The 115343-nt window shown below is 41.5% G+C and carries 90 protein-coding genes, 2 tRNA genes and 3 pseudogenes (1 of these 95 running past the window's edge); 59 read left to right on the top strand and 36 right to left on the bottom strand.

From position 1 onward, the window contains the following. The 6 genes and pseudogenes from AACW45_RS33795 to AACW45_RS33765 all read left to right on the top strand — a co-directional run. On the top strand, positions 1-287 hold the 3' portion of the coding sequence (locus tag AACW45_RS33795; RefSeq protein WP_190630170.1) for a Uma2 family endonuclease. The gene continues 313 nt to the left of window position 1, outside the view; only the last 287 of its 600 coding nucleotides appear in the window; its start codon lies off the left edge, out of view; its stop codon occupies positions 285-287. Positions 288-549: 262 nt separating this feature from the next. Further along, on the top strand, positions 550-1479 hold the full coding sequence (locus AACW45_RS33790; protein ID WP_190630168.1) for a branched-chain amino acid ABC transporter permease: 930 nt from the start codon (positions 550-552) through the stop codon (positions 1477-1479). 168 nt (positions 1480-1647) lie between these two features. Beyond that, entirely contained in the window at positions 1648-2421 is a 774-nt protein-coding gene (locus AACW45_RS33785; RefSeq protein ID WP_190630166.1) for an ABC transporter ATP-binding protein, read from the top strand. 15 nt (positions 2422-2436) lie between these two features. Next, positions 2437-3186: an ABC transporter ATP-binding protein gene (locus tag AACW45_RS33780; RefSeq protein ID WP_190541017.1), complete on the top strand. Its 750-nt coding sequence runs from the start codon at positions 2437-2439 to the stop codon at positions 3184-3186. 31 nt (positions 3187-3217) lie between these two features. Continuing rightward, positions 3218-3908, top strand: a pseudogene (locus AACW45_RS38525) (Uma2 family endonuclease). A 101-nt stretch (positions 3909-4009) separates the two neighbouring features. After that, a pseudogene (locus AACW45_RS33765) lies at positions 4010-4117 on the top strand (Uma2 family endonuclease); the annotation flags it as partial. Positions 4118-4320: 203 nt separating this feature from the next. Here the strand turns inward: AACW45_RS33765 and aqpZ are convergent. Next, the gene (gene aqpZ, locus AACW45_RS33760; protein WP_190630164.1) at positions 4321-5079 is read right to left on the bottom strand and encodes an aquaporin Z; all 759 of its coding nucleotides are present in this window, start codon (positions 5077-5079) and stop codon (positions 4321-4323) included. A 596-nt stretch (positions 5080-5675) separates the two neighbouring features. Between aqpZ and AACW45_RS33755 the strand changes: the two genes are divergently transcribed. From AACW45_RS33755 to AACW45_RS33745, 3 genes are all read left to right on the top strand, one after another. Next, the gene (locus AACW45_RS33755) at positions 5676-6323 is read left to right on the top strand and encodes a histidine phosphatase family protein (protein ID WP_190630162.1); all 648 of its coding nucleotides are present in this window, start codon (positions 5676-5678) and stop codon (positions 6321-6323) included. 86 nt (positions 6324-6409) lie between these two features. Continuing rightward, the gene (locus tag AACW45_RS33750) at positions 6410-7462 is read left to right on the top strand and encodes a glucokinase (RefSeq protein WP_190630160.1); all 1053 of its coding nucleotides are present in this window, start codon (positions 6410-6412) and stop codon (positions 7460-7462) included. Positions 7463-7504: 42 nt separating this feature from the next. Further along, on the top strand, positions 7505-8113 hold the full coding sequence (locus tag AACW45_RS33745; RefSeq protein ID WP_190630158.1) for a hypothetical protein: 609 nt from the start codon (positions 7505-7507) through the stop codon (positions 8111-8113). 440 nt (positions 8114-8553) lie between these two features. Here AACW45_RS33745 and AACW45_RS33740 read toward each other — a convergent pair whose 3' ends face one another. Further along, positions 8554-12864 (bottom strand): PAS domain S-box protein, encoded by a 4311-nt coding sequence (locus AACW45_RS33740; RefSeq protein WP_190630156.1) that lies wholly within the window; start codon positions 12862-12864, stop codon positions 8554-8556. 94 nt (positions 12865-12958) lie between these two features. Next, on the bottom strand, positions 12959-13117 hold the full coding sequence (locus tag AACW45_RS33735) for a hypothetical protein (protein ID WP_190630154.1): 159 nt from the start codon (positions 13115-13117) through the stop codon (positions 12959-12961). A gap of 557 nt (positions 13118-13674) precedes the next feature. Between AACW45_RS33735 and AACW45_RS33730 the strand changes: the two are divergent. Beyond that, positions 13675-15027 (top strand): annotated as a pseudogene (locus tag AACW45_RS33730) (RNA-guided endonuclease InsQ/TnpB family protein). Positions 15028-15179: 152 nt separating this feature from the next. After that, positions 15180-16853 carry an alpha/beta hydrolase gene (locus tag AACW45_RS33725; protein WP_190630152.1) on the top strand — a complete coding sequence of 558 codons (1674 nt, stop codon included), beginning with the start codon at positions 15180-15182 and terminating at the stop codon, positions 16851-16853. Between the two features lie 850 nt (positions 16854-17703). On the opposite strand, the gene AACW45_RS33720 is transcribed toward AACW45_RS33725, so the two are convergent. Then, positions 17704-18279 (bottom strand): hypothetical protein, encoded by a 576-nt coding sequence (locus tag AACW45_RS33720; protein WP_190630150.1) that lies wholly within the window; start codon positions 18277-18279, stop codon positions 17704-17706. 557 nt (positions 18280-18836) lie between these two features. Here AACW45_RS33720 and AACW45_RS33715 point away from each other — a divergent pair. From AACW45_RS33715 to AACW45_RS33705, 3 genes are all read left to right on the top strand, one after another. Beyond that, complete coding sequence (locus AACW45_RS33715) at positions 18837-19721, top strand: SDR family NAD(P)-dependent oxidoreductase (RefSeq protein ID WP_190630148.1); 885 nt, start codon at positions 18837-18839, stop codon at positions 19719-19721. Positions 19722-19909: 188 nt separating this feature from the next. Next, complete coding sequence (locus AACW45_RS33710) at positions 19910-21409, top strand: glycosyl hydrolase family 57 (RefSeq protein ID WP_190630146.1); 1500 nt, start codon at positions 19910-19912, stop codon at positions 21407-21409. Positions 21410-21602: 193 nt separating this feature from the next. Continuing rightward, the gene (locus AACW45_RS33705) at positions 21603-23105 is read left to right on the top strand and encodes a DUF2808 domain-containing protein (RefSeq protein WP_306414977.1); all 1503 of its coding nucleotides are present in this window, start codon (positions 21603-21605) and stop codon (positions 23103-23105) included. Positions 23106-23171: 66 nt separating this feature from the next. Here AACW45_RS33705 and AACW45_RS33700 read toward each other — a convergent pair whose 3' ends face one another. Next, positions 23172-24533 (bottom strand): sensor histidine kinase, encoded by a 1362-nt coding sequence (locus AACW45_RS33700; protein ID WP_190630144.1) that lies wholly within the window; start codon positions 24531-24533, stop codon positions 23172-23174. Positions 24534-25039: 506 nt separating this feature from the next. Between AACW45_RS33700 and AACW45_RS33695 the strand changes: the two genes are divergently transcribed. The 4 genes from AACW45_RS33695 to AACW45_RS33680 all read left to right on the top strand — a co-directional run bounded on the left by AACW45_RS33695 (position 25040) and on the right by AACW45_RS33680 (position 30646). After that, positions 25040-26095 (top strand): permease, encoded by a 1056-nt coding sequence (locus AACW45_RS33695; RefSeq protein ID WP_190630142.1) that lies wholly within the window; start codon positions 25040-25042, stop codon positions 26093-26095. A 139-nt stretch (positions 26096-26234) separates the two neighbouring features. Then, the gene (locus AACW45_RS33690; protein ID WP_190630138.1) at positions 26235-27005 is read left to right on the top strand and encodes a TIGR03943 family putative permease subunit; all 771 of its coding nucleotides are present in this window, start codon (positions 26235-26237) and stop codon (positions 27003-27005) included. An 81-nt stretch (positions 27006-27086) separates the two neighbouring features. Then, positions 27087-28580 (top strand): TolB family protein, encoded by a 1494-nt coding sequence (locus AACW45_RS33685; RefSeq protein ID WP_190630136.1) that lies wholly within the window; start codon positions 27087-27089, stop codon positions 28578-28580. Positions 28581-29107: 527 nt separating this feature from the next. Continuing rightward, positions 29108-30646, top strand: coding sequence for a hypothetical protein (locus tag AACW45_RS33680; RefSeq protein ID WP_190630133.1), 1539 nt, complete (start codon positions 29108-29110; stop codon positions 30644-30646). A gap of 119 nt (positions 30647-30765) precedes the next feature. On the opposite strand, the gene AACW45_RS33675 is transcribed toward AACW45_RS33680, so the two are convergent. Beyond that, entirely contained in the window at positions 30766-32865 is a 2100-nt protein-coding gene (locus tag AACW45_RS33675) for an NAD(P)/FAD-dependent oxidoreductase (RefSeq protein ID WP_190630131.1), read from the bottom strand. A gap of 160 nt (positions 32866-33025) precedes the next feature. On the opposite strand from AACW45_RS33675, the gene AACW45_RS33670 reads away from it, so the two are divergent. Further along, positions 33026-33259 carry a hypothetical protein gene (locus AACW45_RS33670; protein WP_096645671.1) on the top strand — a complete coding sequence of 78 codons (234 nt, stop codon included), beginning with the start codon at positions 33026-33028 and terminating at the stop codon, positions 33257-33259. A gap of 166 nt (positions 33260-33425) precedes the next feature. Here AACW45_RS33670 and cimA read toward each other — a convergent pair whose 3' ends face one another. Beyond that, entirely contained in the window at positions 33426-35102 is a 1677-nt protein-coding gene (cimA, locus tag AACW45_RS33665) for a citramalate synthase (RefSeq protein ID WP_190630129.1), read from the bottom strand. Between the two features lie 441 nt (positions 35103-35543). Between cimA and AACW45_RS33660 the strand changes: the two genes are divergently transcribed. The 5 genes from AACW45_RS33660 (at position 35544) to AACW45_RS33640 (ending at position 42942) form a co-directional block, all read left to right on the top strand. Next, positions 35544-35888, top strand: coding sequence for a hypothetical protein (locus AACW45_RS33660; RefSeq protein WP_190630126.1), 345 nt, complete (start codon positions 35544-35546; stop codon positions 35886-35888). A 118-nt stretch (positions 35889-36006) separates the two neighbouring features. Next, positions 36007-37983 (top strand): glycine oxidase ThiO, encoded by a 1977-nt coding sequence (thiO, locus tag AACW45_RS33655; RefSeq protein ID WP_190630124.1) that lies wholly within the window; start codon positions 36007-36009, stop codon positions 37981-37983. A gap of 227 nt (positions 37984-38210) precedes the next feature. After that, positions 38211-38381, top strand: a complete 171-nt coding sequence (gene psb34 / locus AACW45_RS33650; protein WP_190630122.1) for a photosystem II assembly protein Psb34 — start codon at positions 38211-38213, stop codon at positions 38379-38381. A 599-nt stretch (positions 38382-38980) separates the two neighbouring features. Next, positions 38981-41191, top strand: a complete 2211-nt coding sequence (locus tag AACW45_RS33645) for a tetratricopeptide repeat protein (protein WP_190630119.1) — start codon at positions 38981-38983, stop codon at positions 41189-41191. Between the two features lie 167 nt (positions 41192-41358). Then, entirely contained in the window at positions 41359-42942 is a 1584-nt protein-coding gene (locus AACW45_RS33640; RefSeq protein WP_190630117.1) for a TrbI/VirB10 family protein, read from the top strand. A gap of 266 nt (positions 42943-43208) precedes the next feature. Here AACW45_RS33640 and AACW45_RS33635 read toward each other — a convergent pair whose 3' ends face one another. Then, positions 43209-43607: a DUF3011 domain-containing protein gene (locus AACW45_RS33635; RefSeq protein WP_190630115.1), complete on the bottom strand. Its 399-nt coding sequence runs from the start codon at positions 43605-43607 to the stop codon at positions 43209-43211. Between the two features lie 422 nt (positions 43608-44029). On the opposite strand from AACW45_RS33635, the gene dps reads away from it, so the two are divergent. The 9 genes from dps (at position 44030) to AACW45_RS33590 (ending at position 55500) form a co-directional block, all read left to right on the top strand. Continuing rightward, positions 44030-44599 (top strand): DNA starvation/stationary phase protection protein Dps, encoded by a 570-nt coding sequence (gene dps / locus AACW45_RS33630; RefSeq protein ID WP_190630113.1) that lies wholly within the window; start codon positions 44030-44032, stop codon positions 44597-44599. 397 nt (positions 44600-44996) lie between these two features. Further along, positions 44997-45713 (top strand): pirin family protein, encoded by a 717-nt coding sequence (locus tag AACW45_RS33625; RefSeq protein ID WP_190630112.1) that lies wholly within the window; start codon positions 44997-44999, stop codon positions 45711-45713. Positions 45714-46009: 296 nt separating this feature from the next. After that, on the top strand, positions 46010-46246 hold the full coding sequence (locus AACW45_RS33620; RefSeq protein ID WP_190630110.1) for a hypothetical protein: 237 nt from the start codon (positions 46010-46012) through the stop codon (positions 46244-46246). 699 nt (positions 46247-46945) lie between these two features. Continuing rightward, complete coding sequence (locus tag AACW45_RS33615; protein WP_190630108.1) at positions 46946-48259, top strand: efflux RND transporter periplasmic adaptor subunit; 1314 nt, start codon at positions 46946-46948, stop codon at positions 48257-48259. Positions 48260-48277: 18 nt separating this feature from the next. After that, the gene (locus AACW45_RS33610; RefSeq protein WP_190630106.1) at positions 48278-48511 is read left to right on the top strand and encodes a hypothetical protein; all 234 of its coding nucleotides are present in this window, start codon (positions 48278-48280) and stop codon (positions 48509-48511) included. Beyond that, positions 48501-51677, top strand: coding sequence for an efflux RND transporter permease subunit (locus AACW45_RS33605; RefSeq protein ID WP_190630105.1), 3177 nt, complete (start codon positions 48501-48503; stop codon positions 51675-51677). Before AACW45_RS33610 ends, AACW45_RS33605 begins: the two co-directional genes overlap by 11 nt. A 451-nt stretch (positions 51678-52128) precedes the next feature. Next, entirely contained in the window at positions 52129-52842 is a 714-nt protein-coding gene (gene rd / locus AACW45_RS33600; protein ID WP_096645496.1) for a rubredoxin, read from the top strand. Between the two features lie 378 nt (positions 52843-53220). Further along, the gene (locus tag AACW45_RS33595; RefSeq protein ID WP_190630103.1) at positions 53221-54420 is read left to right on the top strand and encodes an MFS transporter; all 1200 of its coding nucleotides are present in this window, start codon (positions 53221-53223) and stop codon (positions 54418-54420) included. A gap of 189 nt (positions 54421-54609) precedes the next feature. Then, on the top strand, positions 54610-55500 hold the full coding sequence (locus AACW45_RS33590) for a polysaccharide deacetylase family protein (protein ID WP_190630364.1): 891 nt from the start codon (positions 54610-54612) through the stop codon (positions 55498-55500). A gap of 60 nt (positions 55501-55560) precedes the next feature. Here the strand turns inward: AACW45_RS33590 and AACW45_RS33585 are convergent, their stop codons facing one another. The 3 genes from AACW45_RS33585 to AACW45_RS33575 all read right to left on the bottom strand — a co-directional run bounded on the left by AACW45_RS33585 (position 55561) and on the right by AACW45_RS33575 (position 56727). Beyond that, positions 55561-55950 (bottom strand): alr0857 family protein, encoded by a 390-nt coding sequence (locus AACW45_RS33585; RefSeq protein WP_190630102.1) that lies wholly within the window; start codon positions 55948-55950, stop codon positions 55561-55563. A gap of 16 nt (positions 55951-55966) precedes the next feature. Further along, positions 55967-56407: an HNH endonuclease gene (locus AACW45_RS33580; RefSeq protein WP_190630098.1), complete on the bottom strand. Its 441-nt coding sequence runs from the start codon at positions 56405-56407 to the stop codon at positions 55967-55969. An 80-nt stretch (positions 56408-56487) separates the two neighbouring features. Further along, a complete protein-coding gene (locus AACW45_RS33575; RefSeq protein WP_199331016.1) occupies positions 56488-56727 on the bottom strand; it encodes a hypothetical protein in 240 nt (79 codons plus the stop codon). 83 nt (positions 56728-56810) lie between these two features. On the opposite strand from AACW45_RS33575, the gene AACW45_RS33570 reads away from it, so the two are divergent. The 3 genes from AACW45_RS33570 (at position 56811) to AACW45_RS33560 (ending at position 60558) form a co-directional block, all read left to right on the top strand. Beyond that, positions 56811-57146 (top strand): hypothetical protein, encoded by a 336-nt coding sequence (locus AACW45_RS33570; RefSeq protein ID WP_096606695.1) that lies wholly within the window; start codon positions 56811-56813, stop codon positions 57144-57146. 795 nt (positions 57147-57941) lie between these two features. Continuing rightward, positions 57942-59975: a sensor histidine kinase gene (locus AACW45_RS33565; RefSeq protein ID WP_190630095.1), complete on the top strand. Its 2034-nt coding sequence runs from the start codon at positions 57942-57944 to the stop codon at positions 59973-59975. A 22-nt stretch (positions 59976-59997) separates the two neighbouring features. Then, positions 59998-60558: an SRPBCC family protein gene (locus AACW45_RS33560; protein WP_190630362.1), complete on the top strand. Its 561-nt coding sequence runs from the start codon at positions 59998-60000 to the stop codon at positions 60556-60558. A 277-nt stretch (positions 60559-60835) separates the two neighbouring features. Here AACW45_RS33560 and AACW45_RS33555 read toward each other — a convergent pair. After that, positions 60836-60908: transfer RNA gene (locus AACW45_RS33555), tRNA-Glu, on the bottom strand. Between the two features lie 385 nt (positions 60909-61293). Here AACW45_RS33555 and AACW45_RS33550 point away from each other — a divergent pair. Further along, the gene (locus AACW45_RS33550; RefSeq protein ID WP_190630093.1) at positions 61294-63213 is read left to right on the top strand and encodes a cation:proton antiporter; all 1920 of its coding nucleotides are present in this window, start codon (positions 61294-61296) and stop codon (positions 63211-63213) included. On the opposite strand, the gene AACW45_RS33545 is transcribed toward AACW45_RS33550, so the two are convergent. Then, positions 63180-63809 carry a cytochrome b N-terminal domain-containing protein gene (locus AACW45_RS33545; protein ID WP_190630091.1) on the bottom strand — a complete coding sequence of 210 codons (630 nt, stop codon included), beginning with the start codon at positions 63807-63809 and terminating at the stop codon, positions 63180-63182. The genes AACW45_RS33550 and AACW45_RS33545 overlap by 34 nt on opposite strands. A 480-nt stretch (positions 63810-64289) precedes the next feature. Then, the gene (locus AACW45_RS33540) at positions 64290-64982 is read right to left on the bottom strand and encodes an esterase/lipase family protein (RefSeq protein WP_190630089.1); all 693 of its coding nucleotides are present in this window, start codon (positions 64980-64982) and stop codon (positions 64290-64292) included. A 291-nt stretch (positions 64983-65273) separates the two neighbouring features. Here AACW45_RS33540 and AACW45_RS33535 point away from each other — a divergent pair, with 291 nt between their 5' ends. Continuing rightward, positions 65274-66923, top strand: a complete 1650-nt coding sequence (locus AACW45_RS33535; protein WP_190630087.1) for a hypothetical protein — start codon at positions 65274-65276, stop codon at positions 66921-66923. A 276-nt stretch (positions 66924-67199) separates the two neighbouring features. Further along, positions 67200-69872, top strand: a complete 2673-nt coding sequence (locus AACW45_RS33530) for a DEAD/DEAH box helicase (RefSeq protein WP_190630085.1) — start codon at positions 67200-67202, stop codon at positions 69870-69872. A 151-nt stretch (positions 69873-70023) separates the two neighbouring features. Here AACW45_RS33530 and AACW45_RS33525 read toward each other — a convergent pair whose 3' ends face one another. The 5 genes from AACW45_RS33525 to AACW45_RS33505 all read right to left on the bottom strand — a co-directional run bounded on the left by AACW45_RS33525 (position 70024) and on the right by AACW45_RS33505 (position 75924). Next, on the bottom strand, positions 70024-71823 hold the full coding sequence (locus AACW45_RS33525; protein ID WP_190630360.1) for a PAS domain-containing sensor histidine kinase: 1800 nt from the start codon (positions 71821-71823) through the stop codon (positions 70024-70026). A gap of 530 nt (positions 71824-72353) precedes the next feature. Next, positions 72354-73046, bottom strand: a complete 693-nt coding sequence (gene plsY, locus AACW45_RS33520) for a glycerol-3-phosphate 1-O-acyltransferase PlsY (RefSeq protein ID WP_190630358.1) — start codon at positions 73044-73046, stop codon at positions 72354-72356. Between the two features lie 136 nt (positions 73047-73182). Next, positions 73183-74481, bottom strand: a complete 1299-nt coding sequence (locus tag AACW45_RS33515) for a DUF3086 domain-containing protein (RefSeq protein WP_190630356.1) — start codon at positions 74479-74481, stop codon at positions 73183-73185. 117 nt (positions 74482-74598) lie between these two features. Next, complete coding sequence (locus tag AACW45_RS33510) at positions 74599-74985, bottom strand: DUF3119 family protein (protein ID WP_096645463.1); 387 nt, start codon at positions 74983-74985, stop codon at positions 74599-74601. Positions 74986-75126: 141 nt separating this feature from the next. After that, complete coding sequence (locus AACW45_RS33505; RefSeq protein ID WP_190630083.1) at positions 75127-75924, bottom strand: MlaE family lipid ABC transporter permease subunit; 798 nt, start codon at positions 75922-75924, stop codon at positions 75127-75129. Between the two features lie 290 nt (positions 75925-76214). Between AACW45_RS33505 and AACW45_RS33500 the strand changes: the two genes are divergently transcribed. The 4 genes from AACW45_RS33500 (at position 76215) to aroH (ending at position 78517) form a co-directional block, all read left to right on the top strand. Further along, positions 76215-76340 (top strand): hypothetical protein, encoded by a 126-nt coding sequence (locus AACW45_RS33500; RefSeq protein WP_277880241.1) that lies wholly within the window; start codon positions 76215-76217, stop codon positions 76338-76340. A gap of 50 nt (positions 76341-76390) precedes the next feature. Continuing rightward, positions 76391-76687, top strand: coding sequence for a hypothetical protein (locus AACW45_RS33495; protein WP_096645465.1), 297 nt, complete (start codon positions 76391-76393; stop codon positions 76685-76687). A gap of 496 nt (positions 76688-77183) precedes the next feature. Further along, entirely contained in the window at positions 77184-78005 is an 822-nt protein-coding gene (sppA, locus tag AACW45_RS33490) for a signal peptide peptidase SppA (protein ID WP_096645466.1), read from the top strand. Between the two features lie 86 nt (positions 78006-78091). Continuing rightward, positions 78092-78517 (top strand): chorismate mutase, encoded by a 426-nt coding sequence (gene aroH / locus AACW45_RS33485; protein WP_313933743.1) that lies wholly within the window; start codon positions 78092-78094, stop codon positions 78515-78517. Positions 78518-78697: 180 nt separating this feature from the next. Here the strand turns inward: aroH and AACW45_RS33480 are convergent, their stop codons facing one another. Both AACW45_RS33480 and AACW45_RS33475 read right to left on the bottom strand, forming a co-directional pair. Further along, on the bottom strand, positions 78698-80233 hold the full coding sequence (locus tag AACW45_RS33480; RefSeq protein ID WP_242045457.1) for a CHAT domain-containing protein: 1536 nt from the start codon (positions 80231-80233) through the stop codon (positions 78698-78700). A gap of 30 nt (positions 80234-80263) precedes the next feature. Then, positions 80264-81271 carry a hypothetical protein gene (locus AACW45_RS33475; RefSeq protein ID WP_190630081.1) on the bottom strand — a complete coding sequence of 336 codons (1008 nt, stop codon included), beginning with the start codon at positions 81269-81271 and terminating at the stop codon, positions 80264-80266. Positions 81272-81491: 220 nt separating this feature from the next. Here AACW45_RS33475 and AACW45_RS33470 point away from each other — a divergent pair, with 220 nt between their 5' ends. Continuing rightward, positions 81492-82043 carry a Uma2 family endonuclease gene (locus tag AACW45_RS33470; protein WP_190630079.1) on the top strand — a complete coding sequence of 184 codons (552 nt, stop codon included), beginning with the start codon at positions 81492-81494 and terminating at the stop codon, positions 82041-82043. A 211-nt stretch (positions 82044-82254) separates the two neighbouring features. After that, entirely contained in the window at positions 82255-83925 is a 1671-nt protein-coding gene (locus AACW45_RS33465) for an RluA family pseudouridine synthase (protein ID WP_190630077.1), read from the top strand. Between the two features lie 348 nt (positions 83926-84273). On the opposite strand, the gene AACW45_RS33460 is transcribed toward AACW45_RS33465, so the two are convergent. After that, the gene (locus tag AACW45_RS33460) at positions 84274-84780 is read right to left on the bottom strand and encodes a hypothetical protein (protein ID WP_242045456.1); all 507 of its coding nucleotides are present in this window, start codon (positions 84778-84780) and stop codon (positions 84274-84276) included. A 113-nt stretch (positions 84781-84893) separates the two neighbouring features. After that, entirely contained in the window at positions 84894-85364 is a 471-nt protein-coding gene (locus AACW45_RS33455; protein WP_190545751.1) for a thiol-disulfide oxidoreductase DCC family protein, read from the bottom strand. Between the two features lie 397 nt (positions 85365-85761). Between AACW45_RS33455 and AACW45_RS33450 the strand changes: the two genes are divergently transcribed. The 6 genes from AACW45_RS33450 to AACW45_RS33425 all read left to right on the top strand — a co-directional run bounded on the left by AACW45_RS33450 (position 85762) and on the right by AACW45_RS33425 (position 93619). Then, positions 85762-87450 carry an NAD(P)H-quinone oxidoreductase subunit 4 gene (locus tag AACW45_RS33450; RefSeq protein WP_190630075.1) on the top strand — a complete coding sequence of 563 codons (1689 nt, stop codon included), beginning with the start codon at positions 85762-85764 and terminating at the stop codon, positions 87448-87450. Between the two features lie 746 nt (positions 87451-88196). Continuing rightward, a complete protein-coding gene (locus AACW45_RS33445; protein ID WP_190545755.1) occupies positions 88197-88358 on the top strand; it encodes a hypothetical protein in 162 nt (53 codons plus the stop codon). Positions 88359-88790: 432 nt separating this feature from the next. After that, positions 88791-90020 carry a sedoheptulose 7-phosphate cyclase gene (locus tag AACW45_RS33440; RefSeq protein ID WP_190630073.1) on the top strand — a complete coding sequence of 410 codons (1230 nt, stop codon included), beginning with the start codon at positions 88791-88793 and terminating at the stop codon, positions 90018-90020. Between the two features lie 4 nt (positions 90021-90024). Then, positions 90025-90858 carry an O-methyltransferase gene (locus AACW45_RS33435; protein ID WP_190630071.1) on the top strand — a complete coding sequence of 278 codons (834 nt, stop codon included), beginning with the start codon at positions 90025-90027 and terminating at the stop codon, positions 90856-90858. 155 nt (positions 90859-91013) lie between these two features. After that, positions 91014-92411, top strand: a complete 1398-nt coding sequence (locus tag AACW45_RS33430; RefSeq protein ID WP_190630069.1) for an ATP-grasp domain-containing protein — start codon at positions 91014-91016, stop codon at positions 92409-92411. 158 nt (positions 92412-92569) lie between these two features. After that, positions 92570-93619: a D-alanine--D-alanine ligase family protein gene (locus AACW45_RS33425; RefSeq protein ID WP_190630067.1), complete on the top strand. Its 1050-nt coding sequence runs from the start codon at positions 92570-92572 to the stop codon at positions 93617-93619. 179 nt (positions 93620-93798) lie between these two features. Here the strand turns inward: AACW45_RS33425 and AACW45_RS33420 are convergent, their stop codons facing one another. The 3 genes from AACW45_RS33420 to tatC all read right to left on the bottom strand — a co-directional run bounded on the left by AACW45_RS33420 (position 93799) and on the right by tatC (position 96421). Next, complete coding sequence (locus AACW45_RS33420; RefSeq protein WP_190630065.1) at positions 93799-94422, bottom strand: calcium-binding protein; 624 nt, start codon at positions 94420-94422, stop codon at positions 93799-93801. An 826-nt stretch (positions 94423-95248) separates the two neighbouring features. Then, positions 95249-95584 carry a tRNA-binding protein gene (locus AACW45_RS33415; RefSeq protein ID WP_190630063.1) on the bottom strand — a complete coding sequence of 112 codons (336 nt, stop codon included), beginning with the start codon at positions 95582-95584 and terminating at the stop codon, positions 95249-95251. Next, on the bottom strand, positions 95585-96421 hold the full coding sequence (tatC, locus tag AACW45_RS33410) for a twin-arginine translocase subunit TatC (RefSeq protein ID WP_190630061.1): 837 nt from the start codon (positions 96419-96421) through the stop codon (positions 95585-95587). It abuts the gene before it with no gap. A gap of 56 nt (positions 96422-96477) precedes the next feature. On the opposite strand from tatC, the gene AACW45_RS33405 reads away from it, so the two are divergent. Further along, positions 96478-96912, top strand: a complete 435-nt coding sequence (locus tag AACW45_RS33405; protein ID WP_190692739.1) for a hypothetical protein — start codon at positions 96478-96480, stop codon at positions 96910-96912. A 59-nt stretch (positions 96913-96971) separates the two neighbouring features. On the opposite strand, the gene AACW45_RS33400 is transcribed toward AACW45_RS33405, so the two are convergent. The 4 genes from AACW45_RS33400 to AACW45_RS33385 form a co-directional block, all read right to left on the bottom strand. Next, the gene (locus tag AACW45_RS33400) at positions 96972-99167 is read right to left on the bottom strand and encodes a lytic transglycosylase domain-containing protein (RefSeq protein ID WP_190630055.1); all 2196 of its coding nucleotides are present in this window, start codon (positions 99165-99167) and stop codon (positions 96972-96974) included. 1234 nt (positions 99168-100401) lie between these two features. Next, the gene (locus tag AACW45_RS33395; protein WP_190630053.1) at positions 100402-101217 is read right to left on the bottom strand and encodes a Tic22 family protein; all 816 of its coding nucleotides are present in this window, start codon (positions 101215-101217) and stop codon (positions 100402-100404) included. 653 nt (positions 101218-101870) lie between these two features. Further along, a tRNA-Pro gene (locus tag AACW45_RS33390) sits at positions 101871-101944 on the bottom strand. 721 nt (positions 101945-102665) lie between these two features. Continuing rightward, entirely contained in the window at positions 102666-103190 is a 525-nt protein-coding gene (locus tag AACW45_RS33385; RefSeq protein WP_190630052.1) for a GNAT family N-acetyltransferase, read from the bottom strand. A 360-nt stretch (positions 103191-103550) separates the two neighbouring features. Here AACW45_RS33385 and AACW45_RS33380 point away from each other — a divergent pair, with 360 nt between their 5' ends. Both AACW45_RS33380 and AACW45_RS33375 read left to right on the top strand, forming a co-directional pair. Next, a complete protein-coding gene (locus tag AACW45_RS33380) occupies positions 103551-104270 on the top strand; it encodes a hypothetical protein (protein WP_096645572.1) in 720 nt (239 codons plus the stop codon). A gap of 171 nt (positions 104271-104441) precedes the next feature. Beyond that, positions 104442-105359 carry an alpha/beta fold hydrolase gene (locus AACW45_RS33375; protein WP_190630050.1) on the top strand — a complete coding sequence of 306 codons (918 nt, stop codon included), beginning with the start codon at positions 104442-104444 and terminating at the stop codon, positions 105357-105359. 73 nt (positions 105360-105432) lie between these two features. Here the strand turns inward: AACW45_RS33375 and tsaD are convergent, their stop codons facing one another. Continuing rightward, on the bottom strand, positions 105433-106494 hold the full coding sequence (gene tsaD / locus AACW45_RS33370; RefSeq protein WP_190630048.1) for a tRNA (adenosine(37)-N6)-threonylcarbamoyltransferase complex transferase subunit TsaD: 1062 nt from the start codon (positions 106492-106494) through the stop codon (positions 105433-105435). Between the two features lie 271 nt (positions 106495-106765). On the opposite strand from tsaD, the gene AACW45_RS33365 reads away from it, so the two are divergent. From AACW45_RS33365 to AACW45_RS33355, 3 genes are all read left to right on the top strand, one after another. Continuing rightward, positions 106766-107260 carry a Photosystem I reaction center subunit III gene (locus AACW45_RS33365; protein WP_096645569.1) on the top strand — a complete coding sequence of 165 codons (495 nt, stop codon included), beginning with the start codon at positions 106766-106768 and terminating at the stop codon, positions 107258-107260. A 39-nt stretch (positions 107261-107299) separates the two neighbouring features. Next, the gene (gene psaJ / locus AACW45_RS33360) at positions 107300-107449 is read left to right on the top strand and encodes a photosystem I reaction center subunit IX (RefSeq protein ID WP_096645568.1); all 150 of its coding nucleotides are present in this window, start codon (positions 107300-107302) and stop codon (positions 107447-107449) included. Between the two features lie 270 nt (positions 107450-107719). Further along, complete coding sequence (locus tag AACW45_RS33355; protein ID WP_096645567.1) at positions 107720-108235, top strand: photosystem I reaction center protein subunit XI; 516 nt, start codon at positions 107720-107722, stop codon at positions 108233-108235. Between the two features lie 466 nt (positions 108236-108701). On the opposite strand, the gene gmk is transcribed toward AACW45_RS33355, so the two are convergent. The 4 genes from gmk to aroC all read right to left on the bottom strand — a co-directional run bounded on the left by gmk (position 108702) and on the right by aroC (position 112961). Further along, positions 108702-109304 (bottom strand): guanylate kinase, encoded by a 603-nt coding sequence (gene gmk, locus AACW45_RS33350; protein ID WP_190630349.1) that lies wholly within the window; start codon positions 109302-109304, stop codon positions 108702-108704. A gap of 169 nt (positions 109305-109473) precedes the next feature. Beyond that, positions 109474-109740, bottom strand: coding sequence for an extracellular matrix/biofilm regulator RemA (remA, locus tag AACW45_RS33345; RefSeq protein WP_190630046.1), 267 nt, complete (start codon positions 109738-109740; stop codon positions 109474-109476). Between the two features lie 999 nt (positions 109741-110739). Continuing rightward, the gene (locus tag AACW45_RS33340) at positions 110740-111591 is read right to left on the bottom strand and encodes a hypothetical protein (RefSeq protein WP_190630044.1); all 852 of its coding nucleotides are present in this window, start codon (positions 111589-111591) and stop codon (positions 110740-110742) included. 281 nt (positions 111592-111872) lie between these two features. Next, entirely contained in the window at positions 111873-112961 is a 1089-nt protein-coding gene (gene aroC / locus AACW45_RS33335; protein ID WP_190630042.1) for a chorismate synthase, read from the bottom strand. Positions 112962-113475: 514 nt separating this feature from the next. On the opposite strand from aroC, the gene AACW45_RS33330 reads away from it, so the two are divergent. Beyond that, positions 113476-114015, top strand: a complete 540-nt coding sequence (locus tag AACW45_RS33330; protein ID WP_190630039.1) for a GAF domain-containing protein — start codon at positions 113476-113478, stop codon at positions 114013-114015. Between the two features lie 224 nt (positions 114016-114239). On the opposite strand, the gene AACW45_RS33325 is transcribed toward AACW45_RS33330, so the two are convergent. Then, entirely contained in the window at positions 114240-114704 is a 465-nt protein-coding gene (locus AACW45_RS33325) for a hypothetical protein (RefSeq protein WP_190630037.1), read from the bottom strand. A 41-nt stretch (positions 114705-114745) separates the two neighbouring features. Here AACW45_RS33325 and AACW45_RS33320 point away from each other — a divergent pair, with 41 nt between their 5' ends. Next, the gene (locus AACW45_RS33320) at positions 114746-115135 is read left to right on the top strand and encodes a VOC family protein (protein ID WP_190630035.1); all 390 of its coding nucleotides are present in this window, start codon (positions 114746-114748) and stop codon (positions 115133-115135) included. The last annotated feature ends 208 nt before the right edge of the window (positions 115136-115343 follow it).

Raw genomic sequence — 115343 nt, 5'->3', positions numbered from 1 at the left:
AATCGATTCAATTAGCTGTAGAAGTGACATCAACTAATTGGGAAGATGACTATATTGATAAATTAGACGAATATCAACGTTTAGGCATCAAAGAATATTGGATTGTCGATTATTTGGCAATAGGGTTAAGAGAATATTTAGGTAATCCCAAAGTTCCGACTGTATTTGTTTTTGTATTAGATAGTAATGGAAAATATCAACGCCATCAATTTCGAGGTTCTGAACGAATCATATCCCCAACCTTTCCAGAATTAACATTAACAGCAGAGCAAATATTGACAGCTTAAGCCTAAGATTTATTAGGAATTATGATAATAATGCATTCGCAATGCGGCAGGACTTACGCAAAATCATCAAAAACCTTAATTTATTGAACCGCCAAGACGCCAAGAACGCCAAGAATTAGTAGAGTGTGTGTAAATCCTATGATAATTAGATAAGGGAATTAAGGGGAGACAAGGAGGATAAGGAGGACAAGGAAGATAAGGGAAGGGAAGGGGGACAAGGAGGAAAAATAACAAATGACTATTGACTATTGACTATTGACTAATGACTGAATTTATTTCTACTTACGGTTCGCTAATAGTCTCTATGGTATTAGGGGCTTTATTGGGGCTATCCCTTTACTTACCATTAATGACAGGACAACTATCTTTAGCCAGCCCCGGATTTTATGCTTTAGGTGGTTATATTGCTGCAATTTTATCAACAACAGTCTTTAAATCTGATAGTGGTTCATTTTCGATTTGGCTGTTGTTAATCGAGATGATAATTGCTGGTGTAGTTTCTGGATTATTGGGTATCGCTGTCGGAATTCCCGCTTTAAGATTGCGGGGAATTTATTTAGCGATCGCAACTATTGCTTTTGTCGAAGTTTTGCGGGTTATTTCCCTTAATTTAGAAATTACTGGCGGTGCAGTCGGTATTTTTGGTATTCCCCAACCCTTCCAAAACCAAATCGAATATTTATGGATTGCTTTACCATTACTCATAATTTCAATGGTGTTATTTTACCGTCTCGAAAGGATTCGCGTAGGTAGAGCATTTACTGCAATTCGAGAAGATGAACTAGCCGCCGGTGCAATGGGAATTAACCCCACATACTACAAAGTTTTAGCTTTTACATTAGGGGCTATTCTTGCAGGGGTAGTTGGTGCAATTAGCGCCCATTTTCTCAATACCTGGAACGCCCGCCAAGGTACATTTGATGCAAGTATTATCTACTTAACTTTTGTCTTAATTGGCGGTTCGAGAACGTTTTTAGGTTCGGTTGTGGGCGGAATGGTATTTACAGCTTTACCCGAAATCTTGCGCAGTCTAGCCGATACAGGCGGATTACCTTTGTGGTTAGCGCAATTTTTACGGGATGGGAGATTAATTATTTTTGGCGTGCTAATTGTTATCGGAACTATCTTTTTCCCTCAAGGATTAGTCACACCAGATATTTTTAAGCAGCGCAAAATTAAGAATAGATCCTAATTTAATATTTAAATCACTAGTAGTCTGTCGCAAAAATTTCGAGGGGTACAAAACGAACCGCAAAGACACGAAGTACACAAAGGAAGAAAAAATAAGAAGAAACTTACCCCACAGAATTAATGTGATGAACCACTAGTCCCTAGTCTCTAGCCCCTACCCCCTATAAAAATGGATAACAATTCTATTGTCTTAGAAGCAAAATCATTGACACGCCGCTTTGGTGGTTTAGTGGCTGTAAATAATGTATCTTTCGCAGTCCAAAAACATGAAATCTTCGGATTAATCGGCCCTAATGGTGCAGGAAAAACCACATTATTTAATTTAATCACTGCTTTAATTCCCCCTTCTGAGGGACAATTAATTTATCAAGGTCAAGATATATCCCAATTACGTCCCCATAAAATTGCAGCTTTAGGAATTGCCCGCACGTTTCAAAATATTCGCTTATTCGGTGAATTATCAGCTTTAGAAAATGTGATTATTGGCGGACATTTGCATACTAATAGTGGTATGATTACAGGAGTTCTAGGATTGCCACCAGCGCCTAGTGAAGAATCTAAAAGTCGCAAAAAAGCCTTAGATTTATTAGAGATGGTGGGATTGAGCGATCGCACTCAAGAAAAAGCCAAGAACTTTGCTTACGGCGATCAGCGTCGCTTAGAAATCGCCCGCGCTTTAGCCTTAGAACCGCAAATTTTGCTCCTCGATGAACCCGCAGCAGGGATGAACCCCAGCGAAAAACAGCAACTTAGCGACTTTATTCGCAGTCTTAGGGAACGCTTTAACTTAACAATTATCTTGATTGAGCATCATGTACCCTTAGTTATGGGATTATGCGATCGCATTGCTGTTTTGGATTTTGGACAATTAATTGCTTTGGGTAAACCTGCTATTGTCAGAGAAGATCCAGCCGTAATCGCAGCTTATTTGGGAAGTGGATGAGGAATTAAACCGCCAATGAACGCCGATGAACGCCAAGATTTAATTAGTAAAGAAGATTTTACGATTTTAGATGTTCAAGACCTAGATGTAAATTATGGCGGTATTCAAGCCTTAAAAAAAATTAATTTAATTATTAAAAAAGGTGAAGTAGTCACTTTAATTGGTGCTAACGGTGCTGGTAAAACTACCACACTCCGCGCTATCTCGAAAATAGTTTATCCCAAAAGCGGGGCGATTTTTTATAGTGGTAAGAATATCACGCGCCGTCCAGCTTACGAAGTAGTAAAACTAGGTATCGCCCATTCTCCTGAAGGAAGGAGAGTATTAGCCAGACAAACAGTTTTAGATAATTTATTATTAGGCGCTTATATTCGTAACGATCGAGAACAAATTAAAGCAGATTTAGAACAGCAATATCAGCTATTTCCCCGTTTAGCCCAAAGACGCCATCAGCTAGCAGGAACCCTGAGCGGTGGTGAACAACAAATGTTAGCGATCGCTCGTGCTTTAATGAGTAAGCCTCAACTCCTGCTTTTAGATGAACCTAGCTTAGGTTTAGCACCTGCGATCGTCCGGGAAATCTTTACTATTATTGAAAATCTCCGCGCTACAGGCGTGACAATTTTATTAGTTGAACAAAACGCGAACTTAGCTCTACAAATTGCCGATAGAGGATATGTTTTAGAAGCTGGTGCTATTACTTTAACAGGTGCAGCATCGGAATTAATTACCGATGAGCGCGTGAAAAAAGCATATTTGGGATAAATAAATTAAATGAATAATTAAGGCGTAATATATGGTACAGTTACCTACCAAACCTCTAACTTTAGAAGAATTTTTAAAACTACCGGAAACCAAGCCAGCTAGTGAATATATCAATGGGCAAATTATTCAAAAACCTATGCCACAAGGAAAACATAGTAAATTACAAGGTAAGCTAGTTACTGGCATCAATCAAGTAGCTGAGACTCAAAAAATTGCCCTAGCCTTTCCAGAATTACGCTGCACCTTTGGCGGACATTCAATTGTCCCTGATGTCGCTGTAAGTAAGTCGGCACGATAAAAACCATGTATGTTTAGTTTTGTAAAAACTGTAGAATGACCAATTTCTAAGCTATTCGATGATTTTACATTTCGTCACATAGCTTGATTTTTTAACGCCGACTTACTTATTTGCTTGGGAAAGGATTCCTGTAGATGCAAATGGGGATGTGGCGAATGTTTTTGAAACATATCCAGATTGGACAATTGAAATACTCTCACCTGAACAAAGTCAGACCAAAGTTACTGGCAATATTTTACATTGTCTAAAGTATGGTACTAGCTTAGGTTGGCTGATCGATCCAGATGAAAAATCTGTGTTAGTTTATCCCCCAAAACAGCAACCAGAACTTTTACAAGCAGAACAGGAAATATTACCAGTTCCCGATTTAGTGAGTAACTTGCAATTAACTGTAGGACAATTATTTGCATGGTTAAAATTATAAGCTAATGCAAAACTAGACAATTGATTGTAGGTTGGGCTTACCGTGTGTAAACCCAACAAACCCCTGTAAATGTTGGGTTTCGTTCCTCAACCCAACCTACGCAGCTAGCATTTCCAGAATTACGTTGTACCTTTGGCGGACGTTCAATTGTCCCTGATGTCGCGGTGTTTGCTTGGGAAAGAATTCCTGTAGATGCAAATGGCGATTTATTTGGCGGACATGTAATTATTGTCTCGATTGATTGTAATGGAATTTTTGAAGATGCAGATATTGCAGGTTAATACTGCTAGACAATAATCAAAATTGAATATCTAATTTTGTAAAAGAAAAAAATTTTTAATCTATAAATAAGCAATGCCCACCATTTTATATCTTTGGTGGGCATTGTGAATCATATTGTATTTGTAAATTGCTATTTCAACTGTAATTCTGCTTCGCCTACAACAGGTTCTCCTGATTCACCTAATACTCGTGAATAGAAAGATCCAGCTAAAATTGCACCTAAAATAGGCGCAATCCAAAACATCCAAACTTGGCGAAACATTTCTACCCCAGCAAAAAGTGCAGGGCCAGTAGTACGCGCAGGATTTACTGATGTATTAGTGATGGGAATACTGACTAAATGAATCAAAGTTAGCGCTAAACCAATAGCAATTGGTGCAAAACCTTTAGGCGCACGGCCATCGGTTGAACCTAAAATTACTATTAAAAAAATAAAGGTGAGTACAACTTCTGTGATGAAACAAGCGAATAGTGAATAACCACCGGGAGAATGTTCTGCAAAACCATTTGTTGCTAATGGATTCGAGCCAGAAAGTGTAAAGCCTGGTTTACCACTGGCGATTAAATAAATTAAACCTGCGGCGACAATTGCACCTAATACTTGAGAAACAATATATGGCAGTAATTCGGAGCCGGGAAACCGTTTTCCTGCCCACAAACCAAATGATACAGCCGGGTTAAGATGACAACCAGAAATATGACCAATGGCATAGGCCATAATTAAAACTGTCAGTCCAAATGCTAGAGACACACCTAAAAAACCAATTCCTAATTCATTGGCTTTAGCATCAGGAAATGCTGCTGCAAAAACAGCACTTCCGCATCCACCAAGAACTAGCACCAATGTTCCGAGAAATTCCGCAAGACAACGGGTAAACAGGGGTATCATTTTTTTTATCCATACTCTCCTCAAGTTAAATTTACGCTGTCATGTTTCCAAATTTTTAATCTTTTATTATCTCTTAAGTTTATACAACTTTTTAAGTAAGTCGGTGTAATTAAAATACTGGTAAGGGCTGTCATTTGTCATTTGTCATTTGTCATTTGTCATTTGTCATTTGTCATTTGTCATTTGTCATTTGTCATTTGTCAGGGATTCAAGTCTATTTACGTTTCGTAATATAAACCACATCTATTTTGAGAACCATAGTATTAAAAGTAGTGGGAGCATCTTGCTCCCTAGTGGTAGTAGCGGGCAAGACTTCGGCGTGAGCGCTCAGTCGAACGCTGCCCGCACTACTCCTGGTTTCAAAATGGACGAGGTTTAGTTGACTTGATTTATATTTCGCAATAACTTTTTTAACATTGTTTTTACCTCGCGATTTTTTACTCAGCTTCTGAAGATGAGAAACAATCTCAGATGTCCTAGCTGCACAAGCCGACTTTTACAAAACATCACAATATTTATAATATATTTAGATTTGTAGCCCAGTTTTTGGGTGTCTATTACTGTAGCGAATTGTATTCGCCTGAACAATTAAAACCATGAGTCAAATTATCTGGATCGCCAGACACGCCAACCGCCTTGACTTTGTCAACCCCGATTGGTTTCTCACTGCTGAACGCCGCTACGATCCACCTTTATCAGAGGATGGTTTCATTCAAGCCAAGCAGCTAGCTAATCGCCTAAAAACAGAGAAAATCAGTCATATTTTTGCCTCTCCCTTTCTCCGCACCGTGCAAACGGCTAATGCAGTAGCCCAAGCCCTAGATTTACCGATTAAGCTAGAAACTGGGTTAAGTGAATGGCTAAATCCTGCTTGGATGACAGAAGAACCAGAAAGGCTTTCTACATCAGCGTTAGCAGAATTATTTCCCAGAATTGATATCAGTTATACCGCACGCATTGCTGCCAAATATCCGGAAACACACGAACAAGTCAGAGGACGTTCGGGACAAACAGCTAGATGTCTGGCTACAGAATTCTACCCGGAGAATATCCTGTTAGTAGCACATGGCGCTTCTGTACTGGGTGCGGCTATGGGATTAGTCGGAGAAGTTGCAAAAACGGAAGTGAAGGCTTCTTTATGTTCTTTAGTCAAAGTGGTGCTGCAAGACTCAGAATGGTTACTAGAACTTAAGGGAGATACTTCTCATCTAGTGGAGGTAGAGGAAGTAGTTCGATTTGTTTAAATCTCTGATAGAGATTTTGAATCTTGGCTTCCGCTAATCTAGATATTGCTATGGACTGAGAATTCACTCTATTACTGATAAGTTTTATGACATTACTACTAGCGGGAGATATCGGCGGTACAAAAACTATTCTGCGGTTAACGGAAACCACAGACTCACCGGGAATCAATGAAACCTCAGACTCGCATCTGTTACGCAACATTTACGAGGAAAGTTTTCACAGTCAAGACTTTCCTGATTTAGTACCAATAGTCCAGCAGTTTTTAGCTAAAGCCAAAGCCGCAACACCAGAAAAAGCTTGCTTTGCGATCGCGGGGCCAGTAGTAAAAAATACTGCTAAGTTGACGAATTTGGCTTGGTATTTAGATAGCGAACGTCTACAGCAAGAATTAGGGATTGGTTCTGTTTCCTTAATCAATGACTTTACAGCGATTGGTCACGGCATTTTTGGTTTAAACAGCAAACATCTGCTGACTTTACAAGCAGGGAAACCCAAATCGGAAGCACCGATTGCAATTATTGGTGCGGGAACTGGCTTAGGACAAGGATTTTTAATTAAGCAAGGACAACATTATCAAGTCTTTCCTTCTGAGGGTGGACATGCAGATTTTGCGCCGCGTACCGAGTTAGAGTTTCGGTTGATGAAATACCTGCTAGATAAACATGATATCCAGCGAGTTTCTGTAGAAAGAGTTGTCTCAGGTCAAGGTATTATCTCTATTTACCAGTTTTTACGCGATCAAAAAATTGCGACGGAATCACCAGATATCGCCAATATTGTCAGAGTGTGGGAACAAGAAGCAGGAAAATTAGAGAAAAGCGTCGATCCCAATGCAATTATTGGCACAGCTGCACTTCAAGGACGCGATCGCCTTTGTGAACAAACCATGCAGCTATTTGTCGAACTTTATGGTGCAGAAGCGGGAAATTTAGCGATTAAACTGCTACCTTATGGCGGATTATATGTTGCTGGTGGTATTGCTCCCAAAATCTTGCCGTTAATCCAAGAGGGTAGTTTTCTGTTAAACTTCACCCAAAAAGGTAGAATGCGTTCCCTCCTCGAAGAAATACCGGTGTATATTATTCTCAACCAACAAGTAGGGCTAATTGGTGCTGCTTTGTATGCTGCTAGGTTATAACAGCTAGCATCGGTGATATTAGCATCATCAAAAGCAAAATCTATGACAATTAAACTTTTATTGCCCTTACTTGCTGCCACACTTGTATGTGGCGGATCTTTATTGGTAGAAGCAGTTCAACCTAAACCAAAAGTTACTTCAACTTCCGCTAACACCAAAGTTAATCAACCAGTCCAGACGAAATGGAAGTTATTTACTGGCCCCGATGGACGTTTTAGTGTTTTAATGCCAGGAAACCCTAAAAGGAATACCCAAACCCAAAAAACCTTTATGGGGGAAATTAATGTGGAATTATTTATTGCCCAACCACAAAAACAGGAAGTAGCTTATGTAGTGGCTTACAATGATTTTCCTTACAGTTATGGTCAAATGGCGAACCCCCAAACGGTACTGAATAACGCTAGAGATATCGCCTTAAAGACTACAAAAAGTAATTTAATTAGTCAGCGAGATATTCAGAGTACTAATGGTCATCCTGGCAAAGAAATTGAGTATGTAGACGCTGGGGGGAAATTCACCAAAAATAGAATGTATTTTGCTCAAGGGCGGTTGTATCAAGTAATGGCTGTAACTACCAAAAAACAACGCCCATCGTTAGCTAAAACTATCAATGGCTATTTAAATTCCTTCAATTTGGTTTTAAAAGCTTGAATTTAGTTCTCAGCTTTGGATTTCTATTCAAAGCTGAGGCTGGGCATGGGGCATGGGGCATGGGGCATGGGAAGATAAAGAATACAAATGACTAATGACTAATGACAGGCTCCGCCACTAATCTCTAATACCAATTCTCCAAAAGGAAGCAACAGATAATGACGGGGGACGCGGAGACAACGAGACGCGGAGATTAATGTGTAGCCAGATTTTAGAGAAAAGGTCAGGACTTACGCAAAATACCTTTGAAACTCTTATTTCTTCGTGTCCTTCGTGTCTTTGCGGTTCGATTCTTCCGTAGTTTGTGCGTAAGTTTTAAAGGTATAATTACACCAACTTATACCAATTTGAAAAAAGAATGCGATAGATACACAACCTCAACGCTTTGTTCTGTCTGGATTCTTAATTTTGAATTTTGAATTTTGAATTTTGAATTGGTATTACTTATTTTTTGTTAGTGCGATAACCGCTTGAACTAATTTTTCTGGATCTAATGGCTTGGTGAGGTGTCTGTGATAACCACTGTTTAAGGCGCGTTGGTAATCATCAACTCTGGCATAGGCAGTAAGTGCGATCGCGGGAATTTGTCCGCCTTTTTTGGGTGGTAAGGCGCGGATTTGTTGAATTAAGGTATAACCATCAACTTCCGGCATCCCAATATCACTAATTAAGATATCTGCTGGGAAAAACTCTAGGGTTGCTAGCACTTCCGCCGCAGTGGTAACTGTGACAACTTCTGCACCATGTTGGGTAAGTAATACTGTTAAAAACTCACGGGCATCGGTGTCATCATCGACTGCCAAGATGCGAATTCCAGTTAAATCGAGTTTTTGGGCGAAAAAATCCTCTGTTGGCTGAATTTCTGAGACTAAATTGAGTAGGGGCAACTGGACGGTAAAAGTCGCGCCTAAGCCGATACCTGGACTATCAGCCGCGATCGCGCCACCATGTGCTTCTACTAACTGCCGGACTATGGCTAATCCTAGTCCTAATCCGCCATATTTGCGAGTAATGGAAGCATCTTCCTGACGGAAAGATTCAAACAGATGGGGTAGAAAATCCGGGCTGATGCCTTTACCTGTATCCTTAACAATAATTTCCGCGCGATCGCCTACTTTTTGCAGTTTAATATCTACACGCCCACCATTAGGGGTGAATTTTACCGCATTAGACAGTAAATTCCAAATAATTTGTTGTAAGCGGGCAGCATCTCCTGGTACTTGCCCAATATTCGGTAATACCGGATGAATAGTGATGGATTTAGCTATGGCTGCTGTCTTGACTGTATCGATGGCAGCCGTAATGATAAAAGATAAATTCACCGATGTCAGATTTAAGCTGAGTTTACCACGGAGGATTTTGGCAACATCGAGCAAATCGTCAATTAGCTGCGTTTGTAATTTAACGTTGCGTTCAATCGTTGCTAGGGCTTCAACAGTTTTGCTTTCATCTAACTTCCGCGATTGCAATAACTTTGTCCAGCCGAGAATCGGGTTGAGGGGCGATCGCAATTCATGGGAAAGTACGGCGAGAAATTCATCTTTGATGCGGTTGGCACGTTCTGCGGCTTCTCTGGCGGCTTGTTCTTGTTGTAATAGTTGTTCTCGTTGGGCTTCGGCGCATTTTTGCTCGGTAATATCTAATACCGTACCAATGAAGCGGAGAGGATGACCAGCAGCATCAAAATAGGTTTGCCCTTTGGCTCTAATCCAACGTTCAATGCCATCATTAATCCCGATTGTCCGGTATTCCACATCGTATTTACCAGCAGTGGTTGGATTCAGGGCAGCTTGGACTATTTGTTCTAAGCGATCGCGATCGTCGGGATGCAGCCCGGTATAAAATACTTCTAAGCTGGTTTCCGCTTCTGGTGGTAAACCAAACATAGCTTTACAGCCGACATCCCAAATTAGTTGATTAGTCCTAATGTTCAAATCCCAAGTACCTAATTGGGCAGATTCAATCGCCATCCGCAGACGATCTTCGCTTTGACGCAGGGCGGTTTCTGATTGTTTGCGATCGGTAATATCAGCCAAGACACCAGGAAAGGCGATCGCTTTACCATTGGCGTCGTATTCTACCCTTCCCCTAGCAATTACCCAGCGTTCTTGTTGCTCGGTGTTGATGAGTCGGTATTCAACTACATAATCTTCTCGATAGGCGATCGCGCGTTTGATGGCGGCGCTGACTAGCGGTAGATCTTCTGGATGAATGGCGTGAAGAAATTGCTCAATTGGTAAGCCAGCCGCCGCACTTTCTGGATCGACGCCAAATAGTTGGGCAGAACTGCGATCGGTGATGACGCGATTATCGGGGATATGCCAACGCCAAGTGTAAATTAAACCCGCCGCTAAAGCAGCTTCTAGTTGAATATGAACTTCTTGCAGGGCGAGTTCTGCATATTTGCGATCGGTAATATCCACAGCCGCACAGGTAATACCCACAATATTATTTTGAGCATCGCGGATGGGGTCGATGGTTAAATCGTGGTAAGCAGTTTGCAGATCCTTTGTCAGCTTGACTTCTTGCCGTAAACCCACACCTGTATCTAGCACCTGCTGCTTTAGCTGGGTAATGTAAGCAGCAGTCTCTGGCGAGAGTAAATCCCCATCTTGTTTACCAATCACTTCCGCCACAGCAAAATCAAATGAGGGGTTGTAAATCCAGGTATAGCGGAGGTTGAGATCCTGGTTAAACAAGGTAATAGGCACACTTTTTAAAGCCAGATTGAGTCTTTCTGTAGTTTGTTTCAGAGCAATTTCGGTTTCTCGTAAATCGGTAATGTCAGTATTGGTACCAAACCAGCGCAAAACTTTACCCTGTTCATCAAGGACGGGAATGGCACGGGAGAGAAACCAGCGATAATCGCCATTTTGGCTGCGTAAAGGAAAGGTATCATCCCAGATTTCCCCTGTTTCCATTGAATGACGGAATTTTTTAACTACCCGTTCAATATGTTGCGGGTGATGGACTTTTTGCCAACCCCAACCAAGCATTTCTTGGGGAGTTGTACCTGTATAGTCATACCAGCGTTGGTTGTACCAAAAAATCGCTCCCGTCTCGTCTGCCATCCAAGCAAACTGAGAAATGTTATCTGCTAAAGTGCGGAAGCGGGCTTCGCTTTCTGCAAGTTCTTGTTGAGCCAAGGTGAGATTGGTGATATCCATCACCGCTACCCCTACCCCGATCGCTTCTCCACTGGGTAAACACACAGGATAGTGATTGGCGATGGTATGCCTAAATATACCTGGTCTGACCTCACCCCTGAACTCCAGATTCAGGACTGGCTGTTGAGTTTCCATTACATTGAACAGTAAGGGAGCAAAATCAGGTGCCATTTGCGGCACAATATCCCATAAAGTTTTTCCTATATGCTCGCTTAAGGGTAAGCCATTGATTTTCGCTAGGGCTTCGTTACCATAAAGGAAGCGTAACTCCCGATCAAATAAAACTAAAACTGTCGGAGAAGCGGCAATAAATGCTTGAAGGATAGCTTCGCTGCGCTCGTGATTTGCAATCTCATTCAGCAGTTGTTTTTCTAACTGCTTTTGATGGTCAATATCAGTAATTGTACCAGTCCAACCTGTAATTTGACCTTGGCTGTCTTTTGTGGGAATGCCGCGACAGATGAACCAATGATACACCCCATCAACACGGCGAATGCGATATTCAATATCAAAGGGCTGGCCGTTGGCTACTGACTGACGCCACTTTTCTAAAGTGCGATCGCGTTCTTCAGGGTGAACTGTATTTACGCCCTCCACTCCCATTGACTCGGCTGGACTCAAGCCTGTGTAATCATACCAGCGTTGATTCCAGTAATTCACTGCTCCGCTAGCATCGGCTGTCCACACCATTTGCGGCATAGCTTCTGCTAACTCTTGATAGCGTTGTTGGCTGGCTTTGAGTGCGGCTGCGGTTTGGTGACGTTCGGTAATATCGACAAAAGCGCCAATACAACCGCGAATTTGCTGCTGTTCATCGCGCAAGGGAGTTGCATAAGCTAACATCTGGCAGACTGTACCATCAGCTAAGAGAATCTCAAATTCAGCATCACGCACATCTACACCCAATCTGGCGGCTATTTGCATTGGTAACTCTGTAGCTGGTACTTCCTTTCCATCGCGGAAAGTGCGGTAGGGCGGTTGCTCTTGTGGCGGCGCACTTTTCGAGACGTTCCTACCAGGTTCAACCCCAAGTAATTGGCGCAGATAAGCATTACTGTGCATTTGCAGACAGTCAACATCGGTGGCGATCGCAATTCCCACTGGTATCATCTCGAACAGGGTTTGCAGTTCCACCACTCGATTTGCCAAATCCCGATTTAATTGTTGAATTACCGCCTCAGCCTGTTTTTGCTGGGTTAAGTCTATGGCGATCGCATTTCTCACTGCTTGGCGTAAATCTTCCGGCGTCATTCTTTCTTTGACTAAATAATCCACCGCCCCATGTTTTAAAGCCCGTACTGCGATATCTGCATCGTCACGATCAATCACCACAATCGGCGGACAGCAATTGCCCATTTGGGCTTGCAATTGTTGAATCGCATCACAACTTTGAGAATCGGGTGAGGAAAGGGCTAAAACAATGGCGTCAACAGATGGCGATCGCAACAGTAGATCAATTTGATTGCTATATTTCTCTTGAATAATTCTGTATGCAAAACTCCCATCTTGCTGTAGTTGATGCTCATAATCGCGATCGCTTTCCTCTGCATCAACAATTACCATCACAGTCCGATGAGTTGACATACTTATTCACCTAAATCCCATAGTTGATCAAAAATTGTCGCCATTGCTTTCCAGGTTTTGTGGCAGAGTAATTTAGTTATCTTTTATAGTTCCCCTAATTCTGCCAAATAGCTTGATGATTAGCATTTGATTGCAGATGATATCTGTTCTTGATCCCGCCATCGTGCTTGATCAAATGCCACATTTCCCGAATCAGCTTGCTAGTTGGCGATCGCTTGCATTCTAGAGCTACTTTTTGAGTTTTGCAGTTCATTTGAGAATACATTTCGTTTTCATTACCTATTGCTTTGGATTCTATAGCAGATGCTATGGGCGATCAAATCTCTCTCAGGATATAAGGAATTTTAAATTTTTTGTGCAACATTCCTACCTGTTTAACAAAGAATGATTTGATCGACGCCGAAAAAGTTGCCAAATTTATACCAATTTAAATATTGTTTGCAACATATAAAGTAATATTTGCAGCAGCCAGAAGTAACTATTAAAAGTAGATTTAGGGTGGGCAATACACAGCAAAGGTATTTCCAGAAATAGTATGAGCCTCTGTTGTCTGCTGAAAAAAATCTGTAGGCGACGAAAATCGGGTTTATATAGGCAGAATTAATCCTAGCTGCACGCTGAACAATCACAATATTTAAATAACCAAAATTACCAAGCTGGCATACCTAACTTCGTTAAGAAATTGAGTATATTTTGTAGCGGAAATCATTTCCGAGTTTTATCGAAAAAATGGGTTTAAAACCCCGTCCTTATGGGACGTATTTATGTATTTTATGTTAACATAAAGATGTGGTTAATTGGTCGATACCCATGATTGTTTACGAGTTTAAAGTCAAAGGTAAAGACAAGCAATATCAAGCAATAGATGAGGCTATCCGCACATCACAATTCATCCAAAACAAATGCTTGCGCTATTGGATGGATAACGAAAAAGTAGGAAGATATGACCTCAATAAATACTGTGCTGTATTAGCTGCTGAGTTCATGATTGCTGATGAATTAAACTCGATGGCTAGACAATCTGCGGCTGAACGTTCTTGGAGTGCAATAGCTCGGTTTTACGATAACTGCAAGCGTAAAGTTAAAGGCAAAAAAGGTTTCCCGAAGTTTAAGAAAAACTGCCGTTCGGTTGAGTACAAGTCAACTGGATGGAAACTTTCTGATACCAGGAAAGCCATAACCTTTTCAGACAAGAAAGGTATTGGAACCCTCAAGCTAAAAGGAACCTATGACCTTAATTACTATGACATCAAGCAAATTAAGCGTGTGCGGTTAGTGCGTCGTGCAGATGGGTATTATGCCCAATTCTCAATTGATATCGATGTCAGGATAGAAAGTCAACTTGAGATGGGGAAAATGTGTCAGGCTGTGCCCGCATTTCCCCCATCTCAACCAACCAATCAGGTAGTTGGTATTGACTTGGGGTTAAAGTATTTCATTGCCGACAATAAAGGTAATGTAGAACCATCACCCCAGTTCTACCGTAAATCGGAGAAACAGCTAAACCGAGCCAATCGTAAGAAGTCTAAAAAGTTCAGTCAGCAGAAGAAAAAAGCGCGCGCAAGGCAATCAAACAATTACCACAAAGCTAGAAATAGATATGCCCGGAAACATTTAAGGGTAAGTAGGCAACGAAAAGAGTATTGCAAGAGACTGGCATACTCCGTCATCCAATCTAACGATTTGGTAGCCTATGAAGATTTAAATGTCAAAGGGCTGGTAAAAAATCGACATCTAGCTAAATCAATTTCTGATAGCGCAGCGTTAGCGAGTCTTCGAGCGTCTGCTGGTTGGTACACTTTCCGCAGTTGGTTAGAGTATTTTGGTCACAAATATGGGAAGGTGACTGTTGCCGTGCCACCCCACAATACAAGCCAGAACTGCTCTAATTGTGGCAAGAAGGTGAAAAAATCTCTGTCCACCAGGACTCATGTTTGTCTTCATTGCGGATATACCGAAGACAGGGACATCAATGCAGCAATCAACATTTTGAGATTAGGACTCAGTACCGTGGGGCACACGGGAACTTACGCTACAGGAGATTTGCCACGCCACTTGCTTTAAGCCGGGGAACCCGTCCAACGCAGTGGCTCCTCTTGGGCGATTGGTGTAAACCTGTCGTCTAATGGCGAGTCGTTGAATGTAGAATCCCCGCCCTTATAGGGCGGTGGAGTGTCAAATATCCTATGAGATATATGTGCATAAATAGCTCTTTTGATATATCTAAATAAGCCAATAGGAAAGCGGTAAACATCCCGCCCCGTTTTCCTCACCGTCCAAATTTGTGTGGACGGGTTAGATAGCGGGTTTTACTGATGAAAAAATTCCTAAAATACCTCAGTTTAGGTATATTATCGACAATTTTGACAGCAACACCAGGATTAGGCGCTGAACGCATTAGTTTTTTTTACCCTCCTTTTGGAGAATTTTCTTTATCGGCTGAATCTTTGGAAAAATTTGCTAAAGAAGGCAAAATCAATAGTGAATTAGCATTTTATGCCAGCCGTGCTACTCCCGAACAACTGGCACAATTAAGACAACTACTGCAACAAAAATTTGAGATCAGTCCAGTTTTAGTATCTCAGTTTACCTACTCACCTCTAGGTGAGGCGGTGGTGCGACGTTTAGGAGAATTACTACTTACCGACTCTCGCCAAAATGGTTTTTACGCCATTCGTGCAGCTTTGATTCTGTCTGCTGCTTCACCAGAAGGGTTAAATGTGGTCAATTTGTTGCGTAAATATCCTAGCGACAGTTTGCGGTTGAATTTTTCTGAGGGATTACAGGTAGTTAATAGCTTGGTAGAGTTGGGTAGAGCTAAGGATCAAATTGTGGCCTTGATCAAACAACAAACGATCGCCCAAACTAATAATGCTACAGTTGACTTCGCTCAACAGCCAGATTTGCGATCGCCTGGGAATTTACCCTTTCAAATCACCAGCCTCAAACTTAACGATAATTCCCGCGATCGCAGTTTACCAGTAGATATTTATTTACCCCAAGCATCAGCAGCTGCTACAGGAAATATTCAACCGCCCTTTCCCTTAGTTGTAATTTCTCATGGTGTTGCTTCTGACCGTTATGCTTTTATTTACCTAGCTGAACATTTAGCATCTCATGGTTTTGCCGTTGCTGTCTTAGAACATCCTGGTAGTAACGCCGAACGCTTTCAGTTATACTTTGCCGGTTTAGCAGGGCCACCAGAAGCCCAAGAATTTCTTAACCGACCTTTAGATGTTAAATTCGTACTCGATCAACTCCAGCAATTAGATAAAACCGATCCCAATCTCCGAGGTAAAATCAATTTCCAACAAATCGGCGCAATTGGTCATTCCTTCGGCGGTTATACCGTCATGGCTTTAGGCGGAGGGAAAATTAACTTTGATAAACTGCGCGACGATTGCAATCCCAATCGCACCTTGAATGTATCAGTATTTTTGCAATGTCGCGCTTTTGAGTTACCTGTCGCCAATTATCCCTTGCAAGACGATCGCATTAAAGCTGTAATGGCGATTAATCCAATTGATAGTTCTGTTTTAGGCGAAGCTGGTGTCAGTCAAATTAAAGTCCCCACCATGCTAGTAGCTGGTAGCGAAGATATCTTTGCCCCACCCATAGCAGAACAGATTTATCCCTTTACTTGGTTGCCTAATCCCAATAAATACTTAGTTGTTATTGAAAATGCTACACATTTTAGCGCGATCGCCGAACCTACAGCTAATAATAATGTCTTACCCGTACCAGAGGCGTTACTAGGGCCAAATCGTGCGCCAGCTTATTCTTATATCAAAGCTTTAAGCCTAGCTTTCTTGCAAACCCATCTTTTAAACCGCAGCGAATCCCGTACCTACTTACAGCCAGCTTACGCCCAATATATTAGTCAAAGTCCACTAAATCTCAGTCTTATACAATCCTTAACACCAGAACAGTTAAAACAAGCACTCAACGGCTTAGATCCCCAACCAACCACACCAGCACCCAAGCCCTAAACGCCATCCATGACTGAATTTTAGATTTTAGATTTTAAATTTTGGATTGAAGATTCAAAATTTAAAGAATCTCAACGGGTTCCAAGCAAGCGAATTAATTCGTGGTTTAAACCAAACTTAATTTGACATCAGCATTTGTTGAAATGACCGGAGCATTCATAAGTTTAGTTAAACCAAACTTCATTTGACATCAGCATTTGTTTAAATGACTGGAGCATTCATAAGTTTAGTTAAACCAAACTTCATTTGACATCAGCATTTGTTTAAATGACTGGAGCATTTGTAAGTTTGGTTTAAATCAAATTTAGTTTGACACAAACAGTAGTTAAGGGAACTCCAAAAAATAAAAAAATATACAACTATTTATTGTGGGGTGGGCGTCTCGCCCGCCCATAGTTCAAGGCGGGCAAGACTTCGGCGTGAGCGCTCAGTCGAACGCTGCCCACCCCACAAGATTGGATAATTTATTTCTTGGAAGTCCCTTAGCGTAAAAAACCTTAGAGCTTGTTTGAAAAGTGGTTGGCTGTATCTTCACACTTATTGATCCCCCCTACCCCCCTTAGAAAGGGGGGAAAAGTTCTTAAAATCCACGCCACTTGCTACAAGTCGGGGAACCCGCCCAACGCAGTGGCTCCCCTTTTTAATGGGGATTTAGGGGGATCTAAAACGTTTTGCTACAAACGACAGGACTTTTAAAACATCCTCTTAAACCATGTAGGTTGGGTTGAGGAACGAAACCCAACATTTTCGGAGATTTGTTGGGTTTCACTACCCTTCGGGAAGCCACCTTCGGTGTCTACGTTCAACCTAACCTACATTTGCCCCATGCCCCATGCCCTATGCCCTATGCCTATTTTCCAGCTAGCAGGTAAAACTTGATGTATGCGCCCCAGTAAAATATATTGACAGCTAATAATAGACCTTTACTGAAGTGCGATCGCATATTAGGAAATAGATAAATACTGGCGATTAATACTAAAGAAATTTCGACGAAAGCGACGATCCCCCCGTAATGTCGGCGATCCCAGTAGGAAATGGGGCTAATAAAACGATAATCGCTAAAAGGAAAAAAGTGCCGATGGGCGTCATCATGATGCACTGGTAAATCTAAAAGTGAGTGCAACACCATACTAATAAACCCTATTTCTACAACTTGCCAATTTAAAAAATGGGCAATTATTGCGCCAATAAATGCTAAAGGAATCGAGTGAAAAGTACTAATAATATTTTGCCAAAACGGCTGATAGTAAACCTCTGACCAAATTTGATGTGACGGTAGACGATAGACAAACTTCATCAAGAAGTAGAACAAAAATATTGGCACATCAGGCAAGATGGCACCAATGAAAATCGCGTGATTTGCTTGATTGCGGATGTTTTGGCTGAAAACTACCAGATTGAGAATCGCATGGCTAGGAGTATTCATCACTGAAATTTAGTGAATTTGCTGACGACAATCGTTAATGGAATGTTTCCAAAAGTTGATGTACGGTTAATATTTAAGCGATCGGGCAAATTGTAACAAAATTAACTAAATCGCTGATTTTCTAGCATTAATGCCAGCAGTTTCTATTGATTGTCAAGAAATTTTTATATTAGTTAGGCAGTATTAATAAAAACTTATCCCCAAAATTTTGCCTATATATATAATATTTGTAAACAAGTATTAAGAAATACTTATTAATAAATGTTGCCATAACTTGATGAAATTGTTAACGTGTGTATGACAGCGTTCTGGTTAATGCTTGGATTAAGGAGATTAAAAAACCTATGAGCTATATCCATGCAGCCAATTGTGCAAAGTCGTAATTGTCAAACACCAAGAGAGAGATTTCTGCAGTTGGGAGGCTGACTATAAGGGATTTGTAGATTAACTCAGAAATTTCTCCTATCAAAGTTTTGATGTCAATAAACATAACTCAATCGTCTTACCCTCCGGATGCGAGAACGCGGTAAGACTAAAGATTTTGGAGGTAAATACTCATGAAGATTCAAGGTAAGGTAGCCCTGATTACCGGGGCTTCCCGTGGAATTGGGCGGGCGATCGCTCTCGAATTAGCCCAACAAGGTATCAAGCGCGTGATACTATTGGCACGCGATCGCCAAAAATTAGCCGCAGTCGCCAAAGAAATCGAAGCTATAGGTGCAGCAGTCACCATTGTACCCATCGATTTAACCCAAGCTATTGAGGTAAATATTGCTGTAGCTCAACTATGGCGCAATCACGGCCCCATTCATCTACTAGTTAATTGTGCCGGAGTCGCCTACCAAACTCCCTTTCTCCAATCTAAACTCCCACAAATTCAAGAAGAAATTTCCCTGAATCTATTAGGGATGTACAATCTCACAAGTTTGGTAGCGCGACGCATGGCGAACCACAGACAAGGGACAATCGTTAACGTCTCCAGCTTAATGGGGAAAATTGCTGCACCCACAATGGCGACTTATTCCGCTACCAAATTCGCCATTTTAGGATTTACTCAAGCCTTGCGCCAGGAACTAGCACCTTACAATATTCAAGTGCAAGCATTGCTACCTTCCCTCACAGATACAGACATGGTGCGCGGCTTTCAGTTATTTCGCTGGGTAATCCCCATGACACCCCAAGAAGTCGCCCAAACATTTGTCGCAGGCTTACAGAGAGACTCGCCAGAAATTTTGGTAGGATGGCAAAGTCATCTCGCTGTATGGTGTCAACGCCTGACACCTTGGTTACTAGAACCAATTTTACAAATAGCTAGTCCTCCAGCCTTCAAAGCCAAACAGCCGCAAAATATCCTGAGTGCGATCGCGCAAAAACTCAGCCTGATCACCAGAGAATTACTCATATCCCGAAACATGGTATCTTTCGTCTCCGCCCGCAAGTAACATAAGTAGGGACAGAAAAACTCTCTCTTCTCTCTGTGTACTCTGCGCCTCTGCGGTTCAATAAATTATTTTTCAACCGCAGAGAACGCAGAGAACGCAGAGGAAAAAGATTGTACGATCTCTTCTTGGCGCTCTTGGCGTCTTGGCGGTTAAATCATCAAACCAACCTCATTGCGGAGCCATCATAAATGCTGAAATTGCCCGATAATCTCCCAATTATCCCCGAAATCATCGATGGACTCCCCAATATTTCCGGTTGGGAAACAGAGGTTCTTTCCGTAGTCAACCACGATTCACCCGTATTTTTACCAAAAACTAACCTAAGCTTAGAAAATATTCAGTCCGGATTTGCGATCGCCTTACACATGCATCAGCCAACCATCCCTGCTGGCTATGATGGCGGACTAATCAGCAATCTGCAATATATGTTTGAACATCAAGGCGAAGGAGATAACCACAACGCCGCACCTTTTGCCTATTGTTACAGCCGTATGGGCGATTTTATCCCCGAACTTGTCAATCAAGGTTGCAATCCCCGCGTCATGCTGGATTACTCTGGTAATCTTTTTTGGGGACTCAGACAAATGGGACGCAATGATATTATCGATAATCTCAAACGCATCACTTGCGATCCCACCTATCAACCTTATGTAGAATGGTTGGGTACTATGTGGAGTCATGCTGTAATTCCATCTACCCCCATAGCAGATATTAAATTACAAATATTGGCATGGCAACAACACTTCGCTGCAATTTTTGGTTGGGAAGCATTAGCGCGAGTCAAAGGCTTTTCTCCCCCAGAAATGCACCTACCAAATCATCCCGATACTTTATTTGCGTTTGTCAAAGCACTGAAAGAATGTGGCTACAAATGGCTATTAGTTCAAGAACATTCTGTAGAAACAATTAACGGACAACCTTTAAGTTATAAACATTTACCACACCGTTTAATTGCTCGTAATTCCCAAGGTGAAACAATTAGTATCACCGCCTTAATTAAAACCCAAGGTTCAGATACTAAATTAGTCGGTCAGATGCAACCTTATTATGAAGCCAAAACTCTGAATAAACAACAATTAGGAGATGTATTAATCCCGCCAATTGTCAGCCAAATCGGCGATGGTGAAAATGGCGGTGTCATGATGAATGAATTTCCCAGTGCTTTTAAACAAGCATGGGGAGATATGGTAAATCATGGTGGAGGTAAAACAGGCGTTGTAGGATTTTGCGGCACAGAATATTTAGAATTAATTGAAGCTGCTGGCTGTAAACCAGAAGAATATCCAGCTTGTCAGCCAGTCGGACAACATTATATTTGGGAGCGAGTCGCACCTGATAATATTCAACCTGAAGCCGTTGAAAATGCTATTTTAGAATTAAAGCAAACTAACCCTAATTTTCATATGGATGGAGCTTCTTGGACTAATCATATTAGTTGGATTAAGGGCTATGAAAATGTTTTGTCTCCTATGTATGAATTAAGTAGTTTATTTCATGATAAGGTCGATAAGTTATTAGTTGATTCTCCAACCGCACCATTTCTGACTAAACAAGATAATTATCGCCAGTTACTATTACATAACCTACTGTTACAAACTAGTTGTTTTCGTTATTGGGGACAGGGTATTTGGACTGATTACGCTAAGGAAATTTATCGTCGTGGTGAAATTTTGTTAGATAAATTGTAAATCTTCCTAACTGTAGGGGTGGGGTTGACTTGCGCTGATGATTTATACTTTTGTTAAACGCAAAGGTACGCTAAGGTTAACGCAAAGGTACGCAGAGTTTTTGAGGAGTTTAGGATTTTTGCTAAAGGTATATTGGTATGATTAAGGGTAAAATCACCAAATTTACTTTTAATCTTCAGAAAGAAATAACATTATGTTCAGGCAAAGGTGGCTGACTGGTTTAGGAATAACGCTAATATTTTTACCATTCGCTAGCGTTTATATAGGAGAAAAGTATCTTAATATTTCTTTGTTAGGTACTGCAACAGCAGTTAAGATACCTAAAATTACAAGTAAGTTAACAAATATTAATCAAAATTTACTGCTGAGTTACAAGCAGGAAAACTTGATTGCGCAAAAAGGTTCTAATATTCAACGCCAATATCGTACAGCATTGGTTATCGGTAATTCTAATTATAAATTAGCGACGGAATTAAGCAATCCTATTAATGATGCAACTGCGATCGCTAATTCACTGAAGCAGTTAGGATTTGATGTCACCCTGTTAAAGGATGCAGATTTGCGACAAATGGAACAGTCTATTGAAGATTTTAATCGCAAGTTGCGTCAGGGGGGAACAGGACTATTTTATTTTGCGGGACATGGAACACAAGTAGATGGCGAAAATTATTTAATTCCTATAGATGCGCGTTTAGAACGAGAACAAGATGTGCGATATGAAACTTTACCTTTGGGCAAAGTTCTTAATATTATGGAAGATGCCGCTAATGATGTAAATATTATTATTTTAGATGCTTGTCGTAATAATCCCTTTGGCAGAAAATGGCGTTCTGTTCAAGGAGGTTTAGCCGCACCAACCCAAAGTGTTAAAGGTACTTTAATTGCTTATGCAACATCACCGGGTAAAGTTGCTTTAGATGGCAGAGGTAGTAATAGTCCTTATACTACAGCTTTGTTACAACACATTAAAACGCCTAATTTAGATGTGGAGCAAATGTTCAAGCAAGTCCGCGCAGATGTGGTAAAAGAAACTAGAGGTAAGCAAACACCTTGGGAATCTTCTTCGCTAATTGGGAATTTTGCTTTTAATATCAAAGCCGATAACAGTAATATAGCAACAACAGTTACTCAACCTTCACCGTCGCCTTCGCCTATTTCTTCACCAGTTCCTTCCGAGACACCACCAGTTACTAAAACGATACCAACTCCATCACCAATTAATTCTCAATCACCAATTAATTCTCAAAAAATTAGCTATTTTACCAAACCACCTAGTTTAGTAAGAACTACCACTAGCTACAATCGCATTAACGAACCAGCCGCAGTTTACTACTTTACAATTAACTTACCGGATAATGCTGGTGAGCCATTGGAAAAAATTACGATCCAACAAAAGCAAGGTGTAGATTCGATTCGCTTTAACTTAGATAAGAGTTTTGCTTATGAAGGGACATATTCTCAAGAAGGACAAAAGTTTGCATTAAAAGATATTAGCAGCGATCGAAAAACGCAAACTGTAACCCTGATTTTTAATCCACCAATAACACCTGGTAAAAATATTACTGTAGCTTTAAAACCTGTACAAAATCCTCAAGTTAGCGGGGTTTATATGTTTGGAGTGACAGCATTTCCTCAAGGCGAAAAATCTCATGGACAGTTTCTCGGTTATGGGAGATTACATATTTATCCTATATAGTTTGTCATTGGTCATTTGTTATTGGTCATTTGTCATGAATTTAGGGTAATGATTTATTTAAGAGATTTATGAAAGTAAAGGTAATAATATTTCAAATTCTGTACCTTTACCAAGTTGCGATCGCAAATTTAATTTACCACCATGTTTAGCTGTAATAATCCGGTAGCTGACAGCTAAACTAGTGGCTTTATCGGCTCTTTTTTCCATTGAAAATGATTCAATAATTTGCTTTTGTAATTGCGAAGACATACCAGGGCCATTATCAGCAATACAAATCGAAACCCACCGCGAATCAGGCGCTTCTGACTTAGTGGCGGCTTGAGAAATAATTTTTGTAGTAATTTCTATGCGTGGCTTATTCTGATTACTGGTATTTTCTGGTTGAAACTGATTTCTGACAATTTCGTTTAATAAATTATCGATAGATTCAGTAAACAAATTCATCAAAACTTGGCTAAGTTGCCCCATAAAGCAATAAACTGGAGGTAGATGACCATAGTTTTTAACTATCTCAATCTCACCTTGAATGCGGCTATTAATTAATAAAACAATACTATCTAAACAGGCGTGTAAATCTCCTGGTTTAGGGTAAACTTCATCAATATGACAGAAATTTTGTAAACTAGTGACGAGTTTTTTTAATCTTTCTGCTCCCGTGCGGATACTAGCTAAGGATTTGGATAAATCTTCTGCTAAAAAATCAAATTCAATTTCTTCTTTGAGATAATTAATATAATTAGAATTTGGCGAACATTCTTGATCGTAAGCTGCTATGAGTTTGAGTAAATCTTGACTGTAGTTAGAGACATAAGTTAAATTACCCCAAATAAAACTTACAGGATCTAAAATTTCATGGGCGACGCCATCAACTAATCGTCCCAAACTTGCCATTTTATCATTTTGGATCATTTGAGTTTGGCTGCGTTCATAGCGTACTTGCGTTTCGATACCGCGAATTTGCCAAGATACAAGATTCAATTCGGAAATATCTAATAACTTATAACTATCCGGTGCAGTTTCTACCACCACAGGTTCAGCGACAAGTTCAGGCGATCGCCTCAAAGTCAGTTGCATTGCTGTTAAAATTGGCGTTGTCTGCGGTAGTTGCAAAATCGATGTTTTGGCATAGCTGTAGAGCATACCCAATGGTTCGTGAAAAAACAACTCCTTTCCATAGGGACGAATCCAAAATTCTAGCAACCGTCGCCGTGAAATCATCCCGATGTATTTTCCCTGTTCTCGTAAAATTGCACCAGGGAGTAAAGGGTATTTCTCAAAAATTTGCGCCACTTCCATAGCTGTACAGCTAATTTCCACTTGAAAGTCGTACATTGACAGTTCTTCGAGAGTAGAATCTAAACCGAGATCGCGATCGCTACCCTGAGATAAAACTGGTGGTGATATTTGGGAACTGGAATCTTGTGACACGGGAAACTCGAAATTGTATAAAAACTGGCAAATGAGGAAACTATCATTCTAGCCCCTGCTCATCTTAGTTCAATACCTAGCTTGAGCTATCGACAATTAGCGCTACATCAACTAATGTGTTAAATCTTTACTCAATCACAAGATTTAGTGGTAAAAGTTGTCAAAAACCAACATTCTGCGGCATCAGTGGCTAGTCCTATTCTCAAATGTTTAAAAATATGAACCAAATCTGATTCTTTATAGTACAGTAGGTGCTTACCTAGATAATTGGAACCATTTATGAAGCTAGATATTCTTAACAATCATACTAGTCAGTAAATCTACCCAAGTAAACATAACTATATTTGAGTAGCTATGGTTTTTTTGGGTGAAAGCGCTAATATAAATCCCATATCTAGTTTTAGTCAAAATGAGCTTAAATTGTCCCGATCTGCATTTGATCCCCATTCCGATAAAATGACTAGGCATAACTTAAAAACTCCAAACCGCTTTTGACTGCGACACACATGAATCAACTGAACAATGGTTTTACGCTATTTCTAAGTCTGCTAGTCGAGGCGATACCTTTTCTGCTTCTGGGAGTGTTATTCTCCAGCGTGCTGCTATTTTTTGTAGATGAGCGCAAACTGGCAGAAAAAATGCCCAGAAATCCACTACTAGGAGCTTTGGTAGGTAGCACAATCGGCTTTTTGTTTCCGGTGTGTGAGTGCGGTAATGTACCGGTAGCGCGGCGATTACTAATGCAGGGAGTACCCACACCAGTAGCAATTGGTTTTTTGCTAGCAGCACCAACAATTAACCCAATTGTAATTTGGTCAACATGGACAGCGTTTCGCGATCAGCCAGAAATAGTAGTATTGCGCGTAGTCTTTTCTTTAGCGATCGCGACAACTGTCGGTTTTATTTTCAGCTTTCAAAAAGATTTGAGTCCAATTGTTCAACCAGCGCTCGCCCGTTACCTCAAGTTTAATCCACCAGCACCGCCAGAAACCACACGCCGGGGGCGACGTTCGCCAACACAACAAAACACCCCAAATTCTGGTTTATTGAAATCTGGAACTTATATTCTCGGAGGTAGATCCGGGGGAGCAACCAGAATTGATAATAATTTAATCTCCTCAACTACTCCATCATCTCCCAGCCAAAAACCCCTCCCAGATAAACTGCGGTTAGTAGTAGATAACGTTGTGCAGGAATTACGGGAATTAGGCGCAGTCATGGTTTTAGGAAGTGCGATCGCCGCAGCTATTCAAGTACTCGCACCCAGAGAATTAATCTTAAGTCTAGGTGCAGGCCCCATTAGCTCAATTGTTGCCATGCTGATATTAGCAGCAGTAGTATCAATTTGTTCAACAGTTGATTCCTTTTTCGCCCTCTCTTTTGCTTCTACTTTTACCAGTGGTTCCTTATTAGCGTTCCTCGTTTTTGGCCCCATGATTGACATCAAAGGCGTAGGTTTGATGTTATCTATTTTCAAAGCCAAAGCTTTATTTTATTTATTCGCCCTAGCAGCATTATTAACTTTCTTATTCACATTGTTTTTGAATTTGCATGTCATGTAAATCAATTAGTCAAAAGTCCATAGTCCATAGTCCATAGTCCATAGTTAATAGCCCAATGATAAATGAGCCTTGACAATTGACTTTTGACCATTGACTTTTGACCATTGACCATTGATTTTTGAGCATTGACTATTTACCCATGAAATCTAAATCTAAATCTAAACTTAGCACTCGCTTTGCACCTTGGCTGGATATCTTAGCAATTACAGCTTGGGGAATTTTAATCTTAAAATATTGGGTTACAGGTAAGCTGAATTTGTTAATTCACCCCGATTATTTTGGATTAGCAATTGCTGGCGCTATTGGCTTACTGTTTATCGGTTTTTTTAAAGCTCAAGAAGTGTTGCGACGGCGGCGTCAAGATGATGTTAGCAACCCCATGCATATTAATGTATTTCCCCCTGGTTGGGGTGCGACTTTGTTATTAATCGCAGCCATTTTAGGTTTCATCATTACACCGCAAGTTTTCGCCAGTGATAAAGCACTCCAGCGTGGTGTCACCATTGATTCCTTGGGAAGTTCGCGCCTCAAACCCCAAGCTTTTCGCACAACAGTGCGTCCAGAAGAGCGATCGCTTGTAGACTGGGTACGCACCCTGAATGTTTATCCCGAACCAGATTCATATACAGGACAAAAAGTCAAGGTACAAGGATTTGTGATTCAGCCGCCAGAGTTAGGCAAAGAATATATTTTCTTAGCTAGATTCGTTTTAAGTTGTTGCGCTGCCGATGCTTATCCCGTAGGTTTACCCGTCAAACTCCAAGCCGCTCAAGAACGCTATGCAGCAGATACCTGGCTAGAAATCGAAGGACAAATGATCACAGAAACACTTTCGGGAAAACGCCAACTTACCATCGCCGCTAGTTCCTTGAAAAAGATTCCCCAGCCGAAAAATCCTTATGACTATTAGTCAAGAGTCCAAAGTCCAAAGTCCAAAGTCTATTGACTCTTGACCATTGACCATTGACCATTGACTCTTGACAACTAACAAATGACAAATTCCAAATCATTTATTCAACCACTAGATCGAGTAGCGATCGCCTTTATGCTAGTTCTGAGTTTACTGATTGGTTTACTCATCTGGCAAGGTGATGGCGTCAAATCGCGAGTCCGCACCTTTACCTGGGAAGATCAGCAAATAGGCTCAGAAGATTTATCTTTTTCTTTGACTTTTAGCCGCCCAATGGAACCGAAAAGCGTCGAGGATAACTTGAAAATCGATCCGCCCCTAGCAGGAAAGATTAGTTGGGCTGGAAGGCGGATGGTGTATACCCTGTTGACACCAGCCCCCTACGGCACAAATTATAAAGTCCAGTTAGACACAGCCCAAGATAAATTTTCGCAAAAACAAGGCATAAATAGCGGAATTCAGCCGTTTAGAGGAAACTTCCGGACACGCGATCGCGCCATTGTTTATATAGGCGTAAATCCCGAAGAAAGAGGACAATTAATTCTCTATAACTTAACCCAAGAACAAAAAAAAGTACTGACTCCCAAAGATTTAATTATCATGGATTTTGAGCCATTTCCCGATGGCGATAAAATAGTTTTTTCGGCTCGCACTAATAAAAATCCAGACTTACTTTCGGCTGAGTTATACACAGTTACTACAGGTATTTCTCACAACCCCGAAACAAAGCCACAAACAGCAGGTAAAGTTAACCGCATTTTAGATAGTAAAGAATATCAAAACCTCAAATTTGACTTATCCCCAGATGGCAAAACCATAGTTATTCAGCGTGGTAAAAGATCCAATCCGGGAGAATTTGGTTTGTGGGTAATGCCATCAACTAGCGATAAATCTGACGAAAAACCCACCGCTAAACCCCTCAAAAGCCAGCCAGGGGGAGACTTTATGATTACACCAGACAGTAAAGCTGTGGCAATTGCCCAAGGACAAGGAGCCGCAATTGTCTCTCTAGAAGGAGATAGTAATAGACCTTTAGATTTCCTGCCCCAGTTTGGTTTAGTTCAAGCTTTCTCCAAAGATGGCTCCCAAGCCGCAATGGTCAAATTTAATACAGATTACACCCGTGATTTATTTTTGGTCACTAATCAAGGCGTTCAAAAACCCTTGTTAAAAACCACAGGTTCAATTCTTAACTGTCAATTCGATCCAGCTTCACCTACTCTTTACTGCTTGTTAACACAATTAGTCTCTAAAGAAGAATACATAGAACAGCCTTATTTAGTCGCCATCGATTTAAAGACAGCCAAACAGAAACCACTGCTACTATTACCCGTGGAACAGCGAAATGTCCAAATGAGCCTATCGCCAGATGGTTTAGGCTTATTATTTGACCAAGTAGTCGCCCAGCCACTCAATGCACCATCCACCAACGCCTTAAAAACTGACGATGGAGCGGAGATTAGTACTAGCAGTTTATGGTTAATGCCCCTACTACCCATAGCCGACACCACTACAGCCCAAATTAAGCCAGAGAAGCTACCCCTAGATGGATTTGCCCCATATTGGTTACCGTAAGGCAACAAGGACAAGGGAGACAAGGAGGACAATTGTACAGACGCGATTAATCGCGTCTCTAACAAATGCCCAATGCCCCATGCCCAATGCCCATAACATTTGTCCTACCACTTGCGTCTGAGGGTAGGGTGTTTGCTAAATTAGATACAGTGCTAACGCTTCCCTTGTGATGAGTTTTCGCTGATAACTTACTACCAAAAATTAGTTAATTAAAATCAAGCAGGAACGCGCCTGTAACCCGCATCTACAATAGATTACGCCCTGATCCGCATATTGGCGGAGAATAACTTCATAATGTTATAACGTCATCAGTTATAGATGCAAAATGGGGAATACTGAATCAATGATTAACTACTCATCCTGGAGGAGGGCTACCCTTGGTTTATAGAGTGACTCTCCCCACGGCTCAAACCAGGGGCTTGTCAGGTTTCCCCAAGCAACTTGCGTCAAACCCGATTCGGACACTGTCGATAAGCAATGCTAACGCCAGCACTGCTGAACATTCTTAAGCAGGTGGGTCAAGAGTGATGAATGAAGCTGAACCCTCAAATAATGGGGCTTTTGTTGAATCCTTAAATTCTGCTAATTCGCCACAAGTGGAGCAGGCGAGTTGTCCGTTTTATTCTGTTGTCCCCCATGAGAATGTGGTAATTCGACAATTACCACTTCTTCAGCCAGCAAAAGACGAACAGCCCGAAATTCAAGTCCCGGATGTCCCTGAAGATGCAACCAAGCCGGACTGGGTAGCTGAACCGGATTTAGACAAACAAGTATTAGTAGATTTTGAATTTCAAAAACTGCTAACATTGAATGAAGAATTGCGTGCTGCTAATGATGGCTTGTACGAGCAAATAGAAAAGCTGCAAAAGGAATTATCTGAGTCGGATAAGGTGATACAGTGGCAGAAAAGACGAGCTAGCGTTACTGAGTCTATGCTCAACCAACAAACTCAGGAACTCACCGCCGCCCAAGAACAAATCAAATCTTTATTTCAAGAATTAGAAACTGCTGCGCAAAACGTGCAGCGCCAAGAACTTTGCATTGAAACATATAAAGCACAGCTACAAATTAGTCAACAACGTCTCGCCCAATTAGAACGGGAATGTTCCCTGCTGCAATCTAACTACAGCGAACAATCTCAGCAGCTATTACAATCAGAAAATTCCTGTCGCGAATTGCGTACCAGGCTGATGCGGCAACAGCGCCAGACTCTACAATTTAAAGCAGCTCTAGAAAAGTGTTTAGAAACTCCTGTTCCTGGTGATGATTCTTTAGATGATGCTGCAACTCCGAAGCGGGAGAAAAACACCAAGCAATCCAGATTTGCCAAAAAAGCTCGGTCTTTGTTCCCCAATGCACAGCCAATTAAGCCTTGGTCAGCAGAATCAGATGCTTTAACTGATAATTTAGATAGTTCTTGGAAAGAATCAGCTTCAACTCCTGTTACTCCATCTTCCCCTTGGGATTGGTCAGACAAAAAAGAACAGCTAAAATCAGCAACATCAGATAATGCTTTAAATTCATCCCCCATCATTGATGACGCTACGGCTACACCAGAAGCCGTTTCAAATATGGGAACTGCGAACATTGATGAGCAAATCGATCATCTCATGCAAATGTTCTTTAACGCCAAACCTACAGCGTCATCTGCGACACAGAAGATAGACAAAGATTTAGATAGCAACCAAGCTGATGTATCTATTTGGGATACTTCTGCCACTACTATTACTGATGATGAGCCAGCAGAAACTCTACCAGACAGCAATACGCCTATTAGTTGGGTAGTAAATAATGCTTCGGCATCAGCTAATAATTTACCAGTATCTCCGACTGCGGCGATTGCACAAACAACGGAGCCAGCAGACAATGAAGACTATTGGTCAGACATTGCCCAAGTAAATCAAGTGAACTTGTCTTTGTCAGATATAGCAGCAGAAGTATCTGGTAACTCTACTATCGACGATAAATCACCTTCACCAGTAGTTTATCCCAAACGCCCACCAAAGGGGCGCAAGTCTTTAGCGTCTGTAGAGTTACCAAATTTTCGTCAGCAGAAGAGTCAATAGTCATTAGTCAATAGTCAATAGTCATTAGTCATTAGTCAATAGTCATTAGTCATTAGTAAAAACAACTGACAACTGACAACTGACAACTGACAATTGTACAGACGCGATTAATCGCGTCTCTAATTCAAAATTTGCGCTTCTGAGTTTTGCATTGTTTCTTTTGGGTTGGTGTTGGTTACTTGATTAGGCGATCGCGGTTTGCCTGTGATGATAGCGTAGTTAATGGCTAATAGTCTTAACCACAATGCGGGATAGCGGGGTTCTAGCCAAGGTTCTATTTGATGGAGGAAGCGCTCAAACCAGCCATTTAGCAATGCACTCACTAGGGCATAAAGACCAAAGTTAAGATAATTACTTACCCATCTGAGTAAATCTTTAGGCCCGGCTAGTTCCCAAATCCACAATAATAAAGCTGGGTTTTTCTTTGCAGCTTTAATGGCGAGGCGATTAAAGGTGAACCAGTCGCAACGGTCTTTAATGAAATTATCGGCGACTTCTAGGGGTTCGTCGGCTAATAGCCCAAAGAAGGTATTCAACATGGCGTTGATTCTTTGGGGTGGTAAAAATTTACCTGTGGGTACCATCATTCCTTTGGAAAATAGCCAGGTGATAGATACGTTACTTTGGTAGGCGCGAATTTGGTTGAGGTGGCGGAAACTTAAGAGATTATGCTTGAGGGCGATATCTAAAAGTTTGGTGAGGCGTTCTAGGTTGCGTACCAGGGAACCAAAGCCAGTAAATACCAAGGGTGACTGTAGGGATGCGGCATCACCGATCGCAATTAATCTATCAAAAGCTACGGTGCGATCGCTACTGCTGACGCTAAAATGTCCGGGAATATAGCCAAAGGTGGGTTTTTTCCACACCAACTTATCTACATCACAGCGCCGATATTCTGGCAAAATCGTGAAGAAGTCCTCGTACATCTCTAACAAGGAACCGGGATTTTGGGGATTGACTTCGTGGTAATGAAACAAATAAATTGTTAATTCTTCGCCAATTCCGGGAAATAATTCCCAAATTAGTTGTCTACCGCGCGAAATATCTCCGTGGCTATAAAGCACGTCGCCATACTGGGAATCCCAAACTTGGGGGGCAAATCCCTTATCTATGACCGCCCCTACTGTGGGACAGACGCTATCAAAAGCGCGACCGCCATTTAATTGCCAAGCAATCGGGGAAGCTGTACCCATCGCATCTACTAGCAACTTCCCGGTGACTCGCTTCTGAGTTTGACTGGGTAAATGCTTGACATTCAATTCAACTTGTGATATATAAATATCTGCGCCCAAAAACTCTGTTTCATCCCAGATTTCGCCACCTGCGGCACGGAGCTTTTGCCCGCACATTTGCAGCCATCTATCGGAGTCAAGGGCGATATTTAGCACTGTGGGAGTATGTAAAACAGGCGATCGCAATTTCACCGGATTATTGGCATCGAAAAATTTATTGAACCCGTCTTTATATTCGCGTGCAATTACGGTTTCTAACTCGCTACTGGTTACCAAACCGAGATTAATTAAGCTTTGTAGTTCATCACGAGAAATATTCCATTCCCGGTTCATCCGGCCGAAAGGCATTCGCTCTATCAGTAGAACTTTATAGCCTAATTTCGCCATCACTGCGGCATGAATGACTCCTAATGCTCCGCCTATATAGATGATGTCGTAGGTGGGGGACAAGGGGGATTTATCTTCCCTGTTGTGAGAAAAAACAACTTGACGGGGTTGCTGGGGATTGCGTACACCCTCACGCCATCTTTGCTCCCACCAATAAGCCCTGGTTAAATCGTATTCCCCATTGGGCATTTTCTGGAAATACTTGACCGTTTGGGGGTAATAGGGTGCTAAAGCCGCAAATATTGATTGTTGAGATAAATCAATAACTGGGGGTTCGGGATATTTATAAGGAAAGCTGTTTCTGATATCCGCAGTCAGGCGTTGTAAAATTTGTCCTTCTTGGGGAAAGGGCTGATTTCCCCAACGGAACACTTTTACATAGGTAGTACGCTGCACTGACCAAACAAATATGGAAAGTTCTCTCGGTAAATTTTCGGAAATAGCGACCTCAGCTTTTGTAGTTTCAGCAGTTACTCTGAGGCGAAATCCGTCAGGAGTGATTATTTTTTCACCAATCCCCGGTTGAAAATCTGCTTGTAGCCAACTGCAAACAGATTGTGTCTCTGAGGTCGGAACTTCTAAATAAAGTAATTCTTTCATTGTTTTCTGACATCTCCGTTAAATCTACTCACTAAGACAGATTTCAAGAAGGTATGAAATACGCTAAACTCCGCCCTATCAGTTACATAAAGATTTGGTGAAGAAAGTTTAATAATTTATCAAACTTATTGTTCATTCTGAATTTCTGTAAACCCACGCCATGAATTATCCCATCCCAGACAGCCCCCAAGATATTGTTGCCCTGCAACAAAGACCTGTTGATGAAGAATTGGTTGCATCTGCGATCGCTGGAGTCATTAAAATTGTCCGCGCTCAAGGTCAATCCTTGGAAGAATTAACCGCCCAGGTGCTAGCTGATGACCACATGCTGGATCAACAGCAGCGTCGCTGGCTGAGTAAATTGGTTGCTCAAGCCTGGGATAGTTTCTCATAACAGCAGTGCGAGTAAAAATAAGTAGCTATATTTCGTGTTTCCCCAAATTGCCAATCGGATTTATTTGGTGTGGGAAGTAAAATGATGCTTGATTGAGATTGGCAATTACGCTGCTGTTAATAGAAATAATTCTGGGCAGCTAAAATCTTTTTTAAGACAGCAAATATTAGGATTCAGAAACCGTTGTGTTCTGAGATTTTAACTTTTCACTAGAGATAAATAAAGCTTTTGGTTGCGAGTACAGCAGCAAACCATACTCCAACCCTGCAACTACAGCTTGATAGGAAGCTTCCAAAATATTTGTGGAAACGCCTAAAGTAGTCCAGCGTTGATGTCCATTACCTGATTGTACCAAAGCTCGCGTCTTGGCGGTTGTGCCGGTGTTGCCGTTAAGAATGCGGACTTTATAATCTGTGAGTTCAAACTCTGCTATTTGGGGATAAAACTTGACTAAAGCCTTGCGTAAAGCTGCGTCTAAAGCTGCTACCGGGCCTATACCTTCCGCAGCTTCTAAAATATTTTCCCCATTTACAGATACTTTAATTGTCGCTAAAGAATTTGTGGTTTCTTTGCCGGCGATTAAATCGCAATGTACTTGAAAGCCGTTAATTTCAAAGAATTGCTGGCGTTTTCCCAAGGCTTCATACATCAACAGGGCAAAACTCGCTTCTGCGGCTTCAAATTGATAGCCTTCACTCTCCAAATCTTTCATTTTTTGGAGAATTTGTCTAGCTTCCGGTTGATGCTGATCTAATTCAATACCCAAAGTCCGGGCTTTAGCTAAGACATTACTGATTCCAGATTGTTCGGAAATGACGATGCGGCGACGGTTCCCTACTTGTTCTGGCTGAATGTGTTCGTAAGTCAGGGGATTGCGTTCGACTGCGGAGACATGAATCCCACCTTTGTGTGCAAATGCTGACATCCCCACAAAGGGCGCATGTTCATCTGGTGCGAGGTTGACGACTTCGCTGACAAAGCGACTGGCTTCTGTAAGTTGGGCTAGCTCGTCTTCACCGATACAGCTATAACCTAACTTTAATTGTAAATTAGGAATCAAAGAACAAAGATTGGCATTTCCACAACGTTCGCCATAACCGTTGATTGTACCTTGTACCATCCTCGCCCCAGCCATGACAGCAGCTAAGGCATTCGCCACGGCTAAATCCGAGTCATTATGGGTGTGAATCCCAATTTGGGGAATTTTCATCTGTTTTTTGTCAACAACCAATGACGAATGATCGTTGACTGCTTGGACAATTTCTGTAACTTCATGGGGTAAAGTTCCGCCATTGGTATCACAGAGAACTAACCATTCTGCACCAGAGGCGATCGCGGCTGCTAATGTTTGTAACGCATAATCGGGATTATGCTTGTAACCGTCAAACCAATGTTCTGCATCGTAGATTACCCGCCGCCCTTGGCTACCAAGGTACTCAATGGTATCGCGGATCATCGCCAAATTCTCTTCTAAGGTCGTTTTTAGCCCTGTGGTGACATGTAAATCCCAGGATTTACCAAATACTGTCACCCAGCGCGTACCCGCCGCCAGAATTGCTTGCAGCATCGGCTCTGATGCTGCATTGGTATGAGGGCGACGGGTAGAACAAAAAGCAACAATTTCGGAATTTTTTAGCGGATCTTCCTGTAATTGCCAGAAAAATTGTACATCCTTGGGATTGGCACCAGGCCATCCACCTTCAATAAAGGGAATTCCTAATCGATCTAGTCTTCTGGCGATGCGTAACTTATCTTCTATGGACACCGATAGTCCTTCACGTTGAGTACCATCCCGTAGCGTAGTGTCATAGAGCCAAAGTTGAGGTGAAGAATATGTAGTCATATTTTTAGGCAATGTGCCAATATACAACAAAAAGCCAGTTTACTAATTCCCAAATGTCCACACAACTAGCTTTAAATAGCAACTGAGATTGTATGCGATCGCCACAGCAGTTAGATTACTCAACAACCCAGGCGAAATATTGTCCATTAGACAGCCTACTTCCGCGAAACTTTGGTGCAAAATGGTATTGACCTCTACAATGGCGGTGTTAAGGTAATAAACTATCACTCTGTTGGCAGATGTAGTAACTGAGCAGTTAAGGTAGAAGGCGAAGTTTTTTCTGCGATCGCTTCTGCTTATTGTCCTACAGCAGATCTGCATCTCGCCTGACAAACCAATCGAGGTTTTAGACAAACAATAGTATGAAATAAAAAATTTGCTGGATTTCACCAAATTCGCAAATCAACACAAAAACACCAACTTCACAAGGAGCAAAGCAACATGGGTAGATGGACACCGCTAATTCTGATGGCTGGAGGCTTGGCTATATTGCTAGGTACGTTACTAGGAATTAACTTTCCAATGGGGGGACAAAGCGCCAGTGTCCCAACAAATAGCAAAACCTCAAAAGTCCTCCCAGCTAATATTAACGTTAATAGCACAGAAGCGGGCAGAAATAACGATTCTACTAACGAAAATAGAAGCAATGTAGCGCAAAATAACAATTCAACTGGCGATTCCACCACAGATACCGAAAATACCGACACCACTACAGATACTCAATCTACAGATACTCAATCTACTGAAGAAAATTCAACTTCACAACCCATTCGCGCCTTGTGGTAGAGTTTGCTCGTCAATGGTTGCGAGTTATGAGTTATAAGTTATGAGTGATGAGTTATTAGTTGTGAGTTGTTAGTTATGTACTAATGATAAATGGCTAATAATGTATGACTAATGACTAATGACTAGTGACATTTTAATTATTGGCGGCGGCGCGATTGGTTTAGCGATCGCCGTAGAACTCAAACTGCGCGGGGCAAATGTCACCGTGCTTTGCCGTGATTTTAACGCCGCCGCTACCCATGCGGCGGCTGGGATGTTGGCACCAGATGCGGAAAATTTGACAGATGAAGCAATGTATGCTTTATGCTGGCGATCGCTTGCCTTATATCCCGAATGGACGCACAAACTTGAAGAACTCGCTGGTTTACCCACACTTTATTGGCCTTGTGGCATCTTAGCACCTGTTTATCAACAGCAAGAGCAGCAAAATACCCTTTTGTCACCATCAGCGCGGGAATCACCTGCTTATTGGTTAGATAAAACCGCAATCCAGCAACATCAGCCAGGATTAGCAGCTGAAGTAGTTGGTGGCTGGTGGTATCCCGAAGACGGACAAGTAGATAATCGCGCCTTAGCAAGGGTATTGTGGACGGTGGCTGAGTCCGTTGGCGTAGAAATTAAAACCGGCGTTAGTGTTGAAGCCTTTTTACAGCAACAAGGTAAAGTATTAGGCGTACAAACTAGCGCTGGCGTTTTCCGCGCTAGCCATTATGTCTTAGCCACTGGTGCTTGGTCAAATGAATTACTACCATTTCCCGTGCGTCCTGTCAAGGGGCAAATGTTGCGGCTGCGCGTACCGGAATCTTTACCAGAATTGCCCCTGAAGCGGATTTTATATGGGGAGAATACCTACATAGTACCCAGACGCGATCGCACAATTATTATTGGTGCGACAAAAGAAGATGTTGGTTTTACCCCGAATAACACACCAGCCGGGATACAAACATTACTCCAACAAGCTACCCGCCTTTATCCCCAATTACAAGATTACCCAATTGAGGAATTTTGGTGGGGATTTCGTCCCGGTACACCTGATGAATTACCAATTTTGGGAACTAGTCCCTGTGCAAATTTAACTTTAGCGGTGGGACATTATCGCAATGGGATTTTGCTAGCACCCATCACCGCCGCCATCATTGCTGATTTAATTACAGAACAAAAATCAGATCCTTTATTATCTCACTTCCATTATTCGCGCTTCCTGCCGCAATCTACCCCCATGTTTACTCACTCTGCGAATTTCACCAACGGGCATCGTTCTGTTGCGACTTTAGATAACTTAGATAACAATGTCATTACCACTGAAGACTCACCATTAATCATTGCAGGTAAAACCTTCCGTTCCCGCCTAATGACTGGAACTGGTAAATATCGCAGCATTGCAGAAATGCAGCAAAGTATTATCGCCAGCGAATGTCAAATTGTTACCGTCGCCGTGCGTCGAGTCCAAACCAAAGCGGCGGGACATGAAGGTTTAGCCGAAGCACTCGACTGGGAGAAAATTTGGATGTTACCGAATACAGCCGGCTGTCAAACTGCAGAAGACGCAATTCGAGTAGCGCGGTTAGGGCGAGAAATGGCGAAACTTTTGGGACAGGAAGATAATAATTTCGTCAAATTAGAAGTTATCCCCGATCCTAAATATTTATTACCAGATCCCATAGGCACATTGCAAGCCGCAGAACAATTAGTTAAAGAAGGCTTTGCTGTATTGCCATATATCAATGCCGATCCGATGTTAGCCAAGCGCTTAGAAGAAGCCGGCTGCGCCACAGTCATGCCCTTAGCTTCGCCCATCGGCTCAGGACAAGGCTTGAAGACTACAGCGAATATCCAAATCATCATTGAAAACTCCAAGATTCCCGTCGTAGTCGATGCGGGGATTGGTGCGCCATCAGAAGCAGCTCAAGCAATGGAACTAGGTGCAGATGCTTTATTAATTAATAGTGCGATCGCTTTGGCAAAAAATCCAGCTGCAATGGCACGCGCCATGAACCTAGCCGCCGTCGCCGGTCGTCTCGCCTACCTCGCAGGGAGAATGCCAATTAAAGACTACGCTAGTGCTAGTTCCCCACTCACAGGGACAATTAGTTAATGGGCATGGGGCATGGGGCATTGGGCATTGGGCATTGGGGAGCCAGTGCGTTGCGGGGGTTCCCCCCGTTGTAGCAACTGGCGTCATTGCTTATTACTCCTCCTTTCCCTTGTCCTCCTTGGTTCCATCTTGACTATACCGAAAGTAACAATTGTTTACTTTTTGTGAATAGTCACTATAAAGTTTATGCAACAATTAAACAAAAGATAAGAACAAGGAATTAGTTCATGCCGTATACAAATGAAGAAGGCGGTCTTCTCAATAATTTTGCTCGCGAACCCAAGATTTATGCAGCAGAACCTCCAAATGCAGGGCAAAAGCGAACCTACGTTATTCTAGGAGTAGTCGCTACAGTCTTGGTTGGTGGTCTGATTTTCGTCGCCTTCTCTGTTTCGTGACTCAGTTGAACGCAAAGAATTTTATTAAAATTTAATTTTTCTCTGATTAGAGGTTCTTCACCCATGAGGAACCTAATTTTTTGCAATTTACTACCAAGAATATTCAAAAGAAAAAGTAATTTAGTTTTATGCTTACGAAAAATACCCAAATTATTGCGTATTTAATTAATACGTAGCGAATCCTCAGCTTACCTTCACGAATTTACCAAAGCTGTACTAGTGGTCTGTCGCAAAAATTTCGAGGGGTAAAAAACGAACCGCGTTCGACGAAGTCGTTCCCGCAGGGTAGACACGAAGTACTCGCAGGAAGAGAAAAGAAGAAGAAACTTACCCCACAGAATTAATGGGACAGACCACTAGATACAATTACATTTATGTAAAAAATATAAAAAAAATATAAACTTGAATTAGGTAAAGCAAAAAGCGAAAAATATCATGTCCTGTTTCTGGAACAGCTATTTTTCTAGCTCAATCACCGGAAAAACCCCCAAATAAATCCAAAAAGCCCTCATCCCTAGCCTCTATTTTCTAGCTAGTGGTTGAGTACTTAGATGTACCCTTAAAGAAAATGTAAACTGTGTATTGGCTTTTTAGCCGCTATGAGCGTGAACGATACTGCACACACAGATAATTTTGCTTGGAATCGGCAAGTATATCACCGATTAAAACTTGCTTTGAGTCTGAATTTAAGAAGACAAATATTTATCGCAGTTTGTGATGATTTACACTTAAGAAATCAAATAGCGGCGCGGTTGCATTCTACCTTGGCTTATCCTGTGGGGCAAGTGTTATATCAGCCTGATGATAGCCTAGAAAGTAGTACAGCAGCCTATCCCCGCCTCGCAACTTTACGTTTAAATCTCAGCGATCCTAATCTGATAGCTCAAATTAATCAATGGCTGGCGAATTATCCACCGCCAACTATTGGAGCATCAAAAGATACCCCAGGTAGACCTTTACCCGTACCTGCTTTTCAAATTGTGGGTGTAGAACTACTCACTAGACAGTCAGTAGCTATCCAACGGATGTTTTTACACCATCTGCGCGTCATTGAGGAATATTTATCTAGTGAAAAAACCAGCAGCTTTTTAGAAGCGAGTATACTTTTATGGGTACCGCGTCCTTGGTTGTCGGCGATTCAGCAGTCAGCGCCACAGTTTTGGCATAGCCGTACTGGTGTGTTTTATTTTGCGGGAGATCCCACACCTACAGTACAACATCCAGACTATTCAGAACGGTTTGCAAGTTCGAGAAATTTAGATTTTGATGATTTTCAACCATCGATTTTAGAAGAAGTACCTATCCCAGCAGAACTAGAAGCTGCAAAGGATAGCGAACTCGACTTGGAAGAGAATTTTGATTTTCCTGCTGATGAACCAGTCAATCACCAAGAGTTACAAGAGGAAGTTGCTTTACCAACAGAACTTCTGAAAGTTGAGGTAAATCCGGAATTACATGCGGCAAATAATAGCGAAAATTATTTGGAATCGCTGCCATCTTTATCTCATATTAGTAAACAATTATCTGAATTAGTATTAACAACAATTAATACAAAAATAATTGCGGATGATGAGGAGATTTCCCAAGCGCAGCAAATGCTCGCGGAGATTGAGCGATTACACGCAGAAAATGCTCCGGGAGAAGCGCTAGGTGCTGCTTATCATAAATTAGGCAATTTTTATCGTCTGCGGATCGAACAAGGACAGGTAACTGCGGAAAATTTGATGGTAGCTATTATTGCTTACCAAGAGTCAATTACTTTTGATGATACTTCACCTCAGTTACCAGATATCTTAAATGATTTGGGTACGCTTTATTGGATGTTATATCGTACTCCATCGGCACCAGAAGAGGGACAAACTTATATAGAACAGGGAATAGAATTTTATAAGTTAGCGTTAAAGCTAATCTCACCACAAACTCACCCAGAAACTTATGCGCGGGTACAAAATAATTTAGGTACGGCTTATGGAGATTTAGCGAGATTTGCTCATCCACCAGATTGTTGGGAACAAGCAGTTATAGCTTATAACGAAGCGTTGCGCTATCGTACAGTGGCGATGGAACCGTTAAAGTATGCGGCTTGTCAGAATAATTTGGGTACGGCTTATTGGCATTTGGGACAATATAATCAACCTGTAGTGAATTTAAAAAAAGCGATCGCATCTTACAATCTCGCACTGGCTCACTACAACCCTCAAGATGAACCGCTCAAGTATGGCATGATTCAAAATAACATCGGCACAGCCTATTGGAATCTGGCACAATACGAGCAACCAGCGCACAATCTGCGGATGGCGATAGATGTTTACTGTGATGCGCTCAAATATCGTACAGCTGCAACTGTTCCTAGCGGCTGTGCTGCAACCCAAAATAATTTAGGGACGGCTTATTGGCATTTAGCTAATCTTTCGCAAACGCCGAAAGAAGACAAATATAATTATCTACGATTGTGCATTGCTGCTTATGATGAAGCTTTAGCTTTAGCACATTCACTTAATCCTGCTGCTTTAAGTTTTGATGTGTTAGCTACTCACAATAATTTAGGATTAGCTCATTATCAAATTGCTACAGATCAATATTTTAATGGTGATAAAACACAGCGTACTCAACATTTAGAAGCTGCATTAAATAATCATTTGCAAGCTTTAAATGGATTGAGCAAACAACCAGAAGCTTATCAAACCACATTTTCTTATGTGGTAAAAACAGTCCGCGCTTTCCATAGCGAATTAGGAATCCAAGGACAAAATTTAGCTTTATCGAAAGTGCCGGCGCAGATGTTACCGGAAATTTTACCGAAGTTGTAAAAACCAAATTTTGTGACTTGGTGAGGTGAAAATTATCTTGTCTTAACCATGTCTTACCCAAATATTAAAAATAAATCATTATTTTTATGTCATTATTTAAAAATTTACTACATATAAAAACCTCTCAATAAAGCAAGTAATTATAAATAATCCTACTGCTGCAATCTATGTCTCAAAATTCAATTTCTTCTGGTGCTTCTCCACAAAATTCGCTTAATCATCAAGCTGATAACTATCCGTTAGCAGGAGATGGGGTTGATTGGGAATTACGAATAGCAAAATTAGTCGGTTTTGCGGAAGAACCTTTATCTGATGATGGGGAAGTTGTAGAAGAATCAGTTAATAAAGAACCATCGCCACCTGAACCAATAGCAGAAAAGACAGAACAGCCATTATCAACAAATCCCTTTGCTAAGTTAGGTTTGGTAGGTACTGCTACTTTGATTGTAGTTGTATTTACTGGTGGGTTTTTAACGCAAATTATGAGCAGTAATGAGCAACAACCCAGAAATAAGCAAATTGCAGTTCAACAAACTCCATTACCAAATACACAACAATCAAAAGAAGCAGAATTAGAGGAAAAAGTCGAGACGCTGAAAACAAAATTAGCCTTGACTGAACAAACTGAAGCGGTGAAATTAGCACAACAGCAACTCAGAAATGGAAAACAGATAGCGTCTGCTGAGTCACGGGTTCCCCAGACTTCACGAGGGGATAATTCTGTCAGACAAACACCCATACCAACATCAACAGTTTACGTACCTCGCACAGTCACAGTAGAACGGATTGTAAAATCTCCCTCTGTACCCGTAGTTTCAACTGCTTCGACTGTACCACCATCGCCACCAATCATTGTTAACCCACAACCTCAACCATTAGTCCCTGTGATTCCATCATCACCGCCTAATCCTTGGCAAACTTGGCAAAGTTTAGCAAAGTTAGGTAGCTATGGAGAGGTGGGTAATAGCGATCGCAATTATGACAATACAACAGATCAACCACAACCTAACAGCGATCGCGAGGAACAACAAGCAACAAACCCCGAACCTGACACAACACCCAAGCAGCAAGCACCAAGAATTAGTCAAGGAATCAGCCAAAATCCCCAAACTTTAGCTGTAGGGAGTAATGCTAAAGCTGTGTTAGCGACAGCTGTATTTGGCGAAACTTCCGATTCTGCAGATAAAGACAACGCAAATATCTTTGTAGTGCGGTTACAAGAACCATTAAAAGCGATAGATGGCGCGATCGCTATTCCAGCAAATACGGAACTATTAACGCAAATGAGTTCCTTATCCGAGCAAGGTTTAGTCAAATTAGAAGTTTTAAAACTAATTGTACCAGTTCAAGGAAAACTTACAGAAAGAACTGTACAGCAAAATGCCTTAACCATCCGCGCGCCTCAAGGTAAACCCCTAATCGCTAACCAATTTCCTAATAGAGGCTCTTCTATTGCTGGGATGGATATTGGACTGTTTGTTTTAGGCGGACTTGGTAAGGCAGCAGAGTTAATGAATCGGACTGATGCGCAAGTTGTGACTACTACTGGTTCTACGACTATTGTTAATAGTACTAATCCCGATCGTAACATTTTAGCGGGAATTTTTGAAGGGGGCATGAACACTGTTGTACCGCAAATTGCCCAACGCAATCAACAAGCAATTTCTCAATTGTCTCAACGCACTAACGTTTGGTTTCTTCCAGCAGGTACAGCAGTGGAAATTTATGTTAATCAATCTATACAATTGTGATTTTTTCTTAAAAAAAACATCCATTAATGAGGATACCTTAAGGGACTTACAAAAAATAAATTACCCAAATTCCGTAGTGCGAGCAGCGTTCGACTGAGCGCTCACGCCGAAGTCTTGCTCGCTTTTGAATACCAGCGAGCGAGACGTTTGTCCTTCGGACACGCTACGCGAACGCACTACAAATTGATTGGGTATTTAAAAAATTGGATGTCCCTAATGCTATTTATTATTGGTCGATCGCCCATTTTTGATGCACCCATCAGTCTTTATCTGTCATATCTATCGTATCTGTCATCTCGATCGTATCTGTCATTTCTGTTAAATCTATCATCACGATCGGATCTATTATATCTATCGTATCGGTTGTATCTATTAAATCGGTTCATTCTGCGATCGCCTACAACAAATTGAGCGCGACAGCCATTTCTTACCCAAATACGATTTCTGTTAAAACCCCAATTATCTCGACAACTTGCATTAGATAACTGCCTAACTAGCCTAACTCTACCTCTTGTTGGTATGGCACAACTATTACCCCGATTATTATAGCTTTCACAAGTAATTACTTGCTGCGCTGAAGCTGGAGTAGGAACGCCCAGAATTGTACCAATAGTAATACCAGCAGCTATGAAGCTAACAGCTATTAGTGGACACCGGGTAACCATATTAAACGTTCTAATGTTTGCAAATTATTTATAGGTTAAGCCTTATTTTAATGTTAATTTTGTCATTACAACTCTATCTAAAGGTCAGACTTTTGGTAGATGTTGACTAACAATCAGCTTGCCTTTTCTAAAAGCTAAAATAATCCCATAAAAGTGAGATTTTGAGATGAATATTCAGCAAAATCCAACTTATCGCTGCTATCGGATTTCCCCATGACTGTTTGCAAAACGATGTCATTCGCGATCGCTGATTTGGCGGCACATATTTAGTATATTAGATAACTATAGAGTCTGAGTGAGCTAATTTGCTCATTAGGAAGATAATAACTGATGGATGCCAAAATTCACTCTGTCTAGAGGAAGTTCCCCAGACTAAAGCAATATTTGTAGACTTGTTCTGACAAGCCAAGCAGATACGACAAATGAGCGACAATAAACTTGCATCCCGTCTTTATCCCACCCGCATTGATATTCCTGCTGAAGTGCGATCGCAAATTGTGGTACTTCTCAACCAAACTTTAGCAGCTAGCTTAGATTTAAAAACTCAAGCCAAACAAGCCCATTGGAACGTAAAAGGGACTGACTTTTATCAGCTGCACGAGTTATTTGATGAAATTGCTGGCGAACTCGAAGAATATATCGATATGTTTGCAGAACGCATCACCGCTTTAGGTGGTTACGCCTTAGGAACAGCGCGCGCTGCGGCTAGCAACTCAATTCTCCCAGAATATCCCTTTGATATTTTAGATGGCAAAGACCACGTAACAGCTTTAGCAGATCGCTTTGCACCTTATGCGAAACATCTGCGCCAAGCGATCGCCAAAACCGATGATTTAGGTGACGCTGACACTGCTGACCTGTATACTGAAGTATCCCGCACCATTGATAAACGTCTCTGGTTCTTAGAAGCCCATCTGCAAGTAGCAGAAATCACCGGACAAAATGGCGCTGCTGGTGCTAAAGCCAATAAACAGCCCGCAACTGTCAAGTAATTATTTTGTTGACTGTTAACTGTGAACCGTCAACAGTCAACAGTCAACAGTCAACAATCATTCGGAAATATTTTTTTACTTGAAAATCCCTAAGGAAGAGTAGTAACTTTTTGGTAAGTACGCCACTTTTAAGTGCGTACTTTTCATTTTGTATTTATATACCTTACTATTTATATAGTTCACCAACAGGTTTCAAATTACCTAAATCTAGATTAAACAATTTGCCAAAGCAAGGGTATTGGCAATTTTATTTGTGCAAAATTTGTGATGATTAAGCCAAATAAATTGGATATTTAATTCCACCTCTCTTGCAGTCAAAGCCAGAGACAATCACTATTTAGCATTGAAGATACTAGATTTGTCGATTCAGGAAATCAACTAAAAACGAGGTAGATTTATGTCTCAAAATACCAAAACTCTTGTAGTTCATGATGGCAGATCTCGCGGTCATACTAAAATTAGTTGGCTCGATAGTTACCACACTTTCTCTTTCGGTAATTTTTACGATCCTAACTACATGGGTTTTCGCTCCCTGCGGGTAATCAACGATGATACAGTGATTCCTGGTGCTGGGTTTGGTACTCACGGACATCGTGATATGGAAATCCTCACTTATGTGTTATCTGGCGCTTTAGAACATAAAGATAGCCTGGGTACAGGTTCGGTAATTCGTCCCGGTGACGCACAGATCATGAGTGCTGGTACTGGTATTACCCACAGTGAATATAATCATTCGCAAACTGAGTCGGTACATTTTTTGCAAATCTGGATGCTACCCAATGAACTAGGGTTAAAACCCAGATATGAGCAAAAAAACTTTCCTACTGAAGAAAAGCGGGGACAACTACGCTTAATTGCGGCTAAAGATGCCCGTGATGGTGCGGTGAAAGTTTACCAAGACTTGGATTTATACGCATCAGTTCTGGAAAAAGGTGATGTTGTAACTTTTGAAGTGCAACGCGATCGCTATGCTTGGTTACATGTAGCTCAAGGTGTAGCCACTGTTAACGGTAAAGAACTCAAAGCAGGTGATGGCGTACAAGTCAGTGGTGAAGAAACACTAGAAATCAGCACTAACGCTAGTGGCGAAATCTTGCTGTTTGATTTGGGATAATGTCAATTTTGGCATTTTAAATGCTTTTTAGAGCATAAAATCTAATTGCTTAACATAGCTCTGTGAACTGTCACAGAGCTATTTTTTATTTAACATTGCACCTTGGGTAAAATTACAAATTTTAAATTTATCGGCAATAATGTTTGCATTAAAATTAAGTTGCTTAAAGATATAAGGCTTTTATTCAAGAAAATTAGAGAAAGCTAAATTTAATTACTTTATCTATCTAGGGTAAGAGGTCATTCCTTAACAAATTTTAGAAATTATAAATGTAGGCTAAATTATTTATCATAAAAATGAATTATTTTCAAGAGAAACATAAATTTTTACAAACCGAGCAACTAGTCTGGCATACAGAACTCGTTAAATCGGGCGTAGACTATCATCAAGCGGCTAAAGTCGCGCAAATTTTAGCTGAGAAAAAGCCAGATGAACTGTTAACTGAGGAAGAAATTAAGCTGACAACAGAAGTGTGTGCAGCTTGGTTAAGACAGCACAATCGTTTAGCCTCCATTTCCAGTGCGCTGGAGTGATTTTCTCTAGTCAAAAAAACTTGATTGATTAAACTGAGCCGATAATTTTGATAACAGTCTGTAAAAATAGCCCAAACATGGAATATATCACTAAATATAGATAAATTATTGAATTTATAATTAGTTATTTAAATCAGACTGCATTAAGCTAAAAATATGTGTCTGATATCACACATTTTTATTTTTAGATGAGTAAAATTTAGCGCCTCTGTAACTTATTTTTTATTAACATCTTCACGGAACTTACCGATCGCCAGGCTAATACCTGAGCCGAATTGCATTTCTTCATATATGTTATTAGATATACATATTATGTAAATAAATTTCTTTGGTTATTTCTGCTTAAAACCCTGAATATTCAGGGCTTTTTCAATTTAAAAATAAAAGTAATAAATGTAAAAAATAAAAGTATTACAGTAGATTAACGGCAGTAGAAATTACATTTTTTACCACCAATAACTCAAAAGCGATCGCCTGTTAGCTAAATTTTTCCACTCAGCAGCATTACCATAATATATAAACTGGATTTGATCGCTCACCTTTCGGTAGATTACCGTAAGTTATAAAAGCAGTATATTTAAGGTGGGGTACTATATAACTTTTCCAAAAAACTCATGCTAAATCAGTAGATTAATTGAGATTGAATTTCATTGTTCTAACTCATTTGTAGTTAAATTTCTCATAGGTTGCCTGAATACCATGACATCCCCTGAACATCAAACTGATTTTGAAGAACATCTTCCAGAATCATCGTTTGAGCCACCCCCACAACAACGGCGGTGGCTTCGGCTATTGTTAGCTGCACTATTATTGCTAGGTGGTGGTACGGCTTTAGTTTGGCGTTTAGTAGCTCCTCAACAGCAAGCATCTGTACCCGCTAATGCTCCCATTGGGGTAAGAGTTAAGTTAGCAGCAGTAGAAGCAGGCACAATTGAGGAAAGTTCTGATTTTATTGCTAACCTAGAATCTCGGCGTTCGGTAAGGCTACAACCGAGAATTGAAGGACAAGTAACGCAAATATTTGTGCGATCGGGAGACAATGTTTCTGAAGGAACGCCAATTATTCAAGTAGATCCCAGACAGCAACAAGCTACTGTTAGCGGGTTAAATGCTGGAGCAGAAGCCGCTAAAGCACAACTGCAAAATGCTTTAGCAACGCTGAAATCTCTACAAGCCGATCGCTTATCCAATGTTGCTGATGTGCAATTGAACCAGCAAGATTACGATCGCTATACGAGTCTCGCCACTCAAGGTGCAGTCTCGCGGCAAACTAAAGATCAGTATGCTAACCGATTAGCGATCGCTAAATCTCAACTCGCTGCTATAGATTCCCGCATTCAAGCACAGCAAGCAACCATATCTCAAGCCGAAAAAGCCTTACAGCAAGCTCAAGCCAATACCAAGCAACAAGTAGTTGAGCTTCAATACTACAAAATTGCCGCACCTTTTGCTGGTACAGTTGGCGACATTCCCGTAAAAGTAGGTGATTTCGTTAATACTTCTACACAACTAGCTACCATCACTCAAAACCAACCTTTAGAAGTTAACATCTCTGTACCTCTAGAACAGGGAACCCGACTGCGTAAAGGCTTACCAGTGGAAGTGATGGATGCTCAAGGGCAACTTTTAGGCACAAGTAGAGTATTCTTTATTTCTCCTAGTGTTGGTAATAATACTCAATCAATCCAAATCAAAACATTATTAAGTAACCCTCAAGGTAAACTCCGTGCAGACCAATTAGTGCGAGCTAGAGTGATTTGGAATCGTAAACCGGGAGTATTAATTCCGACAACCGCCATATCGCGGGTAGCTGGGGAAACATTTGCCTATGTAGCCCAAACAGAAAATTCTCCACAAGGTACACCGCAATTAGTAGCGCGACAAAAACGGGTGAAATTAGGCAATATCCAAGGTAATAATTACCAAGTTCTCGAAGGATTGCAGCCAGAAGAAAAAATCATCGTCTCCGGGTTGTTAAATCTGCGAGATGGCGTGCCAGTAACTCCGGAGTAGAGAGGAGGGGCTAGAGGCATGGGACAAGGAGGACAAGGAGGACAAGGGGGACAAAAAGCAGAGGAAGCAGAGGAAGCAAGGGTGCAGAGGAGGAAAATTATCGAAATACTCTCCCTCTGCTCCTCTGCATCTCTTCCCCCTCTGCTCACCACTTGCCCAATGCCCCATGCCCAATGCCCCATGCCCCATGCCCAATGCCCCATGCCCCATGCCCATACCCATAACTTAAGCAATCATTTACATGTTTGTTGACTTTTTTATCAGGCGACCAGTATTTACCAGCGTCTGCGCCATTATCATCCTGTTGGTGGGAGCCATCAGCATTCCCACGCTGCCCACAGCCCAATACCCAGAAATTAGCCCGACGCAAATTACTGTCACGGCGAATTATGTTGGCGCTAGTGCTGAAGTTGTCGAAAATACCGTCACGACTGTATTAGAACGTCAAATCAACGGTGTTGAGGGCTTGAAGTATATGACCTCAAGCAGTAGCAACAATGGCACTAGTACAATTACAGTCACATTTGACCCAGCACGTAACAAAGATATTGCCGCAGTTGATGTGCAAAATCGGGTTTCTCTGGCTGAACCTCTGTTACCAGAAGCGGTGCAGCAAACTGGCGTCACGGTGAGTAAACAATCAAATAATATTCTGTTGGCGATCGGGTTTTACTCCGATAACAAAGAATACGACAACGTTTTTTTAAGTAATTACACTGACCTTTACATCATAGATGCCCTCAAAAGAATTAAAGGTGTAGGTGAGGCGCAAATTTTTGGCGAACGTCGCTATGCAATGCGGTTGTGGCTCGATCCGAACCGTCTTGCTAGTCGCAACCTCACCGCCCAAGATGTAATTGACGCACTCAACGAACAAAATTTGCAGGTGGGTGCGGGGCAAATTGGGCAACAGCCAACTTTACCTGACCAAATGTATCAAATAGACTTGCAAGCTGTCGGCAGATTAACGGAAGCAAGCGAATTTGCCGATATAACCATCAAGACTGGTACAGATGGTACGCTGGTCAAACTTAAAGATGTAGGTAGGGCGGAACTGGGGGCAGAAAACTATAACTCCTTTCTGCGATTTCGCGGGAATGAAGGTATCGGTGTGGGGATATTTGGGACTCCTGGAAGTAATGCGCTGGAAGTTGCACAGGCGGTGAAAGCCGAAATGGTACGCTTGGCGCAAAGCTTCCCGCCAGGGATGAAATATCAAATCGCCTTTGATACGACATTGTTTGTCGAAGCCTCTTTAGCGGAAGTAGTGAAGACTCTGATAGAAGCGATCGCACTTGTCGTCTTGGTAATTTTCCTCTTCTTGCAAGATTGGCGCACTACCTTAATTCCGGTCATTGTCATACCTCTAACCTTGGTGGGTACATTCGCCTTTATCAAGGTTTTTGGCTTCTCCATCAATACCTTAACGATGTTTGGTCTCACCCTCGCTACGGGGTTGGTGGTAGATGACGCCATTATTGTGGTAGAAAATATCTCGCGCTTAATTGAGGATGAAGGCTTACCGCCGCGTCAGGCTGCGTCCGAATCGATGCGTGAGTTATTCGGCGCTGTAATTGCCACATCGCTGGTATTGATGGCTGTATTTATCCCCGTTGCCTTTTTCCCTGGCTCAACAGGACAAATATATAAACAATTCGCCCTTACCATCGCCTTTTCGATGGTGATTTCCACCTTTTTAGCGCTAACACTCACACCCTCCCTTTCCGCCTTGCTGCTACGTCGCGGACAACGACCGCGCGGGTGGTTGGGGCGGGTTTTTGGCTGGATTAACCGCTTTATTGATTGGACGCGCCGCAGTTATGAGCGATCGCTCCATCGTCTGAATCGGCTAAAAGCGATCGTTGTTCTGTTATTTGTCTTGTCCTTAGGTGTGACAGCTTGGCTGTACACCCGCGTACCCACAGCCTTTATCCCTGATGACGATCAAGGCTATTTCATCACCATTATTCAAGGGCCAGAAGGGGTTTCCCTTAACTACACCAGCAAAGTCATGGCTCAGGTAGAAACAGAAATTCTGAAAATACCAGAAGTTACAGGTACTTTTGCGATCGGTGGTTTTGGTTTTAGTGGGAACTCAGCTAATAGCGGCGCAATTTTCACCACCCTCAAACCTTGGCAAGAACGCCACGAACCAGGACAATCAGCACAAGCCATCATTGGTAAATTAGCCGGAATCGTCTCCGCCATTCCCGAAGCCAGAATTTTTCCTGTAAATCCCCCATCAATTCAAGGTTTAGGTAGTTTTGGCGGTTTTCAATTTCAGCTCCAAGACAGAGCCGGTAACAGTGGTTTAAACAATCTTTTGCAAGTCATGGGTCAATTACTCGAGCGCGGTAATCAAACACCAGGACTACAAGCCGTATTTAGCACATTTAACGCCAATACGCCGCAAATGCTCATTGAAGTAGACCGTAACAAAGCCAAAGCTCTGCAAGTTAACGTAGACGATATCTTTAATACCTTGCAAAGTTATTTAGGCTCGCGCTATGTCAACGACTTTAACTTACTCCAACGGACTTATCGCGTATATGTGCAAGCAGACGCGCAATTTCGCTCGAATCCTGAAGATATTGGTAAGTTATACGTCCGTTCTGAGAATAATCAAATGATTGCTCTCAGTAATTTAGTCAAAGTTAGATCAACCATTGGCGCACAAACCATCAATCACTTTAACTTGTTTCGTTCCATTGAAATTAACGGTGGCGCTGCACCTGGTTACAGTTCGGGACAAGCAACTCAAGCAATGGAGCAATTAGCCAAGCAAGTTCTCCCGGCGACAATGGGCTATGAATGGTCGGGAATCACCGCCGAAGAACAACAATCTGGTGGTTTAGCACCCTTGATTTTTATCTTGGGACTTGTCTTTGTGTTTTTGGTACTGGCTGCTCAGTATGAGAATTACGTTGACCCCTTGATTATTATGCTGTCAGTACCCTTGGCTATTTTGGGTGCATTGTTAGCGCAATCAATGCGGGGTTTACCAAACGATGTATTTTGTCAAGTCGGGTTAGTCATGTTGATTGGTTTGGCGAGTAAAAACGCCATTTTGATTGTAGAGTTTGCTAACCAACTGCGAGAGGAAGGTATACCACTAGCAAAAGCCGCTATCCAAGCATCTCAAGAACGGTTACGACCGATTTTGATGACATCTCTATCTTTTATTTTGGGTATTTGGCCGTTAGTCAATCCCGAAGGAGCCGGTGCAGCTAGTAGAAGGTCTTTAGGTACAGCAGTGGCTGGTGGAACGATCGTTTCAACTTTATTGAGCTTGTTTGTCGTACCCATCTTATATATTGTAATTGGCAAAATTCGCGATCGCTTTCGTCGTCATCCCCAGCAACCACAATTACCAGAACCTACCCATGATGGCAAAGTTCACCACTCAACGCACCACTAAATTTAACCTTGCTAAATTACCGTAGCTAAATTAGCAGTGTTATCGTAGCCAGGGCTTGAGTCCTGGCTATGAAATAAAATATTCCGTCAATCGCGGAATTGACCGATTTGAAAATGAAGAATAGTTAGTACCTAACATTTTCACTAGGAAAATTTACTCAATAGGCAACTAGCGATGAATATTTCACTAGTCCTATAAGATAAAAATAACTAATTACTCATACCCAATGCCCAATGCCCCATGCCCAATCTCATAAATCAAAGATATAATTTGGAAGCTGAAAAATCTTTCAGTTTTATAATGCTCTTAGACCGCTAATATAATGGGTGAGCAAATATGGGCTAGAAAATGTTGTATAAAACGTTTCTAGTTTTATATAAACATGCGCATTCATTTTCTTTTGGCTGCTGTTTTCACTCAGTAAATATCATTTTCCCAACATCCCCAAATTATGGATTTGTCAAACTTTACTACTCTTCAAAACTTAGAAGCTGCTTTCGGTGGCGAATCAATGGCGAACAGAAAGTATCTGTTTTTTGCTGAAGTAGCAAATAAGCTTGGGTTTAAAGACTTAGCAAAACTGTTTAAAGAAACAGCAGAACAAGAAACTGCTCATGCTTTCGCACATTTTGTTTTGCTGCATCCAGAACTTGTAGTTAAAGATCCAGATGCTTTAACAGACGAACAAAAGCGAGCTATTGTTTCTCGTTGCTTATCTTTAGCAATTGAAGGTGAAACTTACGAATACACTACCATGTATCCAGAGTTTGCCGCCGCAGCCGAACGCGATCGCGACAATCCAGCCGCAGAAGAATTTACTAAACAAGCGCAAGAATCTAGCGAACATGCTAATACATTCCGCGAAGCAGCACATCGCTTTGGATTGTTAAAATTCATCGAAAATTATCACGCCGATCGCTACGCTGAAGCTTTAGAAGTTTTAAATGGCGGACAAGCTGCTACTAGAGTAGCTGGAGAAGATCCAAAAACCCGTAAATGGATTTGCAGACAATGCAGCATGATTTACGATCCTGTAACTGGCGATCCTGATTCTGGTATTGCTCCTGGTACAGCATTTGAAGACATTCCTGATGACTGGCATTGTCCTATTTGTGGCGCTAGCAAGAAAACCTTTAAACCACTTGAAGAAAAAGTTGCTGCATAAAATTTAACATAGCATTTATCCATTGAATGCGACACTTTGTAGGGGCACAACAAATAAAGTTGTGCCCTTATTATTTATTACCAATTCTCCCAAACTCAGCAATAGATGCAACCTTAAAAATCCTGGTTAAATCTGGCTTTCTTAATTCTGAATTTGGCGGAAAATTGAGCTAGTGCGTTTGACGGTTTCCCCATGTTCTTGCAAACTTTCTCAGACGAATTTTGAATTGATATCGGACTCAGATTTGAGTGATCAAAAAACTCAGCAAACTTTTATTCCTTCTTACCTGTTCCCTGTTCCCTGTTCCCTTCCTACACAAATGATTTCACCGAATCAAAGCTGATTACTATATAAATCCTCATTATCAGGGCAATTACCATGAATTCTGAAGATGAAATCAGGCAATTAGAAACTCAAAAACCTGTTTATTTAGAAATAAATTTTCAAATAGTTTGCACCATTAGTTTAATTGCAGTACTGGGAGTAAGTAGTGTCACTCCAGCTTTTCCCAGTTTAGCCAAAGCCTTAAATATTCAACCGCAAAATTTAGGTTTATTAGTCACAGCATTTACATTACCTACTCTAGTTTTAGGGCCAGTTATTGGTGTACTTGCTGATAGAATTGGCAGAAAAAAAATTATTGTCCCAGCCTTGATTTTATTTGGTATCGCAGGTACAGCTTGCGGTTTAGTGCGTGACTTTAATTTATTGCTATTTTTGCGATTACTACAAGGAATTGGTGCTGCGCCATTGCTGTCTTTGAGTACCACCTTAATCGGTGATTTATACACAGGGGCAAGACGCATGACGGCAATGGGTTACAATGCTAGTGTGAGCAGTATAGGTACAGCTAGTTATCCCACCATTGGCGGAGCATTAGCAACATTAGGTTGGTTTTATCCGTTTTTGTTGCCAATTGTAGCCATTCCTATTGGATTAATCGTATTTTTGGGACTAAAGAATCCAGAACCAAAAGGCGATCGCAATCTCCAAGAATATTTAACAAATGCTGCTAAAATTCTCAAAAATCGCCGATTATTTGGATTATTTATTGCTAGTGCAGCAAACTTCGTTCTGCTTTACGGAGCCTACGTTACTTACTTCCCCCAATTAATTAACGATACTTTTAAAGCTCCAGCATCTGTAATTGGCATTTTACTTTCTAGTGTTTCTGTCGCTATTATCATCTCATCTTCTCAATTAGGCAGATTAGCGAGAATATATCCCGCAACAAATTTAATTCAAATATCGTTTATTTTATATGCCCTAGCTCTTGCTATTGTTCCCTTCATGCCCAGTATTTGGTTTTTATTAATTCCCACCACAATTTTTGGTATCGGTTTAGGGCTAGGTTTTCCCAGTATCCAAACACTATTAGCAGATTTAGCACCAAAAGAATATCTTGCGACAATACTATCAGTAAATGGTACATTTTTTGGCTTAGGGCAAACCTTAGGGCCTGTTTTAATGGGTATCGCTTTTAGTATTGGTGGGATAAATAGCGTATTTTATACAGGCGTTGGATTTGCAATTTTGATATTTTTTGTCTTTAGATATTTGACCTGTACTAGAGGCTAAAAGATATTGGTCAATAGTCAATAGTCAATAGTCAATAGTCATTTGTCCTTCTTGTCCCCCTTCCCTTGTCCTCCTTGTCCCCCTTGTCCTCCTTGTCCCCCTTCCCTTGTCCCCCTTGTCCTCCTTGTCCCCCTTGTCCCCCTTCCCTTGTCTACCCTAGCCCCTAACGCCCACTCCGCTTATGATGGTGTGAGTTTTTGGGCACTTGATGTGACAGACAATCACCACCAGCAACAAAAGATAATTACTGTATTCGCGATCGCTTTTTCTGTAACAGCTTGTAGTTTAACTGCGGGTATTACCCCACAATTAAAAACTCACCAGCTACCAACTAAAGTTAATTCCGTTCCCGTTTCTCAAGAAAACTTAACTAGTCAAATTAATAGCCAATCCCAAGCACCAAATAAAGTAAAAAACCTAAATTTTACAGTTTCGCCAACCTTTCAGGGAAAAACTGTTTATCATGTCCAACCTCAAAATAACGAGAAAGTTATTGCTTTGAGCATTGATGATGGCCCCTGGCCTAAGACCACAATCCAAATGCTAGATATTCTCAAACAAAATGATGTGAAAGCTACATTTTTTTGGGTAGGACAAGCCGTACAAGCTAATCCCAAAATTGCTAAACGAGTGGTAGCTGAAGGACACGCTATTGGTAATCATACTTGGCATCATTGGTATCGCCGTATGGATTTAGCCACAGCGAAAAGTGAAATTGAACGCACTAACGAATTGATATATAAAACTACAGGAGTAAAAACAAGTTTGTTTCGTCCTCCTGGAGGTGTTTTAAATAATGGATTAGCAGCTTATGCCAAAAGCCAAAATTATGCAGTAATTATGTGGTCGCAAACTTCTGCTGATACCGATCCGCGTGCTAAATCTCAAGTATTCGTCAAGAATGTCTTAAGAGATGCCAAACCAGGATCTATAGTATTGATGCACGATGGTGGAGGCGATCGCACAAGAACTGTGCAAGCCTTACCAGAAATCATTACCAGACTCAAACAGCAAGGCTATAGATTTGTCACAGTTCCCGAACTCTTAAAAATTCAACAGTCAACAGTCAATAGTCAATAGTCAACTGTCAACTGTCAACCGTCAACCGTTAACCGTCAACCGTCAACAGTCAACCATCCCTCATTCACTCATTGCTGAGGCGCAAGCTTGCGCTTCTTGCCAAATTTTCTGCAAGAAGAACTCGGTGCGATCGCTCATGGTGGTGACGAATACGCCTACAGCCTCCTCCGCACCATTGGATAGCCAAGAACCCTGTAAGGTAACTTCTAAATATTCGCTATCACAGGTAGACAGTGCCATAATCTCACTGTCATTGCGTTTTACCTCAGATTTGAGCCTTTCTACTCCTGGTAAATCAACAGGAAGCAAAAAGGAAGCTGTACTGGGTTCAACACAAAGAGATTGACCGACTCGTAAGGCTAAAATCACTCGCTGTGCTACCCATTCTTCCAGCGAGAGACTCAAGCACTCTAAATAAAAGCTCCTTTCGGTGTAAGTTAATTTCAGCATTCCTTCTGCTCTCCTGTTATTCCAGGTTTGCTTGCAAATTGATCCAGAACTGTTTGTAGACAAAAATCGTTGGCGGGAAAATCGGCTGGAGTTGGCTACGCAGTCGCATACCAGCCTCTGTGATCCGGCGATTTCTGTTGCGGTAGTTATTCCCTATATAAGAAGCACCAGGCGATCGCAAACTTACATGCTCTAGTGTTAGATTTTGGTTACTATCGCCATATTGGCAACTGTTATTGTCTGGCCGCAACATTTCTCGCCTATTGGCAGAAACTTTACCCTTACGTCCACCAGCTGCAATTTTTAAACCAATGTGTTTTAGCGCGTCTAATATCAATCCGCCTGCTACCGCCAAATTGAATTGTTTTGATGGCTTGATATTGACCGGAAACAGTGGTAAGTAATTTTCACGAATTACCACTACATATTGCTCTAACACTTGCATTGCGATCGTCACAGCTTGACTCCTTATGAAAAAACCCCCGCTTCTTGTTTCTCTGAAGCGGGGGTAGGAAATTGACCTTAAAGTTTTCTGGTCTATATCGGTACAGTATGACTCTTGCGCCTGTACCTCCCGCTTGTTATGTCTAGTTGTGGTTTTGCACTCAGCCCATCAATGCTGATATCTCTCAAATCATAATTACCGTCTGTGAATTGCTCATACTTGTAGCCACCATTACCCATAAAAAAATACTCCACTCCCAACAGTGCTGATTCCCGACTGGATCGGCAATTGGTAGCACCTAAAGAAGTAGAGATGGGGAAAATGGATTTCACAGAAAATTTCACCTATTGAACATTCCTTTAAACATACTACACTTGTATTACTATCCTGTCCATACCTTTAAGGAGAAAAAGTCATGCATACAATCGCTCGCACCCCAACCACCGATATGGAAGTTACCAGCATCCGTCTAGAACGCGAACTCAAAGAGAAACTTAAAGATATTGCTGGAAATCAGGGATATCAAGCCTTAATTCGAGATATTCTCTGGAATTATGTGCAGCAAAAATCCGGTGAGTGGAAACCGCGATTTTCCCGTACTGATATCCGAGCGAGCATAGCAGCCACGGCGCAACAAGAAGAACGTTGTGTACTCACAGGTCAAGTTATTCAACCACAACAGCCGATGCTTTTAGGACTAACAAGAAATGGCGATATGGTTCCTCTAAGCATCGACAGTTTGGCTGGCTAGTTTTTCTACATCTGAATGCAGCCTAGTTATTACTGATTCGGAAAACTAAGCTGCATTCAGCATTGAATTTTATCTAAACTATAAATAAATCTTATATCAAACTTGTGAGACATCTATAAGTAATGAGGAAATTTATCGAGGGCGATCGCGATCGTTCAGCGATGTGAAAAAAATCATTATTTTACCCCCAGGGGGTTTGACATCACTTGACATCTCGAAATCATCAGCATATTAAGTAAATGATTATTCAGCATAGGAGTACAGCAACAATACCCATCTATACTTGGCTTTTAAAATCCAGTAGGTATCTACATTGTTTGTCAAGCTCTGCCTAAATCGGATTTTAACGTCAAACAGACCCATAGAAGGGTAGTTTACTGAGAACAGGAATTGTGAAAAAAATATAATGATTCCCCAGCTATTTCTCCGTGTTAACACGGGGGACAATGCCTGACTTGTGGCTTCAATTCCAGAGAAATTACGGTTTATGTATAGTTACAGACAGGATATTCTATGTCCAAGTTAGTAAATTAACCGAACCTGAGCGAGTTAAACACAATCTGGCAAAGGTGTTCTAGTATATCCTTAGATATCTGATTACTTGTGTAAAAAATCGTTTAATATACCAGATACTTAGTCATCTGCCATAGAAAGGGGCTATAACAGGTGAGAGAAGTCTTCATTAAAGATTTGCAATTCATCAGGGTGCACCAAACATAAAAAAGGTGAATAACTAAGTAAGCCAACGAGGTTGGGTGCAAAAAAATGGGGTCGTTATCCAAGAGCGTACCAGGAATGAAAAAGCGTTTATCATCGCCACCACAGTGCCCAGATGACGTAGATCGACTACAATCATACCCAGTCAAGCTGATGCAGCATCCGGAAGAAACAGCCCACCAGTTGTTACAACAGATTAATCAACTCATCGCTACCAAACCAGCGACGATATTAATGCTGCAAGAACTGGCAAAACTCCTGGGAGCTACCTTTGGGGTAGATTGCTGCTTAGTGACAGTGATGAGCGAGCCATCTACTGAATCTACTAGTGCTTATTGGTGTCATGAAGAATATCTAGGGTTACCGCAGTCAGAGGAAATCTTTTCGACAGAACAGTTGCTCATGGAACTGAATGTAGTTCAATGTGCGCCTGAACCTTTAAATATCGAGGATATTTCCACTATCCAAAAAAGCTTGGAAAATGGTTGTCAATCTTTACCATTGCCAATTAAAGCAGTTTTGGCAATTCCCACCAGATTTCGCGGTAAAAATAATGGGGTAATTAGCTTAATTAAATTTCATCCCCATAATTGGACTCAATCAGAACAAGAACTGCTCAAAACTATCGAGTCATCTTGCGCGATCGCAGTGGCGCAAGTCGCACAATCGCTGTTAATCGCCGATCAACAGCAGTATTTGCAAAAAAACGATCAATATCAAAACCTGATCAAGCAATTAACTGTACTTAGCCGCAGCAATTTAGAGTTAAATCAAATGCTGCAATTAGCGATCGCTTCAGCAGCAGAATCGCTACAGGCAGATCGGGCCCTGTTTATTATGTTGAAGTATACAGATCCCCTGTTCCGCAATCGCACGAAAAAACAAATTCCTAACGCTAAAGCCACCATAGTCAGACAGTGGACTAAGGATATTCAAAATCTTTCTAGCAGTACATCAGATATTTTAAATGACCAATCATTTGTGATTGCTGAGTGTGGCTTATGCCAACACATCTTCGCTGACTCCGTAAAACCAATAGTCATAAATGACTATGGACAACAAAAAGATATTGTAGCAGCCGCGCCACAGTTTGCATTTGAGCAATATCCAGCGATGCTGTTAATGCCATTAGAAAGCCAAGGTAGAATCTTAGGATTTTTGGTATTACAGCAAGCAGCCGCTCGTACTTGGCAAGCAGCAGAATTAAATCTAGTAGAAATGGTTTGTGCCCAAGTCAGCAATGCGATTATTCAGTCACAGACATTGCGACAAGTCCAAAATTTAGTTGATGAGCGCACAGCCAAACTCCAAAGCAGCCTGGAACTACAAGCAAAATTACACGAACGCACAAGGCAATATGTAGAGCAATTGCGAGAACTCAACGAACTCAAAGATGAATTTTTGAGCAATATGAGCGATCGCTTGCGCTATCCATTGACAAACATGATGATGTCAATTAAAAATTTGCGCTTGCCAGGAATCACCGCAGATCGACAAAATCGCTATCTCGATATTTTAGAGCAGGAATGTAGCAAAGAAATCAACTTAATTAATGACTTGCTCACACTCCAAAAACTAGAGTCAAAACAAGCAACTCCACTATTTAAAAATATCGATTTAAATACGAGAGTTCAAGATTTAGCAGCTTCCTTCGAGACAAAACTAGCAGAGAAATCACTCAACATTACTCTCGATTTACCAAAAGATTCCTTAAAACTGCAAACGGAAATCGAAAGTTTTGACCGCATTCTCCAAGAGTTGTTGACTAATGCTTGTAAATACTCAGAGCATGACACCATTGTTGAGTTACAAGCCAATCACCAAGTTAACCAACTGGTAGATCAAGTTATTATTAAAGTGACTAATACAGGACGGGGAATTTCGTCTGAAGAAGCGACTTATATATTTGACAAATTCCGTCGTGGTAAAGGACGCTGGACTCCTGGGACTGGTTTAGGTTTAGCTTTAGCCAAATCCCTTGTGCAGCATTTAAATGGGACAATTGCCGTTGAGAGTACACAAATTGCAGATTCCGATCTGAGCAAAATTTGTTTTACCTTGACCCTACCCCAGTTCGCTGACGAAAGTAAACTATATTCCGAAAGTGATTGAACAACCTAACACTCAAGCGGACATGAATTACACCGCTAGTGATGAAACCAGCCTAGAACCCAATTTGACCCTTGATACAGGTGTTGCGCCATCTGTAGATATCCAAATTGAAAAAATTGCCGATAGACAACGACAAATCACCGCGAAAATCCACATACCCCATCCAGTAGAGCAAATCTGGAAAGTATTGACCGATTACGAAGCTTTAGCCGATTTCATTCCTAATTTGGCTAAAAGTTGTCTGTTAAATCATCCTGATGGTGGTATTCGTCTCGAACAAGTAGGTTCCCAACGCTTACTCAACTTTAACTTTTGTGCCCGTGTAGTGCTTGATTTGCAAGAATCATTCCTGCAAGAAATCAAATTCTGCATGGTAGAAGGAGATTTTAAAGGCTTTTCTGGTAGTTGGTGCTTAGAGCCTTATACCAACGGTGAGATTACAGGTACAAATCTCTGCTACACAATTCAAGTTTGGCCTAAGCTCACTATGCCTATCGCAATTATCGAAAATCGCCTCAGCAAAGATTTGCAGTTAAATCTTGTAGCTATTTACCAACGTGTCCAGCAAATAGCTAGTCAGTAGCCGATCGGGACTTACAAAAAATAAATTACCCATATGTCGTAGTGTGAGCAGCGTTCGACTGAGCGCTCACGCCGAAGTCTTGCTCACTGGTGTTCAAAAGCGAGCAAGATGCTCGCACTACAAATTTATTGGGTATTTAAAAAATTGGATGTCCCCTCAATCAAGGTGAATGCTAAAAACCTATCCTAAGTACACATCAAAAACTTAGGATAGGTTTCAAATTTTAGATATTAGACCAAAAGTAAAACTACTCATTGAAGTTCACTTTTATTTTTAATACCCCCAGGGGAATTCGAATCCCCGTTACCTCCGTGAAAGGGAGGTGTCCTAGGCCTCTAGACGATGGGGGCGCGTCGGACTCAAGCCTTTTATAAATTAACCAATTTTCCAGAAGTTGTCAACAGTCTCTACAAAAAAAATTTTTAGTTGGTCAATGGTCAATGGTCAATGGTCAATGGTCATTAGTCATTGGTCATTGGTCATTGGTCATTAGTCCCCCTTGTCCTCCTTGTCCTCCTTGTCCCCCTTGTCCTCCCTGCCCCATGCCCCATGCCTCATGCCCCAGGCCCCAGCGTCCTTTTTGCCAACCAAATGAAAATATAGTATTATAAGAAACTAAGTATGGAAAAAAATTTGATTTTAATCACGAAAAAGGGTGTGATGTTGTACCCTTTAGAGGTAATATTTACTCTTCTTTACAAAAGATTTTGATATTTATCGCTCAAAATCTACAACATGGAAGCATCTTTTGAAATCACCTTACAGATGGTGACTGCTGTTTTTGCAGGTATTAGCGCCCAAGTCCTGGCTGCCTATCTCCGGGTACCCAGCATTGTATTATTGCTGTTGTTGGGCATTTTGCTGGGATCTGATGGTGTAGGTCTATTGCACCCGCATTTGCTGGGTACGGGTTTGGAAGTGATTGTCGCTCTCGCAACGGCAATAATTTTGTTTGAGGGTGGACTAAACCTAGATTTGCGTGAGTTGGGTAGGGTTTCTGTCAGCCTACAATTGCTCGTTACTCTAGGAACGCTGGTGACGCTGCTAGGTGGAAGTATGGCGGCTCACTGGTTGGGAGAGTTTCCCTGGAATATTGCGTTTCTCTACGCCTCGATAATTGTGGTTACAGGCCCCACAGTCATTAATCCCCTGCTGAAACAAATTAACGTCGATCGCCAAGTAGCCACCCTATTAGAAGGCGAAGGGGTATTAATTGACCCAGTTGGTGCAATTTTGGCTTTCGTGGTCTTGGATACGATTTTAAACGGCGATGCAGACCCGTTAAATGCCATCATCGGTTTGCTGATGCGTCTGGCTGTAGGTGGAACTATTGGCGCAGCTGGTGGTTATTTAATGAGTTTGATTTTCAAACGAGCTAATTTTCTGTCGTTTGAACTGAAAAATTTGGTGGTACTGGCTATACTTTGGGGTCTGTTTACCTTAGCGCAGACTATTCGCAGTGAATCGGGCGTAATGACAACGGTTGTGGCTGGGGCTGTATTTGCTAACTCTTCGGTACCAGAAGAACGACTTTTACGCCATTTTAAAGGTCAATTAACGATTCTTAGCGTTTCTGTACTGTTTATCTTACTTGCAGCCGATTTATCTATCGCCAGCGTGTTTGCTTTGGGTTGGGGTAGTTTACTCACAGTTCTGGTGCTGATGTTTGTCGTTAGACCGATTAACATCCTGTTATGTACCTGGAATAGTGACTTAAATTGGCGACAGAAATTATTTTTAAGCTGGGTTGCACCTAGAGGAATTGTGGCGGCTTCTGTGGCGTCTTTGTTTGCCATTTCTTTGACGCAACGCGGTATTAATGGCGGCGATGCGATTAAAGCCCTGGTTTTCTTGACAATTATCATGACGGTTGTTTGCCAAGGGCTTACAGCTGGACAAATTGCCAAGTGGCTGCAAATTACTTCAAAAGAGGCGACTGGGGCGGTAATTGTCGGTTGCAATCCGTTGAGTCTGTTGATTGCCCGATTCTTTCAAGAACGGGGCGAAAATGTGGTGATGATTGATACAGATCCAGATTGCTTTGCTCAAGCTGAAGCCCAGAATTTGCGCGTAATTGCTAGTAGTGCCTTAGATACCGATGTGTTAGAAGAGGCTGGATTAGCATCGATGGGCACTTTTTTGGCGATGACTAGTAATGGTGAGGTAAATTTTGTTTTGGCACAACGAGCGGCTGAGGAATTTAATCCGCCGCGCGTGTTAGCGGTTTATCCGCGCGATCCACAAGCTAATAATTCGGCAACGAGTAAAGTTAATCAAGCTTTTGTCTCAGACTTGGCGATTAAAACTTGGAATGAGTATTTGAATGATGGGCGGGTGAAGCTGGGAACGACAACGCTGAGTGAGTTGGAATTTACAAGTCAGCAGGATCACATCCAAGAAAAGATTCGGACTGGGATTTTAGTACCTTTGTTGTTGGAAAGGGAACAACGTTTACAGGTAATGCCTGTTAATCAAGAATGGGAAGTAGGCGATCGCATTATCTACCTGTTACATGACCCCAGACCAAATCTTCTTAAACGTTTATCTGGTGGAAGTAAGTCTACTCGTCTACCACTGGAAACTTTACCTGAGGTAGAAGAGGTTCCTTTAGCAAAGCTGGCTCAACTTTCTACTAGTGAAGCTGCTGGAAGTTGATTAAAGTTGCTGTAGATTTCTTTCTCTTGCCACAGTAAAGCAGCTAAATGCACGATCGCCAGCAATAAAGCAATGGGGGAAATAATATAGCTGTTTAAAGCGTAAAGGTGCTGGACTGTGATGGTATTAATTGCGTCGCCACCTACCAGGATATTCCGTAATTGTCCGCCGATAACAGGAATGGCTTCGATGCTTCCTAACTCAATCATGAACCGCCAGTATCCTTCTTGAGTCCAGTCTAGAAGCATAGCTGTCCAATCGAGAGCGATCGCACTGAGGGTAAAGAAAATTCCGCTAATCCAAGCAGTTAACCAACTCTTGCGGAATTGTCTACCTAAAAACATGACTACAAGTTGAATTAAGGCGATCGCAATTACACTATTACCAGCAAATTCATGTGCTTTATGAAATAACCATCCATAAGCTACGGTAGTATCGATTGTTTTCAATGACCGATAAGCACCACCTGCTGTTGGTTCGTAATAAAAAGACAGTAAAACTTCCGTAGTGAGGTCAATCAAGCACAAGGTCAAAATTACGACTGATAATATGGTCGCTAGTCGCCGCAAAATCCTATCGAACTGGGTACTTTGCATGGCTGACACCTCTTTACATGATGTAAATATGTATTAATATTACGATTTTAACTAAGAAATATTAAAAAATCTAATTAAATTAGAATCTATGGTAATTATGCTTGTGATAGAGAAAGTCCTATCTTGGCAAAAATCATGAGCCAAAAATCATGAATTATTAATTAGGGAACTCCAGAAAATAAATTATCCCAAATTGTAGGGGTGGGGTAACCCCTATAGGTGTCAACTTAACGCGAAACCCTCTTGGTGAAAAGGTTTCGCCCTCACCCCCAGCCCCTCTCCCCTGGGGAGAGGGGAGCTAGAGATCCAATTCCCCTTCTCCTTGGGGAGAAGGGGTTAGGGGATGAGGGCGAGAGGGTTTTGCACAACGCCTGCCCTATATAGCTTTCACCTTAAGTTGACACCAATGGGTAACCCCGCCCCTACGAGTTGCGGGCTTGGTAAGTTAATGATTGGGATATTTTTTTATTTGGAAGTCCCTTAAGCCAAATATTGTGACCAAATTTTTAAGGGTGCCGGCGAACCGTACCAAATACCAGAACTTCTAGGCGAATGGTTAACGCCTTCAATCACAAGATTTTCTGCACCATCAAGATGAGCAGCTACGATAGGTGTGATGCCATCTCCCCAAGTGTTACCTTGACCGCAGGTTAATTGGTAACTACTGTAAGCTAACCAACTACCGCGTCGCCTTTGACCAAAAATGGTTTTACCAGCGACACATACGTAACGAATATTTTGATAAAACGCTCCGGGGTAGTTTTGGGTGACAAAGTCTAAATTCCACCGCGTCCAGCGTTCTTGGCTAATATGGGGTGTACCCAAGGTAATTAAAGTGGCGACTAAAGGGTGAGCTTGCCAAAGAGAAGATGCAAGTGGATTGCGTCCGTAAGGTTGATCGCCTAAATAAATCCGCGATATCCAACCACCTGCGGAATGACCAATTAAGTTGATTTGCGAACAGTTGTATTGCTGTAATATCTGTTTAACGGTGAAATCGAGTTGCTGGACAATAGGCGTTACAGGCCTACCGCCAATTAAGGCAAACCAGTCCCGACGACGCAAGGGAACTGTGACTGCGGGAAAACCCAACTGTTGTAAAGATTGTTCTAGTTGGCGATAAGCGATCGCGCTTTCTAGATATCCAGGTAAAATAACTGTGGGTAGAGGCATTTGCTTGATTTAAAGGTTTGACGAGAATCTAGAGAATTTATGAGAATTTGACGCGATCGCTTTTTAGTTGCTCAGTCAGCAATGCCCACTTTGAATTACAATATTACTTTATTACAAAAATAAAACTTAAAAAAATGGCAATTTAGCCGTTTTGTGCTCAACAGACAAAGCTATGATTTTTAGAGGAAAGCATCCGTAACCGAATAGAGTACAACCGGATAAATAATTTAGAGCCTGAAAAATAATTTATTGATAGTCAACTGCAATTGAGCTGAGTGAACGGTAACTGCTATGTCTTACGTCTCCCTACTGAGAAATCTACCAGAAGTATTATCCCAACCAACTGGGATAGCCGCGATCGCATCTGTGGGAATTCACGGTGCTATTGCATTAATTGTGCCCTTAGTACCTGTAGATTCCAATAAAACCAAAGAAGTCGCATCATCCAAACCCATTGGCATGATGGAATTAAGCCAAGCCGATCAAAAACGGCTACCAGAAATTCCGGGAACATCGACAACTCTTCCTCCATCTCCAGTTCAGCTACAACAATCGCAAATTCCCCAGCTGAATTTTGGCGGACAAACTAATTTATCTGTATTACCACCAGCACCACCTGCGCCGAATCCGAGTCAGATGATGTTGGAACCTATCCCCTCATCACCTACTAATTACCGTATTTCTGCCCTGCCAAAACAGCAGTCTATACGCACATACTCGAAAAAAGATTTGGGATTGGATACCTCAGATCTGAATACTAGAAACAAATTCTCTTCTTCAATTGCGCGTTATAGCAGCAAGGATATAGCCCTGGGACAATCCCAGCCTTTAGTAAGAAGTGGCTTACCAGTATTCCCCGCAGGAAAATTACCTGCTGGTTTACCAACTTCTCCTGCACCATTACCAATTAATTCCATGCCTGGTACACCAGGAGATACAATTAATACTGCACAAAATACACCAACAGGCGATAATACAGCTTCAGGTTCTCAAAACGGACAGCTATTAGCTGGAATTAACACCAATACACCAGCTGGAAATAATTTAGCTACAGCGACAACAGGTGTAGGATCTAATACATCTACATCAGGAACAGAAAAGGCGATCGCCCAGATAAAATCTTACGAAGACCTGAGAAAAACAGTTCAACAACAGTACCCCACTGCTGTAGAAAAAAGTGTGATTCGTGACAGCATTACTACAGATAAACCTGATGTACAAGGTTTGGTGTTAGGGCGATTAGTAGTAGGGCCGGAAGGTGTCTTAGATATTAAATTTGAAGACTCTTCCAATCGTGCATTGCAAGTCAAAGCACAAGAGTATTTTAAGGCGAATCCACCGCAGCGCGATCGCCAAATCGCTCATTACCCATTTAGTTTAGAGTTCAAAAATAGTAATAATACCGCTAGTGGAAATACTCAACAGCCTGCATCGGCGGATACTATTAAACCCTTATCAACTCCCGCAGTCAATAACAATCAGCCTGTACCTGCGACAGGAATCAGCCCCAAACCAGTATTAAATCTGCCAGTCAATAACAATCAGCCTGCACCGGCAACGGGAAGTAGCCCCAAACCAGTATTAAATCTGCCAGTCAATAACAATCAACCTGCACCAGCAACGGGAACAAGCCCCAAACCAGTGTTAAATCTGCCAGTCAATAATAATCAGCCTGCACCAGCACCAGAAACAACTGGCAAACCTCAATCCAATTCATTAATCAATAGAATTAAGCCTGTAGCTGCACCAACAGTAACAGCTTCGCCATTCCCCAATTTAGTAAATACAATTAAGCCTGTAGCTACACCAGCCGCTACAGTTAAACCATCACCTGCACCTGAGAACAACACCAGCCAGTCAACTCCCACTGTGGAACCTGGTAAGAAACTCATCCAGCAGTTGCGCCAACTCAGAGAAGAACGAGAAACTTCTAGTAAATAGGCGCTAGGGGCTGTTTTCAAACTCCTTGTATCCTCAAAAAAAATGCGATCGCTGACGATCGCCTCGATTTTGTTGTAGTTATAGTTTGAAAACACGCCCTAGTCGGACAAGGAGCAAGTGGCGTGGATAAGGAGGACAAGGGAAGGAAGCAACTAACACATGACCAATAACTATTGACTATTGACTTTTGACTTTTGACCATTGACCATTGACTTTTGACGAAGTTGACAACATAGCCGTTAATATAGTAAACAGTCTGGTTGCTAATGTGATTGAGTGAATTATCCCGCATCATCCCCAGAACTTGACCTTGGGTCAATTTTTCCGTTTAATCTGGATCAATTTCAATTAGACGCGATCGCCTCTCTCAATGACGGTCGGTCTGTAGTTGTTTGTGCGCCCACAGGTTCGGGCAAAACTTTAGTCGGTGAATACGCGATTTATCGTGCTTTGGCACGAGGGAAGCGGGTATTTTACACTACGCCTTTAAAAGCGCTGTCAAATCAAAAATTACGCGACTTTCGCGAGAAATTTGGTTTTGAACAGGTAGGACTCTTAACCGGAGATGCTTCCATTAACAGGGATGCGCCAATTCTGGTAATGACCACAGAAATTTTTCGCAATATGCTCTATGGCACACCCATAGGGCAAGTTGGCATTTCTCTGGTAGATGTGGAAGCGGTGGTACTAGATGAGTGCCACTACATGAATGATCGCCAACGGGGTACTGTTTGGGAAGAATCGATTATCTATTGTCCCAGGGAAGTGCAATTAGTCGCCCTTTCCGCTACCGTTGCTAACAGCGATCAACTCACCGATTGGCTAAATCGCGTCCACGGCCCCACTGATCTGATTTACTCCGATTTTCGTCCCGTACCCCTAGAATTTCATTTTTGTAACCCTAAAGGACTGTTTCCCCTCCTCAACGAGAGTAAAACTAAAATCAGTCCTCGTTTAGCTAATCGGGGAAAAAGGAAACAAGGAGACAGAGGCAAAGGCGGTAGGCCAGAGGCTCCCAGTCTGATTTATACTTTGAACCACCTACAGCAAAGGGATATGTTACCCGCCATTTACTTTATTTTCAGCCGCAGGGGTTGTGATAAAGCTGTAGCTGAAGTGGGGGATATCTGGTTGGTGAATAATGATGAATCTCAGATATTGCGCCGCCAAATCGATGAATTTTTAAGCCGCAACCCCGAAGCCGGACGTTCGGGACAAATTGCGCCCCTGTATCGGGGAATAGCAGCTCACCACGCCGGCATATTACCAGCTTGGAAAGTCTTAGTAGAAGAATTATTTCAGCAGGGGCTAATTAAAGTAGTATTTGCTACCGAGACTCTAGCGGCGGGAATTAATATGCCCGCCCGCACCACTGTGATCTCTACTCTTTCCAAACGTACCGACACCGGACACCGCCTACTAAACGCTTCCGAATTCCTGCAAATGGCGGGACGGGCTGGGCGGCGAGGTATGGATTTACAAGGTCATGTGGTCACAGTCCAAACTCCTTTTGAAGGGGCGAAAGAAGCGGCATATTTAGCCACATCGAAACCAGACCCCTTGGTAAGTCAGTTTACTCCTAGTTACGGGATGGTACTTAACCTCCTGCAAACTCATACCTTAGAGGAAACCAGAGAGCTAATAGAACGCAGTTTTGGCCAGTATATGGCAACGCTGCATTTAAAACCGAATTATGAAGAAATTGACGAACTACAAGCCGAATTAGACCAACTTCAGGAGCAAATCGCCGCCGTTGATGAAAATGAACTAGCGGTGTATGAAAAATTACGCCAACGCCTGAAAGTAGAAAAGCAAATTTTGAAAACTCTGCAACAACAAGCCCAGGAAGACCGCCAAGAGCAATTAGGAATGATGCTAGGGTTTGCGGTTTCCGGGACATTGCTGAGTTTAAAAGGTAAAAATATCACAGTTTCTTCGCCAATTGCCGCCGTATTGGTAGGTAAAAGTTCGGGTTCTGAGCAATCTACCTGCTTGGTATGCTTAGGCAAGGATAATCGCTGGTATGTAGCTGCGACAGAGGATATTGTTGATTTATATGCAGAATTGCCCAGAATTGAGATTCCCGGCGAGATTTTGCCACCACCAGAGCTAATTTTCAAACCAGGACAAATTCAGGTAGGCGATCGCCAAACAGCAATTATTGCCCAACAAATACCCGAACCAGGCGAGTCTTTATATTTACCGCCAGAGGTAGCAGAACAATTGAGTCGGGTAACGGCTGTTCAAGAACAATTAGAAGCCCATCCGATTTATAAATCGGGCAATGTCGGCGCTCTTTTCAAACGAAAGGCGCGTTATGTAGAGCTAGAAGCCGAATTACAATTGTTACAAGAACATGTAGAGCAACAATCCCAACATCACTGGGAAGAATTTCTCAATTTAATTGAAATTTTGCAGCACTTTGGCTGTTTAGATAACTTAGTCCCCACAGCTTTAGGGCAAGTTGCTGCGGCTATTCGCGGAGAAAATGAATTATGGCTGGGTTTGGTACTGGCTAGCGGTGAATTTAACCAATTAGATCCCCACCATTTAGCTGCTGCTGTAGCGGCTTTGGTAACAGAAACTCCTCGCCCAGATAGTAAAGTCCGTTTTGATTTGAGCAATCAAGTAGTTGATGCTTTGGCAAAACTGCGGGGAATTCGTCGTCAGATGTTCCAAATGCAACGGCGGTATAATGTAGCACTGCCTATTTGGTTAGAATTTGAGTTAATTGCTTTAGTAGAACAATGGGCGTTAGGTATTGAGTGGACGGAACTATGTGAAAATACCACCTTAGATGAGGGTGATGTGGTTAGAATATTACGCCGGACTTTGGATTTATTATCCCAAATTCCTCACGTGCCTAATTTACCAGAGTCACTGCTACGTAATGCTTACCGTGCCATCCAGTTAATCGATCGCTTCCCTGTAAATGAAGTAGTAGAATGAAAAACTCCACCCACAAGGGGATGGAGTTTTTGGGCATGGGGCATGGGGCATAGGGAAGAAATTACCGTATCCCGCCACAAGCCCAAAGCGGCGGCGCAGCTGTCCCTCTCTACCGACGGATAGGAGTTTCCCGACGCTTTCAATAAATGGGCTATATATTTGTCTTTCTCTGTTGTTGGGGAATGACAATCGCAAATTCTGTATGTCCGGGAGTGGAGTAACATTCAATTTGTCCTTGGTGTCTATCCACAATAATTTGATAGCTAATAGACAAGCCTAAACCTGTACCTTTACCAATCTCTTTGGTGGTAAAGAAAGGGTCAAATAAACGATTAGCAACTATTTCGCTCATTCCCGGGCCATTGTCGATAATCCGAATCACAATTGAAGATTGAGAATTGGAGATATCAGCTTGTTCTCCAGTCTCAATACTTGTATCTCCTTGTCTAAATTCTGTGTAGATAGTAATCTGGTTAGGATTGACTAAGATTTCCTCAGGCGATCGCTTTTGACTGTACTCTTCCAAAACATCTATAGCATTTACAATAATATTCATAAATACTTGGTTGAGTTGTCCTGCATAGCATTCTACTAAAGGTAACTGACCGTATTCTTTGATGACTTCAATTGCTGGGGAACCTGTTTTCGGTTTCAGGCGATGTTGCAAAATCATCAAAGTACTATCTAAGCCATCATGAATATTTACCTGTTTGACTTCCGCTTCATCTAAACGCGAAAAAGTCCGCAGAGACAAAACAATTTCTCGAATGCGATTAGCGCCTACTTTCATAGAAGCTAACAGCTTCGGTAAATCATCAAAAATAAAATCTATATCTACTGCTTCAATTTCTGCTTGCAATGTCGAGTTGGGATGAGGGTAATGTTGCTGATAACATTGCAGTAAATAAAGTAAATCTTCTACATATTCGGTAGCGGGGTTGATATTACCATAAATGAAATTAACCGGATTATTAATTTCATGCGCAACACCAGCTACAAGCTGACCCAAACTAGACATTTTTTCGCTTTGAATTAGCTGTCTTTGGGTTTGCTGCAATTTTTTTAAAGTTTGTTCTAGTTTTTCCTTTTCTTGAAGTAAAGCAATAGTGCGTTGCTGTACTCGTGTTTCTAAATACTGATTTGCTTGCGCTAATCGACTTAAAGCTTCTTGTAGAGATATTTCTGTTTGTTTGCGCTCGCTAATATCAATAATGAATCCCAGTAATTGAATTACTTTACCTTGAAAACGGACAACATTAACAACATCTTTGACCCAAATCCAGTTACCATTAGCAGTTAATAAGCGATACTCAATTATGTAATCATCTTCGGTTTTTGATTTGATTTGATGGTACTCAAGCACTAAAGACCTATCTTCTGGATGAATGTGGAAATACCAGAATTCTGGTTGATACCAATCTTCTAATTTATAACCAAATAAATCTATTGCTTGTGTCCCGATATAGGTAAACTGGTGATTATTTGGCTCGGCTTCCCAAGGTACTAATTTTACACCTTCTACCAGTCGCTTTAATCGTTGCTGGGTTTGCTCTAAATCTTTTTCTGTATGCTTGTGTAAGGTAATATCATTGGCAATTACAGCATATTGGCTAGTAATACCTTCTGAATTATGAATAGGTAGACCATCTACTAATAAGCAATACTCTTTTTGCTGCTTTGATAAATAGGAAATTTCAAATTTAAAGTTTTCTCCTTTTAATAATTGTTCGCGAATATAAGCTGGTTGAATATTAAGTTGGGAATTATTAGTCAGGACGGTAAAAAGTTTTTTTCCGATTAATAAATCAGTGCTAATAGCTGCAAAGTTAGCAAATGCTTCATTTACCCATTGAATGCGTCCAGATCTATCAGTTAATGCCATTAATAAATCAGCGCGATTTGCTAAAGCATTAAACATGGTGAAAGGTAAATCAACCGAGTTAACTACCATGCTCATAACTCCTGTAGCCAGAATTAAAGAGCATCGCATCTCTCCGCTACATAAGCTAAAACTGCCATTTGACTAGGACAGGAATTACCATTACAAAGAATTAAGAGCGTAGGTAGTCCCATATTATTTATTTAGTAATAAATATTACTAAAAATCTTAGCTTTACAAACTACAGTTGCCGTCAGGGAAAATACACAAACCTCTAATTTTAATCGATGGTAGCTGAAATTGAATCTAGTGGTCTGTCCCATTAATTTATCTGATTTCCTAGATCCCCAACTTTTTCAAAAAGTCGGGGATCTGATCGCGAGTAGATTTGATATTTGCGAGGGAACATCCCAGCAAAAACCGCCCTCACCCTATAAGGGTGGGGCTAGAAATACGAAGCCTGCCTTCGCAGGCTAAAAGTTTGATAGCCTGCGTTCGTCGAAGACGTTCCCGAAGGGTAGGCAGGTTTTGTTGGTATAGCAATACCCTTCTAGGGTATTGCGTCAAAATTGGGATGCTCCCATTAGCGATCGCATTAAAATTTAAGTTAACTGTCCATCAGTTGGTTCGGCTTCTATAGTTACCTTTTGCCCAATTTTTGGTTCAGTTCCTGCCAGTAGGCGTTCAATATTACTGCGGTGACGCAAAATTACATACAACCCGCCAAAAAAGGCATAGAGAATGCAAGGTAAAGGCTGATGGAAAACTATCATGAAAATTGTCACCGCGATCGCAGCTGTAATTGAACTTAGGGAGACAATCCGCGATATCGCTACCACAACAGCAAATACACCTGCTGATGCTAAACCTACCTGCCAACTTATCGCCAGTACAGTTCCTAAGCCAGTAGCGACAGATTTACCACCACTAAAACCTAAAAAAATTGATTTGCTGTGTCCGAGAACTGCTGCTAACCCCGCTAAAGTTGCTAAACACGGTTGCCACAAATTAACATCTACCGTAAGGGGGAGAAAATTGTAAAGTGGAGCCAATTTAAATAACTGGTAAGCTAGAGCGATCGCAGTTACGCCCTTCAAGCAATCAATTAATAACACAACAGCCCCAGGCCCTTTACCCAAAGTCCTTAAGACATTAGTTGCCCCAGTTGAACCAGAACCAACTTCGCGAATATCAATACCCTTTAACTGCTTCACCGCAATGTAGCCAGTAGGGAAAGAACCCAATAGATAGGCTACAACCAAAACAACAGCGCACAAACTTAACCAAACAGCCATAACAAAGTCCAAAGTCAATAGTCCAACGTCCAAAGTCAATGGTCTAAAGTCCAAAGTCAATAGTCCAGAGTCAATAGTCCAAAGTCCAAACTATTAACTATTGACCATTGACCATTGACCATTGACCATTGACTAATTAAAAATCATCATCATAATTTCGCATTGTTTTGGGGTCTGGGGCAAAGGCTAACCATAAAGGAAATTGCAGTAATGCTAGGCTGATTTGGTCTTCGGAATCATCAATGACGATTAACGGGAGTTGATTGGCTTTTACTAATCGGTCGGCTTTTTGCGCCAAAGCTTCTGGTGCTTCAAATAACACTACTCCTCTATCGGGGCCGAAGTCTGGACGACCTATACCCAGACAATCTTGCAAACCGCGCCGCCATTCACCTAAGCGTTCTGGTGTATTAGCTAATACTAAAGCGCGGACGCGATCGCCATACAATTTGTAGAGGATGGAAATTACCGCCGAAGAAATCAAAATATTCTGCAAGCGGCTACCCATTGTCCGCAAAGCACCTCGTCCCCCTTGGCTGAAGAACCAGTTAGAAACTCGTTCTGCATGGACTGGTTCAAAAGTCCGGCGTAATTGCCAAGCAGGGCCATAATAATCGGGTTTGTTGCGATATTGATCGATGAGGCGGCGAATTTGCTTGGTAGTGTCTTGAAACTGCTGCTGCGCGAATTGGGGGATACCAGATTGTGCTGCTTCTGGGGGTTTTTCTTCTTTAATCGATACTACAGGTTTTTCTCGTGCAATTGCCGACGGTACGAGTTGCAACTGTTCGGCGGCGGCGGCTAAATCTTGTAAACTGCCTGTGAGATAATCTTTAAAACCCTGTACCCGAATCGCCAAATCTTGAGATGTTCCCGCAAAAGTCGTGCGCATTTCATTGCGGATGCGTTCTTGACGGCGTTCTAACTGTTCTACAGCAATTTGCAGGGTTTGTTTGCGTTGTTCTAATTGTGCTAGGGAATCTTGCACCAGCTTTCCTAACGCCAATTGAGTTTCGCCCACCTGCGACTGAAGAGTTTTGTAACTAACTTGCAGATTGGCTATTTCGGCTTCTAGGACTTCTTTGGTACTTTGTAACTCTGCAACCTGTTGTGCTGCTTGGGCGTATAGGGAATTAACTTCTGATTCTGATTTTATTTCTGACTCCAGCGCCACAGTTTCGGCTTCTAACTGGGTTACCAAATCAGCAGTTACATCGGCTGCGGGTTCAACTGTAGAAACATCTTCAGCATCAGCTAGAGGCGATGCAATAGTTGCGTCATTTGGCTGTATTTCCACTAATAAAGCCTGTGCAGGTGTTTCTTCCTCTGATTCAACAGATGAGTTATCTGCCGCTGCTTCTGTTGGCTTATCTTCTTGTATTTGTGCCAACCACTCATCAATTGATTCTGGGGTTTGAGATTCCTCTGGGTTCATAACCAATACTGTAATTCCTATGACGCGAATAAATAGCTTTGTTGAAATATACAATTGACCTGTACAAAAAGTCCTGATTAGTTGGTGCGGGTGATGGATATTGCACCAAAAACAAGACTAAATTCGGGGACAACGTTGTTCTAAGCAGGATTTTAGGGTATTAGGGTCAAATAAAATTGGTAAAAAGTGAATACTTTTGATTTCTTTAAAATAAAACAATATCGGTATGGGATTCCAAAATATCCGCCAATTTTGCCATTCCTGATAGGGAAACCGCCGCAGTAATTCTTCGCCTCTGTAAAGATCTAAGTCAGTAGCAGTAAATCTTAACCGCAATGTCGCCGCCTGAAACATCAAAAACAAACCAAACAAGCCAATAATACCGCCTAGCAGAGGTTGAACTAACAGTAGGGGAATTGACCCAATTACCAAAACTACGGGGATATTGTAGCTAGGTTTGAGTTCTACTGTAGATGTGGTGTTAGGTGCAAATGAACTAGTCATAGTTCCAAATTCTATAATCAAACATAATTTCCTATTTTAGGATTTTGCGGGTTACCAAACGCGCGATCGCCAAACTGTTGATGGTTGTACAGACGCGATTAATCGCGTCTCTAACGATTAATCGCGTCTCTAACAATTAACCTACATACCTTTAATGAATGCACTACCCATACCCTGAAACATTAACCAGGAAAGGAAGAAGTTACTCACAAATATAATTAGCAAAGCTGTAACTACAGCCGTGGTAGTAGATTGTCCCACGCCTTTGGCTCCTCCGGTTGTCGTTAAGCCCCAGCTACAACCAATCACCGCAATTAAAATCCCAAAGCAAAACGCCTTAATCATGGCGCTGCAAATATCCCAGAGTCCCAGTAAATTCCGGGCTGAATCAAGAAATGTTGTATCAGCAATGTTATACAAGTTTCCAGCAATTACCAATCCTCCCAACATCCCCGTGACTAAAGATAGCAACGTTAAAATTGGCAGCATTAAGCAGCAAGCCAAGACGCGAGGAATTACTAGATAATCAATTGGGTCAGTTTTTAAAATCAACAGCGCGTCAATTTGCTCTGTGACTCGCATTGTGCCAATTTCTGCTGCAAAGGCTGAACCTACTCGCCCTGCCAAAATTACGGCTGTTAAGACAGGCGAGAGTTCTCTGGTTAAGGCTACCGCTAGCACCCCGCCAACCAGATTACCCGCCCCAAAGTTAACAAATTCTCGCGCTACCTGGATGGTAAACACTGCACCAACAAAAATAGCGGTTAATAAGGCAATAAACAGAGAATCTGGCCCTACTGCTGCCATTTGCTCTTTCGTATTGCGCCAATGAATTTTGACTCTTAGGAGGTGAACTATTACTTGTCCACCCAAAAAAATCGCCGCCAGTAGTCTCTGACTCCACGCGCCTAAACTGGATTTGGATGTAGTCTCACTCAATGTTTTGTAGCTAACTCGGTAACTGCCTTAAGAATAGCGAAAGTCAATGGGCAATAGTCAATAGTCATTGGGCATTGGGCATTGGGCATTGGGCATTGAGTTTTGATTAATTATCTCTTTTGCTCCCCCTTCCCCTTCCCCTTCCCTGCTCCCTGCCCCTGCCCTATAATTTGGGTGAAACATTAACTTACTTTAAACGGAGTCTCAGAAAGTTAAGACTGACGATCGCAGGCTTTATATTACTTCATGGGAAAAGCTGTTAGCTGAAAACCTGATTGAGCAAGGATTTTTTGGATCATACTGCTGAGTTTTACAGGCTGGATTTGCGATCGCAGGTAACAGACTTATTTAATGAAAACTTAAGATTTTTGACATCTTCACTCCGATGGAGCGATCGCAATTATTGTAGAGAATGACAATATTGCTTTTTGCTTGTTGTAACCTGTTACTGCGGAGTGTCGTTTATATGACTACTTTTACTAACTTTCTCCGTTCTTTACTGCTAACTGCGATTTTTAGCTTTCTCGTGCCGATGTTTTTAGTTGGCGGTTTCTTGCTCCTCCTTCCTGTTATCGGTTACGTTCCGGGGTTCGATGCCCTCACAGATGCGATCGCTAGCCAAATTTTATATTTTCTGGGAATTTTTGGTACCGATAGTCCTCTACGCGGCTTAATTGTCATTAGTTTGACGTTTAGCTTTGTTGGTGCGCTATTTGATGTTTACGCTTATTATCGGTGTCAAATTTTACGGATTGATTCCTAAGTTATGGTTAAGCGATTTTTGTAAGTATTATTGGCTACTAAGTTCTCAAAAACTATTATTCTCTTCTATATACCCAGATTCAGAGGATGCTGCTTCTCACTTACATATCTATATCAGGGGTTAGCAATTTTTGGTTTTCGATTAATTAAGCTAACTAATTGCTGCATCTTAACTATGCCTCAAAGCTAGATTTGCTAGGCAATTATTGTTGTATCTATGTATCTATTATTTTATCTTCTCTAGATAATCACTTAGTACTTAGCCCTTAAGGCAAACATTGATCCAACCAAAACGCACAATCTAGTATTGCTTTTAACAATTGGTTGACTTAATAATTTACACTTTTTCCTAACAAAAAATAGAATATCAAAAAAGCATCTGTGTAAATATAAAAACTTTCTTAAATTTTTTATATTGGTTTTATCTGGGGCTAAACAAGTCGTCAGACCGCTCAAGATCTTAAGATTGAGTTGATTACGAGATTTGATGACAGCTTATGATTTGGCCCTTTAAGCCCAAGTTTAGTAAACAAATTGCGCGGATTGAAATTACTGGTGCAATCTCTGGGGGAACGCGCAAACGTGTTCTAGAAGCATTAAAAACAGTAGAGGAAAAAAAGTTTCCCGCTTTACTGCTGCGAATTGATAGCCCTGGCGGGACAGTGGGAGATTCTCAAGAAATTTACAGCGCCTTGAAACGCCTGCGGGAGAAAATGAAAATAGTTGCCAGTTTTGGTAATATTTCAGCTTCTGGCGGCGTTTACATTGGCATGGGAGCCGAACATATCATAGCTAACCCCGGTACCATTACGGGGAGTATTGGTGTAATTCTGCGCGGCAATAATCTAGAGCGCCTGCTAGATAAAATTGGTGTTTCCTTTAAGGTAATTAAATCCGGCCCTTACAAAGATATTTTGGCATTTGACCGCGAATTAACACCAGAAGAACAAACTATTCTGCAAGAATTGATTGATGTCAGTTATCAACAGTTTGTGCAAACCGTCGCGGAAGCCCGTTCTTTAGCAGTAGAAACTGTGAAAAGTTTCGCTGATGGGCGGATTTTCACCGGACAGCAAGCTTTAGAGTTAGGTGTAGTCGATCGCTTGGGAACAGAAGAAGATGCGCGACGCTGGACAGCAGAACTAGTTGGACTCGATCCCGAAAAAACCCAATGCTTTACTTTGGAGGAACGTAAACCTTTGTTAAGTCGATTGCTACCAGGAAGTCGTCAAGCTTCCGCAGGAATTGGCGCTGGTATTGACTGGCTAGAGTTTGAGATGTCTACGAGTGGTTTACCCCTGTGGTTATATCGACCATAAATAGTTATTAGTCACAGTTAAATCAACAGTGATAAAAACTATAAAGTGAGAAAAGATAGCTGTTGATAATTTAAGGAGGATTGGGCGTGGATTGGCAAATGCGGGCTATTCGTGGAGCAACAACCGTTTCGGAAAACACAATTGAGGCGATGAGAGAAGCGGTTACAGAGTTACTAGATGAGTTGGAAAGCCGGAATAATCTCCTGCCAAAGGATATTATTAGCGTGACATTCTCAGTCACCAAAGATTTGGATGCGATTTTTCCAGCTGCGATCGCCAGAACTCGTCCAGATTGGGATGGGGTGGCGATGCTAGATGTGCAGCAAATGCATGTTGAAGGTAGTTTACAGCGCTGTATCCGCTTTTTAATCCACGTTTACCTGCCAATCTCCGCACCAATTTACCATATTTATTTGCGTCATGCGGCTAACCTGCGTCCTGACTGGAGTTTACCCCAGTCATTAGCAGGATCGCCCCAAGTAGTAGTAACCACAAGTGGCGATCGCGAATAACTTCCCACTCAGTTAACGCAGTTAAGCATAGCGTGAGACAGGTTTACCAGCTTGTAGACGCCTTTGGCGTCTTCTCGCCAGGTGAAATAACAAGGAAGACAAGGAGGACAAGGGAGACAAGGAGGACAAATGACCAATGACAATTGTACAGACGCGATTAATCGCGTCTCCGACTATTGACTAATTCCAATTGCCAACCACAGTAAAAGCAGACCAATAATAAGGATGGGATAGTCTCAAATTTTCAGGCGCATTGATTTCTGCTGGTAGGGAGACAAGATTGTTTTCCCCTAGACGTAACTTACCATCCTCTATGCGCACTTCGCCTTTAAGCATGGCTAATTGGGCTTCTCTGAGTGCCAAAGACCTTAAAGATTTAGCCTTTAACTCATCATAAAATTTAGTCATCAGCGCTAGAGAACCTTCATCACTGACGTACCACAGACTACCTAGTGCAGTTTTGACTCCAGCTTGGACTGCTAACCCTGCAAATCCTAATTCGGCTTCGTCGTTTCCTAAAGCCGTTGTACAAGCACTCAAAACCAACATTTCTACTTTCGGTTCAGCACTCCATTTTAATTCCTGAGATAAACCTCGGAGTTGATTTAAGCGAATTTTTTCATTCCACAACTGAATATAAGACTTACTCAGTTCTCCTGCATTAAATTGTCCGTGGGTTGCTAGGTGAATAATGCCAAAACGCTGTTTGCTACTGACAGACTTGAGGTTTTCAATGGTAGAGGCTGTGTTTAATAATGACTGAGACTGTCCTTGCCAAATTTTATTAGTTAATGTGCTAATTTCTACTTCTGCAAATGGCAATGGTACTTGCTCTTCTGTACTTTCTGATACTCCTACTGCTAAAACTTGGGATTGGGCGATGGGTGCAAACCGAGTATCTGTGAGGCTAAAGCTGGGTATTAGGGCTACACTGTACTTTTCAATGATGAACTGTTTACCATCATGTAAAGCTGCAATGGGAAGCGATCGCAAACCGCTATCCATTGAGAAAACTACAGTATTGATTTTGTTAGCTTGTAAAGTAGTTTCAAAAGGTGCAACTATCCATTGATAAAGTTGTTGGGAACTTTTGAGATAATTATTCTTTTCATTTCTAAAGTTAGTAATTTTTAGGCGAAAATCTTGAGCAGCTTTTTGCACGAGATTATGTTTCGCTTCGGGGATATTCTTACGGATTGGTTCTAGATTGGCGCTGGCACTATTTAAACATTTAGAATTGCTAGCAGAACTTTGCGGTGCGCCGCTAGGCAGGATAAGAATTAAATCCAGTTTGTCTTGTAAAGACGTTACATATAGTAGAGCCGCATTTTGTCCAGTTTGCTGACATAAATTTCTTAAAGTATCGGCAATTTCTTTAGCTGAAGCAACATCTCCATAGAAAGATGTACCAAATCTTTCACCAATTTCTACTGCTTGTAATTCTTCAAATTGTTCAACAGCTTGCTCAACTGGTGCGGATTCAAAACTTTTATCAAATACATCGCGATCGATTTCAATTCCATCCCCATCTGTATTATTTGGTAATTCTTGAGTATCGGGGCCAGTGACATCTGAATTATTATTGAGAATTTCCTGATTATCAGGGAGGGTAGTATCTGATTGATTGAGGGATTGGGCATTAACCGATTTAAAGAGAATTAAGACTAAAACCACTGATAAGAAAATGCCCAAGAATGAACGAGGTATTTTCATCATAATATTTTCCTATTGTGTCAGAGATTTAATTTAAAAAGAAATGCCATAACCAATACCAAAAATAAAGCGAGCGCCATCACCGGCATTTCCGGTAATATCGCTCACTGCTGGTGTTATGACTAAAGGAGTGTTTTTAAATGGTGTAATCGATAATCCTAGAGTTAAATCTTGTCCAGTCCATTCGGCGATCGCGTTTACAGGTTGCGCTACTCTTAAGGCTACACTACCAAACACGCCGATAGAATCAACTTTATTAGTAATATCAGATTCCGAGCGAAATTGACCGCCACCAATACCAACAGAAACATAAAGACGGCTCAAAGGTTTAGTATCGCTATCTTGGAGGCGAAACATTTTAGTAACTACACCATAAGCGCTTGTACCGCCGTCAGTTTCACCAAAAGTCAACACATTTTTCACGCCAAAAGCTACAGCAAAATCCTCTGGAAGCCGACGATGTAATTTAAAACTGATAGTACCATCTTGAAGATTATCGAGGTCAACAATACCTAAACTGATATCTAAACCTACAGACTTTTGTGCATCACCAAAACCTATACCAAATCCAATCACACCATCAGCTGTATCAGTAAAGCGAGTGCGCGATTGTAAACCTAAGCCTATAGCCGCACTTCCCCAAGATTTACCATAAGCCGATGGCGTTTGAATCGTGACCCCAGGAGATGTCACCGCACCAGTTCTTTTTCTTCTAAATGCGGCGGGGATTCTTTGCGGTTGAAATGGTTTTTGTTCTGGGGAAGTAGGTTCTATCTGTAAAGGTTGTTGTCTAACTGGCTGTGATGTTGATTCGTTGGTGATTTCCGTTGCTTGAGTTAGATAAAATGGCTCTATCTCTTCAGGGGAAGGTTTGGTGAAAGTTACAGATTCTTTACCAAATTCTTCGGGATTCGGAAGTGCCGAAAAATTTTGTGATTTTTCAATCTTACTTGAGACAAATTCATCCTGATAGATAATTTTTGTCGTGTAATTATTACTATTTGTGTTTATAAGCGGGTATTCTCCTAGAAAGTAAAGCATAGTTATCCTAAGCTCATTAATAATTGGTTTTGGTGATATTCTTACTATCTAACCAACAAATAGAGCAGATTTATTCCCTTGTAACAATTTGATAGTTTTAATTTAGTATTGATCTTAATTGTTACGTTGTCATCCACAGTATTTATATTTAAGCTCTTTCTTATCTGTAATATTTGAGTGTAGGATGTGAAATGAAGATAACGACAAAAAAGCGATCGCTATGGTCGTAACTACAGCAAAGTGGACAATAGAAGAGTACCACCGCATGATTGCCGCCGGTATATTAGATAATCGGCTTGTGGAATTGTTGCAGGGAGAGATTATCGAGATGTCACCAGAAGGAGAACCCCACGCCTATTTTAGTAGCGAAGCCGGGGAATATCTCACGCGATTATTGGGCGATCGCGCGACAATTCGTCCAGCCAAACCAATTACCCTGGCGAATAACTCTGAACCTCAACCAGATATTGCGATCGTTCAACGTTTAGGGCGTGAATATCTCAATCATCATCCTTATGCGGAAAATATTTTCTGGCTGATTGAATACTCCGATTCCAGCTTAGAAAAAGATTTAGAGATAAAAACTAAAATTTATGCTGAAGCGGAAATTCCAGAGTATTGGGTAGTGAATTTGCGAAAAAGGCAGCTTATAGTATTTAGAGATCCCCAAGATGGTGAATATGCTTCTAAATTTACACTTACAGGGGGCAGTATTTACCCGATAGCATTTCCAGATATAGCTGTTGCAGTAGATTTGATTGTTAGTTATTAGAATAGAAATACTCTTATACCAATTCTCTGTAAAGCTGCACATTAACGCCCGCAGGCTAGAAGCCTGGGGCTAAATAAACCAAGCCTGCCTCCGCAGGCTAATAATATGCATCTTCATATCGAAATGGTATTACGCACAATCTACAAATTCTTGGCGTTCTTGGCGTCTACCCTGCGGGAAGCCACTGCGTGTCTAATGCGGTTCAATAAATATGGTATTTCTACATCCGCTTGCAGATTTTATTGACTGCAATTCTCCTATTAGTAACCCATCGCCTAACTATTACTATGAAGGGTATTGTCCGCAAACTGGGAACTTACTCAGATTACCCCGTACAGCGTTAGTAGAAGCGATCGCTCACAGTTTAATGCAACAACTAGCCAAAAATGACCTTTACTCTCAAGAAGGTAAGATGTATGGGGTATTGCTGGTTGAACTACCTACGGGCGAACAGCGCATCATCAAAGCTTTCTCTGGTTTGCTGAATGGTTGTAGTGTAGTTGAGGGTTGGGTTCCGCCAATTCCGGGGCGAGAAGAAGTAGCTGAACAAGAAGCTAAAACTTTGGTGGAATTGGCAGATATCAAGCAAGAATTGATTAATTTACAGCAAATTCCCCAAAGACAGGAATACAAAAAGCGATCGCAGGAATTTACACAACAATTACAAGCAATGCGCGATCGCCATCGTCAGCGCAAACATCAACGCCAAGCAGAACGCCAGCACATCTGCAATACAGTCACAGGTGAAGCACTGACTATTGCTTTGGAAAAACTTGATGCAGAAAGCCGTCAGGAAGGAATAGCAGAACGCCACCTGAAACGCCAGCAAAATCAAGTATTACAGCCACTTCAGCAGGTAATCACCGCCGCAGATCAACGCATATTGGAATTAAAACAACAGCGCAAACAGCGATCGAGCCAACTACAAACGCAAATGCACGCAGCTTATACTCTAATGAATTTTTATGGACAATCGCGATCGCTACAACAATTGATACCATCAGGATTACCCACAGGTACAGGGGATTGTTGCGCCCCTAAACTATTACAATATGCAGCGATGCATCATCTCAAACCCTTAGCGATGGCGGAATTCTGGTGGGGTTCTCCATCAATAACTGGAGATAAAATCCCCGGTGAATTTTACGGTGCTTGTGCAGAACGCTGTCAGCCATTAATGGGATTTTTACTTTCAGGGTTAAAAGAATTTAACTCTGCAAATCTCTTATCTATTAATATAGAAAAGGACGAAACACTCTCAATTATTTACGAAGATGAATGGTTAATTGCTATTAATAAACCCGCCGGATTATTATCAGTTCCCGGACGTTATTTAGATACTCAAGATAGTGTTCTCAGTCGGTTACGCAATATATTACCAGATGGCATGTCACTCAATGCAGTGCATAGACTGGATCGAGACACTTCTGGTATTTTAATTTTGGCACGCGATCGCCAAACTTATCGCCAACTCAGCCAACAATTTCAGCAACAGCAAGTTAACAAAATTTATGAAGCTTTACTTTCTGGTATTCTCACTGCTGAGAAAGATGTAATTGAACTTCCATTATGGGGAAATCCCGATCATCGCCCCTATCAACAAGTTGATTGGCAATATGGTAAACCTAGCATTACCCATTTTCAAGTAATAGCTAGAGAGGGAAACTATACCCGCGTTGAATTTAAACCGCTAACAGGACGCACCCATCAAATTAGGGTTCATGCTGCTGATATTCAAGGGCTGGGTATACCAATTTTAGGAGATAAATTATATGAGAATAATAGCCAAGTAAATCGCTTACATCTCCATGCTAGAGAAATTAACTTTCAGCATCCACATCTAGAAGAAACTGTTTATATACAAATAAAAACGCCATTTTAACTAATAAAAGAATGCAATAAATAATATACAGTATATTTCAGGTAAGCGCTTTGGGGCATGGCAGTGCCAGTGCCCCTACAATCAACGATCATCTATACTTCGCCAACTGGCAATATATAGCTGTAGCCAGATAGATTAGGACATCAACCTAATACCAATTCAAATAATGTTTGCGACAGATAAATTCTTTGTAGGGGCACGGCATCCACAATCTGTTGGCATATCAAATATTTTACTGGTGCCGTGCCCCTACTACCCATCTGTCGCGTTCTTTTTTCAAAATGGTATAAGATTGCAATAAAAGGCTTTTAAGTCTGTCAACAGTCAACTGTCAACAGCTATACTTTATCATTTGTATATGATAATTATGGGTGTCACCTTTGGTTGATTGGGATTGCTGAGATTTAATCTATAATGTATTCTTAAAAAATCGTCATTTATACCACCTCGTACTGTCACTATATAATTAGCTTTCCGCGAAGAGTCTTTTGCAACTTTTTCAATTATCTTATCTTGAATCAATTGAGATTGTTTTAATTTCTGCGGCTGTGCATTAAAGGTTGCTAAACAAAAAACACCTGTGGAATTAGGAAATTTATATACTTGTAAAAAATATTTTTGCCGATTAACATCAAAAGCAGATGTTAAATATATAGTGCCGCGCTTTTGAGGGGGAATTTTTCTAAAAACTTCTGGTGTTCTTACATGATACTGGCAATTATTATCAATAATTGGTTCGCCAGCATTAATAGGTTTTGATATAATTGCTATGCTTGCTGTTAATAAACTTAAATTTGTTAAGCCCAATCCAATATATTTTAAGCAAGGGAACATATATTTTACTCCTGATTCCATCTCTGGTGACGGAGTAAAATTTTAGCTAGTTCCTATAAGGTTTTGTAGAAGATAAATAATAGGCGATCGCACTATTTAAGCAATATCCAAAACCTACATTTTTTCTCTTTACTTTAATCGATTCGACAACGCCCTTCACCATCGCAAAGTTGCTGTTGACGCTGGGAAATAATATCTTGTAATTTCGGTCTTCCTGTCAACGCCAGTCGCCAATCTGCCCAAATTCCATAGAGAAAATCTGCGATCGCGCCTACTATCGGTAACTTAGTAACACTATATACCCAACCTATCCCCAGAACCTCGTAAACCCGGCGAAACACCTCCACATTTTTCACTACCGTTCCATCAGCTAAAACTGCATGGATGCGTCCCATCGCTGTTTCATAGTCAATATTGCCATGTGCTGTTGGGTTATAGTCATTGTCTGCAATATCCACAAAATTCACTAATCCTCGTCCAGCATCGCGTTTTTGCAGAAAATTCACCTCGCGCAGACACAAAGGACATTCACCGTCATACAACAGTTCGATTTTCCATGTGGGTGCAGTCTTGGCAATAGAGGATTGAGAATTGAGTGAAGACATAGAGGCGCTTTTATTAAGATTCTTATACTTATATATATATTGTAGAGAAATTCATCGCTGAAAGAATCGCCGTCTACTGAAAGCCGATGTTGCCAATAGTCCCGGTAAAGCTTGGCATATATATATTGATATCTATCGAAACTGCTACAGCCATTAATAAAGTCAGAGGTAACCTCTACAAGCCTGACTACAGACTGCACTCGCTCATAATTAACAACCAAACTAACACGCTTTGTGGAATGAAAAATCGAATCATAGAGTCAAATTTATATGTATTTTTACAAAAACCTCTAGATATAAATTTTTCTATGCCTTCGGAAATAAATACTTATTCACAATTGTTTACAAAGTCGAGTAGAATGACCTTATTCACAGATAAGTATTTTTTCTTATTGACATGATAGCGGATCGATTTCCTTGGCTTACCGCGATTGTTCTACTGCCACTGGTTGCTTCCCTGCTTATCCCGGCGTTGCCTGACAAAGATGGCAAGCGCGTAAGGTGGTATGCCCTTGGCGTAGGTATCGCAGACTTTGTTTTAATGTGCTATGCCTTTTGGAAGCATTACGATGCCAGCAGTGCTAGTTTTCAACTCGTGGAAAATTATGCCTGGCTGCCCCAGTTAGGTCTTAACTGGGCTGTATCGGTCGATGGGCTATCAGTCCCATTGGTGCTGCTAGCAGGATTTGTCACCACACTCTCGATGTTTTCTGCGTGGCAAGTCGATCGCAGACCAAAACTATTCTACTTTTTAATGTTGGTGCTGTATTCAGCACAGATCGGGGTATTCGTTGCTCAAGACTTGCTGCTGTTCTTCATCATGTGGGAAGTCGAGCTGATTCCCGTCTACCTCCTCGTCTGTATTTGGGGCGGACAAAAGCGCCGCTACGCAGCAACTAAATTTTTGTTATATACCGCAGCCGCTTCTATATTTATTCTTGTCGCCGCATTGGCAATGGCGCTCTCCGGTGGCGGTACCATGACCTTTGATATGGCTGCTTTGGGAATGAAAGATTTCCCCCTGGGTCTAGAACTGCTGCTCTATGCAGGATTATTAATAGCTTTTGGTGTCAAGCTGGCTATTTTCCCGCTCCACACTTGGTTACCTGATGCTCACGGTGAAGCTTCTGCGCCCGTATCCATGATTTTGGCTGGCGTGTTGCTAAAAATGGGTGGATACGGTCTAATTCGCTTAAATTTAGAACTTTTGCCCGACGCTCACGTATACTTCGCCCCTGTTTTAGCCATCCTGGGTGTTGTTAACATTATCTACGGCGCGCTGAACTCCTTTGCCCAAACCAACATGAAGCGCCGCTTGGCTTATTCCTCAATTTCCCACATGGGCTTTGTATTGTTGGGAATTGCGTCTTTCACAGATTTGGGAATCAATGGCGCAATGTTGCAGATGATTTCCCACGGTTTGATTGCTTCAGTTCTGTTCTTCTTAGCAGGCGTGACTTACGACCGTACCCATACAATGTCAATGGAAAGTATGGGCGGTATCGGTCAAGCAATGCCTAAAGTATTTGCTCTGTTTACCATCGGTGCAATGGCTTCTCTGGCTCTACCTGGAATGAGCGGCTTTGTCGGCGAACTTTCGGTATTCGTTGGTATAACTACTAGCGATATTTACAGTTCGACTTTCTGCACAGTAACAGTTTTCCTCGCAGCTGTGGGCGTAATTCTCACACCAATCTATCTCCTTTCCATGTTGCGCGAGGTCTTTTACGGAACTGGTAAAGCGCCTACCTGCGACCTGACAGATGGCGGATTTAAGAATGACGAAGCAGAAGAAGCTGTATGTTTTGGTACAGATTGCGTTCTACCTACCGAAGCAGTATATAGAGATGCTAGCCCCCGTGAAGTGTTTATTGCTGCCTGCTTTATCGTGTTGATTATCGGCATTGGCTTTTATCCCAAGGTAGCGATGCAGATGTACGATGTGAAGACTGTGGCAATCAATGCTCAAGTACGCGAATCTTACACCGTCATTTCCCAAGCCAATCCCCGGATTTATGCTAGTGGATTTTTAGCTCCCCAGATTACAGAACCGGAAATCTCACCAGTTTTGGCAACTATGAAGTAAGCTTTTCGACCTCTATTATCTGTTGAAAATGTAGCGATCGCTCTTTTGAGGGCGATCGCTTTTTTTTGCTTATATACCTGTATAAAACATCTATCTATAGATATAAATCCTGGCAAATGCTTTGTTACCTCTACATTTCCCATGAAGGATTGACGGGAATGAATTTAAATATGTTATGATTTGTCCTGTGCAAATGTTATGATTTGTAACATGACTCTAATTTACTCTCTAGTAGATTATTTGCTGGCTTAGGCTAAAACAGCTTAATTTAGAGGCATAAAGCCAATTCAATCAAGTAAAATTTTTGCACAAAAGATTTTTGCTTAATAAAGTTAACAGTTCGTTAACTAATGGTTCATATATATTTAAATTCAGAATTTTTCGGAATTACTGAGATAAATATATGAAATACTGAGCATTAATTTTACTTGAGTGAAGAGGAATAATACTATCATCCTGAATAGAAGGTAGTCAGTCTTCTTCGTTTTTAGCCATTTTATGGTTTGGGACGAATGCTAAAAAACAACAATTTGAGGATTAATTATGGCTGTAATCTCAAATGTCAGTCTGAAGATAGACAAGATGAGTAATCTACTAAGATAGGATTTTTGCACAGTCAAAAAATCGGAAAATTGTTAGAAAAAAATACAGTGGAGTTAATTAGCATTTAAGTAAAATTACTCAAAATCCACTGTCATCTTGAGCCAAAAAGAATGTAGCGAGTAGCCATAGAAGGTTTAATCGTAATGCTAAACAACACCGAACTTCAGGTAAATCAGGGTGCTAATCTCAAATTAAAACTGGGAGAAGAACAAGACGAACTTTTCTCCAGGACAGCAGTTTGCCGAAATCGCACCATTGGTAAACCACTAAAGTTAAGCATAGTGGTAAGTAAGTCGGTGCAATGAAATATAACTAGTCAAGGCTGTTATTTTTCCTTTGTGATTATTCATTGGTAAGAGTTTCCAGCCTATTTGTGCAATTACCGACTTACTTATAAATCTGAATTCAGATGAAATATTCTGCTTGTTCAAGTCAACAATTCTAGAAGAAAGAATGCAAGCGTTATGGCGCGATATTGCAAATGGGACTAGTTGACTAGTTTTGAGTTTCTCCTGAATGAAAGATTAAGCCACCTAAATAATTTACTCAAATGAATGGTGTTGTTTAATAACAATGCCACACAGTAATAGAAGTCAGCTTTTTTATAAAAAGCTGGTTTTGTGATGCCTTTAATCTCAAACATTAAAGAGTATTATTTCCTGCTTGCTTGCATTAGGGTAAAGCGGAATTTTTACCAGAATTCCACAATTTTTTAATTTCCAGAGAGGTCAAAAGACATGAGTAATGTTCAAGCATCGTTTGCAGCTACAGAAACTGCATTTCACGTTCAAGGCTATGAAAAAATAGATTTTAGTCTTGTCTATGTGAATGGTGCATTTGATGTTCAAAACCGAGAACTTGCTGATAGCTATGCAAAATTTGGTCGCTGTTTAACTGTAATTGATGCCAATGTTTATGAACTTTACGGCGAGCAAATCAGGTCATATTTTAAGCACTATGAAATTGACCTGACAGTATTTCCTATCATCATTACTGAACCAGCTAAAACCCTTGCTAGTTTTGAGAAAATTGTTGATGCTTTTGCGGATTTTGGCTTAGTTCGTAAAGAACCAGTTTTAGTGGTTGGTGGCGGTTTAATTACTGATGTGGCTGGGTTTGCTTGCGCTGCTTACCGTCGCAAGAGTAACTATATTCGCATTCCTACTACATTGATTGGGTTAATTGATGCAGGTGTAGCAATTAAGGTAGCAGTGAATCATCACAAGTTGAAAAATCGCTTGGGAGCATATCATGCACCTTTGAAAGTTATCCTCGATTTCTCATTTTTGCAAACCTTACCAACGGCTCAAGTTCGTAATGGGATGGCGGAGTTAGTCAAAATTGCTGTAGTAGCTAACTCAGAAGTTTTTGAACTGCTATATGAATATGGCGAGGAATTGCTTAACACTCACTTTGGACATGTGAATGGTACAGCAGAAATCAAAGAGATTGCTCATAAAGTCAACTATGAAGCAATCAAAACTATGTTGGAATTAGAGACGCCAAACTTGCATGAAATCGACCTCGATCGCGTCATTGCCTACGGACATACTTGGAGTCCTACCTTAGAATTAGCGCCACGTGTACCTCTGTATCACGGTCACGCCGTCAATATAGATATGGCTTTATCTGCAACCATTGCTGCACAACGAGGTTATATTCCCACAACAGAACGCGATCGCATCCTCGACTTGATGAGTCGTATAGGTCTATCACTCGATCACCCGCTATTAGATGGGGATTTACTCTGGTATGCCACCCAGTCTATTACCCTAACACGAGATGGTAAACAACGCGCCGCCATGCCTCGTCCCATTGGTGAGTGCTTCTTTGCTAACGATTTGACTCGTGAAGAACTAGATACAGCCTTAGCTGAACACAAACGTCTTTGTGCTAAGTACCCTCGTGGTGGAGCAGGTGTAGACGCATACATTGAACCCCAAGAAGTTCAATTAGTGGGAGTGTAAAAAGATGACGAGTATTACACAACTCCCTCCTGCTAGACCAATCACACCACACAGCATCTTAGTAGCGCAACTACAGCAAACCCTAAAATTAGCACAACAGCAAAACATTCCCGCAGAGATATTAGATTCTCTACAGCAAGCGGTGCAATTAGCAGCAGGTTTAGATCCCTACTTGGATGATTACACCACCCCAGAATCAAGTGCATTAACAGCATTGGCGCAAAGAACCAGCCAAGAAGACTGGAGTAAACGCTTTAGTGATGGGGAAACAGTGCGCCAACTAGAACAAGAAATGCTCTCTGGACATCTTGAAGGACAGACATTAAAAATGTTTGTACACATGACTAAGGCCAAGCGCATTCTGGAAGTAGGAATGTTTACAGGGTATTCAGCCTTAGCAATGGCAGAAGCACTACCAAGGGATGGACAACTCATAGCTTGTGAAGTAGATGCTTATGTGGCTCAATTTGCTCAAGCTTGCTTTGATGCATCTCCCGACGGTGACAAAATCGTTGTGGAAGTAGCACCTGCTTTAAAGACACTCCACAAGCTAGCAGCAAGTAAAGAAACATTTGATTTAATCTTCATCGATGCCGATAAAAAAGAGTATGTAGAGTACTTCCAGACCATCTTGGATCGTGACTTACTAGCTCCCGACGGCTTAATCTGCGTCGATAATACTTTGCTACAAGGACAAGTTTATCTACCACCAGAACAACGCACCGCCAATGGTGAAGCGATCGCTCAATTTAACGCTGTTGTCGCCGCCGATCCTCGTGTAGAGCAAGTTCTGTTACCCATCCGCGATGGTGTGACTCTGATTAGACGGGTAGGGTGAAACAATTTTAGATTTTGGATTTTGGATTTTGGATGAAAATTTCCTTAATCCAAAATTGAAACTTTAAAATCTCAAATTTGCTAAAGAAGATTGGGAATTAGTTTGTAGAGACGTTGTATTGCAACATCTCTACAATCAACACAAAGGAAATATTTATGGCACAATCAATTTCGTTATCTTTGCCTGAATCTACAACGCCTTCAACGGGTGTGAGGGTAAAGATAGTGGCTTTATTCAAGACTCTCGGTACTCTGACATTATTACTATTAGCCTTGCCATTCAATGCTTTGATAGTGTTGATCGCTTTGCTGTGGGGAATGGCGCGATCGCCTTTTACCAAAAAAGCTGTGATCGCCGCGAATCCTCAAACTATCTTGGTAAGTGGAGCCAAGATGACCAAAGCCTTACAACTTGCGCGTAGTTTTCATGCCGCCGGACATAGAGTTATTCTGATTGAAGGTCACAAATACTGGTTATCTGGTCATAGATTTTCCCAAGCTGTAAGTCGTTTTTATACAGTCCCCGCACCGCAATCAGACCCAGAAGGATATATTCAGGCGTTAGTAGAAATCGTCAAGCAAGAAAAAGTTGACATTTACGTACCTGTATGCAGTCCTGTAGCTAGTTACTACGACTCTTTAGCAAAGCCTGCACTATCAGAATACTGCGAAGTTTTCCACTTTGATGCAGATATTACCAAGATGTTAGATGATAAATTTGCCTTTACTGATAAAGCGCGATCGCTTGGTTTATCTGTTCCCAAGTCTTTTAAAATTACCGACCCCCAACAAGTTATCAATTTCGATTTTAGTCAAGAAATCCGCAAATATATAATTAAAAGTATTGCTTACGACTCCGTTCGCCGCTTAGATTTAACTAAACTACCCTGCGACACCCCAGAAGAAACAGCCGCCTTTGTCAATAGTTTACCTATCAGTCCAGAAAATCCTTGGATTATGCAAGAATTTATTCCCGGGAAAGAGTTCTGTACCCATAGTACAGTCCGGGATGGAGAATTAAGATTGCATTGCTGTTGTCACTCTTCTGCATTTCAAATCAACTATGAAAACGTCGAAAATCCCCAAATTCGTGCATGGGTGCAACATTTCGTCAAAAATTTGCACCTGACTGGACAAGTTTCTTTCGACTTTATTCAAGCTGAAGACGGTACAGTTTACGCCATTGAATGCAATCCCCGTACCCATTCGGCAATCACCATGTTTTACAATCATCCTGGTGTTGCAGAGGCCTATTTTGGTAAAACTCCCCTACCCGCACCTCACGAACCCCTAACAAATAGCAAGCCTACTTACTGGATATATCACGAAATTTGGCGATTAACTGGTGTCCGTTCCTGGAAGCAATTGCAAACCCGCTTGAATATCCTATTCAGGGGAACTGATGCAATTTTCTGCCTTGATGACCCTGTACCATTTTTAACCTTACATCACTGGCAGATTCCCTTACTTTTGCTTCAGAATCTCCAAAAACTCAAAGGCTGGGTAAAAATAGACTTCAATATTGGCAAACTGGTGGAATTAGATGGTGATTAAAAATAAAAAACTCCACCCACGAATCGGAGTTTTATCAGTAGGGGCGGGTTTACAGATATCCTCGTTTTTGGACGATGATCTTAATAAACCCGCCCCTACAACTGACTTTTGACACGCGAAACGCAATAAAAAATTATACATATTTACAAAATAGAATCATGTCAAAACTTCGTATACTTCATTTAGTTGGCTCTGCCGAAAATGAATTTTACTGTGATTTGTCACGCCTTTATGCTCAAGATTGTCTCACAGCAACAGCAGAGCGATCGCGCTATGATTTTCAAATTGCATATATCACACCCGATGGAAAATGGCGATTTCCTGCTTCTTTGAGTTTAGAAGATATTGCGATCGCCAAACCGATGACTGTGTTTGCAGCCATACAGTTTATAACAGCGCAAAACATTGACCTAGTGTTACCACAAATGTTTTGTATTCCGGGAATGACTCACTACCGTGCTTTATTTGACCTGCTGAAGATTCCTTACATCGGTAATACTCCAGATATTATGGCGATCGCATCTCACAAAGCTAAAGCCAAAGCAATTGTCGCCGCCGCCGGAGTAAAAGTACCGCATGGAGAACTCCTCCGTCCAGGAGACGTACCCACAATTCCACCTCCAGCCGTCGTCAAACCTGCAAGTTCCGACAACTCTTTAGGAATAGCCTTAGTTAAAAATGTGACTGAATATGACGCAGCCTTGAAGACAGCATTTGCATACGCAGATGAAGTCATTGTAGAAGCATTCATCGAACTCGGCCGAGAAGTCAGATGTGGCATCATCGTTAAAGATGGGGAATTAGTAGGTTTACCCTTGGAAGAGTATCAGGTAGACCCAATCTCCAAACCCATCCGTAACTATGCTGATAAGCTACAAAAAAAGGAAGATGGTAACTTACATTTAATGGCTAAAGACCATACAAAAGCTTGGATTGTAGACCCCAACGACCCCATCACCCAAACAGTTCAGGAAATAGCAAAGCAATGTCATCAGGCTTTAGGTTGTCGCCACTATAGCTTATTTGATTTCCGAATCGACCCAAAAGGAAAACCTTGGTTTTTAGAGGCTGGATTGTATTGTTCTTTTGCTCCTAAAAGTGTGATTTCCTGTATGGCGAAAGCCGCCGGAATTTCTTTAAATGAGTTATTAATAACGGCTATCAATCAAACCTTAGCAAATACAGCAGATTGCCAGTTGGTGACGTAGAAACGATGTTGATTGTAGGGGCACTGGCACTGCCATGCCCCGAAAGGCGAGGGGATAAAGGAGTGGGGTGAAAGGTTTGTGGTATCAGCATTTGAGTTTAATTTGACACAACTGGAGTCACCCCGCCCCTACAATTGGGCATAATTTATTTGTTGGAGTTTCCTAAGTCCAATAAATAATTAAATCAAGCTACTGGCGAATTTTTGTAAATCAACATTGGGATTATACACAGTAGCTAAAAGATCGTTCGTTCCTTTGTCATAGATCAGCACGCTTTGATTTTGACCTAATGCCAGCCGCACATTACTAGGATCGGCAACATCAAACTTTGTCATCCCAAACTGGTAGTTGTAGATTTGATCGTATCCTACTCCTACATCCAGAACTACGACATCGCGACCACCATTTAATCGCACAATATCCCATCCAGAACCGGAATTAATCACATCATTGCCGGAACCAGTGTTAATGGTGTCGTTACCATCACCAGCCCAGATTTTATCATTGCCACCATTACCATTAATCAGATCGTCACCTCTACCACCATAAATTAAATCATTACCAGAACCACCATTAATAATGTCACTTCCAGAACCGCCTAATAGTGTATCTCTGCCACCATTACCATTGATTGTGTCTCTACCGCTACCACCATCTAAGTAATCCTTGCCGGAACTGCCATTGATATTGTCATTTCCACCCAGTGCATAAAAGAAGTCATTTCCACCATTGCTATTAAAAACGTCGGCATATTGAGTGCCTCGAAGATTATCGCTTCCGGTTGAACCATTAAAAACAGCCATTTTTTATTTTCCTGATATTAATTAAGTGCTGATTTAATGTGCAAAAGCAAGTAAAAATTTGCACATCACTTTTAGTTATGAATAAACAATAGATTATTTGTGTATTAGGCAAATTACTTTGTGAGTTTATTTAGTATATATTTATTGAACTTAAAAGATAAATTTTTTACTTTTTGTATTATGAAATCTATGTGAAGTACTGATATAGCAATTACTTACAACTACGCTACTAATAATTACAAAGTAGCAAATAACACTATTATTTGGATAAATTAATCCGGTATAAGCAATAAATTTATTATTAATAGAATAAGTAGGATTACAAGTGTTAAAAATCCATTTCTTAGCTGAATAATAACAGCATATTTAAATTTAAATGCTTGGAATATCGAGCCAGGTTAATTACTGACTCTCTAGAAGGCTATTTTCTGGCGAAACATACATTTATTACTGATTATTCGCCAGCTACTACTGAATACTGAGCCTCGTAGGTTGAATCAGTTTGCAAACTAAATTTATATGAGTAAATGCTCTCATATATATTAAGAAATATTACATTAATACAGGCGATCGCGATATTTTCACTAGTACAGGTCGGCGGAAATGAGCATACCATTGTAGTGCGAGCATCTTGCTCGCGTTTGTCAGCGAGCAAGATGCTCGCACTACTCTAGATTATCAAAATGAATTTATAAAATGGTATGGTTATTTACGCCATGCAGCACTAGTAGCGACTTCTTTAACTCTGTGAAATGCGATCGCCTGATTTTACTTAAAAAAGTCACAACGAATAAAAAAATTAAATATCTTAATATAAATCATCATTTCATAAAATTCTTTTACCTAAAGCCACCTCTCTATCTGGCTGAATTAAAACGACTTCCCCCTCATCAAGCACTACTCCTAATACCAAAACCTCAGACATAAAATCTGCAATTTGGCGAGGGGGGAAGTTAGTAACGGCTAAGATTAATTTATTGACTAAATCCTCTGGCTGATAAAGCTTAGTAATTTGGGCACTAGATTTTTTAACGCCCAAATCACCAAAATCTATCCACAGTTTATAGGCGGGTTTTCTCGCCTTAGGAAAGTCTGCTACTTCGATCACCTTCCCAACGCGAATCTCGACTTTTTCAAAGTCATCATAGGTAATTTGTAGCATTTATTTACCTATTAACTTTACTAAACCAATTCCACCGAAATAAAGTCCTAAAACTGCACCAGCTAAAAGGCTTTGGGTTAAGGGGTCAGTAGAAGGCGTAAGCACAGCACCGAGAACTACCGCACCCATAATTACGTATCGCCAACCAGAATACATTTGTTTGGAAGATACAATTTCCAATGCCCCAAGTAATAATTGAATGACCGGAATTTGAAATGCTAAACCCGTACTAAATAACAGCAGTAAAACAAATTCAAAATACCTTTCAATTGACCAAAGTTGCTCTACAACATCCGCACCATAGCTAATAAAAAACTTTAAAGCGGCGGGAATCAGTAGAAAATATGCAAATACTAACCCTGCCACAAATAACACGCTCGAACCGAAAACCACAGGCCCTAATAAACGGCGTTCGCGGCGAGTTAATCCGGGAAGGACGAACTGAATAATTTGATAAAGGATAAAGGGTGTAGACAGCAATAAACCAGTGTAAGCGGCAACTTTCAGAGAAACAAAGAAATATTCTCCAGGGGCAAGTTGGAGAAATTTTACCCCCTGGGCGGGCACTTCTAATAGCTGAACAATCGGTCTGACGTTGAAGAAACAGCCAAAAACAGCGACTGCAACGGCAATTAATGCATAAAAAATCCGTTGCCGCAACTCCTCTAGGTGGTCAAAAAACGACATTTCCACCTCATCTGGCAACTCATCTAGAGGATCGTCCTCAGAGTTGCCAAATTCTTCCACTTCGATATCCGGAGAAGTTGTAGCAGTTGCATCTGAGTATTCATCAGATGAATTGGACTGCGCTTGGGTATCTAAATTTTGTGGCGTCATGATTCAGCAATTAGGCAACATTTGTTAACTATTTTACTGGGCATTGGGCATTGGGCATGGGGCATTGGGCATTGGGCATTGGGCATTGGGCAAAAGTTAGGTTTGAAGGTGCAACTTCCGGCATCAAAGCTGCAATGTTGAGGTTTAAAGACGCAACTTTTGACATCAGAACTGCAATGTTGAGGTTTAAAGGCGCAATGTTCAAGTTCAAAGGCGCAACTTCCGACATCAAAGCTGCAACTTCCGACATCAAAGGCGCAATGTTCAAGCTCAAAGCTGCAACTTCCAACATCAAAGGCGCAATGTTCAAGCTCAAAGCCGCAACTTCCGACATCAAAGGCGTAATGTTCAAGCTCAAAGCCGCAACTTCCGACATCAAAGGCGCAATGTTCAAGCTCAAAGCCGCAACTTCCGACATCAAAGGCGCAATGTTCAAGCTCAAAGCCGCAACTTCCGACATCAAAGGCGTAACTCCCCGATTAAAAGTTTAACGCCCCATGCCCCATGCCCCATGCCCCATGCCCCGTACTCAATGCCCCATGCCCAATCATTACTGATTCGGCAATTTTGGATGTTCGCTGGAGTATTTGCCGACTAATTCGGAAATTTCTGGGTTATACAGTCGTAAATAATTCCAATAGTTGCCTAAAACTTGACGGACGTAATTTCTGGTTTCATCAAAGGGGATGTTTTCGACAAACTCATCTGGATCTTGTGTGGGTAGAGTTTGCAGCCATTTGGAAACGTTGCCGGGGCCTGCGTTGTAACTAGCGATCGCTAACAGGGAGTTATTGTTATATTGCTGATGGGTATGATCCAAATACCAAGTACCCAACATAATATTGTTGTCAGGATCTTCTAGCTTAATTGTTTTGCTATCAACTTTGATTTGCGGGGCGATCCATTTAGCTGTGCTGGGTAATACCTGCATCAAGCCCATAGCATCGGCAATGGATTTGGCTTTAGCTTCAAACCGCGACTCTTGACGAATCAAAGCAGTGACTAGCAAGGGATTGAGCTGGCGTTCTTTTGACCATTTTTCAATTTCTTGCAAGTAAGGAAAGGGATAACGGGCTTGCCAGTAAATGCTTTGTTTGCTGAGAGTTTGATATTCCGCTTGTTCTTCTGGTTTCTCTCTGTCTTCTAATTTAGAAATTGTGTCAATGCCAATTTTATTTTCTCCCCTAGCTAGCTGCATTAAACCCTCGGTAAATTGTTCGGCTACCGTAGGTTGGGCTTTATTGATAAATTCTGTCTCCCATTGCAACCAAGCGTCTCTATCTTGTCCTAAAAGATACAATTCTTTAAATGTCTCCGAACCAGCCGTAGGTACGGGACGCTGTGGGGGAACTACTTCGGGGTTCATTTGCCGGACGGTATTAAAATTACCCACATTCAGCCCCAAAATTGCTGCCGATCGCCATGCATAGTAGGAGTAAGGAAACTGGCTAATTACATATTCATAAGCTGTTTTCGCTTCTTGCTGTTTCCCTAGCTGGCTAGCCCATTTTCCCACCCAAAAACCTGCTCTAGGAGCCAAAATACTAGAGGGGTTGTTATTGGGAATTGGTTCTGCCCATTGCCATGCACCAACATAATCTTTGGCTTTGGCTTTTTCTTGGGCGACTTTCCAGCGATATTCTGCGGCTTCGTTAGAATCAGGGTATTTGCTAATCAGTAATTGCCATGCTTGGGCAGCTGATTTATTATCCTTGAGTCCTTGGTAAATTTTGGCTTTTTCTACCACTGCTTTCGGCGCTGCTTGGGGGAATTTAGCGATCGCTTGATCGAGGTACGGTAAGGCGTCTTTACGAGTTTGCGCCATTTCCGCTAAACGTAGTAAGCCTGTTCCAGTTTCTTCAGCTTCAGGAAATTCTTGCAATAGTTGTTTATAACTAGCGATCGCTTTTTCCCTGTCTTTACCTGTTACTTGCAAACCCCGTCCAGTACGGTAGAGACTGAGGGCTGTCTTGGTTGCTTTGCTATATGCATTGGCAGCTTTGTCAAATTGGTTGTTCATCCAATAAGCTGTGGCAATTATGTCCCAATCTTCTGGTTGGAGATTTGGCTGCTTCACTAGCGCATCTAATACGCCCACTATTCCCGGTTGATCGGCAGCGTATTTCGCCAACATTAACTGCAATTTTGGCTGATTGGGATTATCTTCTAAGCGTTTTTTGATAATTTCCCAGGTGAGGGGATGGGTAGGAAATTGAGCGATCGCAATATCCTGCTGTTTAGGTTGAGCAATCAAATAAATCGCTTTGACTGCGGCTGCGGTTTTGCCATACTGTCTTACCACTTTCTGGCGCAAATCTGAAGCTTTCCCAGCTTCACCTAGCATATCTTGCGCCTGGGCTTGTTTCAGCAGAATGTAAGGTGCGAGAATCGGATAATCTTTCTCTAGTCCATCTAGCAAAGCTAAGGCTTTTTTTGCCTGTGTTCTGTCAATATAATCGCTAGCTAAAAGATAACGAGCGCGTTCTCTATCTGGAGAACGAGAATTTTGGGCAATTTCCGCTAATTTTGCGGCTCTTTCTGGCAGAGATTGCGATACCAAAGGATATACAGCCGACTTCGCCTTACTAGCCTCCGAAATTTGTTCAGATTGATTGCTGTCTTGTTTGAGCCATTGTCCTATAGACTTTCCCAACTGCGGCGCTGAAACCATTGCCCCAGCTAAAAAGGCGCATAGTCCTGCACCAGCGATAATAGGAACTGGATTTTTTTTTAGTTGCTTCAGCATGAATACTCGCTGAAAATTTCAGATGAATTTCTTGAAACTTTAGCATTACTAGCGGTCAGTGGTGCGACTTTTTCTTTTTTCTCTGCGATTTGGGGATCGGAGATTATCGAAAAACTGGGTTTAACAGTTCGCGGAAGTCCCCACCCTCAGCGCAGCAGGGTGGGGTAGTGACGCTTCGACGACGAAAACATCTCACTCCCTAATCAACCGGAAGGTTGATTAGGGAGTGAGATGGTTGTTAGCGAAGCGGTAGCGACGAAGGAGCGTCGGAGTCGTCAATAGCTGGACTTGGTAGTCGGTCAATCCAGTCTTCAATCAATTGTGTCATCGTTTTTTCTTTGCTATTAGCATATAGTTTAAGCTTGTTGTATCTACGCTCAGACATCCGAAAACGTAATGATTTCTCTTTCTTGGATGTGTACACGTTACGCTACTTATATGCTAATATATAAATGGTTGTTGACCCACCCACACGGCTCACAACAAACGGTGTAGGGGCGGGTTTATTTGGATCTTTGTTAATCAACGAGGATATTGGTAAACCCGCCCGTACTAGCAGTCGTATGCGCGACCTCGTCTAAGAGCGTGAGAAAGGGGGAAAGACCTCGGTCACTGGAACGCACAGAGGTTACGTCCTGCGGTAAAAAATAAGCCATACAGAGGTGTACGTCCAAGTAATAAAACTGCCTGCGGGAGGCGGGCGGCTGCGCGGGTTCTCCCTATGAGGAGATAAAGGTAGTATTACCAGAAACGCTGTGTAAGACCATCATCGGGTTCAGTCCCGAATATCCTTGTGATATACCCAACGTGGCAACGGCGAATGAGACGCGAAACGTTGATGGTTGTCTTTGTGAAGCTCCGGCTTCAGCGAAGCAAGCCGGAGTACTTCACAACCCCATCCTTGGATTTTATCTAGCTCCCATGCTCTGCGTGGGAGCTTTGATCTGTGGGCTGCTGCCTCAATTTATCAGAAGACGAGGCTGCCGCCCACGAATCCCCATTGCAAAAGGATGCTGGAAACGAGATAGACAATGCTTTTGAGCTTAACTTAACACCAATGGGCATTGCCATGCCCCTACGATCTGTCACATTCTTTTGTCAAATTGGTATCAGGTTTAAATGACTTACGCATGAACAAATATTGACAAATATCTGATGTCTGAGATGCCAAGTTGCAACTATTCACCTCACATCCATCATGCTCTATTTCTACATTGCGTAAGTCATTAATTAACTATTTTTTCTTAGCAGGTGTAGCCGCCGGTCTAGCATTTTGCTGTTGATTTCCTCCAGATGACTGAGGTGCAAGGGAACGAATAAAATTAATCGACTCTTGGGATGGATACAACACAATTTTATTCATGCCAGGATCGTTGCTGCTGTTGAGCGCCTCAATCACGCCGTACAAATCTACTACTTGAATTTCTGTATTTGCACCTTCTTGGGGAGCTGCTTTTTTAAATTGGTCTAACAAGCTAACTGCTTGCTCTTTCTCAAAAAAGAAAGGAATGTAACGTTCATTACTTTGAGGCAAGGGTATAGTCAGATAGCTATTATCTTTCTTAAACTTGGGTACAAACAAGGGAATACCATTAAATTGTTGCCCTTGTTGACCGCTTTGAGTTAACAGAGTTCTAGCTGATTCTACCTGTTGTTGGGTTGGTACTAAAGTATAAAAAACAGAGTCTGACTTCTTCTTACCTTCGAGTACGATTTTATAGTAATCGGCTAAAGACAGAGGTCTCACCTGTAAGGTACTTGCCAGCTGTGGATTTTCTTTTTTGAGGCGATTATCTAAAAATTTCTGGGCGTCTTGCTTGCTGATAAAAAATCCTACTTGAGAGATTTTCTTACCTTGGTTATCCCGAGAAATAACGATGAATTCACCTTTAGCATTAGTCAGGGTAAAGACAGGTACCTCTTGCAATTTTTTCTCTACCTGATCTTGTGGTAAAGCGATCGCTTGGAGATTGCCGATTACTGGCAACGCCCCTGATAATACACTGCCAGCGATAGCTAATGTTGCGCCCCAGCGAACCAATGATTTCATGACTACTCCTTGTTTCAACAATTCAATTACCTCAGGTAAATAGTTGGATTTCCACGGCACCAACTTTTTTTAGTTATATAGCAATCTTTTAGAAATGTGAAAAATTTGTGTTGGCTATTGCATGAATAGACAACGCTCAAAGATTGATATTCCTGAATAATTTAGGATTGCTATAATCTGGCGTTCAGCCTGTAATGGTGCTATGTTTCAATTTATCTTTCTATGCCTATGCTTATTGCACAGCAAAATAACGTATGTGCCTCTTAATATAGGGTGACACAGTCACTACAAATTACTCAAATTATTTCCGCCTTAAATGTCATTTGATTTTCTTTACCTAACTATAAATGACGCCATTATATAGTGAATCGTTCCAATTGCCTGACATTTAATATTGGCTCACATTGTAGTAAATGTATATAAATACAGTTACTAGATTACTACCTGCTAAAAAATAAATTTGTCTTATGATAGCTTACCCAATAGCTTGCGACCAGAATCGGCAAATTAAATTACTCCGCAAAAATATCTAATTGGCAGCACAGCAATTTACCAATAATGAACTTAGCTCAACTATTGTTTTTTCTTATTACACATTGCAAAAAACCGCAGCTTCACTAATGAAACTACGGTTTTTACTTAAAAGCTAGAAATCGGGATGACAGGATTTGAACCTGCGGCATCCTGCTCCCAAAGCAGGCGCGCTACCAAGCTGCGCTACATCCCGGTTTGTCTATCTACTTTCAGTGGCGCGATTTACTCTTAACACAAAGCTTAGGAGTTTCGCAGGTACACAGAAACTAGGTTTACCTTGATGCTTTTCACAAAGCGTTACTCTGATTATATCAGAAGTGGTGAATATTGACTAACTTTTTTTCGCGTCTGCTAAAACACAGCAATCAACTGCTCACAGATATTCAGTTTGCGAATGCTTTGACACTCTGCCCTCGCTCATAAAGGCAGATTCTTTAAGGGTTGCTTAAAAGGGATAGTCAAATATCCCCATAGACGCTCAAAACAACTATCAAAAAGATGTTGCAATTGCGCTTACTTGTACCAATTTTGTTGCTTTGGGAGTCCATCGCTTTCGCCAATTCGGTACGCTCAACATCCTGCCATTACTTGCTCGTCTAGTCGTTACGCGCTTTTTGCGTTCGGTTCTTCGTTGCAGGGATTTCGCCTTACTAGGATTGTTTCGTCGCGTAGATGGTTATTCTTACTTGCAGCTGATATTTTAGCATTCTTGAGTGCTGATAAATCAGCACGAGTGGATTTTATACCCCGCTTTCAAAAGACGGGGCTACTAATCTCTCGTATTGTTTACGTGTTAGCTGGACAATCAAGGTAATTGCTGGATGATAAGCTGAACCCTGATGGGAATTTTTAGTAGATTTTCGCTATTATAACTAAATTTTGCTGGGTAAACTGTTTGATTTGTCTATAAGGATTTAGTGAGGATACCAAAACATGCCCTTGATGCCTTCAGGATCGGGCATAAAACCCATAGTCCGGTAGAAATCAACAACATGAGGATCGGCAAAGAGAGTCACATTGCTAATCTCTTCGCTGCGCAGTTTTTTGAGAACGTATTTCATCAGCGCTTTACCCATTCCTTTACCTTGAAAGTCAGGGTGGACGACTACATCCCAGATAGTCGCATTAAATGCGTGATCGGAAGTAGCACGCGCAAAACCAATGAGCCGCCTTTGGTTTCCTCGAACTTGCCACATAGAGGCAACGAGAAAACTATGCTCAATAGCTTTTTTCACTTTTCTCAGGGGACGACGCGACCAACCAACAGCATCACAGAGTTCTTCGAGTTCATATAAATCTATATCTCGTTCTGTGCTGAAGACGATGCGATCGCTATTCGGGTTATTGCCCGTAAATTCCGCGCTCATCTCTTCAAAGGGAGCCGTTCTGTTAGTCGCTGTAGATTCAGAAGTACTAAACCAAGTTTTCCAAAAACCCATGCCAACGTGGTTCGGGTAGTATAACTGAATTGGCTACCACTCCTAAAAGTGGAGATTCACTTCTAACACAGCTAGTTCCATCTCAAATCCCCCACAAGCAAAAATATTAAAAAAATATTTGTGGTTGTTGGGGTTGGCAATGGTCACAGCTATTTAGGGCGTGTTTCACACCAATCATTTTCAACTTTAGCATTTTGTTGTAAAGCTAGGAGAAATTCACCAAAAGGGAAAAATAAGAGAGTCAATTGTATATCGGGATGAGAAATTGGGTATACGGTATTAGGTATAAGAAAATTCTTCCCCTGTACCCAATTTTCAGTCCCCTGGTGACACATCTCGCGAGCGAGTCTACCCCCAAAGATGGCTTCTGGTTTAAAATCTTCCACTCTAGAACTCCTAAAACGCTTTAATCGCGCGTTTCCTCAGTTTTATGAACAGTTTGTTAGCAGTGAGATTCAACTCCAAAATTTACGTTTAGCCTACCGTCTGTATAAAACCAGACGGGCTGTGATCGAGCTGAAACCGGAAGGAAGCAAAAGCGCCTTGCATTTTGCCTACCGCAATCAGTCTTTTCTCCTCAGCGATATTTTTGGCGTGCTGGCTGCTTACGGACTCACTATCCACGGTCTGAGCTTATACGGTCAGATCCGATCGCCAATGTTAGTTTTTATTAAGCTGCTGGTATCTCGTGGCAGCAAGGCTTTGACGGAGAAAACCGCAGACAACGTTTGTCGGGCAATCCGCGAGGCTTTAGGCGGGCGGTTTGAGGTAGAAGAAATGCTGGCTGTAGAATTCAATCTGGATGCTGGCTTAGAGCAAGTCCAAACAGAATTCTATGTCGATCCGGTATTTCATCTCCCAGCTTTGGTGATTGAAGCCGACAATCAGCCGGGATTATTTTACAAAGTAATGTACGCCATCTGGCAGGAGGATTTACTGGTAGTTAATGCCAACCTGCTAGTTTGGCGCGGACGCACCAGGCTAATTCTTTACTTATTAGGGCCTAACGAAAGTCTGATTCCCGAATATTTAGGACACAAAATTGCTGAAGGGGTGCGACAGAGATTACTAGGGAAATAACGGCAGCCACAAAGTTATGAAGGAAAAAAGTTTTTTAGGTTGAAAGTAGCGTTGACTGTTGACTGTTGACTGTTGACTGTTGACTGTTGATGGCATGAGTGTCTAGCTAGAAGCTTTTTCCTTTTAACTCCATATTTAGTCGCACCCGCCCTTAAAGGTACGATATAAAGTATGGCAACCATCGAAATCTTTGGCGTTCCCCATTCCTACGAGCTAACGGCTCCCACCTCCTGTCCCCATGCTTTAGTTTTTGTCCACGGTTGGCTAAATAGCCGTGGATACTGGCAGCCTGTGATTTCCCGACTGTCAGTAGATTTTCAGTGCCTATCTTACGATTTGCGGGGTTTTGGCGAGTCCCAGTCCCAGCCTGATAACGAGTTGAATCGGGCACAATTGTCTGTGAGTTTTGCAGCTAATTCTATGAGCGCAGCAGACTCATCTTTAGAATCTACCTATACCCCAGCAGCCTACGCCCATGATTTAGTAGTGCTATTACAGCAGTTACACATCACTAGCGCTTGGCTAATTGGTCACTCTTTAGGAGGAACAATTGCTCTGTGGGCAGCAAATCAAATGAGCGATCGCGTTAAAGGGGTAATTTGTATTAATGCTGGTGGCGGAATTTATCTTAAAGAAGCCTTTGAGCAGTTCCGGACTATGGGACAGCGATTTTTACAAGTCCGGCCGCGCTGGTTATCTCAACTACCTTTGATTGATTTGCTGTTTACTAGAGCTAGCGTAGCCCGTCCTTTAGAGCGTTATTGGGCGCGTCAGCGAGTGATTGATTTTGTCGTCGCCGATCCAGAAGCAGCTTTAGGCACATTATTAGATTCGACAACGGAAGAAGAAATCAACCGTTTACCCCAATTAGTCTCCCAACTGCAGCAACCAGTTTATTTTTTGACCGGGAGTCACGATAAGGTAATGGAACCCAAGTATGTGCGCCATTTAGCTAGTTTTCACCCCTTATTTCAATACTGTGGCGACAATGTCATTGAAATCCCCGATTGCGGACACCTAGCAATGTTAGAGCAGCCAGAAGCTGTTGCTAGTCATATTCAGGCGATAGTTAGTGGGATTGGGGCATAGGGCATCCCTTCGGCTTCGCTCAGGGCGAGTGGGCATGGGGCATTTGTACAATTGTCAGTTGTACAGACACGATTTATCGCGTCTCTGACTCACTCCCTTGATACAACTTCATCACCTGGGTAAGGGATAGCCGAGATTCGACGCCCAGGGTTAGGGGGGAGGTATGCCCCCGTGATAGGTGATCGGCGGCGGCACAGGCAATCATGGCGGCGTTGTCTGTGCAAAATTTCATGGGGGGGAAGAGGACTCTTAGGTTATGTTCGGCGGCGGCGGCTTGGAGATTTTTTCTCAAGCCACTGTTAGCAGCGACACCTCCACCAACGGCAATTGTATTGAGACCATAATCTAAAGCACAGGCGATCGCTCTTTTGGTAAGCGATCGCGCTACTGTATCTTGAAAACTAGCGGCTACATCGGCTAGGGGAATCTCCGCATTATTTTTCTCTAGCTGTTGCACTAACCGCAATACAGCTGTTTTTAACCCGCTAAAACTGCCGTCATAGCGATGGTATCCCCCACCTGGTAACGATACTTTTCCTTCTGGCAAGGCAAAAGCTTGGGGATCGCCTGCTTGGGCTAATTTATCGATAATTGGCCCGCCGGGATAACCTAGCTTTAATAGCCGCGCTACTTTATCAAAAGCCTCGCCTGCCGCATCATCGCGGGTTTCTCCGAGAGTTTCGTAATTACCACAATCCTTGACATATATCAAGCTTGTATGTCCGCCGGAAACTAGTAAGCTAAGAAAAGGGGGATCTAAACTTGGCTCGCTCAAGTAAGTTGCATAAATGTGCCCTTCGAGATGATGCACTCCCAAAAAAGGTTTTTGCTGAATTATGGCCAAAGTTTTGGCAGCAGTTAACCCTACCAACAGTGCGCCGACTAGTCCAGGGGCACAGGTGGCGGCAATAGCGTCAATTTGCGCCCAATTCATTTGGCTTTGCTCTAAAGCTTGGGCGATCGCCCAATTGATGGTTTCTAAGTGCTGGCGAGATGCTACCTCAGGTACTACGCCGCCATATTGCTGATGAATCGGGATTTGTGAAGCTATGATACTGCTACAAACTTGACGATTGTTGACAATTGCCACAGCAGTTTCATCACAGCTAGTTTCGATTGCTAAAACGGTTGCCATTGCTTTAGGAGAGTAATGTTGCGATCGATTTTGAGGTTCAGTTCTAGTTCATGAATTCTCTCAAATATTCCGAAATTTTGCTCAGTGCTGGAACTTGGAACTCAAAAGGCAATGAGAACTAGGTTGAGAAGCTTTAACTTTTATTTACTTAAACTTTACTCGGTTCCCCCGCAAGAGTATGATGACTTGCTAGTTATCTAAATAAAGACTGTACAAGCCGCTTCGTTTTGTACAAAAAACTTTTTGTTTTGTAATAAAAGGAAACAACTCCATGCGACGATTGTTTGCTTTGATTTTAGCGATTTGTCTTTGGTTCAACTTCGCCCCCCCCGCTAAGGCGCTGGGTGCGGATCTTGCACCATGTGCAGACACTCCCGCTTTTCAAGAGCTAGCAAAAAATGCCCGTAATACCACCGCCGATCCAGAATCTGGTAAAAAGCGGTTTGAGCGTTACTCTCAAGCTCTGTGCGGCCCTGAAGGTTACCCCCATTTGATTGTTGATGGTCGTCTTGACCGTGCAGGCGATTTCTTAATTCCTAGCATTCTTTTCCTTTACATTACCGGTTGGATTGGTTGGGTAGGCCGTGCTTATCTCCAAGCCATCAAGAAGGGATCTGACGCTGAACAAAAAGAAATCCAAATCGATTTGGCTTTGGCTCTACCAATCATGGCCACAGGCTTTGCTTGGCCCGCAGCAGCTGTCAAAGAATTGCTCTCTGGTGAATTAACAGCTAAGGATACAGAAATCCCCATTTCCCCCCGCTAGTTCATCAGTATCAATTAACTTGTTTAGGAGACTAAATTCATGGCAGACAAAGGCGATTCCTCATCCTACTTGGTTAAATTTATTTCCACTGCACCTGTAGCAGCCACTCTTTGGTTGACCATCACAGCTGGAATCTTAATTGAATTTAACCGCTTTTTCCCCGATTTACTGTTCCACCCACTGCCATAGGTAGAAGCTGGTAATTTCCCCCAGGAAAAAACTGATCTTCTGTCTGATATTTGATAGCTATATTTTTCTTGAGTTAATCAGAAAAATATAGCTCAAATAGGTAGTACAAATAATTATTTGAAACTCGTAGGCTCTTACAGCTTACGGGTTTCATGTATTTTTAAGTAAGTAAATTAATTTTTCTAAACTTCTCAGACAAAAAGCACCTTTAGCTACAATTATTATTAATAGAAAAATGCCACAGTTCTAATTTAGAGGCGAACATAAAATATGGCGCAAGCAGTAGATGCATCCAAAAATCTAGCCAGCGATCCAAGAAATCGTGAGGTTGTTTTTCCCGCAGGCCGCGATCCACAAATAGGTAACCTGGAAACACCCATTAATTCTTCTCCCTTAGTTAAGTGGTTCATTAATAACTTACCTGCTTACCGTCCTGGTCTAACTCCTTTTAGACGCGGGCTAGAAGTTGGTATGGCTCATGGTTACTGGCTGTTTGGCCCCTTTGCCAAATTAGGCCCTCTGCGCAACACACCTAGTGCTAACTTAGCTGGGTTACTAGGAGCGATCGGCTTAGTTGTCCTTTTGACTGCTGCTCTATCCTTATATACTCACAGCAATCCTCCCAAAGCACTTAGCAGCGTAACTGCTACCCCTCCAGATGCTTTTACCACCAACGAAGGCTGGAATAATTTCTCCAGTGCTTTCTTAATTGGTGCTATTGGTGGAGCCTTAGTGGCTTACTTTTTGACGATTAACCTAGCACTGATTCAAGGTCTAGTAGGTTAATATCTGTTCCCATCACCATTATTTCTAAATTGCAAGAATCAAGTTGCATGTCTTGCGATTTCTGGTTGGGTTAGATAGCCAAGGGTAGCTACTGTGTCAAGCAGTTTACCCTTGTTGCTATTTGCCCAATAATCATAGATTGCTCCGTATTTAAGCAAATAAGGACACATACAAAAAAGCGTAGCTTCTTAATATGTGTCCTTTTTTTTATGAATAAAGGCAGGACGCATAAGGGATAGTTATTCCCTTATGCGTCTAAGCTAATGGGCTTCTAAATGGCATAACTACTAATCAGGACTGTTAACAGTCAACGGTTAACAGTCAACAGTCAACGGTCAACAGTCAACAGTCAACAGTCAACAGTCAACAGTCAACAGATATCACAATAGATTATGCAACTTAAAGGCAGAATAAGGCTTAAATTAATTTTCGCTTCTGCCCACTAACTTTTGAACTTGAATGGGAATCAGCCAAATAAATCCGCTTCTAGAGCTTTTACAGTGGTTTCAAAATCGTCATTCACGATTTTAATGTCAAACTCATCAGCTGCTTTTATTTCTTCTTGAGCGCGTTGGAGACGACGGGCGATCGCAGCTTCTGAATCTTGAGCGCGATCGCGAATCCGCTTCTCTAACTCATCAAATGAAGGTGGCAAGATAAAAATACTATGGGCACTAGAGAAAGAAGTGCGAATTTGTCTTGCCCCTTCCAGTTCAATTTCTAGTACAACCAATTTTCCAGACCCAACTTGGTTAAGCACAGCTTCTCGGGGCGTACCGTAATAATTACCTGCAAATTCTGCCCATTCTAAGAATTCCCTTTGGGCAACCAATTGTTCAAATTTAGCGCGGCTCACAAAGTAATAGTGTTTGCCGTTAATTTCTCCTGGGCGAGGAGAACGGGTTGTCATCGAAACCGAATAGTAAAGTTCTGGATGACGTTGCAACAAAGCACGTAACAAAGTGCCTTTGCCAACCCCACTAGGCCCGGTTAAAACAATTAGCCGTCCGGAAGACGGGAACTCTTTGGTAGTAGTAGCACCACTCTGAATGGGTAGAACTTGCATTATCAGCTAAACCTGTGAATTAATCGATAGATATAAATTCATTAGTCTATTATCTGTTAGCTGTGTAACTCTTGACTAAGGAATTGGTCACAAGGGTGACAAAAAAATCGTCTAATTCACATAGTACTGCTGATACGCGGTAAATAGTGTAGGGATGTTAGTCCATCTCTAGTTAATTATCTACAGCTTGATGCTCCCGAGAAATCACGAAGCGATTAGCTACAGTTTCCGGTTGAATCGCTGAGAGAATTACGTGGCTAGAATCGGTAATAATCACCGCCCTAGTCCGACGCCCGTAAGTCGCATCAACAAGTTGGCCCCTGTCCCTTGCATCGGTAATGATCCGCTTGATTGGTGCAGATTCTGGACTAACAATGGCAACTACTCGATTAGCAGACACGATGTTGCCAAAACCTATATTGATTAATTGAATTTCCATAGAAAATCGGATACCAAATCTGGTATGAGTCGTCAGTACACAATATTTACCATGTTATCCTTAAAAAACGGGAGTTACAACGCTTAAATTAAAGGAATCTTTAGTCTTTAAAGAATAATTGCTAGTTTTAGCTATTTACTATGCGTAATAGCAAGAATATTCCTTAAGATATATGTCAATATCGCTTAATAAAGTTATGCACAATCACCGAGACCCTTCATTTATTGATTCATTGGCTCTACGCAGTTAGCACAGTAAATCAAGGCTAAGGTTGTCAGGAGTGAATTGACTACAATTTGGCAGTCATAACGAGCAGGTTGTATCAGAAGTTCACCCGCAAAAAAATGATGTGAGTGATGCCTGCCGGTAAAAGAGTTTACAGTATATTGTGATAAATAGCAAATGTCGATTGTTTACTTTAAAATTTAAATCGCAGTACTCCCCGTTCTCACAAGATCCACCGATCTACTGAGGTCAGTACTGAGTCGGTATCCTGTGGGAACAAAAGTTAAGGAAAATTGTAGGTTGGGTTGAGGCTCTGCAAAACCCAACAGACCTACCCAAATGTTGGGTTTCGTTCCTCAACCCAACCTACGCGGGTTAAGGTTTTTGACATTAACCGAGCAGTATTGGGTCAGCACTGAGTCGGTATCGTCTGCGAACAAAGGAGATAATTTTCCTGACTGGATTAAGGTAAATGGATGAGAATGATTATCTTGATAGTTTTGACATTCAAATATATTTTGTAGTAAGTCTAAATTTTCCCGATTGCTTTAAATAAGTCGTGGGAAATAAACCAAATTAGATTACGAAATGTAAATAGTTTTGAAAATATTTATTAAAAATAGAATAACTACCTTTACCTTTATGAAATTTTTCCATAATGGCTGTTTGCTAGCTACCTAAGCGACGCCGATTAATGCTTTCCTCGGTTTTGGAAACTTCTCAGGCGAATTTGGAAAACTCTTCTGGGTTGAGATTATAAGCTAACACCCAAGGCTATTGGGCTTCAGCTGGAGGAATATTGATTACTGCTGGTGGAATTGGTTCTGGTTGGACTAGTTCAGATTCTAAAGTGGTAATGATTGCATCTGGGGGAATCTGACTATCGAGTGAAATTTTTTGCGCTTTCAGAGCAAAATGACTTTTGATTTCTGTAATAACTTCAGTTTTGAGAGATTTTACATTCTCAATAAAGTTTTGTTCAATTGGTTCCAGTAGTTCTAATAATATGGGTTTTAAATTTTCTATTAGTGGCGGTTGTTGAATTACTGGATGATTTGGTAATCTGCTAGGAATTGTCGCTATAGAGTTGGACTTTTCAGAATTACGTGGTGTGACAATTTTTAATTCACACTTGGAACGTGCTAATTCAGAACGTAAGCTGTGATATATATATTGGCACGTTGATTGTTGTTCGTTATTCCATTTATCAATTTTAGCAGCCAGATTACTACCCCATTCGTTCAGCTTTTGTTTAGTAGCTTCGTCAACAAAAATATGCTGTGGGAGTTCGTTTCCCAGTTTAGTTAACATCTCATCTAAGATGTGAAACCTGGATTCTATTTCGGCTTTTTCTTTTTCTAATTGTTTAATTTTAGCCTGTAATTTTATAGAATCGTGGGAATCTGTCTGCGCCCTATTTTCGTCTAAATTTTCAGGGATTGAATTGTGTTGTAATGAAAGTTTTTGTATTTCCCTATATTTATCCTTTGACCATTTGACTACTTGTTCTTGCTTGAGTCCCGAAAATCCAGAATCAAGATGTGCTACGGGAAATTCGCACTGAGAACAATATTGCTGATTGCTGTAGTTTGGGTTGCCGCAAATTGGACATGGATAGGGTACCATAAGTCTTGTTGCTCTCCTAGAAATTCTGCGATCGCTTAATCGCCGTTAGTATAGATTTCTTTGAGCTGTGCTGCAAGTAATTGAGAAAAATACAATCCTGCTAGAGTCATAGTACTAATGACTGGAAAACTTATGATTTAAAACCATTTATCGCAGGTTTCAAAGATCATACAGAATTTCATGTTTGGTTGTGGGGGTTTTCCATTAGGGGTGACTTGAAAGAGTTATGTCTCCCTTGTTCTCCTTCCCTTGTCCCCCTTCTCTTATCCTCCTATCCTTCCCTACAGTAATTTACACTGTCCGTGATTTCGTAATAGATGGTCGCACAAAACTAAAGCTACCATCGCTTCTACCATTGGCACAGCACGAGGTAATACACAAGGATCGTGTCTTCCCTTGGCTGCTAATAGGGTTTCTTCGCCTTCACGAGTGACGGTTTTTTGTTCTTTTCTAATTGTGGCGGTTGGCTTGAAAGCAACGCGCAAAATAATATTTTCGCCGTTGGAAATTCCCCCTTGAATCCCACCGGAACGATTGGTGACGGTACGAATTTCACCTTGTTCATCAATATAAAATTCGTCGTTATGTTCAATTCCTGTTAACAGGGTTCCCGCAAAACCGGAACCGATCTCAAAACCTTTGCTAGCGGGAAGAGACATTACAGCCTTAGCGATATCGGCTTCTAATTTATCAAAGACTGGTTCGCCTAAACCTTTGGGGACGTTGCGCGCTACGCATTCGACTACACCGCCGATAGAATCACCTTGTCTACCAGTTTGCTCGATTAATTCAATCATGCGATCGCTTATTTCACTATCGGGACAGCGAACGATGTTGCTTTCTACTTGTTCTAAGGTGACAGTGTTGGGATCGATAACGCCTTCTAAATCTTTGATGCGCTTGACGTAACCAATAATTTCGACATTGGCGAATTGACGGAGAATTTTTTTCGCGATCGCACCTGCGGCTACTCTACCAATTGTCTCACGCGCTGATGACCTACCCCCACCTTGCCAATTACGAATTCCATATTTAGCATCATAGGTGGCGTCAGCATGAGATGGGCGGTACTTTTGCGCCATCTCGTCATAATCTTGGGGACGAGTATCTTTGTTGCGGACTAAAATTGCGATCGGTGTTCCTAAGGTTTTGCCTTCAAATACCCCAGATAATATCTCGCAGGTATCTGCTTCTTTACGCGGCGTTGTAATTTTACTTTGTCCCGGCCGTCTTCTATCTAGTTCTACTTGAATTTCCTCAGCAGAAATTTCTAGGCGCGGGGGACAACCATCAATCACAACCCCCACACCACCGCCGTGGGACTCACCAAAAGTAGTAATGCTGAATAAATGACCAAAAGTGTTGCCCATGATGTTGAGGAAATAGACCAGGCTTATGTATTTTACCTGCTAGGGTGACATACTGTACGGAATTTATGGCGATCGCGTCCTGGTGGAAAAGGCTGGATGTGAAGCGGTTTGTTAAATAGCGATCGCATCTTTGATATTTACAAAAATATTTACAAAAATTAATATTTAGCTCTTCAAGCTCAAGTCTGTTCCGCAATATCTGTCTAATGACATTCTAGATTTTTGGTTGATTGTTTAATAAAATTTATTAAATCTTATTGTTTATTTTTAATTATTAAAAAACATTGACTATTTTTTAATTAAATCAAGATATTTTTCCCGAAAAATAAAAAAATTAAGATGCAAATACCGCAAATAAAGCAAAAATAAATCTTGATTTTCATCTGGATATCAGGAATTAAATGTTATTATTCTCATGGTTAAATTCTGCAATTTATAGTATTTTTTAATTATTGCAGTCTGATAAGTTAGGATAGAAAGCCGAAAGTATTTACCCAGTTGTCATTTTAGGCCTGTGCAAATTCACTCTTATTCAGAATTTGACCCCAGCCCCCCAAGGAATTACGAGCAGGGGTTACGCAAGGTGCTTGACCGTTTGGTAATCACCATGCAACGTGATGCATTGATTCGGCAAACGATCAATCAACTGAGAGAATCTCTAGAAGCCGATCGCGTAGTTTTATATTACTTTTATGGTTCTTGGCAGGGACAAGTTACCTGTGAATCTGTAATTAATAGCGAATATTCAATTTTCGGTTCTACAGGGCCAGATAATTGTTTTAATCAAGAATATGCCAGTTTATATTTAGCAGGAAGAGTCCGAGTCATCCCTGATATTGAATTAGAAGTGATACATGATTGTCATCGCGAATTTCTGCGCAGTTTGCAAGTTCGCGCTAGCTTGGTAGTACCTGTTTTGGTAGCTAGGGGATTGTGGGGATTATTAATTGCTCATAACTGTCAAGCACCTCGCTATTGGGCATCATCAGATATTGAACAAATGCAGCAAGCCGCGAAAAATATGGCAACAGCCCATTGTATAGTGGAGAGTTAATAGGGGCTAGGGGTTAGGGGCTAGGGGCTAGGGAAAAAGATTTTCATGGTTTATCTTAACTGTGATAAACATTATCTTTATTTCTACTTAAGAAACTTGGTGTAAATAAACCAAACTATATTACGAAACGTAACTAGGCTTGAACTCCTTACCAATGACTAATGACTAATGACCAATGACAGCCCTTGCTAGTTATATTTAATTACGCCAACCTACTTAGATAATTAGCGTGAAGCATAAACTAGATATAATCTTTTTTGTTGATACCAAAAATATTTAGGATAAAACTCAGTTTTCGTTATCCAGATTGTTGTAGTGGGAAGTGGCTTGTCGATGAAATCGCTAGGTTGATTACTTTCTTGCCATTCTCTAGGCTTTAGATCGTTAGGTAGTTTGTTTTTAACTTCGTCATATTTAACTAAATTATTCTGTTTCACCAATGTTTGAAAATATTCCTGGGGAACATTTACAGCTATTTTGACTTGGGGATCGGGGGTATCAGCAATAATTTCATACTTTAAATCTGAATAATTACTAGGTAAAGGCGCACTTAGCCATTTTTCTATTACCTTAACATCAGCTACTGGTTGCTTTTCAGAATTGTAATTATCACCAAATTTTAAACTTAAACATCCAGTCAAAAAAATTAAGGTAATAATTAATAATAGATTTCGCTTTTTTTTCCACATATATTTGCATTTACATCAACTATAATTCAGGAGCGATCGCGATGAAATTTGGTTATACAGTTATTTGGGTAGATGATGTAATTAAAACCGTTGAATTTTACGAAAAAGCTTTTGGACTTGTGCGACGCACTATTAAAGAACAAAATCAATTTACTTGGGCGGAAATGGAAACGGGCGAAACTACTATTGCTTTTTCCTCAATTAATGAAGCTCAAAGTTTATTTCATCAGGGCTTCCACGCTAACGATATTATACAAGCGCCTGCATTAATCCAGATATCATTTATTACACCGGATGTTGCTACTGCTTATATGAAAGCATTAGGCGCAGGCGCAAAACCACTAGATGCGCCAAAACGGCAGCCTTGGGGACAAACAATTGCACGGGTTCGCGATATTAATGGTGTATTGGTGTCCTTAGTCAGCGCTTAGGTGGGTTATTCCCCAAAAAATGGCGATAAAAATATCTTTACCAGAAAATAGATAGTCTAGCTTGAAAATAGCGTTGACTGTTGACTGTTGACTGTTGACTCTTAAGACTGGAGTTTAGACTAAACACATGACAAAGTAACTCAGGATAACTGAGTGACAAGCTTTACACCCAAAAATGGAAAAATCAACGAATTAAGTAGATTGTGGT

It is taken from the genome of Calothrix sp. FACHB-168, from assembly GCF_963889195.1.
In the GTDB taxonomy this organism is placed as follows: Bacteria; Cyanobacteriota; Cyanobacteriia; order Cyanobacteriales; family Nostocaceae; genus Aulosira; species Aulosira anomala_A.
Note: the sequence above shows the minus strand (reverse complement) of the source record. Positions and strands in the feature narration are given on the sequence as shown.

Excerpts from the sequence above, each read along its gene's own strand:
- AACW45_RS33790 (WP_190630168.1), top strand. The coding sequence starts at position 550 with ATGACTGAATTTATTTCTACTTACGGTTCGCTAATAGTCTCTATGGTA.
- AACW45_RS33785 (WP_190630166.1), top strand. The coding sequence starts at position 1,648 with ATGGATAACAATTCTATTGTCTTAGAAGCAAAATCATTGACACGCCGC.
- AACW45_RS33780 (WP_190541017.1), top strand. The coding sequence starts at position 2,437 with ATGAACGCCGATGAACGCCAAGATTTAATTAGTAAAGAAGATTTTACG.
- aqpZ (WP_190630164.1), bottom strand. The coding sequence starts at position 5,079 with ATGATACCCCTGTTTACCCGTTGTCTTGCGGAATTTCTCGGAACATTG.
- AACW45_RS33755 (WP_190630162.1), top strand. The coding sequence starts at position 5,676 with ATGAGTCAAATTATCTGGATCGCCAGACACGCCAACCGCCTTGACTTT.
- AACW45_RS33750 (WP_190630160.1), top strand. The coding sequence starts at position 6,410 with ATGACATTACTACTAGCGGGAGATATCGGCGGTACAAAAACTATTCTG.
- AACW45_RS33745 (WP_190630158.1), top strand. The coding sequence starts at position 7,505 with ATGACAATTAAACTTTTATTGCCCTTACTTGCTGCCACACTTGTATGT.
- AACW45_RS33740 (WP_190630156.1), bottom strand. The coding sequence starts at position 12,864 with ATGTCAACTCATCGGACTGTGATGGTAATTGTTGATGCAGAGGAAAGC.
- AACW45_RS33735 (WP_190630154.1), bottom strand. The coding sequence starts at position 13,117 with ATGAACTGCAAAACTCAAAAAGTAGCTCTAGAATGCAAGCGATCGCCA.
- AACW45_RS33725 (WP_190630152.1), top strand. The coding sequence starts at position 15,180 with ATGAAAAAATTCCTAAAATACCTCAGTTTAGGTATATTATCGACAATT.
- AACW45_RS33720 (WP_190630150.1), bottom strand. The coding sequence starts at position 18,279 with ATGAATACTCCTAGCCATGCGATTCTCAATCTGGTAGTTTTCAGCCAA.
- AACW45_RS33715 (WP_190630148.1), top strand. The coding sequence starts at position 18,837 with ATGAAGATTCAAGGTAAGGTAGCCCTGATTACCGGGGCTTCCCGTGGA.
- AACW45_RS33710 (WP_190630146.1), top strand. The coding sequence starts at position 19,910 with ATGCTGAAATTGCCCGATAATCTCCCAATTATCCCCGAAATCATCGAT.
- AACW45_RS33705 (WP_306414977.1), top strand. The coding sequence starts at position 21,603 with ATGTTCAGGCAAAGGTGGCTGACTGGTTTAGGAATAACGCTAATATTT.
- AACW45_RS33695 (WP_190630142.1), top strand. The coding sequence starts at position 25,040 with ATGAATCAACTGAACAATGGTTTTACGCTATTTCTAAGTCTGCTAGTC.
- AACW45_RS33690 (WP_190630138.1), top strand. The coding sequence starts at position 26,235 with ATGAAATCTAAATCTAAATCTAAACTTAGCACTCGCTTTGCACCTTGG.
- AACW45_RS33685 (WP_190630136.1), top strand. The coding sequence starts at position 27,087 with ATGACAAATTCCAAATCATTTATTCAACCACTAGATCGAGTAGCGATC.
- AACW45_RS33680 (WP_190630133.1), top strand. The coding sequence starts at position 29,108 with ATGAATGAAGCTGAACCCTCAAATAATGGGGCTTTTGTTGAATCCTTA.
- AACW45_RS33675 (WP_190630131.1), bottom strand. The coding sequence starts at position 32,865 with ATGAAAGAATTACTTTATTTAGAAGTTCCGACCTCAGAGACACAATCT.
- AACW45_RS33670 (WP_096645671.1), top strand. The coding sequence starts at position 33,026 with ATGAATTATCCCATCCCAGACAGCCCCCAAGATATTGTTGCCCTGCAA.
- cimA (WP_190630129.1), bottom strand. The coding sequence starts at position 35,102 with ATGACTACATATTCTTCACCTCAACTTTGGCTCTATGACACTACGCTA.
- AACW45_RS33660 (WP_190630126.1), top strand. The coding sequence starts at position 35,544 with ATGGGTAGATGGACACCGCTAATTCTGATGGCTGGAGGCTTGGCTATA.
- thiO (WP_190630124.1), top strand. The coding sequence starts at position 36,007 with ATGACTAGTGACATTTTAATTATTGGCGGCGGCGCGATTGGTTTAGCG.
- psb34 (WP_190630122.1), top strand. The coding sequence starts at position 38,211 with ATGCCGTATACAAATGAAGAAGGCGGTCTTCTCAATAATTTTGCTCGC.
- AACW45_RS33645 (WP_190630119.1), top strand. The coding sequence starts at position 38,981 with ATGAGCGTGAACGATACTGCACACACAGATAATTTTGCTTGGAATCGG.
- AACW45_RS33640 (WP_190630117.1), top strand. The coding sequence starts at position 41,359 with ATGTCTCAAAATTCAATTTCTTCTGGTGCTTCTCCACAAAATTCGCTT.
- AACW45_RS33635 (WP_190630115.1), bottom strand. The coding sequence starts at position 43,607 with ATGGTTACCCGGTGTCCACTAATAGCTGTTAGCTTCATAGCTGCTGGT.
- dps (WP_190630113.1), top strand. The coding sequence starts at position 44,030 with ATGAGCGACAATAAACTTGCATCCCGTCTTTATCCCACCCGCATTGAT.
- AACW45_RS33625 (WP_190630112.1), top strand. The coding sequence starts at position 44,997 with ATGTCTCAAAATACCAAAACTCTTGTAGTTCATGATGGCAGATCTCGC.
- AACW45_RS33620 (WP_190630110.1), top strand. The coding sequence starts at position 46,010 with ATGAATTATTTTCAAGAGAAACATAAATTTTTACAAACCGAGCAACTA.
- AACW45_RS33615 (WP_190630108.1), top strand. The coding sequence starts at position 46,946 with ATGACATCCCCTGAACATCAAACTGATTTTGAAGAACATCTTCCAGAA.
- AACW45_RS33610 (WP_190630106.1), top strand. The coding sequence starts at position 48,278 with ATGGGACAAGGAGGACAAGGAGGACAAGGGGGACAAAAAGCAGAGGAA.
- AACW45_RS33605 (WP_190630105.1), top strand. The coding sequence starts at position 48,501 with ATGTTTGTTGACTTTTTTATCAGGCGACCAGTATTTACCAGCGTCTGC.
- rd (WP_096645496.1), top strand. The coding sequence starts at position 52,129 with ATGGATTTGTCAAACTTTACTACTCTTCAAAACTTAGAAGCTGCTTTC.
- AACW45_RS33595 (WP_190630103.1), top strand. The coding sequence starts at position 53,221 with ATGAATTCTGAAGATGAAATCAGGCAATTAGAAACTCAAAAACCTGTT.
- AACW45_RS33585 (WP_190630102.1), bottom strand. The coding sequence starts at position 55,950 with ATGCTGAAATTAACTTACACCGAAAGGAGCTTTTATTTAGAGTGCTTG.
- AACW45_RS33570 (WP_096606695.1), top strand. The coding sequence starts at position 56,811 with ATGCATACAATCGCTCGCACCCCAACCACCGATATGGAAGTTACCAGC.
- AACW45_RS33565 (WP_190630095.1), top strand. The coding sequence starts at position 57,942 with ATGAAAAAGCGTTTATCATCGCCACCACAGTGCCCAGATGACGTAGAT.
- AACW45_RS33560 (WP_190630362.1), top strand. The coding sequence starts at position 59,998 with ATGAATTACACCGCTAGTGATGAAACCAGCCTAGAACCCAATTTGACC.
- AACW45_RS33550 (WP_190630093.1), top strand. The coding sequence starts at position 61,294 with ATGGAAGCATCTTTTGAAATCACCTTACAGATGGTGACTGCTGTTTTT.
- AACW45_RS33545 (WP_190630091.1), bottom strand. The coding sequence starts at position 63,809 with ATGCAAAGTACCCAGTTCGATAGGATTTTGCGGCGACTAGCGACCATA.
- AACW45_RS33540 (WP_190630089.1), bottom strand. The coding sequence starts at position 64,982 with ATGCCTCTACCCACAGTTATTTTACCTGGATATCTAGAAAGCGCGATC.
- AACW45_RS33535 (WP_190630087.1), top strand. The coding sequence starts at position 65,274 with ATGTCTTACGTCTCCCTACTGAGAAATCTACCAGAAGTATTATCCCAA.
- AACW45_RS33525 (WP_190630360.1), bottom strand. The coding sequence starts at position 71,823 with ATGGTAGTTAACTCGGTTGATTTACCTTTCACCATGTTTAATGCTTTA.
- plsY (WP_190630358.1), bottom strand. The coding sequence starts at position 73,046 with ATGGCTGTTTGGTTAAGTTTGTGCGCTGTTGTTTTGGTTGTAGCCTAT.
- AACW45_RS33515 (WP_190630356.1), bottom strand. The coding sequence starts at position 74,481 with ATGAACCCAGAGGAATCTCAAACCCCAGAATCAATTGATGAGTGGTTG.
- AACW45_RS33510 (WP_096645463.1), bottom strand. The coding sequence starts at position 74,985 with ATGACTAGTTCATTTGCACCTAACACCACATCTACAGTAGAACTCAAA.
- AACW45_RS33495 (WP_096645465.1), top strand. The coding sequence starts at position 76,391 with ATGACTACTTTTACTAACTTTCTCCGTTCTTTACTGCTAACTGCGATT.
- sppA (WP_096645466.1), top strand. The coding sequence starts at position 77,184 with ATGATTTGGCCCTTTAAGCCCAAGTTTAGTAAACAAATTGCGCGGATT.
- AACW45_RS33480 (WP_242045457.1), bottom strand. The coding sequence starts at position 80,233 with ATGATGAAAATACCTCGTTCATTCTTGGGCATTTTCTTATCAGTGGTT.
- AACW45_RS33475 (WP_190630081.1), bottom strand. The coding sequence starts at position 81,271 with ATGCTTTACTTTCTAGGAGAATACCCGCTTATAAACACAAATAGTAAT.
- AACW45_RS33470 (WP_190630079.1), top strand. The coding sequence starts at position 81,492 with ATGGTCGTAACTACAGCAAAGTGGACAATAGAAGAGTACCACCGCATG.
- AACW45_RS33465 (WP_190630077.1), top strand. The coding sequence starts at position 82,255 with ATGGTATTTCTACATCCGCTTGCAGATTTTATTGACTGCAATTCTCCT.
- AACW45_RS33460 (WP_242045456.1), bottom strand. The coding sequence starts at position 84,780 with ATGGAATCAGGAGTAAAATATATGTTCCCTTGCTTAAAATATATTGGA.
- AACW45_RS33455 (WP_190545751.1), bottom strand. The coding sequence starts at position 85,364 with ATGTCTTCACTCAATTCTCAATCCTCTATTGCCAAGACTGCACCCACA.
- AACW45_RS33450 (WP_190630075.1), top strand. The coding sequence starts at position 85,762 with ATGATAGCGGATCGATTTCCTTGGCTTACCGCGATTGTTCTACTGCCA.
- AACW45_RS33445 (WP_190545755.1), top strand. The coding sequence starts at position 88,197 with ATGCTAAACAACACCGAACTTCAGGTAAATCAGGGTGCTAATCTCAAA.
- AACW45_RS33440 (WP_190630073.1), top strand. The coding sequence starts at position 88,791 with ATGAGTAATGTTCAAGCATCGTTTGCAGCTACAGAAACTGCATTTCAC.
- AACW45_RS33435 (WP_190630071.1), top strand. The coding sequence starts at position 90,025 with ATGACGAGTATTACACAACTCCCTCCTGCTAGACCAATCACACCACAC.
- AACW45_RS33430 (WP_190630069.1), top strand. The coding sequence starts at position 91,014 with ATGGCACAATCAATTTCGTTATCTTTGCCTGAATCTACAACGCCTTCA.
- AACW45_RS33425 (WP_190630067.1), top strand. The coding sequence starts at position 92,570 with ATGTCAAAACTTCGTATACTTCATTTAGTTGGCTCTGCCGAAAATGAA.
- AACW45_RS33420 (WP_190630065.1), bottom strand. The coding sequence starts at position 94,422 with ATGGCTGTTTTTAATGGTTCAACCGGAAGCGATAATCTTCGAGGCACT.
- AACW45_RS33415 (WP_190630063.1), bottom strand. The coding sequence starts at position 95,584 with ATGCTACAAATTACCTATGATGACTTTGAAAAAGTCGAGATTCGCGTT.
- tatC (WP_190630061.1), bottom strand. The coding sequence starts at position 96,421 with ATGACGCCACAAAATTTAGATACCCAAGCGCAGTCCAATTCATCTGAT.
- AACW45_RS33405 (WP_190692739.1), top strand. The coding sequence starts at position 96,478 with ATGGGGCATTGGGCATTGGGCATTGGGCATTGGGCAAAAGTTAGGTTT.
- AACW45_RS33400 (WP_190630055.1), bottom strand. The coding sequence starts at position 99,167 with ATGCTGAAGCAACTAAAAAAAAATCCAGTTCCTATTATCGCTGGTGCA.
- AACW45_RS33395 (WP_190630053.1), bottom strand. The coding sequence starts at position 101,217 with ATGAAATCATTGGTTCGCTGGGGCGCAACATTAGCTATCGCTGGCAGT.
- AACW45_RS33385 (WP_190630052.1), bottom strand. The coding sequence starts at position 103,190 with ATGGGTTTTTGGAAAACTTGGTTTAGTACTTCTGAATCTACAGCGACT.
- AACW45_RS33380 (WP_096645572.1), top strand. The coding sequence starts at position 103,551 with ATGGCTTCTGGTTTAAAATCTTCCACTCTAGAACTCCTAAAACGCTTT.
- AACW45_RS33375 (WP_190630050.1), top strand. The coding sequence starts at position 104,442 with ATGGCAACCATCGAAATCTTTGGCGTTCCCCATTCCTACGAGCTAACG.
- tsaD (WP_190630048.1), bottom strand. The coding sequence starts at position 106,494 with ATGGCAACCGTTTTAGCAATCGAAACTAGCTGTGATGAAACTGCTGTG.
- AACW45_RS33365 (WP_096645569.1), top strand. The coding sequence starts at position 106,766 with ATGCGACGATTGTTTGCTTTGATTTTAGCGATTTGTCTTTGGTTCAAC.
- psaJ (WP_096645568.1), top strand. The coding sequence starts at position 107,300 with ATGGCAGACAAAGGCGATTCCTCATCCTACTTGGTTAAATTTATTTCC.
- AACW45_RS33355 (WP_096645567.1), top strand. The coding sequence starts at position 107,720 with ATGGCGCAAGCAGTAGATGCATCCAAAAATCTAGCCAGCGATCCAAGA.
- remA (WP_190630046.1), bottom strand. The coding sequence starts at position 109,740 with ATGGAAATTCAATTAATCAATATAGGTTTTGGCAACATCGTGTCTGCT.
- AACW45_RS33340 (WP_190630044.1), bottom strand. The coding sequence starts at position 111,591 with ATGGTACCCTATCCATGTCCAATTTGCGGCAACCCAAACTACAGCAAT.
- aroC (WP_190630042.1), bottom strand. The coding sequence starts at position 112,961 with ATGGGCAACACTTTTGGTCATTTATTCAGCATTACTACTTTTGGTGAG.
- AACW45_RS33325 (WP_190630037.1), bottom strand. The coding sequence starts at position 114,704 with ATGTGGAAAAAAAAGCGAAATCTATTATTAATTATTACCTTAATTTTT.
- AACW45_RS33320 (WP_190630035.1), top strand. The coding sequence starts at position 114,746 with ATGAAATTTGGTTATACAGTTATTTGGGTAGATGATGTAATTAAAACC.